Origin of the sequence: Pseudomonas sp. B26(2017), assembly GCF_002113045.1 — a bacterium.
GTDB lineage: Bacteria > Pseudomonadota > Gammaproteobacteria > Pseudomonadales > Pseudomonadaceae > Aquipseudomonas.
The window spans coordinates 403,170-518,512 of record NZ_NEJJ01000001.1 but is presented as its reverse complement, the minus strand read 5'-3'; the positions used below and the strand labels follow the sequence as shown (position 1 = coordinate 518,512).

The 115,343-nt window shown below is 58.9% G+C and carries 83 protein-coding genes, 1 tRNA gene and 1 pseudogene (2 of these 85 cut by a window edge); 63 read left to right on the top strand and 22 right to left on the bottom strand.

The features are described from left to right. The 3 genes in view from CAF79_RS02145 to CAF79_RS02135 are tightly spaced (at most 4 nt apart) and all read left to right on the top strand, a layout consistent with a single transcriptional unit that may run on beyond the window. Positions 1 to 808 carry the 3' portion of an FUSC family protein gene (locus CAF79_RS02145; protein ID WP_085696224.1) on the top strand. The gene continues 1,328 nt to the left of window position 1, outside the view, so only the last 808 of its 2,136 coding nucleotides appear in the window; its start codon lies beyond the left edge, outside the window; the stop codon is at positions 806 to 808. Further along, positions 798 to 998, top strand: a complete 201-nt coding sequence (locus tag CAF79_RS02140; protein WP_085696223.1) for a DUF1656 domain-containing protein — start codon at positions 798 to 800, stop codon at positions 996 to 998. Before CAF79_RS02145 ends, CAF79_RS02140 begins: the two co-directional genes overlap by 11 nt. Positions 999 to 1,002: 4 nt before the next feature. Next, the gene (locus CAF79_RS02135) at positions 1,003 to 1,983 is read left to right on the top strand and encodes an HlyD family secretion protein (RefSeq protein WP_085696222.1); all 981 of its coding nucleotides are present in this window, start codon (positions 1,003 to 1,005) and stop codon (positions 1,981 to 1,983) included. Between the two features lie 58 nt (positions 1,984 to 2,041). Here CAF79_RS02135 and CAF79_RS02130 read toward each other — a convergent pair whose 3' ends face one another. The 4 genes and pseudogenes from CAF79_RS02130 to CAF79_RS02115 form a co-directional block, all read right to left on the bottom strand. Continuing rightward, positions 2,042 to 3,463 (bottom strand): efflux transporter outer membrane subunit, encoded by a 1,422-nt coding sequence (locus CAF79_RS02130; RefSeq protein ID WP_085696221.1) that lies wholly within the window; start codon positions 3,461 to 3,463, stop codon positions 2,042 to 2,044. Continuing rightward, complete coding sequence (locus CAF79_RS02125; protein ID WP_085696220.1) at positions 3,460 to 6,651, bottom strand: efflux RND transporter permease subunit; 3,192 nt, start codon at positions 6,649 to 6,651, stop codon at positions 3,460 to 3,462. Before CAF79_RS02125 ends, CAF79_RS02130 begins: the two co-directional genes overlap by 4 nt. 15 nt (positions 6,652 to 6,666) lie before the next feature. Further along, positions 6,667 to 7,920, bottom strand: coding sequence for a multidrug efflux RND transporter periplasmic adaptor subunit MexE (gene mexE / locus CAF79_RS02120; RefSeq protein WP_085696219.1), 1,254 nt, complete (start codon positions 7,918 to 7,920; stop codon positions 6,667 to 6,669). Positions 7,921 to 8,192: 272 nt separating this feature from the next. Further along, positions 8,193 to 8,357 (bottom strand): annotated as a pseudogene (locus tag CAF79_RS02115) (helix-turn-helix domain-containing protein); the annotation flags it as partial. Between the two features lie 77 nt (positions 8,358 to 8,434). On the opposite strand from CAF79_RS02115, the gene CAF79_RS02110 reads away from it, so the two are divergent. The 4 genes from CAF79_RS02110 to CAF79_RS02095 all read left to right on the top strand — a co-directional run bounded on the left by CAF79_RS02110 (position 8,435) and on the right by CAF79_RS02095 (position 13,060). Beyond that, positions 8,435 to 10,417: an FUSC family protein gene (locus CAF79_RS02110; RefSeq protein WP_085696217.1), complete on the top strand. Its 1,983-nt coding sequence runs from the start codon at positions 8,435 to 8,437 to the stop codon at positions 10,415 to 10,417. Positions 10,418 to 10,459: 42 nt separating this feature from the next. Continuing rightward, positions 10,460 to 11,377 carry a transcriptional regulator GcvA gene (gene gcvA, locus CAF79_RS02105; RefSeq protein ID WP_085696216.1) on the top strand — a complete coding sequence of 306 codons (918 nt, stop codon included), beginning with the start codon at positions 10,460 to 10,462 and terminating at the stop codon, positions 11,375 to 11,377. A 64-nt stretch (positions 11,378 to 11,441) separates the two neighbouring features. Next, positions 11,442 to 12,269 (top strand): EamA family transporter, encoded by an 828-nt coding sequence (locus tag CAF79_RS02100; protein WP_085696215.1) that lies wholly within the window; start codon positions 11,442 to 11,444, stop codon positions 12,267 to 12,269. A 29-nt stretch (positions 12,270 to 12,298) separates the two neighbouring features. Beyond that, a complete protein-coding gene (locus CAF79_RS02095; protein WP_085696214.1) occupies positions 12,299 to 13,060 on the top strand; it encodes an SDR family oxidoreductase in 762 nt (253 codons plus the stop codon). A 64-nt stretch (positions 13,061 to 13,124) separates the two neighbouring features. On the opposite strand, the gene CAF79_RS02090 is transcribed toward CAF79_RS02095, so the two are convergent. Then, on the bottom strand, positions 13,125 to 14,039 hold the full coding sequence (locus CAF79_RS02090; protein ID WP_074690647.1) for a LysR family transcriptional regulator: 915 nt from the start codon (positions 14,037 to 14,039) through the stop codon (positions 13,125 to 13,127). 270 nt (positions 14,040 to 14,309) lie between these two features. Between CAF79_RS02090 and CAF79_RS02085 the strand changes: the two genes are divergently transcribed. The 4 genes from CAF79_RS02085 (at position 14,310) to pgm (ending at position 20,536) form a co-directional block, all read left to right on the top strand. After that, a complete protein-coding gene (locus CAF79_RS02085; RefSeq protein WP_011334080.1) occupies positions 14,310 to 15,332 on the top strand; it encodes a zinc-dependent alcohol dehydrogenase family protein in 1,023 nt (340 codons plus the stop codon). A 546-nt stretch (positions 15,333 to 15,878) separates the two neighbouring features. Further along, positions 15,879 to 17,333 carry a hypothetical protein gene (locus CAF79_RS02080; protein ID WP_085696213.1) on the top strand — a complete coding sequence of 485 codons (1,455 nt, stop codon included), beginning with the start codon at positions 15,879 to 15,881 and terminating at the stop codon, positions 17,331 to 17,333. 49 nt (positions 17,334 to 17,382) lie between these two features. Beyond that, positions 17,383 to 18,813: a PLP-dependent aminotransferase family protein gene (locus CAF79_RS02075; protein WP_085696212.1), complete on the top strand. Its 1,431-nt coding sequence runs from the start codon at positions 17,383 to 17,385 to the stop codon at positions 18,811 to 18,813. 76 nt (positions 18,814 to 18,889) lie between these two features. Then, on the top strand, positions 18,890 to 20,536 hold the full coding sequence (gene pgm, locus CAF79_RS02070; protein WP_085696211.1) for a phosphoglucomutase (alpha-D-glucose-1,6-bisphosphate-dependent): 1,647 nt from the start codon (positions 18,890 to 18,892) through the stop codon (positions 20,534 to 20,536). Positions 20,537 to 20,597: 61 nt separating this feature from the next. Here the strand turns inward: pgm and CAF79_RS02065 are convergent, their stop codons facing one another. After that, positions 20,598 to 21,293, bottom strand: a complete 696-nt coding sequence (locus tag CAF79_RS02065; protein WP_085696210.1) for a pirin family protein — start codon at positions 21,291 to 21,293, stop codon at positions 20,598 to 20,600. Between the two features lie 278 nt (positions 21,294 to 21,571). On the opposite strand from CAF79_RS02065, the gene CAF79_RS02060 reads away from it, so the two are divergent. Beyond that, on the top strand, positions 21,572 to 24,046 hold the full coding sequence (locus CAF79_RS02060) for a UvrD-helicase domain-containing protein (protein ID WP_085696209.1): 2,475 nt from the start codon (positions 21,572 to 21,574) through the stop codon (positions 24,044 to 24,046). A 57-nt stretch (positions 24,047 to 24,103) separates the two neighbouring features. Here CAF79_RS02060 and CAF79_RS02055 read toward each other — a convergent pair whose 3' ends face one another. Beyond that, on the bottom strand, positions 24,104 to 24,376 hold the full coding sequence (locus tag CAF79_RS02055; RefSeq protein ID WP_011334086.1) for a DUF1652 domain-containing protein: 273 nt from the start codon (positions 24,374 to 24,376) through the stop codon (positions 24,104 to 24,106). Positions 24,377 to 24,639: 263 nt separating this feature from the next. Here CAF79_RS02055 and CAF79_RS02050 point away from each other — a divergent pair, with 263 nt between their 5' ends. From CAF79_RS02050 to CAF79_RS01985, 14 genes are all read left to right on the top strand, one after another. Further along, positions 24,640 to 25,455: an AraC family transcriptional regulator gene (locus CAF79_RS02050; protein WP_085696208.1), complete on the top strand. Its 816-nt coding sequence runs from the start codon at positions 24,640 to 24,642 to the stop codon at positions 25,453 to 25,455. A 51-nt stretch (positions 25,456 to 25,506) separates the two neighbouring features. Continuing rightward, positions 25,507 to 26,913, top strand: coding sequence for an FAD-binding oxidoreductase (locus CAF79_RS02045; RefSeq protein ID WP_085696207.1), 1,407 nt, complete (start codon positions 25,507 to 25,509; stop codon positions 26,911 to 26,913). 29 nt (positions 26,914 to 26,942) lie between these two features. Beyond that, a complete protein-coding gene (locus tag CAF79_RS02040; protein WP_011334089.1) occupies positions 26,943 to 27,287 on the top strand; it encodes a cupin domain-containing protein in 345 nt (114 codons plus the stop codon). 56 nt (positions 27,288 to 27,343) lie between these two features. Continuing rightward, the gene (locus CAF79_RS02035; protein ID WP_085696206.1) at positions 27,344 to 28,429 is read left to right on the top strand and encodes a polyamine ABC transporter substrate-binding protein; all 1,086 of its coding nucleotides are present in this window, start codon (positions 27,344 to 27,346) and stop codon (positions 28,427 to 28,429) included. 380 nt (positions 28,430 to 28,809) lie between these two features. Continuing rightward, entirely contained in the window at positions 28,810 to 30,276 is a 1,467-nt protein-coding gene (locus tag CAF79_RS02030; RefSeq protein ID WP_085696205.1) for a serralysin family metalloprotease, read from the top strand. Positions 30,277 to 30,369: 93 nt separating this feature from the next. Then, on the top strand, positions 30,370 to 30,792 hold the full coding sequence (locus CAF79_RS02025; RefSeq protein ID WP_170929683.1) for an AprI/Inh family metalloprotease inhibitor: 423 nt from the start codon (positions 30,370 to 30,372) through the stop codon (positions 30,790 to 30,792). A gap of 173 nt (positions 30,793 to 30,965) precedes the next feature. Then, positions 30,966 to 32,753 carry a type I secretion system permease/ATPase gene (locus CAF79_RS02020; RefSeq protein ID WP_085696204.1) on the top strand — a complete coding sequence of 596 codons (1,788 nt, stop codon included), beginning with the start codon at positions 30,966 to 30,968 and terminating at the stop codon, positions 32,751 to 32,753. Further along, complete coding sequence (locus CAF79_RS02015) at positions 32,750 to 34,099, top strand: HlyD family type I secretion periplasmic adaptor subunit (protein ID WP_085696203.1); 1,350 nt, start codon at positions 32,750 to 32,752, stop codon at positions 34,097 to 34,099. The genes CAF79_RS02020 and CAF79_RS02015 overlap by 4 nt, the downstream gene beginning before the upstream one ends. 2 nt (positions 34,100 to 34,101) lie before the next feature. After that, on the top strand, positions 34,102 to 35,469 hold the full coding sequence (locus CAF79_RS02010; protein ID WP_085696202.1) for a TolC family outer membrane protein: 1,368 nt from the start codon (positions 34,102 to 34,104) through the stop codon (positions 35,467 to 35,469). A 55-nt stretch (positions 35,470 to 35,524) separates the two neighbouring features. Further along, a complete protein-coding gene (locus tag CAF79_RS02005; RefSeq protein ID WP_085696201.1) occupies positions 35,525 to 38,476 on the top strand; it encodes an autotransporter serine protease in 2,952 nt (983 codons plus the stop codon). A 168-nt stretch (positions 38,477 to 38,644) separates the two neighbouring features. Beyond that, a complete protein-coding gene (locus CAF79_RS02000) occupies positions 38,645 to 41,731 on the top strand; it encodes an autotransporter serine protease (protein WP_085696200.1) in 3,087 nt (1,028 codons plus the stop codon). Positions 41,732 to 41,788: 57 nt separating this feature from the next. Next, positions 41,789 to 43,477, top strand: coding sequence for a polyurethanase (locus CAF79_RS01995; RefSeq protein WP_085696199.1), 1,689 nt, complete (start codon positions 41,789 to 41,791; stop codon positions 43,475 to 43,477). Between the two features lie 189 nt (positions 43,478 to 43,666). After that, a complete protein-coding gene (locus CAF79_RS01990) occupies positions 43,667 to 45,520 on the top strand; it encodes a polyurethanase (protein WP_085696198.1) in 1,854 nt (617 codons plus the stop codon). A gap of 172 nt (positions 45,521 to 45,692) precedes the next feature. Beyond that, on the top strand, positions 45,693 to 46,067 hold the full coding sequence (locus tag CAF79_RS01985) for a hypothetical protein (RefSeq protein WP_085696197.1): 375 nt from the start codon (positions 45,693 to 45,695) through the stop codon (positions 46,065 to 46,067). Between the two features lie 58 nt (positions 46,068 to 46,125). On the opposite strand, the gene CAF79_RS01980 is transcribed toward CAF79_RS01985, so the two are convergent. After that, entirely contained in the window at positions 46,126 to 46,350 is a 225-nt protein-coding gene (locus CAF79_RS01980; protein WP_085696196.1) for a YgdI/YgdR family lipoprotein, read from the bottom strand. Positions 46,351 to 46,545: 195 nt separating this feature from the next. On the opposite strand from CAF79_RS01980, the gene CAF79_RS01975 reads away from it, so the two are divergent. The 4 genes from CAF79_RS01975 to CAF79_RS01960 all read left to right on the top strand — a co-directional run bounded on the left by CAF79_RS01975 (position 46,546) and on the right by CAF79_RS01960 (position 53,050). Continuing rightward, entirely contained in the window at positions 46,546 to 48,198 is a 1,653-nt protein-coding gene (locus CAF79_RS01975; RefSeq protein WP_085696195.1) for a VRR-NUC domain-containing protein, read from the top strand. Continuing rightward, the gene (locus CAF79_RS01970; protein WP_085696194.1) at positions 48,195 to 50,513 is read left to right on the top strand and encodes an ATP-dependent DNA helicase; all 2,319 of its coding nucleotides are present in this window, start codon (positions 48,195 to 48,197) and stop codon (positions 50,511 to 50,513) included. Before CAF79_RS01975 ends, CAF79_RS01970 begins: the two co-directional genes overlap by 4 nt. 10 nt (positions 50,514 to 50,523) lie before the next feature. Then, a complete protein-coding gene (locus CAF79_RS01965) occupies positions 50,524 to 52,443 on the top strand; it encodes a PAS domain-containing sensor histidine kinase (RefSeq protein ID WP_085696193.1) in 1,920 nt (639 codons plus the stop codon). Between the two features lie 70 nt (positions 52,444 to 52,513). Continuing rightward, positions 52,514 to 53,050, top strand: coding sequence for a hypothetical protein (locus CAF79_RS01960; protein WP_085696192.1), 537 nt, complete (start codon positions 52,514 to 52,516; stop codon positions 53,048 to 53,050). Between the two features lie 13 nt (positions 53,051 to 53,063). On the opposite strand, the gene CAF79_RS01955 is transcribed toward CAF79_RS01960, so the two are convergent. The 4 genes from CAF79_RS01955 to CAF79_RS01940 form a co-directional block, all read right to left on the bottom strand. Next, on the bottom strand, positions 53,064 to 54,422 hold the full coding sequence (locus CAF79_RS01955; protein WP_085696191.1) for a sodium:proton antiporter: 1,359 nt from the start codon (positions 54,420 to 54,422) through the stop codon (positions 53,064 to 53,066). A 48-nt stretch (positions 54,423 to 54,470) separates the two neighbouring features. Beyond that, the gene (locus CAF79_RS01950) at positions 54,471 to 55,082 is read right to left on the bottom strand and encodes a Yip1 family protein (RefSeq protein ID WP_085696190.1); all 612 of its coding nucleotides are present in this window, start codon (positions 55,080 to 55,082) and stop codon (positions 54,471 to 54,473) included. 91 nt (positions 55,083 to 55,173) lie between these two features. Beyond that, positions 55,174 to 56,031, bottom strand: coding sequence for a glucose 1-dehydrogenase (locus tag CAF79_RS01945; RefSeq protein WP_085696189.1), 858 nt, complete (start codon positions 56,029 to 56,031; stop codon positions 55,174 to 55,176). A gap of 95 nt (positions 56,032 to 56,126) precedes the next feature. Continuing rightward, on the bottom strand, positions 56,127 to 57,275 hold the full coding sequence (locus CAF79_RS01940; RefSeq protein ID WP_085696188.1) for a MalY/PatB family protein: 1,149 nt from the start codon (positions 57,273 to 57,275) through the stop codon (positions 56,127 to 56,129). A gap of 320 nt (positions 57,276 to 57,595) precedes the next feature. On the opposite strand from CAF79_RS01940, the gene fdnG reads away from it, so the two are divergent. The 7 genes from fdnG to CAF79_RS01900 all read left to right on the top strand — a co-directional run bounded on the left by fdnG (position 57,596) and on the right by CAF79_RS01900 (position 66,656). Then, positions 57,596 to 60,661 carry a formate dehydrogenase-N subunit alpha gene (gene fdnG / locus CAF79_RS01930; RefSeq protein ID WP_139832545.1) on the top strand — a complete coding sequence of 1,022 codons (3,066 nt, stop codon included), beginning with the start codon at positions 57,596 to 57,598 and terminating at the stop codon, positions 60,659 to 60,661. A 14-nt stretch (positions 60,662 to 60,675) separates the two neighbouring features. Next, positions 60,676 to 61,611 carry a formate dehydrogenase subunit beta gene (fdxH, locus tag CAF79_RS01925; protein ID WP_085696185.1) on the top strand — a complete coding sequence of 312 codons (936 nt, stop codon included), beginning with the start codon at positions 60,676 to 60,678 and terminating at the stop codon, positions 61,609 to 61,611. Next, on the top strand, positions 61,608 to 62,261 hold the full coding sequence (locus CAF79_RS01920; RefSeq protein WP_085696184.1) for a formate dehydrogenase subunit gamma: 654 nt from the start codon (positions 61,608 to 61,610) through the stop codon (positions 62,259 to 62,261). Before fdxH ends, CAF79_RS01920 begins: the two co-directional genes overlap by 4 nt. Positions 62,262 to 62,264: 3 nt before the next feature. After that, positions 62,265 to 63,191, top strand: coding sequence for a formate dehydrogenase accessory protein FdhE (gene fdhE, locus CAF79_RS01915; protein ID WP_085696183.1), 927 nt, complete (start codon positions 62,265 to 62,267; stop codon positions 63,189 to 63,191). A 46-nt stretch (positions 63,192 to 63,237) separates the two neighbouring features. Then, positions 63,238 to 64,647, top strand: a complete 1,410-nt coding sequence (gene selA / locus CAF79_RS01910) for an L-seryl-tRNA(Sec) selenium transferase (protein WP_085696182.1) — start codon at positions 63,238 to 63,240, stop codon at positions 64,645 to 64,647. Then, the gene (gene selB, locus CAF79_RS01905; RefSeq protein ID WP_085696181.1) at positions 64,644 to 66,554 is read left to right on the top strand and encodes a selenocysteine-specific translation elongation factor; all 1,911 of its coding nucleotides are present in this window, start codon (positions 64,644 to 64,646) and stop codon (positions 66,552 to 66,554) included. Before selA ends, selB begins: the two co-directional genes overlap by 4 nt. A 6-nt stretch (positions 66,555 to 66,560) precedes the next feature. After that, positions 66,561 to 66,656: transfer RNA gene (locus tag CAF79_RS01900), tRNA-Sec, on the top strand. Positions 66,657 to 66,664: 8 nt separating this feature from the next. Here CAF79_RS01900 and CAF79_RS01895 read toward each other — a convergent pair. Continuing rightward, positions 66,665 to 67,948: an OprD family porin gene (locus tag CAF79_RS01895; RefSeq protein WP_256579216.1), complete on the bottom strand. Its 1,284-nt coding sequence runs from the start codon at positions 67,946 to 67,948 to the stop codon at positions 66,665 to 66,667. Between the two features lie 99 nt (positions 67,949 to 68,047). After that, on the bottom strand, positions 68,048 to 70,669 hold the full coding sequence (locus CAF79_RS01890) for an EAL domain-containing protein (RefSeq protein WP_085696179.1): 2,622 nt from the start codon (positions 70,667 to 70,669) through the stop codon (positions 68,048 to 68,050). A gap of 179 nt (positions 70,670 to 70,848) precedes the next feature. Between CAF79_RS01890 and CAF79_RS01885 the strand changes: the two genes are divergently transcribed. Next, positions 70,849 to 73,035 (top strand): OsmC domain/YcaO domain-containing protein, encoded by a 2,187-nt coding sequence (locus CAF79_RS01885; protein WP_085696178.1) that lies wholly within the window; start codon positions 70,849 to 70,851, stop codon positions 73,033 to 73,035. A gap of 150 nt (positions 73,036 to 73,185) precedes the next feature. Here the strand turns inward: CAF79_RS01885 and CAF79_RS01880 are convergent, their stop codons facing one another. Both CAF79_RS01880 and CAF79_RS01875 read right to left on the bottom strand, forming a co-directional pair. Then, a complete protein-coding gene (locus CAF79_RS01880; RefSeq protein WP_139832544.1) occupies positions 73,186 to 74,484 on the bottom strand; it encodes a carbohydrate porin in 1,299 nt (432 codons plus the stop codon). An 84-nt stretch (positions 74,485 to 74,568) separates the two neighbouring features. Continuing rightward, entirely contained in the window at positions 74,569 to 76,974 is a 2,406-nt protein-coding gene (locus CAF79_RS01875; protein WP_085696177.1) for a glucose/quinate/shikimate family membrane-bound PQQ-dependent dehydrogenase, read from the bottom strand. Between the two features lie 381 nt (positions 76,975 to 77,355). On the opposite strand from CAF79_RS01875, the gene CAF79_RS01870 reads away from it, so the two are divergent. The 8 genes from CAF79_RS01870 (at position 77,356) to CAF79_RS01835 (ending at position 86,003) form a co-directional block, all read left to right on the top strand. Next, positions 77,356 to 79,143, top strand: coding sequence for a thiamine pyrophosphate-requiring protein (locus CAF79_RS01870; RefSeq protein ID WP_085696176.1), 1,788 nt, complete (start codon positions 77,356 to 77,358; stop codon positions 79,141 to 79,143). Positions 79,144 to 79,281: 138 nt separating this feature from the next. Further along, positions 79,282 to 79,941: a carbonic anhydrase gene (locus tag CAF79_RS01865; RefSeq protein WP_085696175.1), complete on the top strand. Its 660-nt coding sequence runs from the start codon at positions 79,282 to 79,284 to the stop codon at positions 79,939 to 79,941. A gap of 362 nt (positions 79,942 to 80,303) precedes the next feature. Further along, positions 80,304 to 81,035 (top strand): GntR family transcriptional regulator, encoded by a 732-nt coding sequence (locus CAF79_RS01860; protein WP_085696174.1) that lies wholly within the window; start codon positions 80,304 to 80,306, stop codon positions 81,033 to 81,035. A gap of 133 nt (positions 81,036 to 81,168) precedes the next feature. Further along, complete coding sequence (locus CAF79_RS01855; RefSeq protein ID WP_085696173.1) at positions 81,169 to 82,458, top strand: MFS transporter; 1,290 nt, start codon at positions 81,169 to 81,171, stop codon at positions 82,456 to 82,458. Between the two features lie 29 nt (positions 82,459 to 82,487). Beyond that, entirely contained in the window at positions 82,488 to 83,333 is an 846-nt protein-coding gene (locus tag CAF79_RS01850) for an amidohydrolase (RefSeq protein ID WP_085696172.1), read from the top strand. Between the two features lie 293 nt (positions 83,334 to 83,626). After that, positions 83,627 to 85,012 (top strand): GntP family permease, encoded by a 1,386-nt coding sequence (locus CAF79_RS01845; RefSeq protein ID WP_085696171.1) that lies wholly within the window; start codon positions 83,627 to 83,629, stop codon positions 85,010 to 85,012. 137 nt (positions 85,013 to 85,149) lie between these two features. Further along, on the top strand, positions 85,150 to 85,581 hold the full coding sequence (locus tag CAF79_RS01840) for a YeeE/YedE family protein (protein ID WP_085696170.1): 432 nt from the start codon (positions 85,150 to 85,152) through the stop codon (positions 85,579 to 85,581). A 2-nt stretch (positions 85,582 to 85,583) separates the two neighbouring features. After that, positions 85,584 to 86,003 carry a DUF6691 family protein gene (locus CAF79_RS01835; protein WP_085696169.1) on the top strand — a complete coding sequence of 140 codons (420 nt, stop codon included), beginning with the start codon at positions 85,584 to 85,586 and terminating at the stop codon, positions 86,001 to 86,003. An 88-nt stretch (positions 86,004 to 86,091) separates the two neighbouring features. On the opposite strand, the gene CAF79_RS01830 is transcribed toward CAF79_RS01835, so the two are convergent. Beyond that, on the bottom strand, positions 86,092 to 89,229 hold the full coding sequence (locus CAF79_RS01830; RefSeq protein WP_170929682.1) for an autotransporter domain-containing protein: 3,138 nt from the start codon (positions 89,227 to 89,229) through the stop codon (positions 86,092 to 86,094). A gap of 797 nt (positions 89,230 to 90,026) precedes the next feature. Here CAF79_RS01830 and CAF79_RS01825 point away from each other — a divergent pair. The 5 genes from CAF79_RS01825 to CAF79_RS01805 all read left to right on the top strand — a co-directional run bounded on the left by CAF79_RS01825 (position 90,027) and on the right by CAF79_RS01805 (position 96,027). After that, positions 90,027 to 91,841, top strand: a complete 1,815-nt coding sequence (locus CAF79_RS01825) for a DDE-type integrase/transposase/recombinase (protein ID WP_085696167.1) — start codon at positions 90,027 to 90,029, stop codon at positions 91,839 to 91,841. Continuing rightward, positions 91,842 to 92,924, top strand: coding sequence for a TniB family NTP-binding protein (locus CAF79_RS01820; RefSeq protein WP_085696166.1), 1,083 nt, complete (start codon positions 91,842 to 91,844; stop codon positions 92,922 to 92,924). It abuts the gene before it with no gap. A 266-nt stretch (positions 92,925 to 93,190) separates the two neighbouring features. Then, positions 93,191 to 94,897: a hypothetical protein gene (locus tag CAF79_RS01815; RefSeq protein ID WP_085696165.1), complete on the top strand. Its 1,707-nt coding sequence runs from the start codon at positions 93,191 to 93,193 to the stop codon at positions 94,895 to 94,897. 227 nt (positions 94,898 to 95,124) lie between these two features. After that, positions 95,125 to 95,511, top strand: coding sequence for a hypothetical protein (locus CAF79_RS01810; RefSeq protein ID WP_085696164.1), 387 nt, complete (start codon positions 95,125 to 95,127; stop codon positions 95,509 to 95,511). 99 nt (positions 95,512 to 95,610) lie between these two features. Beyond that, positions 95,611 to 96,027 carry a DNA binding protein gene (locus tag CAF79_RS01805; RefSeq protein WP_085696163.1) on the top strand — a complete coding sequence of 139 codons (417 nt, stop codon included), beginning with the start codon at positions 95,611 to 95,613 and terminating at the stop codon, positions 96,025 to 96,027. A gap of 164 nt (positions 96,028 to 96,191) precedes the next feature. On the opposite strand, the gene CAF79_RS01800 is transcribed toward CAF79_RS01805, so the two are convergent. Continuing rightward, positions 96,192 to 96,569 (bottom strand): helix-turn-helix domain-containing protein, encoded by a 378-nt coding sequence (locus CAF79_RS01800; RefSeq protein WP_230065314.1) that lies wholly within the window; start codon positions 96,567 to 96,569, stop codon positions 96,192 to 96,194. 317 nt (positions 96,570 to 96,886) lie between these two features. Here CAF79_RS01800 and CAF79_RS01795 point away from each other — a divergent pair, with 317 nt between their 5' ends. From CAF79_RS01795 to CAF79_RS01775, 5 genes are all read left to right on the top strand, one after another. Continuing rightward, positions 96,887 to 97,621 (top strand): metallophosphoesterase, encoded by a 735-nt coding sequence (locus CAF79_RS01795; protein WP_085696161.1) that lies wholly within the window; start codon positions 96,887 to 96,889, stop codon positions 97,619 to 97,621. Beyond that, complete coding sequence (locus CAF79_RS01790) at positions 97,621 to 97,944, top strand: hypothetical protein (protein WP_085696160.1); 324 nt, start codon at positions 97,621 to 97,623, stop codon at positions 97,942 to 97,944. Before CAF79_RS01795 ends, CAF79_RS01790 begins: the two co-directional genes overlap by 1 nt. A gap of 196 nt (positions 97,945 to 98,140) precedes the next feature. Next, positions 98,141 to 98,638, top strand: coding sequence for a hypothetical protein (locus CAF79_RS01785; RefSeq protein WP_085696159.1), 498 nt, complete (start codon positions 98,141 to 98,143; stop codon positions 98,636 to 98,638). Positions 98,639 to 98,691: 53 nt separating this feature from the next. Further along, on the top strand, positions 98,692 to 99,327 hold the full coding sequence (locus CAF79_RS01780) for an HAD family hydrolase (protein ID WP_085696158.1): 636 nt from the start codon (positions 98,692 to 98,694) through the stop codon (positions 99,325 to 99,327). A 442-nt stretch (positions 99,328 to 99,769) separates the two neighbouring features. After that, positions 99,770 to 100,261, top strand: a complete 492-nt coding sequence (locus CAF79_RS01775) for a hypothetical protein (RefSeq protein ID WP_085696157.1) — start codon at positions 99,770 to 99,772, stop codon at positions 100,259 to 100,261. Between the two features lie 352 nt (positions 100,262 to 100,613). Here CAF79_RS01775 and CAF79_RS01765 read toward each other — a convergent pair whose 3' ends face one another. Beyond that, entirely contained in the window at positions 100,614 to 102,335 is a 1,722-nt protein-coding gene (locus CAF79_RS01765; protein WP_085696155.1) for an ATP-binding protein, read from the bottom strand. Further along, positions 102,332 to 103,636, bottom strand: a complete 1,305-nt coding sequence (locus tag CAF79_RS01760) for an SIR2 family protein (RefSeq protein WP_170929681.1) — start codon at positions 103,634 to 103,636, stop codon at positions 102,332 to 102,334. The genes CAF79_RS01765 and CAF79_RS01760 overlap by 4 nt, the downstream gene beginning before the upstream one ends. A gap of 487 nt (positions 103,637 to 104,123) precedes the next feature. On the opposite strand from CAF79_RS01760, the gene CAF79_RS01755 reads away from it, so the two are divergent. The 5 genes from CAF79_RS01755 (at position 104,124) to CAF79_RS01730 (ending at position 112,329) form a co-directional block, all read left to right on the top strand. Continuing rightward, entirely contained in the window at positions 104,124 to 104,741 is a 618-nt protein-coding gene (locus CAF79_RS01755; protein WP_085696154.1) for a hypothetical protein, read from the top strand. Next, on the top strand, positions 104,734 to 105,834 hold the full coding sequence (locus CAF79_RS01750) for an XRE family transcriptional regulator (protein ID WP_085696153.1): 1,101 nt from the start codon (positions 104,734 to 104,736) through the stop codon (positions 105,832 to 105,834). The genes CAF79_RS01755 and CAF79_RS01750 overlap by 8 nt, the downstream gene beginning before the upstream one ends. A gap of 120 nt (positions 105,835 to 105,954) precedes the next feature. Then, a complete protein-coding gene (locus CAF79_RS01745) occupies positions 105,955 to 106,848 on the top strand; it encodes a TIR domain-containing protein (RefSeq protein ID WP_085696152.1) in 894 nt (297 codons plus the stop codon). 102 nt (positions 106,849 to 106,950) lie between these two features. Continuing rightward, positions 106,951 to 107,448: a hypothetical protein gene (locus CAF79_RS01740; RefSeq protein WP_085696151.1), complete on the top strand. Its 498-nt coding sequence runs from the start codon at positions 106,951 to 106,953 to the stop codon at positions 107,446 to 107,448. A 1,074-nt stretch (positions 107,449 to 108,522) separates the two neighbouring features. Then, a complete protein-coding gene (locus CAF79_RS01730) occupies positions 108,523 to 112,329 on the top strand; it encodes a hypothetical protein (protein WP_085696150.1) in 3,807 nt (1,268 codons plus the stop codon). Between the two features lie 141 nt (positions 112,330 to 112,470). Here the strand turns inward: CAF79_RS01730 and CAF79_RS01725 are convergent, their stop codons facing one another. Further along, complete coding sequence (locus CAF79_RS01725) at positions 112,471 to 112,866, bottom strand: helix-turn-helix domain-containing protein (protein WP_085696149.1); 396 nt, start codon at positions 112,864 to 112,866, stop codon at positions 112,471 to 112,473. A 201-nt stretch (positions 112,867 to 113,067) separates the two neighbouring features. Between CAF79_RS01725 and CAF79_RS01720 the strand changes: the two genes are divergently transcribed. Further along, positions 113,068 to 113,355: a hypothetical protein gene (locus CAF79_RS01720; RefSeq protein WP_256579215.1), complete on the top strand. Its 288-nt coding sequence runs from the start codon at positions 113,068 to 113,070 to the stop codon at positions 113,353 to 113,355. Here the strand turns inward: CAF79_RS01720 and CAF79_RS01715 are convergent. Beyond that, positions 113,324 to 114,271, bottom strand: coding sequence for a site-specific integrase (locus CAF79_RS01715; protein WP_085696148.1), 948 nt, complete (start codon positions 114,269 to 114,271; stop codon positions 113,324 to 113,326). The two genes, CAF79_RS01720 and CAF79_RS01715, sit on opposite strands and share 32 nt — an antisense overlap. 178 nt (positions 114,272 to 114,449) lie before the next feature. Here CAF79_RS01715 and CAF79_RS01710 point away from each other — a divergent pair, with 178 nt between their 5' ends. Continuing rightward, positions 114,450 to 115,343 carry the 5' portion of a DNA-binding protein gene (locus tag CAF79_RS01710; RefSeq protein ID WP_085696147.1) on the top strand. The gene runs 126 nt beyond the window's last position, so 894 of the gene's 1,020 nt are visible here — the first part of the coding sequence; its start codon is at positions 114,450 to 114,452; the stop codon falls past the right edge of the window.

The following is a 115,343-nucleotide window of genomic DNA, read 5'->3' as shown; positions in this document are numbered from 1 at the left end:
GGTGTCGGCGTTCTATCAGTTCATGCTGGTCCCGACGATCAGTGATTTTGAAATGTTGGCCTTGATGCTCGCGCCGTTGCTGTATGTGATCGCGGTCGGACTGTCCAGCCCGGCCACCGCCGGTATTGGCATGGGGCTGGGGCTGTCGAGTTTTTTGATGCTCGGTCCGCAGAACGTCGGTACCGGGCAGAACACCGCCATTCAATGGTTCGAATTTGCCGGGGCCTACGTCAGTGCGGCGATGTTGGCATTGATTGTCTATGCCTGGATTTTCCCGTTCCGTCCGGCCCTGCGGATCCGGCGCTTCTACAACGAGGCTAGGGAGCAGGTCTATGAACTGATCAAGAGTCCGGCCACCGACGAACAGCAATTCGCCTTCGAAAGCCGTATGGTCGATCGCCTGACTTCGATGCTGGGCGTGTTGCCGGCCGCCAATGATCGGGACATGCAGCGTCTGTATGAAATCAGTCTCGGCTGTGTGGCGCTGGGCGTGGCCATACACCAGCTCAGGCAACAGGCGCAAAGCAACACATTGCTCACCGACGCTTTTGGTCGACAGCTGGCGACGGCGTTGCGTCAGACCGGTCGTTTTGTCGCGGGCCGACCCGATGTGCCCCTGACGCCGTTGCTGACTACGCTGCATGCGCTTGGCGATGAGCTGGATGCCTTGCATGTCGCCACCCATGAACACTTGTGGTCGGTGTTTCGCATGCGTGTGGCCCTGTTGATCGTGGTGTCGTTTCTGGAGCGACACGGCGAGCATTTGCAGCCCCACCGTTCTGAAGGAGAGCCCGTCCTTGCCCATTGATTTCGAGATTGGCGGCGTTTACCTGCCTCCCATCGCCCAGGCCCTGTTGCTGGCCATACCGGTTTTTTTATTTCTCGACTGGGGTTTGCGCCGGCTCGGCGTCCTGCGTTTTGTCTGGCACGAGGCGCTGTTCGAAGGCGCTCTGTATGCCTGTGTGTGCGCCACACTGATTCTGCTGATGGGAGCCTGAAACCTTGAAGACCTTGCTCACTCGATTGACGACATTGGCGGTGGTACTGCTGGCGATCGTGCTCGGCTGGTTTGCCTGGGAGCATTACACCCGGGCCCCATGGACGCGGGATGCGCGGGTGAGGGCGGATGTGGTGACGCTATCGGCCGATGTTTCTGGCCGCATCGTCACGCTGGCGGTGCAGGACAACCAGCATGTCGACAAGGGGCAGTTGTTGCTGGAGATCGACCCGGCTCGCTACAGCCTCGCCGTCGAGCATGCGAAGCGCTCGGTGGAGGTTGCCAGGGCCACGCTCGGGCAGTCGCAAGCGGCCATTGTTGCCAGCGAAGCGTTGCTCAAACAGCGCCAGAGCGAAGAGCGCCGGCGACGTACGCTCAAGCAAGGGTTTGCGATTTCAGGGGAGGAGTGGGAGAAGTCGAGCACTGACGTAGCGGTGGCCCAAGCGGATCTGTTACGCAATCAGGCGAATCTCGGTCTGGCCGAAGCCAACGTGCAACTGGCGATTGCGGCATTGACCCAGGCTGAACTGGATTTGCAACGCACCCGTGTCGAAGCGCCGGTCAGCGGTTATGTCACCAACCTGCTGACCCGTCAGGGGGATTACGCGGTGGCCGGCGGCGCCTTGCTGGCGCTGGTGGACAGCGGCTCGTTTTATGTCAGCGGCTATTTCGAGGAAACCAAGCTGCCACGCATCGAGGAGGGCGACCGGGTGCGGATCGAATTGATGAGCGGGGAAAAATTCGGCGGCACCGTGCAAAGCATTGCCTTCGCCATTGCTGACCGGGAAAACGCGCCGGGCAGTCGATTGCTGGCCAACATCAACCCCAGCTACACCTGGGTGAAACTGGCGCAACGGGTGCCGGTGCGGATCGGCATCGATCCCGATTACGCAGGCAAGAACCGACTGAGAGCCGGCACCACCGCGACGGTCACCGTTCTGGAGAACACTGAAGGACAGGCGCAAAAAAGCCCCGCGACCGAATGATACGCGGGGCAAAAAATTGGTTGGTTGCGGCCAACCAAAGGAGCTCTTTAAAAAACGATTACTTGCTCGCGACCGTCTCTGGCTGCCAGCCGCCACCGAGGGCCTTGTAGATCGCAACGATGCCGCGATACAGGTCCACTTCGGCCTGGGCCTGGCTGTCTTCGGCATTCAGACGTTCACGCTGGGCGTCGAGCAATACCAGGAAATCGGTGGTGCCTTCGCGGTAGCGAATCTCGGCGAGGTCGGCAGCCTTGCGGCTCGATTCGCTCTGACGGATCAGCGAAATAAGACGTTGCTGACGTTTGCCGTAATCGCTGAAGGCGTTTTCCGACTCTTCCAGGGCCAGCAGCACTTGCTGCTCGTAGGTGGCCAGCGCGCCTTCGGCATCGGCATCGGCGCCACGCAGGCGGGCCCGCACGCTGCCAAGGTCAAACGCTGCCCAGGTGATGCTCGGACCCAGTGCCCAGGCATTGGCCGCCGAGGAACCGATCTGCGAACCACGCCCGGCCGTCCAGCCGAGGAAACCGCTGAGGCTGACCCGAGGGAACAGGTCGGCCTTGGCCACACCGATACGCGCAGTGGCCGAAGCCAGTTTGCGTTCGGCGCTGAGGATGTCCGGGCGACGTTGCAGCAGTTCGCCCGGATCACCGATCGGCAAGGCCTTGGCAATCGCCGGCAGGTCTTTCGGACTCAGGTCGACGGTCAGTTTGTCCGGACGCTCACCCAACAGGGTGGCGATGCGGTTTTTCTGCCGTACCTGTTCTGCCTGCAGTTGCGGCACGCTGGCCTCGACTGACGCCAGCCGTGCATCGGCCCGTTCCACATCGAGCTGATCGCCAACGCCGGCGTCACGCAGGCTGATGGTGATCTTGCGCGACTCCTGCTGGTTGTTCAGGTTGGCCAGGGCGATCTTTTCCCGCAACTGGGCACCGCGCAGTTGACCATAAGCATCCACCAGTTCGGCAATCATGGTGACTTGCAGTTGGTACAGATCGGCTTCGGCCGCCTGCTGGTCGGCGTCGCTGGCCTCCAGATTGCGCTGGATGCGTCCGAACAGGTCCAGCTCCCAAGCCATGTCCAGCCCCAGATCATAGCGTTCGCTGTTGACCCGTTTGGTGGTCTGGCCCGGGATCTGACCTTTGGCCAGATCGCTGCTGGCGCGGCTGGTGATGGTCGGCATCGCATCGTTGCTGACGTCGTCGCGGATCGCCCGGGCAGCTTTCCAGCGGGCGAACGCCACGCGCAGTTCACGGTTGCCTTGCAGCGATTGGGTCACCAACTGGTTGAGGGTCGGATCGTCGAACTGCTGCCACCAGATGCCTTCGAATTTCGAACGGTCGAAGTTCTTCTGGCCGGCAGCGCCGTCGGTGGCGGACGTGATGTTCGGCGCCTCCGTCGTCGGGGTCTTGTAGTCAGGGCCGACGGCGCAGGCACTCAGGGCCAGCACCAGCAGGCTCGGCAGGAAGACTTTCAGACTCATTGGTGCGCCTCCAGTGGCTTTTGAAGATTTTGCGCCTTGGCCGCTTTGCGAGCTTCACTGCGCTCCACGAAGTTACGGATCAGCACATAGAACACAGGGGTCAGCAGCAGACCGAAGAAGGTCACACCCAGCATCCCGGAGAACACCGCCACACCCATGGCATGACGCATCTCGGCACCGGCACCGCTGGAGAACACCAGTGGCACCACACCCATGATGAACGCGAACGAGGTCATCAGGATTGGCCGCAGACGCAGACGGCAGGCTTCCAGTACAGCGGCCAGCGGATCAAGACCTTCCTGCTGTTTGTCCTTGGCGAACTCGACGATCAGAATCGCGTTCTTACAGGCCAGACCCACCAGTACGATCAAACCGATCTGGGTGAAGATGTTGTTGTCGCCGCCAGAGATGATCACACCGGTGATGGCCGACAGCAGGGTCATCGGTACGATCAGGATCACCGCCAGTGGCAGGCTCCAGCTTTCGTATTGAGCCGCGAGCACCAGGAACGCCAGCAATACGCAGAGCGGGAACACGAACAGCGCGGTGTTGCCGGACAGAATCTGCTGGTAGGTCAGGTCGGTCCACTCGTAGGTCATGCCGTTCGGAAGTTCATCCTTGAGCAGTTTCTCGATGGCTTTTTCGGCCTGTCCGGAGCTGTAGCCCGGGGCTGCCGCACCGTTGATTTCAGCGGTGATGAAGCCGTTGTAGTGCATCACGCGATCCGGCCCCGAGGTGTCGCTGACCTTGATGAAGGTCGCCAGCGGGATCATTTCGCCTTTGTTGTTGCGTACTTTCAGCTGGCCGATCTGGTCGGACTCGAGGCGGAACTGCTGTTCAGCCTGAACGTTGACCTGATAGGTGCGACCGAAGCGGTTGAAGTCGTTGGCATACAGCGAGCCCAGGTAGATCTGCAGGGTGTCGAAGATGTCGCTGACGGCCACGCCATGGGTCTTGGCTTTTTCCCGGTCGATGGCGGCATCGACTTGCGGCACGTTCACGGTGTAGCTGGTGAACAGGTTGGCCAGTTCCGGAACGTTATGGCTCTTGGCAATAATGTTCATGGTCTCTTTGTACAGCTCTTCGTAGCCCAGGTTGCCCCGGTCTTCGATTTGCAGGCGGAAACCACCAATGGTGCCCAGACCTTGTACCGGCGGCGGTGGGAAAATCGCCATGTAGGCTTCCTGGATCCCGGCATACTGGCCGTTCAAGGCACCAGCAATCGCACCGGCGGACATGCTCGGGTCTTTCCGCTCTTCGAACGGTTTCAGGGTCACGAACACGATGCCGGCGTTCGGGCTGTTGGTGAAGCCGTTGATCGACAGGCCCGGGAACGCTACGGCGCTTTCCACGCCCGGCTGTTTCAATGCCAGGTCGGACATGCGCTTGATCACGTCTTCGGTACGATCCAGGCTTGCGGCGTCCGGCAGTTGCGCGAAGGCCACCAGATATTGCTTGTCCTGGCCAGGTACGAAACCGGTCGGTGTGCTGGAGAAACCGAAGAAGGTCAGCACCATCAGGCCTGCGTACAGGAAGAGGGCGATGCCGCTGCCACGGATTACCCGACGCACGGTGCCGACGTAGCCATGACTGGCACGGTCGAAGAACCGGTTGAACGGACGGAACAGCCAGCCACCGAAGATCTTGTCCAGCACTCGCGAGAAACGGTCTTTCGGTGCGTCATGACTTTTCAGCAAAACAGCGGCCAGCGCTGGCGACAGGGTCAGCGAGTTGAAAGCCGAGATCACGGTCGAGATCGCAATGGTCAGTGCGAACTGCTTGTAGAACTGACCGGTGAGACCCGAGATGAATGCCGCCGGTACGAACACCGCACACAGCACCAGCGCCGTGGCAATGATCGGGCCCGTAACTTCACCCATGGCCTTTTTGGTCGCATCGAAGGGGTTGAGCCCCAGTTCAATGTTCCGCTCGACGTTCTCCACCACCACGATGGCGTCGTCCACCACGATACCGATCGCCAGTACCAGGCCGAACAGCGACAGGGCGTTGAGCGAGAAGCCGAACAGGTGCATCACCGCAAACGTACCGATCAACGATACCGGCACCGCCACCAACGGAATGATCGACGCGCGCCAGGTCTGCAGGAACAGGATCACCACCAGAACCACGAGAATCAGTGCTTCGAAGAGGGTGTGAACCACCGCCTCGATGGAGCCGCGCACGAAGATCGTCGGGTCATAGACGATGCTGTAGTCCATGCCTTGCGGGAAGCTTTTCTTCAGTTCTTCCATCTTGCCGCGAACTTCGTTCGAGATTTCGATGGCGTTGGAACCAGGACGCTGGAAGATCGGGATTGCCACGGCCGGCTGGTTGTTCAGCAACGAACGCAGGGCGTATTGACTGGAACCCAGCTCGACGCGGGCAATGTCCTTCAGACGAGTGATTTCACCGTTGTCGCCTGCGCGAATGATGATGTTCTCGAATTCTTCCTCGGAGACCAGACGGCCCTGAGTGTTGACCGACAGCTGGAAGCTCTGGGCATTCGGGGCAGGAGGCGCGCCCAGTTGACCAGCGGCCACCTGACGGTTCTGCTCACGAATCGCGGTCACCACATCAGTGGCGGTCAGATTGCGCGAAGCGGTCTTGTTCGGGTCCAGCCATACACGCAGCGAGTAGTCGCCCATACCGAACAGCTGCACGTCACCCACGCCACCGAGGCGAGCGAGCTCGTCCTTGATGTTGAGGATTGCGTAGTTGGACAGGTACAGCATGTCGTAGCGTTTGTCTGGCGAGGTCAAGTGCACAACCATGGTCAGGTCGGGCGAAGCCTTGTCGACGGTGATACCGATGCGCGTCACTTCTTCTGGAAGCTTCGGCTCGGTCCGGGTCACGCGGTTCTGAACTTGCACCTGTGCGTTGTCCAGGTCGGTGCCCAGAGCGAAGGTGATGGTCAGGGTGATCTTGCCGTCAGCGGTGGATTGCGAGGACATGTACAGCATGTTCTCGACGCCGGTGATGGCCTGCTCCAGCGGAGCCGCCACGGTTTCACCGATGACTTTCGGGTTGGCGCCCGGGAAGTTGGCACGCACGACCACGGTCGGTGGCACGACTTCCGGGTATTCACTGATCGGCAACTGGAACAGCGAAATCGCACCGGCGATCAAAATCAACAGCGACAGTACCGCTGCGAAGATCGGCCGTGAAATGAAGAATTGGGAAAAATTCATCGAAGTTGTCGTCCCTTAACCGCGTGGGGTCGCAGCAGCCAGTTTCACAACCGAACCCGGCGCGCCTTTGGCAGGTGCGACTTTAGGCAGGTTGCTGGCTTCCAGCGCTTGTCGTTGTTGAGCGAGAGCGGCAATGGTTTGCTCGCTGGCCATGGGAATCACTTCAGGCGAAACCGGGGAGCCCGGGCGAACCCGTTGCAGACCCTTGACGACGATCGTGTCGTCCTTGTTCAGGCCGCTGCGCACGATACGCAGGCCTTCGATCTTCGGACCGAGTTCGACGGCGCGGTAGGCAGTCTTGTTGTCGCCATCCATCACCAGCACGAACTTCTTGCCGAGGTCGGTACCGACCGCTTCGTCGTTGATCAGCATGGCGTTGTAGGTGCCGCTGCCGACCAGTTTCAAGCGTGCATACAGACCCGGGGTGTAGCTGCCGTCGCTGTTGTCGAACACCGCGCGACCACGGATGGTGCCGGTCTTCGGGTTGACCTGGTTATCGATAAAGTTCATCTGGCCCAGATGCGGGTTGCCGTCTTCATTGGACAGGCCCATGTACACCGGAGTGGTGGCGCCGCGCTGACCTTGACGGGCGAGTTGGGTGTATTTGAGGAACACACGCTCGTCGGCGTCGAAGTAGGCGTAGACCTTGTCGGTGGACACCACACTGGTCAGCGGAGTGGTGTCGGCGGTCACCAGGTTGCCGGCAGTGATCTCGGCACGGCTGACGCGACCGCTGATCGGGGCGGTGACGCGGGTGAAACTCAGGTTCAGTTTGGCCAGATCCAGCTGCGCTTGCAGGGCACCGACTGCAGCGCGTGCTTCTTGTGCAGCGCTGGTGCGCGAGTCGGCCAGTTCGGCGGAGATCGCGTTGCTGGCACGCAGGCGTTCGCCACGACCAGCTTCGTTTTCACTACGGGTGGCGTTGGCGCGGGCCTGGGCAACCAGCGCTTCGAGGCGGCGGACCTCGGCCTGGAACGGACGCGGGTCGATCTGGAACAGCAGGTCGCCTTTCTTGACCAGCGCACCTTCGGTAAAGGCGACTTCGTCGATCTGGCCGGAGACCCGCGGACGGATTTCAACGGTTTCCGGCGCTTCGAGGCGCCCGGTGAATTCGTCCCACTCGTTGACCGGTTGTTCCAGCACCTTGGCCACGCTGACTTTGGCAGCAGGCATGGTGGCGGCGGTTTCCGGTGTCTTGCCGCAGGCGCTCATCACCAGCACGGCCAACATAGCCAACGGAAAGCGCAAATGTTTGAGTGATTTTTCCATGGATGCATCCGCCAATGTATTGAAGATGGGCGGATGATGCTCGGCGGGTAGGAAGCAAACGAATCGAATGACACGAAGGTAACTATCATTCGGAATGATATAAGCCCGAGCGAAGCCCTCTAGCATGCACCTTTCGTTAGGTGGCTATCAATTTGGCTGATGACAATTCTGTGTTGCGCGATCTGCAACTGTCGCGATTGAACCTGCGCGGTGAGGATTACGCGACGATTAAATGTCCGGCAGAAGTGACCAGGCCCTGGCGCCCCTCACGCTCAACGCTCAGCCAGCGCTGATGTATGCGTACTGCGCAGATAGCGCGCGGGTGGGCTGCCCAAGGTTTTGCGAAACATGCTGATGAAGGAACTGACGGATTCGTAGCCCAACGCTTCAGCCGTCCTTTGTACGGATTTCCCCTCGGCCAGGCTTTGCAGCGCGACACCGCCAGCGTCGAAGTCACGCAGCCCGACGCGGTGCCGCGCTGGCGCCTCATCCATTGGTTGCAGGCATTCATGTGATGACCCGTCTGTTAATACGGCTGTTTGCGGCAATCCCTCGGCCCTGGGCGGCTGGCACTTTCGCCTACGTATCGCGCAGCGTCCTGGCGGCAGGATTGGCGCTGTGGCTCGGCTTTCAGCTGCATCTGGACTCGCCGTTCTCGGGCGCCTCCACGGTGTTGTTGCTGGTGCAGCCGGTACAAGGCGCGGTTCGCGGCAAGGGTTTCTACCGGATGCTGGGGACTTTGGCAGGTTTGTTCGCAGCTTGCGTCCTGACCGGGCTGTTCGCCCAGCAGATGTTGCTGTTCTTGCTCGGCATCGGCCTGTGGCTGGGCTTGTGTGTGGCGGCGATGACCGTGTTGCGGCATTACCAGGCCACCGCTGCCGTCGTGGCCGGATATACCGTCTGCCTCGCATTGGGTCCCGCCATCGTCGCGCCACAAAAGGCTTTTGAGCACATCGTGACCCGTAGTACAGCGGTGGCAATCGGCGTGCTTTGCCTGAGTCTGGTGGTCACGCTGTTCAGCTCGAGGACCATGGAGAACAAAATCAGACGCACGCTCGCCGAGGTATGTGCCCGCAGCGCCAGGCTGCTTGCGATGCACCTCTCGGGCGAACAGCGCGCCGAGCGGTTTACACAGGCTCATCAGCTCGCCATCGATATCGGCAAAGTGGACGATTTGTTGGGGCTGGGACGCGGTGAGTCAGCGCTGCTTCGCGCGCGGCAATCGGCGATTCAGGCAGGGCTGGCGCATTTACACGCCGTGGTGCTCGATATGCACTACGACCGTTGCGGCATGGAAACCGAGCCGCCGTTGCTCGCCCAAACAAGTGCGGCGCTGCTCGCGCTGAGTAACCGGATAAGCGACGACTATCACGCCTGTGCCCAGACCGTGAGGCAACTGCGTGTTCAGGTGGAGGCTTGCGCGGGGGCAACCCCCGGCGTACGACCATTCTGCGAACAATTGACCGACCTGAGCGAAGCCTTGCAACACTTTTCCAGCCTCGATCACCCTCGCCGGCAACCGGTAAGGGTCGTGCGTTTCCACCGCAACTACGCCGATGCCGCACGCAACGGCTGCAGGGCACTGCTCGCCTTACTGGCCGCCGGCGCCATCTGGTATCTCAGCGGTTGGGGTCAGGGCCCCACGCTGCTAGCTGTCGTTGGGCCCTGCTGCACACTGCTGGCGACCGCTCCCGCGCCGGAACAAGGCATGGCCGGTTTTATCCGGGGTACATTTTATGCCGTGGTCGCCGCTGCGCTGTGCAAGTTTCTGCTGTTGCCGCAGATCAACGATTTCCCCCTGTTGCTGCTGATGCTGGCGGCATTCTGGTCGTTCGGGATTCATGCGACGAGTCAGCCTCGCCACGCGCTGCAAGGGGTTGCTTACCTGATCGGCTTCAACACCTTGGTGAGTACTGGCGGTACGGCGGTCTATGATTTCGCTGATTTTGCCAATCAGTCGCTCGCCTGGTTCGTGGCCATGGCCGTCTGCCTGTTGGCGTTCCAGATGATGCCGAGAGACAGAGCACGGGATGTTCAAGCACTGAAGCGCTCTATTCAAAGGGGCATCCGGTCACTGCTGCGTCGTGCAGACACTATCAATCACCCGCAATGGCAATCGAAACAGCAGCATCGAATCGTTACATTGAAGAATCTGCTTGGCACCGATATCAAGCTTGATGACCGAGCTGGATGGCTGTCGCTGCAATTGAGTAAGCAATTGAACCGAATTCAACAGTGCACGGACGAAATGGACCCTGATTCTGCCGTCGCCCAATGTGCGCGAGCCAGCATTCGGCGAATGGCTCGATGTTCGGGTGAGCCGGGGATCACTGCAGTACAGGCACGGCGCACAGCAAAAGCGATGAGCCGGCTCGGTGCGGAACATCTGGCGATTGTTTACAAAGAACTCGCCTGGCTGCTGGAGCAATACGCAATTATCGCGAGTCCCGTTACACGCAAGAAGCAACCAGCGAACCTTCGCTCTAACATGACTTGATATTCATACTTCGACGTTTGGCCAATCCCGGACCCTGTGTTTATGAGAGATCTGCCCCCGACCGCAACCTTGCGTGCTTTCGAAGTGTCTACCCGGCACCCGACTTTCACCGCCGCCGCGCAGGAATTGCATGTGACCCAAAGCGCGGTCAGCCATCAGCTCCGGCATTTGGAGGAACTTTGGGGCCTGCAGCTGTTTGAACGCGGCAAGTCGTTACGGCTTACGCCTGCGGGCGCTACCTTGGCGCCGATTGTGCGCGAGTTCTTCATGAGCCTTGAGGCGACGCTGGCTGATTTGCGGGAGCAAAAGGGCAGGGTCCGGCTCAGCGTCAGCACAACCTATTCCTTCGCGCTGAAATGGCTGCTGCCACGCTTGCCGAACCTGGCCCGCCAGCACCCGGAACTGTTGGTGTCGCTGGACACCACGGACGAGGTGATCCATTTCGCCAGCAGCGAAGCCGATGTCGCGATTCGCTTGGGCAAGGGCAATTATCCTGGTCTGTATTCGCAGTTTTTGTTCGGTGAGCAGGTTTTCCCGGTGGCCAGTCCCGAACTGCTGCAGCGTGTCGGAATGCCGGGCAGTCCTGCCGACTTGTTGCAGTTGCCGCTGCTGGCTCGTGACGGCGCTGAGCTCGCGCCGAAATGGGAAGTGTGGTTCCAGTCCGTCGGGCTGGCGTTTTCGCCACTGCGGGAAAGCGTCAGGTTTGGCGACACCAATATGACGGTGGAGGCGGCTTTGCTCGGCCAGGGTATTGCTCTGGTGCGCAGTGGGCATGTCGAGAACGAAATCGGCGATGGCCGTCTGGTGCGGCTGTTCGATGTGCCGTTTCAGTCGCCGCTCGCTTATTACTTCGTTTGTCCCAAGGGCGTTGAGACGCAGCCGCACATTGAGTGTTTTCGCGAATGGTTACTCGGTGAGGCGCTGATAGTGCAGGGCGGGCAAGTTTCAAGACATGAATAATCACTCATGGTGCAATGAGGAGTCTTCTCTGTAATCCTGCCGTTCGGGCTGCCTAAAATGGCCAATGCCTACTCATCTCGTCCTCCTTGTCCTGTTCGCCGCGCTGCTGCACGCCGGCTGGAATGCACTGTTGCGCGGCGGTGTCGATCGGCTCTGGTCGATGACGGTGATGTGCGTTGCAATTGCCACGGTTTGCGCAGTTGCCGCGATGTTCATGGCAGCGCCTGCACCTCAGAGCTGGGGATACGCGCTGCTGTCGGCCTTGCTGCATGTCGGCTACAACCTGTTTCTGGTGCGCAGTTACCGGGTCGGCGATCTGGGACAGATTTATCCGATTTCGCGCGGCTCATCACCTGCGTTGATTACGCTCGGCGCCGTGTTGTTTGCCGGCGAAACCATCACCCCCGGCCAGTTGCTCGGCATTGCGCTGGTGTCAGGCGGAATCATTTCGCTGGCCTTCCGGGGACGCAGCCTGTCGGTGCCAAGCCTGCCTTATGCACTGGGAACCGGTTGCTTTATCGCGGCTTATAGCGTGATCGACGGCATTGGCGCGCGGCTTTCCGGTGCGCCGCTTGCCTACACGGTGTGGATGAGTGCCTTGTGGGGCGTGCTGATGCCGGCGGTCTACATCGGTCTGCGCGATGCCCGCAGCCTGTTTTCGATCCGGCCCGGAATGTTCGCTGCGGCAATGGGTGGGCTGGTCTCTCTGCTTGCTTATGCAATCGTAATTTACGCGATGAACGAAGCCCCGCTGGGCGCGGTGTCAGCCTTGCGTGAAACCAGCGTGCTGTTCGCGGCGTTGCTTGGGTACCTGTTCCTCGGTGAAACACTTACCGTCCGCCGGATGCTGGCCTGTGTGGTGATCGCCAGCGGCGCGATCATCATCGGCTGACTCGGCTTCATCTGCCAAGGAGTAATTTCATGGTTAACGTCTCGCAGACTCCGCTGATTCTGATCACAGGTGGCAGTCGGGGAGTGGGCGCCGCCACCGCCCGACTCGCCGCTGAACAAGGCTACGACGTCGCGATAAGTTACGTTGCCAATGACGCCGCCGCGCTGAAGGTTGCGGCAGATGTCGAAGCGATGGGACGCAAGGCGTTGGCGATGCGCGCCGACAGTGCCGACCCCGAGCAGGTCGCGGGGCTTTTCGCAGCGATCGACCACACCTTCGGGCGCATCGATGTCCTGGTCAATAACGCTGGCGTGCTGGCGCAACAGTCACGCCTTGAGGACCTTGGCTTCGAGCGCATGCAGCGCATCTTTGCGGTCAATGCTCTCGGGCCGATACTGTGCGCCCAGCAGGCTGTGAAACGCATGTCCCGGCGGCATGGCGGTGCGGGCGGCGTGGTAATCAATGTCTCGTCGGCTTCGGCGCGCTTGGGCAGTCCGAATGAATATGTCGACTACGCGGCCTCGAAAGGCGCGCTGGAAACATTCACCATCGGGTTCGCCAAAGAGGTGGCCCGCGAGGGCATTCGCGTCAACTGTATCCGCCCGGGTCACATCTATACCGACATGCATGCCAGTGGCGGCGAGCCGGGACGGGTTGATCGGGTCAAGGACTCGATCCCGATGGGCCGGGGCGGCCAGCCGGAGGAAGTGGCGCGGGCCATCTTGTGGTTGGCCAGCGCGCAGGCCTCGTTTGTTACCGGTACATTCCTGGACGTAACGGGCGGTAAATGAGTCGGGCGGGCTGTAATAGCGAGGTGCGCCTGAAGTGATCAGATGAACAAACGCCCGGCGAAATCTAGAGACTGTCAGGGTCGCCGAAGAACATCTGAATCCGCGACCGCAACCACCTTTCCCCCGGATCGTTATCCTGCGACCCACGCCAAGCCATGTGCAGTTCAAACGTACGAGTAGGCAACGGTGGATCTTCCGCGCGCAGACCGCCAGCCGCTGTCAGTGCTTCCGCCGTGTAATCGGGAACGGTCGCTACGATGTCGGTGCCCGCCAGCAGCGTACCGAGTCCATTGAACTGCGGCACCGCCAGTACCACATGCCGTTTACGCTCGAGTTTTTCTAGCTCTTCATCGACGAAACCACTGAGGTCGCCGGCAAACGACACCAGCGCATGCGGACGGGCGCAGTAATCGTCCAGGCTCAGTGGTCCCGGCACAGTATCGGCGCGCAGTAGTTTGGGTGCGCTGCGGCGCAAGACCTTGCGTTTGGCGTTGGCCGGCAGGTCGGTGGTGTAGCTGACGCCGATGGAGATTTCACCGGAGGCAAGCAGGCCTGGCATCAGGATGTAGTTGACGCGGCGTACCACCAGCACGATGCCGGGCGCCTCGGCGCGCAGGCGCTTGAGCAGCATCGGCAGCAGCGCGAACTCGACGTCATCAGACAGGCCGATGCGAAATACAGAGGTGCTGGTGGCCGGGTCGAACTCTGCCGCTCGGCTGACTGCGGTTGAAATGGAGTCGAGGGCCGGAGAGAGCAGGGCGAAGATTTCTACCGCGCGGGCGGAAGGCTCCATGCTGCGTCCGGTGCGCACGAACAAAGGGTCGTCGAACAGGCCGCGCAGGCGAGAAAGTGCCGCGCTGATCGCCGGCTGGCCGAGAAACAGCTTTTCCGCCGCACGGGTCACGCTGCGCTCATGCATCAGCGTTTCGAACACGATCAACAGGTTGAGGTCGACACGACGCAGGTCATTACGATTCATCTGGAGTCCTGGCAGAGTCATCAAGCTTGACGAGAGCGACCATATGAGAACAATGGCCGGCATGAATCTTACGGGGAAAGGCTGGTAGTCTGCACCGGGTAATTCAGCTTTACTGAGAAGCCGGCAGCAGTTTTTTCATGGATTTTCTCAATGCTGACCATGCTGCGGAATCAATGACAGGCATGTCGACTATTAATAGCCACTGATAGTCTTGGCTGGAAAGCCCAGATAGAGTTCAGGGCATTAGAGGTTACTTTGACGAGGTTTGCGATGTCCCGCACGATCCGTTTTCACAAGTTTGGTCCAGCCGAGGTGCTCAAATGCGAAGAGCATGCGGCTGCTCAGCCAGGTCCTGGCGAAGTGCAGGTGCGTGTCGAGGCGATCGGCATCAGCTGGTATGACACGCTGTGGCGCCAGAATCTGGCGTCGTCCCAGGCGCGTCTGCCTTCGGGCCTCGGTCATGAAATGGCCGGCGTAGTCACAGCCATCGGCGATGGCGTCGAAGATCTGGCCGTGGGCGACAAGGTGGCCAGTTTCCCGGCCGAAAGCCCCAATGATTACCCGGTCTACGGCGAACTGATCGTTCTGCCGCGCACCGCGCTGACCCGTTATCCGGACGTGCTCAGCCCGATTGAGGCCAGCGTGCATTACACGCCGCTGTTGATCGCCTATTTCGGTTACGTTGATCTGGCACGGGTCAAACCCGGGCAGTTCGCCCTGGTGACTGACGCCAGCCACTGCGCCGGGCCGTCCTTCGTACAGTTGGGCAAGGCGCTGGGTGTGCGGGTGATTGCTGCCACCAAAACGGCGGAAGAGCGTGAGTACCTGCTGTCTCTCGGTGCCGAGAAAGTAATCGTCACCGAAGAAGAAGACCTGTTGATGCGAATCAACAAGATCACCGACAACCGTGGCGTCGACGTTGTGTTCGATGGTCTCGGCGGACCGCAGATGTCGCTGCTTGGCGATGTGCTGGCTCCCCGTGGCAGCCTGGTGCTTTACGGCCTGCAGGGCGGCAACCAGACGCCGTTTCCGGCCTGTGCCGCGTTTCAGAAGAACATTCAGTTCTTCGTGCATTGCATCGGCAACTTCACCGGCAAGCCGGAGCTCGGCATCATTCAGGACCATGTCGCCTTGCAGCGCGCCTTGCGTGATATCAACCAGCTCACTGCCGATCGTGTGCTGCTGCCGCTCAAGACTCGTGTGTTCCCGTTCAACGAGTTTGTCGAAGCACATCGCTACATGGACGAGTGCCCATGCCGCGAGCGGGTTGCCCTGCAAATCGAACCTGCCTGATCTTCCCTGTCAGAGTCCGTGGCCCCACGGACTCTTGTGCGTTTTATCCTTCAGACATCGAGAAACCCTGGGCCAGAAGCCTGGGGATGTTCAGCAACTGAACTGGTTTTTACTCTCGATCTGTATCTTCTAATTGCCCTCCAGACGCTGATAATTGAATGACTACTTTCATCTCAAGGAATGAGCTATGTCTGTGCATTCTGTTTGTGTCGTACAGCATCAATCGGCTGTTTATCATTGCGCCTCAAACTTCTGTTTAAAGTTTGTAGGGGTGCAATGTAATCCCTTCTTTTTTTCTTGTGCTAATTATGTGCAGGGAGTTGTAAGAAGTTTCCTAGGAAAACTTTATCCCGGAAGGCGCCCAGTAGTGGCGGGGCTTTCGGCGGTGTCGGCCGTGATTCCTAAATGTCGCTGGCTCAACTGTTTCAAATAACTACAAAAGCTTAAGTGTTAGCATTTCAGCGACTATTAATTAATGAAGAATGATTGTGCGTCCGCCATTCGTGGCCGTGCGATATAAAACCTTTGATACCGGGTGAAGTACTGATGAGCGCGATCCATGATCAGGCAATGAATTATGTCTACCAGCAAGTATTGCAGCGACTGCTGAGTTTCTTTTCCCGTGCCGAGCGCACGGCATTGCAGCTGTTGATCCAGCGCCTGGCAGTTGCTGCCGGGGGCATGGATCGCATCGGTGAATTCAAGATATTGGCCATCCAGTCCGGCACACGCGACTGCTGCTACAGCCTGGCCCTTTTGCGTGCAGCCCAGTTGAGCATCGCCGGGCGCGCGCCTGCCACGTTTCAGTTGCGTGTTGCCACCTTGCGTTGCAATGGCGTACCGGCTTCGGCATTGCACAACATGCACCGCAGCTTCAGTGCGCTGTTCCTGTATGACGATCCACGCGTAGAACTTTTGATGGTGGATCATCGCGAGATCCTGCCATTCAACCATCTGGCGCCTGTCTGCGACGAGGGGCGCGAAGCCGGCAGGCTCAACCTGCTGATGGTAGGACATCGCCGCGACCGGGATGAGCCGTTGACGCTTTGGGATGACCTGTACCTGACCACCGCCGAGTTCTACGGTCAGGTCGCCCGCTGGAGCAACGGTGTCGACGCCTTGATCAACAGCGACAACGCGCGTCGTCAAGAGCAGTTTCTCGATGGCCTCGACCGGGCCGTGCGCAAGGTCGGCATGGGCGCGTTGTCGCGCAAGGGCGGCGGGTTCGATGAACTGTTCAGTTTGCTCGACAGCCTCGGCAGCGATTGTTATCGCGAGCTCTATGCCCAGGAGGATCGGGTACTGTGGCGACCGCTCGGTGAGTTCGAAGCCTGCCGTCGTACCAGCTATATCGGCATCGACGACATGGTGGTCGGCAAAATGGAGGAACGCTGGCCCTTGCTCAGCGATTTCCTCGGCTTTCAGGCCGACGATCTGATGCTTGAGGCGCGAACCGGCGAGTGTGCCGATCCCCTGGTCGGCGCCTACCTGCAAGGTTTGCAGGCCAGTTACACCGAAGGACGCACCTACGGGGCCGGGGTCTCGGAGTATCAGCAACAATGTCTGGCAACGATGCGCCGCAGGAACACACCTGAGCAGGTTTGCGAACGCTTTAAATCGGCGTTCGGCAATCTGTCCGATCTCGCGGAGCACCAATCGCTGGCGGCGGCTTCCCTGCAAAAGAATTTCGGCCTCAATGAACAGCAACTGGTTTGCCTGCTGTTCGCACCTTTCATCAACGCTGGCGCCGGCCTGGAGCGATTCCTGCGCACCTGTCATCCGGGCATGCTGGTTGCCATGCCGGATCTGCACCGTGCCATGCAAGGCCTGCACGCTCCGGAGCAGGTCTTGCAATGGATGACCGATGTCAGCGGCCTGCCACTGCGACTGATCTGCCGGTTGTACGCAATGGAAGCGATCCAGATGGACGGACATGTTCCCAAAGCGCAGGAGTTACTCGAGCACGATGTCACTCTGGACGACCGTTCGGCGGAAGGTTGAGTGGGGTTTTGTTGTCCGGCCACGGGGACAAGTCTGCGGACGTACGCTCATGAGTGAGCCAAGAGAATCCGACTTTGCCTATCAGGCGGTCTATCGTTACCTGACACAGCTGATCAGCGAGCCGGGCAATCAGGAAGCCATTCGACTGCCGTCGCTACGGCAACTGGCGGAACGGCTGAATGTGTCGATTTCGACCATTCAATACGCCTACGCGTTGCTGGAAAAAGAAGGCCGGGTCTATTCCGTGGCCAAATCCGGATATTTCGCGCGGCCGACATCGACAGTCATGCCACCCGGGTGCGGCAGTGATTTGCTGGAAACGGTTTACGTGAATGCCAGACGCTTCGGCATGCAAGTATTGAGTGCTGATGAGCCCGCGTCGATCCAACCCCTGGATCGTCCGTTGCTGATGCTTGAACGCGAGTTGTTGCGCCAGTATCCCCGGCACTTGCAGACGCTGGCCCAGCCTTGCGGCGAACTGGAACTGCGCACGTTGCTGGCTGCCCGCTACACCACATCGGCCGCCCATTGCTGGCACGCCGAAGACGTCTACATCGGTGCCGATCTGCGAGGGGTGCTGGAAATCCTGATCGCCGCCCTTGAGCTGCGCCACGCAACCGTGGTGATCGAGTCGCCGTGTGACTGGATGATTCTGCGTCTGTTCCAGTCCGCCGAGGTTCGGGTGATCGAGCTGCCGCTACAGCCAGATGGCGCATTCGACCCGCAGAAACTGCAGAGGCTGCTCGCAAACGAGCGGGTGCGACTGATTCTGCTGTCCTCCAGATTGAATATGCCCCATGGCAGCCGCATTCCTCAGTCCAGCCGTCAGGCGATTGCGCGGTTGCTTGTGAAGCATGGCACCTGGCTGCTGGAAAATGATTGTCACGGCGAGTTGCTGGACGACGCCGAAGAAACGCCGCTGCGCGAGCTGGTGGATCCCGACCGCCTGTTGGTGTTTTCCATGTTCGAAAACGTCATCGGGGTCGAAGCGCCCTATGGTTTTGTACTGGCGCGACAATGGCGTACGGACCTTCAGCGTCACTTCCTGCTGCGTTCGTTCCGCCTGTCACCGATCCGCCAGAAGGCCATCGCCCGACTCTACGCGAGTGGGCGAGTGGACCAGCATTTGCCGATGCTCAAGTGCTTGCTCAGAGACCGTCGTACGCAATGGATCGATTTGATACGTGAACGTCTGGGCGACGTTCTGCAGGTTGTGGAACCCGCTGGCGGCGCAACGATCTGGCTGCGCTCTGCACGCCCGATCGCGATGGATGCAGTGTTTCATCGGTTACTCAAACAGCACGTGCTGATTGCACCGGGGGAGTTGTTCAGCCTACAGGGCCTGCACACGCAACACATGCGTTTGAGCGTGACAGGCAGCGCCGAGCACGAGTTGTTAAGACTTGTCGGACTGCTCGGGGATGCGTTGCGACTGGCTCCGCGGACAGATGCGCGTAAACACCCGGCCTGTGTGCAATAGACCCCATCGCGCTTCGGCCAAACTGCCAGTAAACTCCGGTGTAATTTCCTGAACCACTCTATTTCAGAGGTTTTGCATGACACTCAGTCCTTTTGCGGGCAAACCGGCACCGGCAGAACTGTTGGTCGACATCCCGCGACTGGTTACGGCGTATTACACCGGTCAACCCGACGCCTCGGTTTCCACCCAGCGCGTGGCGTTTGGCACCTCCGGGCACCGGGGTAGTTCCTTTGATTTGAGTTTCAACGAGTGGCACGTTTTGGCCATCAGCCAGGCGATCTGCCTGTATCGCGAAGCCCAGGGCATCACCGGGCCGCTGTTTGTCGGTATCGACACGCATGCGCTGTCGACTCCAGCCGGGGCCAGCGCGCTGGAAGTGCTGGCGGCCAATGGCGTGACCGTGATGATTGCCGAAGGTGATGACTACACGCCGACCCCGGCAGTCTCCCACGCCATTCTTTGCTACAACCGTGGTCGCACCACCGGCCTGGCCGACGGTATCGTCATCACCCCGTCGCACAACCCGCCACAAAGCGGTGGCTACAAGTACAACCCAACCAACGGCGGCCCGGCCGACACCCACATCACCAAGTGGATCGAAGCCAAGGCCAACGAACTGCTGGCCAACAAACTGGCCGGCGTCAAACGCATCAGCTACGAGCAAGCGCTCAAGGCCCAAACCACCCATCGTCACGACTACGTCAACACCTACGTGGCCGACCTGATCAACGTCATCGATTTCGATGCCATTCGCGGTGCCAAGCTGCGTCTGGGCGTCGATCCTCTGGGCGGAGCTGGGGTGCGTTACTGGTCGGCGATTGCCGAGCACTATCGCCTGGACCTGGACGTGGTGAACAAGGAAGTCGATTCGACGTTCCGCTTTATGACCGTCGACTGGGACGGGCAGATCCGCATGGACCCATCGTCCAGCCATGCCATGCAAGGCCTGATCGGTCTGAAGGAGCGTTTTGACGTGGCTTTCGCCTGCGACCCGGATCACGACCGTCACGGCATCGTCACGCCATCCGGCGGTCTGCTGGCACCGAACAACTACCTGGCGGTGTCGATCGACTACCTGTTCCAGAACCGTCCGCAATGGCGTGCCGACGCAGCCGTGGGCAAAACCGTGGTCAGCAGCGGTCTGATCGATCGCGTGGCCAAGCGTCTGGGCCGTCGTCTGTACGAAGTGCCGGTAGGTTTCAAATGGTTCGCCGATGGCCTGTTCGACGGCTCGCTGGGTTTTGGCGGCGAAGAAAGCGCCGGCGCCTCGTTCCTGCGCAAGGATGGCGGTGTCTGGAGCACCGACAAGGACGGTCTGATTCCAGCCCTGTTGGCCGCTGAAATGACAGCCCGTACCGGTCGCGACCCAAGTCAGGCCTACCGTGCACTGACTGATGAGCTGGGCGAACCGTTCTCGGTGCGTGTCGACGCCAAGGCCAATCCGGAACAGAAAGCGCTGCTGAGCAAGCTGTCGCCAGAGCAGGTCACCTCGACCGAACTGGCGGGCGAGAAGATCCAGAGCATTCTCAGCAAGGCTCCAGGCAACGATCAGGCCATTGGCGGCCTGAAAGTGATGACCGAAAACGGCTGGTTCGCTGCGCGTCCTTCGGGCACCGAAGACATCTACAAAATCTACGCCGAAAGTTTCATCGGCGACGCCCACCTCAAGCAACTGGTGGCTGAAGCGCAAACCCTGGTAGACGGTGCGATCAGCGCTAAATAACGCCAGACAACGGAAAAGGGCGACCCTGAGGTCGCCCTTTTTTGTGCCCGCGATTCGCCGGTCAGGCCAGGTCCACCAACACGATCTCGCTGTCTTCCAGCGCCGTGACGGTCAGCACCTGTTCATCAGCCACCGCCACACCGTCTCTAGCTTGTGCACGCAAGCCGTTGACTTCAATGACACCTGTCGCCGGAACCAGATACGCCCGACGTCCGGCATCGAGGCGGTATTCAGCCGTTTCTCCGGCCTTGACAGTGGCCGCCACCAAACGCGCGTCGGCGCGGATGCGCAGGCTTTGATCGTCACCGTCCTTGCCGCTGGCGAGGGTCACGAAACCTTCGCGATCGCCTTTCGGGAACGGTTTGGCGCCCCAGGACGGCGGTGCGCCCGTTTCAGTTGGCAGAATCCAGATCTGGAAGATCTTGGTGTCCGTGGCTTCCAGGTTGTATTCGCTGTGGGCGATCCCGGTGCCGGCGCTCATCACTTGTACGTCGCCAGCCTCGGTGCGGCCCTTGTTGCCCAGGTTGTCCTGATGGCTGATCGCACCTTCACGCACGTAGGTGATTATTTCCATGTCGCGGTGCGGGTGAGTCGGGAAGCCCGTGCCGGCGGCAATGATGTCGTCGTTCCACACGCGCAGGTTGCCCCAGTTCATGCGTTGCGGATCGTAGTACTCGGCGAACGAAAAATGGTGATGGGCATCCAACCAGCCGTGATGGGCGCCGCCCAGCGAGCTGAAAGGTCTGAGTTCAAGCATGATCGTCTCCTCAAAAGGTTCGTCATGGGGCGCGATGCCTGAGCCACGAAGCGAGACCGGTGATTGATGACAGGCATCATCTATCAGCCAAACATCGATAAAAAGCGTAAAAAGTGCGGCATTCCAATCGAATCGATAGATATTAATAAGGCTCGAAACCGTCTCATCCGACTTTCAATTCATCGCCTAAACCAATGACCTGTAAGCATTTCGCTAGAACAAAAAAGCAAATGCAGACACCATAGCTCCCAACAGCCTCACATCCGGAGTCCGTCAGCGTGGCGCAACACACCCCCGATCTTCCTCCCGAACTTCGTCCCCTGGCCGAGATGCCTTGGTTCAAGCGCCTGGCTGCGCGTTTCCTTGGGCACGGCCTGACGCAGCTGCGCGCCCAGCACCGGGCTTCGTGGTTGCACGGCCAGGCCGACGGCTTTCGCAGCGGGCATACTGCCGGCGTGGAATACGGGTACAAGGAAGGCAAGGCTGACGGGCTGGAAGAGGGCCGGCAGGTTTTGTTGATCCGCGACAGCCGCAACCCCGAGCATCGCCCGCCGGGTATCGACAATCACCTGTTCGACGACTGGCGCCTGCCGCTCAGCGCAGAACTGAAAAAGCGCATGAAAGCCGACGTCGCGCGCCTGCTGCCAGCCCACGCCCAGCCAAGCGTTGCGCAATGGAAGATGATTTTCAGCGATACCCCGTCAACTTCGGTGATTGCCGGCGCTGGAGCCGGCAAGTCGACTACGCTGGTCCTGCGGATCCTGCTGCTGACCCATTACCTCGGCTTTGAGCTCGATTCAATGACCGTGGTGACTTTCACTCGCGAGTCGCGCAAGGACTTCATCAACAAGCTGATCGAACTGTTCGCGTTATGGAGCCGCTCACTCAGTCAAAAAGCTGCGAAAGACCTGGTGCGCACGTTTCACTCGCGAATCCTGCCGATGGTCCGCAGCCTGCCGGGATTCGAGCGCTTGCAGGCATTCGAAAACCTCAGCCACCGCGCGCAGCCGGGTGACGAAGACGTCGACAGCAATCCATTCGATCTGCGCATCAACGACGCGCAACGCCAGCAGCTGAACGCTTGCTACCACCGTCTCTACAACGAAGACCCGCGCTTCGCGCAATTGATCCAACCGTTGTCCCGCCACGCCTTGCAACTCAAGGAACTGGAGCGCGATCACCCGGACGTGCAGAAGCGCGTCGCTGTAACGGAACTCGCGGCCCGACGGGATGAAGAGTTGTGCGACATGATCGAGGACATGTGGCTTCGCGCCGGCGCCTGGCCGATCAAGGGTATCGAGCCGAGCCGCCAGACATTCGACATCAACGGCGCGTCGTTCCATTGCCACGGCTATATTCCGAGTCTGGATGCTTGGGTTGTACTGGGTTTCGATCCTCGGGAAAACCCGCAGGTCTGCCGTCCCAACGCCAAGCTGACGGTTCGTGCAGAGTGGGCAGTCAAGCGCACCCTGTTTCAAGCTTTCTGTCGCAAGCCATTGATTTGGATGGATAGTTATGAATCCTCAAAGCGCTTGTTGGCCACGCTTGCAGGTGATGTCAGCGCCGGTCCGGGCTTCGACTACAAGGTCAAGGGCGAGCTGGCGTCCGCGCCGTTGCTCGACTGTTTTGTCGCCGCCGCAGGTTTCATCGAGAACCTGGGGCTCGACGTACCGGACGCCGTCGGCCGCATGAGTTTCGCCAAGGACGATCCGGACAGGTTTTTCTTCGAGGCCCTGAGTCTGTTCTGGCGCGCGCTGGAAGATCACCTTCTGGATCAGAAGCCGCCGATCATGACCTACAACCGGATGTTCGCGCTGTTCAGCGAGCACTCACCGGAAAACCTCAAACTGCTCAGCGATGAGCTGCTGCGCCCGATGTCGCACCTGATGATTGATGAGTTCCAGGACGTTTCGCCGCAGATCGTTTCGTGGATTCGTGCCAGCCTCTTGGAAATCCGCAGCCGCGGCCCGGCCATGCACGTCGGGCGAGGCGCGCAGCGATCGTCTCTGCTTTGCGTGGGCGACGACTGGCAATCGATCTACGGCTGGCGCGGCAGTTCGCCGAGTTACTTCATGGAGTTCAACAAGGAGTTCCCGTCGCCGAGCACGACCCGTGTAATGCTCAGCGACAACTATCGCAGTCATCAGCACATCATCGACGCGGCAGAACACATCGTTCGTGCCGCGCCCGCGATCCCGGGCAAGAAGGCAAAAGCCAGCGGCGAGGAGAGGCCGTTGCAGCCCGTCAACGTGCTGGAGCGTGACGATCAGGCACTCGGCCAGCGTCTGGCAGAACACTATCGAAACGGCGATTCAATCCTGATGCTCTATCGAAAAAGTAGCGATAAGTCATTGATAGAGCACCATATTCAATCTGTAGTTAATGTGGATTCGAGCTTGCCTTACGAAGCGCGACGCCTGAAACAATTGACCTATCACAGCGCCAAAGGCCTACAGGCCGACGCGGTCTTCCTGTTGGGTGATTGCCAGCATCTGACCAGTTCCCCCTACAAGAATCAGGTCTATCGCATGGCCGGACTCGGCAAGGCTGGTGACAGCGAGCCGTACGACAGCGCGCAAAAAGACGAAATCCTGCGCCTGGCCTATGTCGGCATCACCCGCGCAGTCAGCCATTGCTACTGGTATGTCGAGCCTCAGGACAGTCAGGCGGTGAATATGCCTCGGGCTTCGGACCGGGTACCGAAGGGCAAACCGTTTTTCATCGATCATCGGCCAGAGAAGAAAACCGCCTGAATTTGGCGCCCATAAAAAAGCCCGCATAAGCGGGCTTTTTTATTTTAAATCAGCAAGTTATGCGTAACTCTTGAGAGATTCCGGAGGAATGAAAGCCTCCAGCTCATCCTCCACAGCTTCGATTATTCGCTCCACATCCGCCGCATTCATCACCGTGGCACAGGGAATGCCGGCGATCGCGATCAGGGTTTCGCCGCTGGCCCGATCGAACAGGCGGGCGACCAGGCTGCCGGGCGCATCCATGGTCGCCTCGAAACCCATTGGATGAAAATGCCAGCGCATCAGCTGGCACGCATTGGGGAACGTGACCTTGCTTGACCCTTTATTCATGTGTTGCCCGCCTTCTTCATCGAGCGCTTCCGTTTGCTCATGGTAGGTGGGAAGAGCCTTCATTGGCCCAACCGGTGATTGCCTTAAAAGTAGCATCTGAATGTGAATTTCCTGTGAGAATTTTCAGTTCATTTAGCGATTGCGCGGACTTTTTTGATGTAAGTCACGGTTCACTCCAATCGTCGCCAAAATGCCATCACGGTCGGGTTATTGATGCAGCGCCAGAAGTTGGGCAAGCTCGGTTCTTTTTCCAAGAGTCCCTTATGCACGCCGATGATGACGGCCCGGAACAGACCCGGGCCACGGCCGAAACGGTCATGCGCTATCACCTGTGCTGGAAACACCGGGACCTGGATGGGGTGATGGCGCTGTATCACCCGGACATCCAGTACAACGATTTCTTCCAGAACCGCGTGCTTGGCCTCGACGAGTTGCGCGAGTACGTCCGGGTCAGCATGCCGCGTGAATCCGATGAAGCGCTGGAGCATTGCGACCGCATCCGCATCGACGGCAATACCGCGTTCATTCAATACGAAGTGACGTTGCGCGGCGGTAACGGGCTGGTGTCGTTTCGGTCCAGCGAAGCGATCACGGTCAAGGACGGGCAGATCTGGCGGGTCAACGAATATGCCTCGCTGGTGCGCGAACAGGCCGACAGCCCGACGGCAAGCAGCCAGCGCCCGGCCGTGAGTCGGCTGGGTTTGTCGCCGCGCCAGTTGAGCTTCATGGCCGATGACTTGCAGCAGTATTTTCAAAGTCAGCAGCCTTATCTCGACCCCGAACTCGACCTGCAACGGGTGGCGAAGGAGTGCGGGTACAGCCGCAACCAGATTTCCTATTTGCTGAATCAGGTGCTGGGGCAAAGCTTCTACCGCTACGTCAATCAGGCGCGGCTGCAACATCTATTGCGGTCGCTGGACAACGCTGCTGCGCCGCTGCGCATCGACGAACTGGCCTTCGCCGCCGGTTTCAATTCGCTGTCGGCGTTCTATAGCTGCTTTCGCCAGCACACCGGCCAGTCGCCCAAGGCCTACGCGAAGCAAATTTCTTTGCGGACACGCGCGCAAGACAATTCCTGAGTTCTGCCTCTAGGATCGACGCCATCGAAACCTGGATTGGCGGAGTCTTGCATGCCGGCGTGGCGCACTATCAGTTTGTGGATGGACCAACTCGACGAGCCGCTGACCGCGCGTGCGTCGCTTGCGCAGGACCTGGACGTCGACGTGGCGATCATCGGCGCCGGTTACACCGGGTTGTGGACTGCGTACTACCTGAAACAACAGGCGCCGAGCCTGAACATCGCCATCATCGAGGCGCAAACCGCAGGCTTCGGTGCGTCCGGCCGCAATGGCGGCTGGTTGATGGGCAATCTGCTGGGGGAAGATCGCCTGCTGGCAGGGCTGTCGCCGCAACAACGCCGCGCTTCTTACGACTTGCTGCACGGCATTCCGGATGAGGTGGCGACTGTCCTCGAACGCGAAGGCATCGACTGCGATTACCGCAAAGGCGGGGTGCTGTACTGCGCCGCGCGCTATCCCGAGCAGGAAGTCAGTCTTCGCGATTACCTGAAAAAACTCCACGCCCAGGGACTGACCGACGACGATTACCGCTGGCTCAGCCCCGAACAGCTGGCGCAGCAGCTGCGCCTCGCCAAACCTTACGGCGGCATCTTCGCGCCACATGTGGCGACCATTCACCCGGCAAAACTGGTGCGGGGCCTGGCGCGAGCCGTCGAAAGCATGGGGGTGAAGATTTACGAAAACAGCCCGGTGACCCATTGGCAGGCCGGCAGCCTGCGCACCGACAAGGCCAGCGTGCGCAGCCGCTGGATCGTTCCGGCGATCGAAGGGTATTCGGTCACGCTGCCACCGCTGGGCCGTTATCAATTACCGGTACAGAGCCTGATCGTCGCTACCGAGCCGTTGTCCACCGCGACCTGGGACGCGATCGGCCTCAGTCGGGGCCAGGCTTTCAGCGAGTTCAGCCGTCAGGTCACTTACGGCCAGCGCAGCGCTGATAACCGGCTGATCTTCGGCGCCCGTGGCGGCTATCAATTCGCCGGCAAGCTGCGCCACAACTTCGACCTGACCCGCGATGAAGTCGAGCTGCGCCGCTACCTGTTCGGCGAGCTGTTCCCTCAACTGAAAAACGTGCAGATCACCCACGCCTGGGGCGGCAATCTCGGTATGTCCCGGCATTTCAAACCGCACATGCTCTGTGATCGGGCCAACGGCATCGCACTGTCCGGCGGCTATGGCGGGGAGGGTGTCGGCGCTTCCAACCTGGGCGGGCGGACGCTTGCGGATCTGATTCTCGAGCGCGACACCGAGCTGACACATCAACCGTGGGTGCTGCCCGACGGCGGGATCCACGCACTGCGAGCCTGGGAGCCGGAGCCGTGCCGCTGGCTCGGCTACAACGCGATCATCAAAAGCTTTGTCCACGAAGATCAGACCCTGGCCAACCCGGCGACCGCGCCCTGGCGGCGCAAGCTTGCCAGCCGGGTGGCCGGGTTCATGGAAGGTTTCATGCACTGAACGTTGTTTATCAAGAGACAGGTAACGCCATGAGCATCACCCAATTCAAGAACACCGCCACGTTGCAACTGGATGAGTCCAACCCGGTGGCCGTGCCGCTCGGCACGCCGGTGGCGATTGCCTCGACCACCAGCGTCGAGCGCGATGACGGCGTCGAAACCGGCGTCTGGGAATGCACGCCCGGTCGCTGGCGGCGGCAGATCACCGCTCAGGAGTTCTGCCATTTCATTTCCGGTCGCTGCACGTTCACCCCGGACGACGGCGGCGAAACCCTGCACATACAAGGTGGCGACGCGCTGATGTTGCCGGCCAATACGCTCGGGATCTGGGACATCGAGGAAACCGTACGCAAGACCTATGTCCTGATTTTCTGACGCTTTGATCCTTTTGATTGCCTGCCAACAACAATAGTCAACACAGGAATCGATCCATGATCCGAAAGACCCTCGCACTCGCACCCTTGATGCTCGCCGTCTCCCTCGCTCAGGCGGCGGATACGGTCAAGGTTTACAACTGGTCCGACTACATCGCGCCGGACACCGCCAAGAACTTCGAAAAGACCAGCGGCATTGGCGTTACCTATGACGTCTACGACAGCAACGAAACCCTCGATGGCAAGCTGATGACCGGCAAATCCGGTTACGACGTGGTGTTTCCGTCCAACCACTTCATGGCGCGGCAGATCGAGGGCGGGGCGCTGAAGAAGCTCGACAAGAGCCAGTTGCCGAACTGGAAGAACCTCAACCCGGTGTTGCTCAAGGCGTTGCAGACCAACGATCCGGGCAACGAACACGGCTTTCCGTACCTGTGGGGCAGCACCGGCATCGGCTACAACATCGCCAAGGTCAAGGCCGTGCTGGGTGATAACGCGCCAGTGGACTCCTGGGACTTGATCTTCAAACCCGAATACATGGAAAAGCTGCAGAAGTGTGGTGTCGCGATCCTCGACAACGGCCCGGAGCTGCTGCCGGCAGCGCTCAACTACTTGGGTTTGCCGCATCACAGCAAGAACCCCGAGGACTACAAGAAAGCTGAAGCGCTGCTGATGAAAGTGCGGCCGTACGTCAGCTATTTCCATTCTTCGAAGTACACCAGCGACCTGGCCAATGGCGACATTTGCGTGGCCGTCGGTTTCTCCGGCGACATCCTGCAAGCGGAAAATCGTGCCAAAGAGGCGAAGAACGGCATCGAAATCGGCTACGAGATTCCCAAGGAAGGCGCCGCGATCTGGTTCGACATGGTCGCCATGCCCGCCGATGCGCCGGACGAGAAGGCCGGCTACGCGTTCATGAACTACCTGCTGCAGCCCGACGTGATGGCCGGCATCAGCAACTACGTGCATTACGCCAATGGCAACGAACAGGCTGACAGCCTGATCGATCCGGCGATCAAAAATGACACCAAGATTTATCCGAGCCCGGAAATGATGGGCAAACTGTTCGCACTGGAGGCGATGCCGCTGAACATCGACCGGATCCGCACGCGGGTGTGGAACAAGATTCGCACCGGCAGCTGAAGAAAACAGGCGAGGGCGGTACCGCCCTCGCCTGAATAGGTGGACAACTTGATATCAATACACTGGCGTTGCACTGATAAAGTGCAGCAAAGTGAGACGCTGCTAACAAAAAACAACTTACCGATATTTAATATTTAAATAATAAATCGTCAGACAATTAGGCAGGCTCACTGCACTTGCAAACTTCTTTCTGGTGCACGCGCTTTGTTTACGGGAGTTTCCCGGAACAGTTCAATTTGATCTCAAAAAAACGCTAGACGTTAGATTTCAAATTGTGTCAGGTTTCTTACGCCTTCATTGGGCGAGTGATAGGACAATCTCGCCAGAGGTTGTCGCTATCGGACAAAAACTGTTCCATTGCTATACAAGGAAGTGTGTTTATGTCGAAAGTAAAAGCTAACGCTATTGATACCGCCGAACAGGCTTTCCAGCTGGGCGCGGCGCCGCAACCTCTGGCAGCGACCAGCACGGCGTATAACCAGATCAATAGCTTCAGCCATCAGTACGATCGTGGCGGCAACCTCACGGTCAATGGCAAACCCTCCTTTTCCGTCGACCAGGCCGCAACCCAGTTGCTGCGCGACGGCGCTGCCTACCAGGACAAGGACGGCAGCGGCAAAATCGAACTCACCTACACGTTCCTGACTTCGGCATCGTCCAGCACGATGAACAAGCACGGGATCAGCGGGTTCAGTCAGTTCAGCGCTCAACAAAAAGCCCAGGCCGTGCTCGCCATGCAATCCTGGGCCGATGTGGCCAACGTGACCTTCACCGAGAAAGCCTCGGGCGGCGACGGCCACATGACCTTCGGTAACTACAGCAGCGGCCAGGATGGCGCTGCAGCGTTCGCTTATCTGCCAGGCACCGGCGCCGGTTACGACGGCACGTCGTGGTACCTGATCAACAGTGGCTATACGCAAAACAAAAACCCGGATCTGAACAACTACGGTCGTCAGACCCTGACTCACGAAATCGGCCATACCCTTGGCCTGGCGCACCCGGGCGACTACAACGCCGGCAACGGCAACCCGACCTACAACGACGCGACCTACGGCCAAGACACCCGCGGCTACAGCGTCATGAGTTACTGGAGCGAAAGCAATACCAGCCAGAACTTCAGCAAGGGCGGCGTGGAAGCCTATTCCTCCGGCCCGCTGATGGATGACATTGCCGCGATCCAGAAACTCTACGGCGCCAACATGACCACCCGTACCGGTGACACCACCTACGGCTTCAACTCCAACGCCGGTCGCGATTTCCTCAGCGCTTCGTCGTCGGCCGACAAGCTGGTGTTCTCGGTGTGGGATGCGGGCGGCAAGGACACCTTCGACTTCTCGGGTTTCACCCAGAACCAGAAGATCAACCTTAATGAAGCCTCGTTCTCCGACGTTGGCGGCCTGGTGGGCAACGTGTCCATCGCCAAAGGCGTCACCATCGAGAACGCGATCGGCGGCTCCGGCAACGATCTGCTGATCGGCAACAGTGTGGCCAACGAGCTCAAGGGCGGTGCCGGCAACGACATCCTCTACGGAGCCGGTGGTGCCGACAAGCTGTGGGGCGGCGCGGGTTCGGACACTTTTGTGTTCGCGGCCAGCTCTGACTCCAAGCCGGGTGCGATCGATCAGATCCTCGATTTCGTCAGCGGCCTGGACAAGATCGACCTGACCGGTATCACCAAAGGCGCCGGCCTGCACTTCGTCAGCGCCTTCACCGGTGCGGCGGGTGATGCAGTGCTGACGTCTTCGGGTGGCAACAGCCTGTTGTCGGTGGACTTCTCCGGTCACGGCGTGGCTGATTTCCAGGTCAGCACCGTTGGCCAGGCAGCTATCAGCGACGTCGTGGCGTAATGTGACAAGGGAAAGCGGCGCTTGATGCGCCGCTTTCTTCGCTTGCTTCGTCTCGCTACGTGCGCAAGGCTACACGCCGGAGTGAAATTTCCTATGATTCAAAACCTCTTTTCCCGCATGGCAGTCACCTGTTTCATGCCGATGCTGATGATGATTTCTGGAGAAACAACCATGGCAAGCAGCCTCAGACTCGAAGATCCATCGGTATTTGCCGGACACTGGCAAGCCACGCTGACCGCCGCCCATGACGCTCCAGAAGCGCAGGCGCTGCAAGACAAACCCTCCAATACCTGCGTAATCGATCTTGAGCCGAACCAGACGCTGGGCCATGGGGCTGATTGCCTGAGCGCATGGCTGCAAGAAAACGCCATCGGCTGGTTTCCCGATCCGGACGGTCTGTCCATCACCGGCAAGGAAGGCTCAAGAATCAAGTTCTTCGGCCGACAACATGACGGACTTTATTCCAGCACTTTGAAGTCAGGTCTGATCGTGACGCTCAAGCGTATCGAGCAATAACGCTGCCGTTAATGAACGAAGCGAATATAAAGAAGTACCCGAAAGTTATAAGTATTCGAAAAGTTGTTTTGAAAGTGTAAGCGGGTACTTGCAAGTCATTTCTCGCAGGTAAGCGATATAACAATTGAGCGCTCGCCATTATTGAGCGAGCTCAATCATTTCAGGAATGATCAATGAAGATGGTGAAGGCCCCAGCCACCGCTCCCTTATTCAAGGCATTGGGTGACTATAAAAGCATTCTGATCAGCGTCGGATGCTTTACCGCACTGATTAACGTGCTGATGCTGATGCCCTCCATATATATGCTGCAGGTCTATGACCGGGTGTTGTCTTCGCAAAACGAGACTACTCTGGCGATGCTGTCGCTGATGGTCGTGGGTTTCTTTGCCTTCATCGGGCTGCTGGAAGTGGTGCGCAGCTTTATCGTGATCCGCATCGGCAGCCAGTTGGAGCGCCGTTTCAATCTACGGGTCTATCAGGCGGCGTTCGAGCGCAACCTGTTCAAGGGCGAGGGCAACGCCGGGCAGTCGCTGGGCGACCTCACCCACATTCGCCAATTCGTCACCGGGCCCGCGCTGTTCGCGTTCTTCGATGCGCCGTGGTTTCCGGTCTATCTGTTCGTGATTTACCTGTTCAACGTCTGGCTCGGCGTGCTGGCCACGGCGGGGGCGCTGCTGCTGATCGCGCTGGCGTGCCTGAACGAATACATGACCAAAAAGCCGCTGGGCGAAGCTGCCGGTTACTCGCAGAAATCCAGCCAGTTGGCCACCAGCCATCTGCACAACGCTGAAACCATTCAAGCCATGGGCATGCTCGGCGCCTTGCGCAAGCGTTGGTTCCAGGTGCATTCGCGCTTCCTTGGCCTGCAAAACCAGGCCAGCGACACTGGCGCAGTCATCAGCTCGTTGAGCAAGACCTTGCGCCTGTGCCTGCAATCGCTGGTGCTTGGCCTCGGCGCATTGCTGGTGATCAAGGGCGACATGACCGCCGGCATGATGATCGCCGGCTCCATCCTGATGGGCCGGGTACTGAGCCCGATCGACCAGTTGATCGCCGTATGGAAACAGTGGAGCGGGGCGAAGCTGGCTTACCGCCGCCTCGATGCGCTGCTGCAAGCCTTCCCGCCGAGCGATGACGCCATGGCGCTGCCGGCACCGAAAGGCCAGATCACCTTCGAACAAGTCAGCGCCGGTCCTCCGGGACAGCGTGCCGCGACCCTGCACATGGTCAATTTCAACCTGGCGGCCGGTGAAGTGCTGGGCGTGCTCGGTGCCTCCGGCTCAGGCAAGTCGACCCTGGCACGGGTGCTGGTCGGCGTATGGCCGGCCCTTGGCGGCACAGTGCGCCTGGACGGCGCCGACATCCATCGCTGGAACCGCGATCAGCTCGGCCCGTACATCGGCTATCTGCCGCAAGACATCGAATTGTTCAGCGGCAGCATCGCCGAGAACATCGCCCGCTTCAGTGAAGCTGATCCGCAAAAGGTCGTGGCGGCCGCGCAACAGGCCGGCGTACACGAACTGATCCTGCGCATGCCGCAAGGCTACGACACGCAACTGGGCGAGGACGGCAGCGGTTTGTCCGGCGGCCAGAAACAGCGCGTGGCACTGGCCCGTGCGCTATACGGCAACCCGAGCCTGGTGGTGCTGGACGAGCCGAACTCCAACCTCGACACCGTCGGCGAAGCCGCATTGTCCAGCGCGATCGTGCAACTCAAGGCCCAAGGCACCACCGTGGTGCTGGTGACTCACCGTTCTTCGGTACTGGCCCAGGCCGACAAGCTGTTGGTGCTCAACGACGGTCGCCTGCAAGCCTTCGGCCCGAGCCACGATGTGCTCAAAGCGTTGTCCGGCAATCCGCCCGGCAACTCGCCACAACAAAGCGAAAAACCTGCACAGGCACCGGCCGGGCTCAGCATGAGCCGACAGTATCAGCCGACGACAAGGAATTCGGGTGTATGAGCAGCGCGAACATGAACACGCAAAACGAAGCGACGATGGAGCACGCGTACATCACCCAGCGGCCGGAGCGCGATGCGAAGTTCTTCGCCCGCATGGGCTGGATTCTGGCACTGGTCGGCGCCGGCAGTTTCTTTACCTGGGCGGCGTTGGCGCCACTGGATCAAGGCATTCCGGTGCAAGGCACCGTGGTGGTGTCGGGCAAGCGCAAAGCAGTGCAGTCGATGAGCAGCGGCGTGGTCAGCCGGATTCTGGTACGCGAAGGCGAGATCGTGAAGCAGGGCCAGCCGCTGTTTCGCCTCGACCAGACCCAGGTCGCCGCCGACGTGCAGTCGTTGCAGGCGCAATACCGCATGGCCTGGGCCAGCCTGGCGCGCTGGCAGGCCGAGCGTGACAACCTCAAGCAAGTGACCTTTCCGGCAGAACTGAGCGACAACGCCGATCCGCGCCTGGCACTGGTGCTCGAAGGTCAACGGCAACTGTTCAGCAGCCGTCGCGAAGCGTTCGCCCGTGAGCAGGCCGCTCTACGCGCCAGTATTGAAGGCGCCACTGCACAACTGGCGGGCATGCGCCGCGCCCGTACTGATCTCAACGCCCAGGCCGACTCGCTGCAACAACAGTTGAGCAACCTGCAACCGCTGGCCGACAACGGCTACATCCCGCGTAACCGCTTGATGGAATACCAGCGCCAACTGTCGCAGGTGCAGCAGCAACTGGCCGAGAACACTGGCGAAAGTGGCCGGGTGGAGCAGGGCATCCTTGAATCACGATTGAAACTGCAACAGCACGGCGAGGAATACCAGAAGGAAGTCCGCACCCAACTGGCCGACGCGCAACTGAAAAGCGTCACGCTGTCCGAGCAACTGACCTCCGCCGGTTTCGACCTGCAACACAGCGAAATCCTCGCCACCGCCGACGGCGTGGCGGTCAACCTCGGCGTGCACACCGAAGGCGCCGTGGTGCGTCAGGGCGAGACCCTGCTGGAAATCGTCCCGCAAGGTACACGCCTGGAAGTCGAGGGGCACCTGCCGATCAACCTGATCGACAAGGTCGGCACCCACCTGCCGGTCGACATCCTGTTCACCGCGTTCAACCAGAGCAAGACGCCACGAGTGCCCGGCGAAGTCAGCCTGATTTCCGCCGACCAGATGGTCGACGAGAAAACCGGTGTGCCGTACTACGTGTTGCGCAGCAGCGTCAGCGATCAGGCCATGGAGAAACTCAACGGTCTGGTGATCAAACCCGGCATGCCGGCGGAAATGTTCGTGCGCACTGGCGAACGTTCACTCCTCAACTACCTGTTCAAGCCGCTGCTCGACCGCGCCGGTTCCGCGTTGACCGAAGAATAAGGATGTTCGGCTGTATGAATAAGCTTTCCATGCTGGCGGCAGCGTTCGCGCTGCTCGCGGGCAACAGCGCAGTGGCGGCCATGGGGCCGTTCGAAATCTACGAACAGGCGTTGCGCAATGACCCGGTGTTCCTCGGGGCGATCAAGGAACGCGACGCAGGCCTCGAAAACCGTGCCATCGGCCGCGCCGGCCTGTTGCCGAAACTGGGTTACAACTACAACAAGGGTCGCAACTCGTCCAAGGCCACGTCCCTTGACGAACGCGCGCGCAACCGCACCGATGACCGCAACTACAGCAGTTACGGCTCGAGCCTGACCCTGCAGCAGCCGTTGCTCGACTACGAAGCCTACGCGGCGTATCGCAAGGGCGTGGCCCAGTCGCTGTTTGCCGATGAGAACTTTCGCGGCAAGAGCCAGGAACTGCTGGTTCGCGTACTGGATAACTACACCAAGGCCTTGTTTGCCCAGGATCAGATCGACATCGCGCAGGCCAAGAAGAAGGCGTACGAGCAGCAGTTCCAGCAAAACGAGCACATGTTCAAGCAGGGCGAGGGCACCCGCACCGACATCCTCGAAGCCGAGTCGCGTTACGAACTGGCGACCGCCGAGGAAATCGAGGCGCGCAACGAGCAGGACGCTGCGTTGCGGGAACTGGGCGCACTCGTCGGGGTGCCGGCGGTGGACATCAGTGATCTGGCGCCGCTGGATCAGAACTTCCAGACCTTCGCCCTGATGCCGGCCAACTACGACACCTGGCACGAACTGGCGATCAGCAACAACCCGAACCTTGCGTCCCAGCGTCAGGCCGTGGAAGTGGCGCGTTACGAAGTCGAGCGCAATCGCGCCGGGCATCTGCCGAAAGTCAGTGCCTACGCCACGATGCGCCAGAACGAGTCGGAAAGCGGCAACACCTATAACCAGCGTTACGAAACCAACACCATCGGTTTCGAAGTCAGCGTGCCGTTGTATGCCGGCGGCGGGGTATCAGCCTCGACCCGTCAGGCCAGCCGCACCATGGAGCAGGCCGAGTACGAACTGGACGGCAAGACCCGCGAGACGCTGATCGAATTGCGCCGCCAGTTCAGTGCCTGCCTTTCCGGAGTCAGCAAATTGCGCGCCTATCAAAAGGCCCTGACCTCGGCCGAAGCGCTGGTGGTGTCGACCAGGCAAAGCATTCTCGGCGGCGAGCGGACCAACCTCGACGCGCTGAACGCCGAGCAACAACTGTTTACCACCCGCCGCGACCTGGCCCAGGCACGCTATGACTACCTCATGGCCTGGACCAAATTGCATTACTACGCGGGCACCTTGAGCGAACAGGATCTGGCGCGGGTGGATGAGGCCTTCGGACAAGGCCCACGAACACAATGACGCTGTAGCGTTTACGCAAAAGCTTCAACCCAAAACAACAAAAAGAGTGGTGAACATGGACGTACGCATCAAGCCGATTTCGGTCGGCACCCTGCTGCTTGTGATTTCTGCAAACCCGGCCCAGGCTCAATACCTCGACGCCGGCAAGCCCGGCGATCCCGCCAGTTGGCGCAGCGCCGAATTTCTGCGTGACTGGGGCCTGGGCCGGATGCAGGCCGATCAGGCCTACGCCGTCGGCATTACCGGCAAGGGCGTGAAGATCGGCGCGCTGGACTCCGGTTTCGACGCCGCCCATCCCGAATTCGCCAGCGACCGTTATCACCCGGTGCTGGCCAGCGGCAGCTACCTTGACGGCTCGCTGTTCAACGTCAACGGCACCCTCAACCCGAACAACGACTCCCACGGTACCCACGTGGTCGGCACCATGGGCGCGTCCCGCGATGGCACCGGCATGCATGGCGTGGCGTACAACGCGCAAATCTACGTCGGCAACACCAACAAGAACGACAGTTTTCTGTTCGGCCCCAATCCTGATCCGCGCTACTTCAAAGCGGTGTACGACGCCCTGGCCGATGCCGGCGTGCGGGCGATCAACAACAGTTGGGGCAGCCAGCCGCCGGATGTCAGCTACCGAACCCTCGCGGACCTGCACGCCGCGTACGCCCAGCACTGGAACAAAGGCACCTGGCTCGATGCGGCGGCGGACGTTTCCCGTCGCGGCGTGATCAACGTGTTCAGCGCCGGCAACAGTGGCTATCCGAACGCCAGCGTCCGTTCGGCGCTGCCGTACTTTCAGCCGGATCTGGAAGGCCACTGGCTGGCAGTCTCGGGGCTCGATCAAAGCAATCAGCAGAAGTACAACCAGTGCGGGATCGCCAAGTATTGGTGTATCACCACGCCGGGGGCGAAAATCGACAGCACCATTCCCGACGGCGGTTATGCGATCAAGTCCGGCACCTCGATGGCCGCGCCGCATGCCACCGGGGCGCTGGCGCTGGTGATGGAACGTTATCCGTACATGAACAATCAGCAGGCGCTCGAAGTGCTGCTGACTACCGCCACCCAACTCGACGGTTCGGTGACCGATGCGCCCACCGAGCGAGTCGGCTGGGGCGTGGCCAACCTGTACCGGGCGATGCGCGGGCCAGGGCAGTTGCTCGGGGCGTTCGGCGCTAATCTGGCGGCCGGGCAGAGCGATGTCTGGAGCAACGACATCAGCGACAAAGCACTGATCCAGCGCCAGAGCGAAGACCTCGCCGAGCGCAGCGCCTGGCAGCAGACACTGCAAAGCAAAGGCTGGCAGAACGGCCTGCCGGCAGGCGCCACTCAGCAGGATCAGACCGATTACGCCGTGGGCATGGCCCGTGATGCAGCGGCTTCCACTCGGGTTTATCAAGGCAGTTTGATCAAGTCCGGCGACGGGCGACTGATTCTGACCGGTAACAACAGCTATCGCGGGCCGACCACGGTCAATGGCGGCCTGCTGACGGTGAACGGTTCGCTGACCTCGGCCGTGACCGTCAATGACGGCGGCGCCCTCGGTGGTTCCGGGCGAATCGGCGCGTTGACCGCCAACAGTGGCGGCCGCGTGGCGCCGGGCAATTCCATCGGCACGTTGAACGTGGCCGGTGACGTGAGCTTTGCGCCGGGTTCGACCTACGCCGTGGAGTTGTCTCCCACCGGCAGCGACCGCATCGTCGCCGGCGGCACCGCGTCCATCAACGGCGCCACCGTGAGCCTATCGCTGGAAAACAGCCCGACCTTGCTCAGCACCACCGAGGCCAGAAGCCTGCTCGGCCAGCAGTACGACATTCTGCAAGCAGCCGGCGGCATTCAGGGTCGGTTCGGTGCGGTGCTGCCGGATTACCTGTTTATCGGTGGCCGCCTGGCCTACAGCGACAACGGTATTGGCTTGAATATCGAGCGCAACGGGACATCCTTTGTCAGTGTCGGCCAGACCCCGAATCAGCGCGCCGTGGGCGCCGCCGTGGAAGGCATGGGGGCGGGCAATTCCGTGTACGAAAGCCTTCTTTTGTCGGCCACCGCCAGTGACGCCCAACAAGCCTTTCAACAGTTGAGCGGTGAAATCTACCCGGCCCTTGGCTCGGTGCTGATCAACGACAGTCGGCAATTGCGCGACGCCATCGGCGAACGCCTGCACGATGCCCAAGCCACGCAAAACAACGGCTGGATCAAGGCGTTGGGCGCGTGGGGCAGCACCGATTCGCGCCAGGACACCGCCAGTTACAGCACCTCCATTGGTGGCTTGCTGGCCGGTGTCGACGGCGCGCTGGACGAGCAAACACGCATCGGTCTGGTCACCGGTTACAGCGACAGTTCGCTGAGCATGGGCTCGGGCACGCATTCCTCGGCCAAGGTCGACAGCTACCACCTCGGCGCCTACGCCGGACACGACATCGGTGCCTGGCGTCTGAGCACCGGCGCCGCTTACAGCTGGCATCGCGCCGATGTGAAACGTGATTTGCAGTACGGCGACTTCAGCGCCAGGCAGAAAGCCAAGGTCGATGCCGCCACTACTCAAGTGTTCGGCGAGGCAGCTTATCGGCTGAACCTGCAACCGCTGGCCCTGGAGCCGTTCGCCAACCTGGCCTACGTACACCTCGACACCGACGGCTTCACCGAGAAGGGCGACGCCGCCGCGCTGCACAGCGGCGACGATCAGCGCGACGCAGTGTTGAGCACCCTCGGCGTGCGGGCGATCAAGACTTTTGACCTGCCGTCTGCGCAGAAACTGGAAGTGAGCGGCCATCTGGGCTGGCAGCACAGCCTGACCGACATCGACTCCGAACAGCATCTGCGCTTCGCCAGCGGCAGTACGCCGTACACGGTCGAAAGCTCGCCACTGGTGCGCGACGCTGCGCAGGTCGGCGTGCAGGCCAGCCTGGCGCTGACCCGCGACGTGCGGATCAACCTTGATTACACCGGACAACTGGCCAGCCGCGAGAAGCAGCACGGTGTGGGCCTGAGCCTGAACTGGCAGTTCTGACTCACCGAGAGATGATCGTTCCCACGCTCCCGCGTGGGAATGCAGACCGTGACGCTCCGCGTCACTGGACGCGGAGCGTCCCTAGAGGCATTCCCACGCAGAGCGTGGGAACGATCACGAGGCTGAATACACGGATTTTTGTGCAACATCACTAAGGAAGGTCGCTGGATGAAAAACAACAACACACCCGCGCAATCGGGTGGATGCTTTCGCCTGAAAACTCTCAATTTCGCTTTGCTCTGCGCGCTGGCCACCTGGGGCAGCGCACACGCCGCGCCCTACGTGGAAAGCGGTCGGGCAGGGGATCCGGACAGTTGGCGCAGCGCCGAATTCCAGGCCGACTGGGGCCTGGGCGCCATCGGTGCGGATTTCGCCTACGCCGCCGGCTACACCGGCAAAGGCGTGAAACTGGGAATTTTCGACCAGCCGGTCTACGCCGCGCACCCGGAGTTTTCCGGCAGCAACAAGGTCATCACCCTGGTCACCTCGGGGATCCGCGAATACACCGACCCGTACATCCCGGTCAAAGCCGGGGACGCGTTCCGCTATGACGGTTCGCCCTCGGTCGGTTCCGACGGCAAGCTCGGCGCCCACGGCACCCACGTCGGCGGTATTGCCGCCGGCAGCCGTGACGGCGGGCCGATGCATGGTGTGGCGTTCGGCGCGCAGATCATCAGCGCCGACAACGGCGACCCGGGCCCGGAAGACGGCATCGTGCGCGGCAATGACGGCGCGGTGTACAAGGCCGGCTGGGATGCGCTGATCGCCAGCGGCGCACGGATCATCAACAACAGCTGGGGCATCGGCATCACCGACCGCTTCGACCTCGGCGGCCGTGACCCGGCGTATCCGCATTTCACCGTCAACGACGCGCAAGTGCAGTTCAACGAAATCCGCACACTGCTGGGCACCAGACCCGGCGGCGCCTACGACGGCGCAATCGCTGCCGCACGCAGCGGAATCGTGACGATTTTCGCAGCGGGCAACGACTACAACCTGAACAACCCGGACGCCATTGCCGGCCTCGGCTACTTCGTGCCGGATATCGCGCCGAACTGGATCACCGTCGCCGCCCTGCAAAAGAACCCGGATCTGGCCAGTGCCAATCCGTACATCATGAGTACGTTCTCTTCGCGCTGCGGCTACACCGCGAGTTTCTGCGTCTCGGCACCGGGTACGAAAATCTTCAGCTCGATCATCGAAGGCACCAACGCCGACAACCTGACCACCGGCTACAAGAACTACAACGGCACCTCGATGGCCGCGCCGCACGTGGCCGGCTCCATCGCCGTGCTGATGGAGCGCTTCCCGTACATGTCCGGCGATCAGGTCGCCAGCGTATTGCGCACCACTGCGACCGACCTCGGCGCACCGGGCATCGACGCCCTGTATGGCTGGGGCATGATCAACTTGCGCAAGGGCATCGACGGCCCGGCGATGTTCGTCACCGAGCAGGACATCCCCGAAGAATTCCGCATCCAGGGTGCTTACGGTTCCGGCCAGTTCGTGGCCGATCTGCCGGGCATCGGCGCGATCATCGATGCGGGCAAGCCCACCGAGCGCGTGTGCAACGACATCACCTGCGGGCTCGACACCTGGCGCAACGACATCTCCGGCCATGGCGGTCTGACCAAGCAAGGCATCGGCACTCTGGTGCTGACCGGCAACAACACCTACAGCGGCCCGACTCTGGTCAATCAGGGTCGACTGGCAATCAATGGCTCGCTGCAATCGGCGGTGACGGTCAATGACGGCGGTATTCTCGGCGGTAACGGCCGGATCGCCGCGCTGACCGCCAACCGCGGCGGCACCGTGGCGCCGGGCAATTCCATCGGCACCCTGAACGTGGCCGGTGATGTGACCTTCGCGCCGGGTTCGACCTATGCGGTGGAAGTGTCGCCGACCAGCAGCGACCGCATCGTCGCCGGCGGCAAAGCGGTGATCGAAGGCGCAACCGTGACCATGTCGCTGGAAAACAGCCCGACGCTGTTGACCACGGGCGAAGTGAAAAGCCTGCTCGGCACCCGGTTCAACATCTTGCAGGCAGCGGGCGGGATTGAAGGGCAGTTCGGACAAGTGTTGCCCGACTACGCGTTCCTTGGCGGCACCCTGGCTTACTCGGCGAGCGGTGTGCAACTGGACGTCGGACGTAACGGCGCCTCGTTCGCCAGCGTTGGCCTGACCCCGAACCAGCGCGCGGTCGGTGCTGCCGCCGAGCGCCTCGGCGCCGGCAATGCGTTGTTTGAAACCCTGTTGCTGTCGCCGTCGGCGGCCGCTGCGCAGGATGCCTTCCAGCAACTGTCCGGCGAGATTCATCCGGCCATCGGCACGCTGCTGATCAACGACAGCCGCTACCTGCGCGATGCCGTGGGCGAACGTCTGCGTGAGCGGGATGTGTTTGATGCCAATGCACCGACCGATGACCGCAGCAATGCCTGGGTCAAAGTGCTGGGTTCATGGGGCAAGAGCGATGGCGGATCGAAATACGCCGATTCCACCAGCTCCATCGGCGGCCTGCTGGCCGGCGTCGACGGCTTGATCGCTGAAGATACCCGTCTGGGTTTCGTTACCGGTTATAGCGACAGCTCGTTGAGCATGGGCGAGGGTACGCATTCGTCTGCCTCGGTCGATAGCTATCACTTGGGTGCATACCTGGGACATCAGATCGATGCGCTGCGTCTGACCGTCGGTGCGGCCTACAGCTGGCATCGCATCGACGTCAAACGTGACCTGCAGTTCGGCGGCGTCAGCGGCAAACAGAAAACCAAGCGTGATGCGACCACCGCGCAACTGTTTACCGAAGCGGCCTACGACCTGGGCCTGCAGCCGATGAACCTGGAGCCGTTCGCCAATCTGGCCTACGTGCACCTCAACAGCGACAGCTTCACCGAGAAGGGTGATGCCGCCGCACTGAAAGGCGGTGAAGACAACCGCGACGTGGTGTTGTCGACCCTCGGTGTGCGGGCCAAACGTACCTTTGCCGTGTCGGAGAAACACCAGCTGGAACTGGGCGCGAGCCTGGGCTGGCAGCACAACTTGAGCAGCGTGGACTCCGACAGTCACTTGGCTTTCGTCAATGGCAACAGTGCGTTCACCGTGCAAAGTGTGTCGATGGATCGGGATGCAGCGGTGGTCGGCGTGCGCGCCGGGCTGGCGCTCAATCGCGATGTCCGGGTCAACCTGGACTACAACGGGCTGATCGGCTCCAACGAAAAGGATCACGGTGTGGGCCTGACGCTGGACTGGCAGTTCTAGGGTGTAACGGCAGTTCTTCAGAGAACTGCCGTTTTTGAAAGGAAGAGAGAGCACAACATGGGACTGTTCGATTACAAAAATGCCGACGGCAAAGCGCTTTACAGCGATGCCATCGCCCTGACGCTGTATGCCTACACGCCGACCGGGCAGGCTTTGCCCGGCACCGGCTGGAAGCCGATCGGCGCCACGGCGCTGGGCTATCAGGGCAAGGTCGGGGCGCAGGGCACGTTCTTCGGCGAGAAGGACGGCTTCACCAGTGCCGAAGCCGAAGTGCTCGGCAAGTACGACGCCGCGGGCAAGCTGATCGGCATCGGTGTGGCCTTCCGGGGCACCGGCGGGCTGGGTTACAGCGACACTTTTGGCGACATGAAAAACAATCTGCTGGCCGCCATCGGCCCGACGGATTACGCCACCCAGTACGCGAAAAACGCCTTCGACAATCTGCTCAAATCGGTGGCTGCTTTCGCCGTCGCCCATGGCATCGCGGCCAGGGACGTGTTGATCAGCGGCCACAGCCTCGGCGGTCTCGGGGTCAACAGCGTGGCGGAGTTGAGCGCGAGCAACTGGGGCGGGTTCTTCAAGGATGCCAATTACATTTCGTTCGCCTCGCCGACCCAGAGCAGCACCGGCACCAACGTGCTGAACATCGGTTATGAGAATGATCCGGTGTTCCGCGTGCTCGACGGCACCACGTTCAGTACCGCGTCGATGGGCAAGCACGACAAACCGCACGATTCGACCACCGACAACATCGTCAACTTCAATGACAACTACGCGTCCACCGCGCAGAACCTGGTGCCGTTCAGCATCGCCAATCCGCTGAACTGGTCGGCCCACAGCTCGCTGGGGTATGCCGACGGCCTGAATCGGGTGATCGCGTCGAAGTTCTACGGCCTGACGCACAAGGATTCGACGATCATCGTCTCCAACCTTGAGGAAGCGTCGCGGGGCAAGACCTGGGTCGAGGATCTGGGCCGCAGCGGCGAGCCGCACACCGGCAGTACCTTCATCATCGGCACCGACAGCGGCGACTGGCTAAAGGGCGGGGCGGGCAACGACTTTCTGGAAGGCCGGGGTGGCGATGACCGTTTCCGTGACGATGGCGGTTTCAACATCCTGCTCGGCGGCCAGGGCCACAACACCTTCGAGCTGCAAAAGCCGTTGCAGAACTTCAGCTTCGCCAACGACGGCGACGGCACGCTGTACGTGCGTGACGCCTACGGCGGCATCAGCATGACCCGCGACATCGGCGCGCTGGTGAGCAAGGAGTCGGGGTCGTGGTGGGGCAGCAAGGACATCACCTGGACCGTCACCGCCAAAGGCCTGGCCAACGGTTCCGAACTGACCCAGTACAACCACTCGCTCAGCGGGGGCGCGATGGGCGACACCCTCAAAGCCACCGCTGACGGCGACTGGCTGTTCGGCCTGGGCGGCAACGATCACCTGCAAAGCGACAAGGCCCACGTGACCTTCGTCGGCGGCGCCGGCAATGACGTGATGAGCGCGGTGGGTGGCAACAATACCTTCCTGTTCAGCGGCGCGTTTGGCTTCGACGCGATCAATGGCTACCAGGGCAGCGACAAACTGGTGTTCATGTGCGTCGAAGGCGCAGGGCAGGGCTACGACTACAAGCAACACGCGTCGCAGTCCGGAAGCGATACCGTGCTGAAGATTGGCGATTTTGCCGTGACGCTGGTCGGGGTCGGTGTGGCTAATCTGTCGGATTCGAGTTTCGTCTTCGCCTGACAAACCTTGTGGGAGCGAGATTGCTCGCGAAGAGGGCGTGTCAGTCACCCAACCGGTAACTGACAGACCGCTATCGCGAGCAAGCTCCCACATTGTCACTGTGTAGTAAATGCTCCGGGGCGCCTCGGGAGGGGCGTTCTGGTTGTGAGCTATCTCTGAACAATTCCAACAAAAAGAGAGGCAACAGCAATGGGTGTGTATGACTACAAGAATTTCGGTACGGCGGATTCCAAGGCGCTGTTCAGCGACGCCATGGCCATCACGCTGTATTCCTACCACAACCTCGATAACGGCTTTGCCGTCGGTTATCAGCACAACGGCTTCGGCCTCGGTTTGCCGGCCACGCTGGTCACCGCGCTGATCGGCGGTACGGATTCCCAGGGGGTGATCCCCGGCATTCCGTGGAACCCCGACTCGGAAAAAGCCGCGCTTGATGCGGTGAAAAAAGCCGGTTGGACCCCGATCACCGCCTCGCAACTGGGTTACGAGGGCAAGACCGATGCCCGCGGCACCTTCTTCGGCGAAAAGGCCGGCTACACCAGCGCCCAGGTGGAAATCCTCGGCAAATACGACGCTCAGGGCCATCTCACCGAGATCGGCATCGCCTTTCGCGGCACCAGCGGCCCACGGGAAATCCTGATCAGTGACTCGATCGGTGACGTGATCAACGACTTGCTCGCCGCATTCGGGCCCAAGGATTACGCCAGAAACTACGTCGGCGAAGCCTTCGGCAACCTGATGAACGATGTGGTGGCGTTCGCCAAGGCCCACGGCCTGACCGGCAAGGACGTGCTGGTCAGCGGTCACAGCCTGGGCGGGCTGGCGGTCAACAGCATGGCGGATTTGAGCACCAGCAGATGGGGTGGGTTCTTCCAGGATTCCAACTACATCGCCTACGCCTCGCCGACACAGAGCAGCACCGACAAGGTGCTCAACGTCGGCTACGAAAACGACCCGGTGTTCCGCGCCCTCGACGGCTCGACCTTCACCGGTGCATCCCTCGGCGTGCACGACGCGCCCAAGGAGTCGGCGACCGATAACATCGTCAGCTTCAACGACCACTACGCCTCGGCGGCGTGGAACGTGCTGCCGTTCTCGATCATCAACATTCCGACCTGGATCTCGCACCTGCCGACCGCTTATGGGGATGGCATGAACCGGGTGATCGAGTCGAAGTTCTACGACCTGACCAGCAAGGACTCGACGATCATCGTCGCCAACCTGTCGGACCCGGCGCGGGCCAACACTTGGGTACAGGACCTGAACCGCAACGCCGAAACCCACAAGGGCAGCACGTTCATCATCGGCAGCGACGGCAACGACCTGATCCAGGGCGGCAGCGGCAACGATTATCTGGAAGGCCGCGCCGGCAACGACACGTTCCGCGATGGCGGGGGCTACAACATTCTGCTCGGCGGCTCGGGCAACAACACTCTGGAGTTGCAGAAGTCGGTCAATACCTACGACTTCGCCAACGACGGCGCCGGCAACCTGTACATCCGCGATGCCAACGGCGGCATCAGCATCACCCGCGATATCGGCAGCATCGTCACCAAGGAGCCGGGTTTTCTCTGGGGCCTGTTCAAGGATGACGTGACCCACAGCGTCACCGCGACCGGTTTGAAGGTCGGCAACAATGTCACTCAGTACGAGTCGAGCGTGAAAGGCACCGGCGGCGCCGACACCCTCAAGGCCAAGGCCAGCGGTGACTGGCTGTTCGGCCTTGACGGCAACGATCACTTGATTGGCGGAGCGGGCAACGACGTGTTCGTCGGCGGCGCCGGCAATGACCTGATGGAGTCGGGCGGCGGGGCGGATACCTTCCTGTTCAGCGGCGCGTTCGGTCAGGATCGCGTGTTGGGTTACACCGCCAATGACAAACTGGTGTTCCTCGGCGTGCAGGGGGTGCTGCCGGGCGACGACTTCCGCGCTCATGCCACGGCGGTGGGACAGGATACGGTGCTGAAATTCGGCGCTGATTCGGTGACGCTGGTCGGGGTTGCATTGAACAGCTTGAGTGCCGACGGGATTGTGATCGCCTGACGGCAAGCGTGGGGAGGGAGCAAGCTCTCTCCCCATCAAACCTTCCCATATCCAAAGTGACTCACCCGCCATTCCCTGACTCCAATCCCTGCACCAACAGGAAATGCGGCCTAAAGTCATGACGGCAACGTTCGTCATCCAAAGGTCGCCAACGAGTACAGGAGATTCACACGTGAAAGGTTTCAAGAGGTTTATCGGTATGACGGGACTGGCGCTGCTGTCGGCCAGTGCCTGGGCCGATCTGCCTCACAGCTCGATTCTGAGCCGCTATGGCGTCACCACCGATCAACTGCCAAAACCGGCCGACAGTGATGACGTCAAACCCGTTGAAGAGAAAAGCCGCTTTTATATCCAGCCCGAACAACCGTTCGTGACGATTCGCATCGGCGAAGACCATGAACCGGAAATGACCGGTAACCTGAGCATCGACCGCATGGCGCAGCAGGAACGCCAACGTTGCCAGCGCTTGCAGGAAGAAATGGTCCGGCGCGGCGAGCGAGCGTTGAACTGCGATGGCTCCGTCCCGGGCATGGCGTTACCCCGCTGACAAATGTAAAAAAGGCTGCGCTCCAACAGGAACGCAGCCTTTTTTGATGGGGTCGCGGTCAGTCTTCCTTGCGCACCGTGGCTACTTCGTCTGCACGTACACGCACCTTGGCGCCGGAAATATCCTTGAACTCATAGAAGCCATCCTCGGTTTTGGTGTCGGGCATGTCTTCGGTCAGGTATTGGGTGCCGTTCTGCAAGGTGACTACCGTCTGGGTAGAGCAGCCGGCCAGTGCCAACAGCGCCGCAACAGCCAACGGGATCCCGAGAGTCTTGATTTTCATAAGCAGCATTCCTGTTCATTTCGACCAATGTCGGCCTCTAACGCGGTTGGTGCCATTGCGCCCGGAAAAGTTCGATGGCCACCTGAAAAAAACCACACCGGAGGTGCCACTGATCTTTTTCCGTTTGCACCTGCGGGGGCTGGCTGGTATCTGTACGCATAACCAGTACTCGCTTGCCATGGCCCTGAATTCACCGTGACTGCCAATCCCCTCGACGACCCGTTCTATTACCTCAACAACTTCCGCCAGGTGCTTGATTGGCTTGAGCTTCGCTACGCCGACGTCATGAACGAAGCCGAGCACGCCTTCATCCACGACTTCAAGGCACTGCCGCGCGGATCCCAGGGTTTGCTGGTGCGGATGGTCATGCGCAAGGGCGTGCATTTTCGCGCCGGCAAGCTGAATTATCCGGAAATAGGCGACATCGCCGAAGCGGCGCAACCGCTGCTGGAGCATGGCTGGCTCGATGAGCAGGCGCCGTTGGCGATGGCGGATCTGTTCGAGGTGTTGCTCAAGGCCGAGATCCTGCAAGCCTTCGGCCCGGCCATCGACCAGCCACGAGGCAAGAAAGTCGACTGGCTGCCGCTGCTGCACGAACAATTTCCCGAACCCCGCAGTTTCAGGCAGTGGTGCCCGACGCTGGCGGATCGGCTGTTCAGCCTGACGCTGATGCAGCTGTGCGACCGTTTTCGCCTGATGTTTTTCGGCAACCTGTATCAGGACTGGTCGGAGTTCGTGCTCGCCGACCTTGGCATCTTCACCTACGAAAAAGTCGAATTCAGCGCCGACTCCCGGGGCCTGCGTAGTCGTGCCGACGTCGATGCCTGTCTGTTTCTGCATGACTGCCAGTTGTATTTCGAGGCCGGCGAGCCGCTGGAGCCGATCGTCGAACAGGTCGCGGCGCTGCATTTCGACAACCCGTGGCTGCAACGCCGACGCGGCAAGCTGTTGTTCCAGATCGGCCAATACTGCGAGCGCATCGGCGAATTCGCCCTGGCCCTTAGGATCTATCGCGATTGCGCCTATCCCGGCGCCCGATTGCGGATGATCCGCGTGCTGGAGCGCAGCGCCGAATATGCGTTGGCGCTGGAACTGGCGGTGATTGCCGAGCAAGCGCCGCAAACCGCTACCGAACAGCAGGGCCTGCAACGGCTGTTGCCGCGCTTGCGGCGCAAGCTCGGCGGGCCACCGATCAAACGCACAGCGCCCGGTCTGGTGGAACGGCTGGATCTGCACCTGCCGCGTCTGGATCCGGCGTTGTCGGTGGAATATCACGTTCAGGCGCACCTGCACGAAGAAACGGGCCCGGTGCATTACGTGGAAAACAGCCTGATCAATTCATTGTTCGGCCTACTGTGCTGGCCGGCGATCTTCGCGCCATTGCCGGGCGCGTTCTTTCACCCGTTTCAGCGCGGGCCGGTGGATCTGCTCAACGAGGACTTCCAGCTGCGTCGTGCGCAGCTGTTTCAGGCCTGTCTGGCCGAACTCGACGATGGCCGCTATGCCGACACCATCCGCGCGCGGTTCGCCGCCAAATGGGGCGTGCAGTCGCCGTTCGTATTCTGGGGCGCGCTCAATGAAGAGCTGCTGGAGCAGGCGCTGGCCTGTCTGCCGGCCGAACACCTCAAGCACTGGTTCAGCCGTCTGCTGCTGGACATCAAGGCCAATCGCGCCGGCATGCCAGACCTGATCCAGTTCTGGCCGCAGCACAAGACCTACCGGATGATCGAAGTCAAAGGCCCGGGCGATCGCTTGCAGGACAACCAATTGCGCTGGCTGGAGTTCTGCCATACGCACCGGATGCCGGTCGCCGTGTGTTACGTGCAATGGGCGGAGCAGGGCGCTTGAGCTACAGCATCGCGGTGCGGGCGTTGTGCGAATTCACCGCCAAAACCGGTGACCTCGACTTGCGCTTCACCCCGTCACCGACCGCGCTGGAGGGGATTGCCGGGCATCGTACGGTGGCGTCCCGGCGCAACGACGCCTACCAGAGCGAAGTGGCGCTGGAGGGCGCATTCGGGCCATTGAAGGTCAAGGGCAGGGCGGACGGCTACGACCCGACGCAGAACTGCCTGGAAGAAGTCAAAACCTACCGCGGCGACTTGAGCAAACAACCGGCCAATCATCGTTCACTGCATTGGGCCCAGGCGAAAATCTATGGCTGGTTGATGTGCTGTCGATTGCAGCTTGAGCAGATCAATCTGGCGCTGGTGTATTTCGACATCGTCACGGAAAAGGAAACCTGTCTGGTCGAGGCGTTCAGCGCCGAAGCGCTGCGGCAGTTCTTCGAACGACAGTGCGGTTTGTTTCTGGCGTGGGCCGAACAGGAAATGGCCCACCGCGAAGCGCGCAACCGTGCGGCGCAGCAGTTGGGTTTTCCCCATGCCGCCTTTCGCCCCGGCCAGCGTCACCTCGCCGAATCGGTGTTCAAGGCTGTCAGCACCGGTCGCTGTCTGATGGCCCAGGCGCCGACCGGGATCGGCAAGACACTCGGTACCCTGTTTCCGATGCTCAAGGCGTTGGCGCCGCGGCAACTGGACAAGGTTTACTTCCTCACCGCCAAGACACCCGGACGCAAACTGGCGCTGGATGCGGCGCAAGTGCTGTTCGATCACAGCGCAACCCTGCCCCTGCGGGTGCTGGAAATGGTCGCCCGGGACAAGGCCTGCGAACACCCGGACAAGGCTTGCCACGGCGAATCCTGCCCGTTGGCCCAGGGTTTTTACGACCGTTTGCCCGCTGCCCGCGAAGCCGCCAGCCAATTGCGCCTGCTGGATCAGGCTGCACTGCGGGACGTCGCCGCGCAGCACGCGGTGTGTCCTTACTACCTGAGCCAGGAAATGGCCCGCTGGGCCGACGTGGTGGTGGCCGACTACAACTACTACTTTGACTTCAGCGCGCTGCTGTTCGGCCTGGCCCAGTTCAATCAATGGAACGTCGCCGTGCTGGTGGACGAGTCGCACAACCTGGTCGAACGCGGTCGGCAGATGTACAGCGCCACTCTCGATCAGGCGACACTGAGCAGCGTGCGCAAAACTGCGCCCGAGGCCTTGAAGAAGTCGCTGCAGCGGGTCAACCGTGAATGGAACGCCCTGCACAATGACCAGTTGGCGCCGTATCAGGCCTACGACAAGGCGCCGGAAAAACTGCTGCAGGCGCTTTCTTCCTGCACGGCGAGTATCGGCGACTACCTCAACGATCACCCGCAAGGGCTCGACAGCGCGTTGCAGAACTTCTATTTCGAGATGCTGCAGTTCGGCCGGGTAGCAGAGCTGTTCGACGCGCATTACCTGTTCGACATCAGCAAACGCGACCTCGAGCGCAAGCGACCGTTATCGCAGCTGTGCCTGCGCAACGTGGTGCCGGCGGCGTTCATCGGCCCGCGCCTGAGTGCGGCGCGCAGCAGCGTGCTGTTTTCCGCAACCCTCAGCCCGCGCCACTATTACGCCGACTTGCTCGGCACGCCGGCCGACACCGTCTGGATCGATGTCGAATCGCCGTTCAGCGCCGAACAATTGCAGGTGCGGATCGTCAGCCGGATTTCCACCCGTTTCACGCACCGTCAGGCATCGCTGGAGCCGATTGTCGAGCTGATCGCCCGCCAGTTCAGTGAGCGTCCGGGCAACTACCTGGCGTTCTTCAGCAGTTTCGATTACCTGCAACAGGTCGCGCAGTTGCTCGCCGAGCGGCACCCGCACATCACCCGCTGGCAGCAATCCCGGGGCATGACCGAAGGCGCGCGGCAGGACTTTCTCGATCAATTCACCGCCGACAGCCAGGGCGTCGGTTTTGCCGTGCTCGGCGGCGCGTTCGGTGAAGGCATCGATCTGCCCGGCGCACGGCTGATTGGCGCATTCATCGCCACCCTCGGGCTGGCCCAGCTCAATCCGGTCAATGAACAGATGAAGCGGCGCATGGCCGCGATCTTCGGTGCCGGTTACGACTACACCTACCTGTTCCCCGGCGTGCAGAAAGTGGTGCAGGCCGCCGGGCGGGTGATCCGTACCCAGCAGGATCGCGGCGTGGTGATGCTGATCGATGATCGCTTTGCCGAAAGTCGCATCCGCCAATTGCTGCCACGCTGGTGGCACCTCGATCTCGCAGAAGCACCTTTCCAATCCGCCGGTTTGCCGCATACTCCGGTGATTGAAAAACTGTTTTGAGCCAAGCCTGATGAGCGAGAACAAGAAGTCCGCTGCAATTGAAGACATGCGCTTTCGTTTGCTGATCGATGCGGTGGTCGATTATGCGATCTACATGATCGACCCCGATGGCATCATCACCAGCTGGAACTCCGGCGCCAAACGCTTCAAGGGATACGAAGAATCGGAAATCCTCGGCGAACACTTTTCCCGTTTCTACACCGATGAAGACCGCGCAAAAGGTTTGCCGCAGCGAGCGCTGGACACGGCGATCCGCGAAGGCCGGTTCGAGGGTGAGGGCTGGCGGGTCCGCAAGGACGGCACGCACTTCTGGTGCCACGTAGTGATCGATCCGATTTTCAGCCCGAGCGGGCAACTGCTCGGGTTTGCCAAGATCACCCGCGACCTGACCGACCGCAAGATGGCCGAAGAAACCCTCAAGCAGAGCGAACAACAGTTCCGCCTGTTGGTGCAGGGCGTCACCGACTATGCGATCTACATGCTCAGCCCCGAAGGCCGGGTGACCAACTGGAACCCCGGTGCCCAGCGAATCAAGGGATACAAGCCGGATGAAGTGATCGGCAAGCATTTCTCGATGTTCTACACCCCGCAAGACCGTGAGGCGGGTGAACCCCAGCGCGCCCTGGAAACCGCGGTAAGCGAAGGCCGTTTCGAGAACAGGAGCTGGCGCCTGCGCAAGGACGGCACGCGGTTTCTGGCGCATGTGGTGGTCGATGCGATTCGCGGCGACACCGGCACCTTGCTCGGCTTTGCCAAGATTACCCGCGACGTCACCGAAGCTACCGAAGCGCAGCAGGCCCTGGAGAAAACCCGTGAAGCGCTGTTCCAGGCGCAGAAAATGCAGGCCATCGGCCAACTCAGCGGCGGCATTGCCCATGACTTCAACAATTTGCTGACGGTGATTCTCGGCAACCTGGAAATCGTGCGCAAACGCCTGGGCGACGACCCTAAAGTCAGCCGTCTGCTGGAAAACGCCACGCAGGGCGCATTGCGCGGCGTTTCGCTGACCCAACGCATGCTGGCTTTCGCCCGGCGTCAGGAGCTCAAGACCGAACCGATCGAAATCCCGAAACTGGTGCAGGGCATCACCGGGCTGTTGCGCAGTTCGCTGGGGCCGGGGATCCGCATCGAAACGCAATTCCCCGATGATCTGCAAGCCGTGTTGGCTGACAGCAACCAGCTCGAACTGGCGGTGCTCAACCTGGCGACCAACGCCCGCGACGCCATGCCCGATGGCGGAAGCGTCATCATCCGTGCCGAGCCAGAAGTTGTGCTCGAACAAAACGACTCGACCATGACGGCCGGGCGTTACGTCTGCCTGAGGGTGATCGATACCGGTGAAGGCATGGACGCTGACACGCTGGCATCGGCGACCGATCCGTTTTTCACCACCAAAGGCCTGGGCAAAGGCACCGGGCTTGGGTTGTCGATGGTCCACGGCTTCATCGAACAACTGGGCGGGCGATTCATTCTGAAAAGTACCAAGGGGCAGGGTACGACCGCTGAGCTGTGGTTGCCGGTAGCCATCGACAGCGTCGCCGCCACACCGCATGGCCCGGTTTTGTCCACCGACACGGTGCCACGCCTCAGCGTGTTGGTAGTGGATGATGACAGTCTGGTGCTCACCAGCACTGTCCTGTTGCTGGAAGACCTTGGCCATCGGGTAATCGGTGCCACTTCCGGCGCCCAGGCGCTGGAACTGTTCGATCAGGGCCAGGTGATCGACCTGATGATCACCGACATGGCCATGCCACAGATGAGCGGCGCACAACTGGCTCACGCCGTGCGCATGCTCAAGCCGGATCTGCCGATCATCCTCGCCACCGGTTATGCCGAGCGCCTCGAAGGCTTTGCAGCCGGGTTGCCACGACTGTCGAAACCGTTCAATCAACTGAATCTGATGGAGATCATTGCCCGGTCGATGAAGTGAATCGGGGCAATCGAGCTGAACTTGTCCGGGACGTGGCGCCTCCAAACGCTTTGTCCTGGAGCGCTCTACCGTGCCACGCATATTGACCGAGCCGACCGCCGAAGAAACCCTGAACGAACATAACGCCAAAATGTTCGGCTCACCCAAGGAGCGGCTGGATTTCTACCGACGGGAGATCCAGTACGAAACCAGCATCCTGGCCAATCGAACCGACGCCTACCTGGCGGCGCAATCGTTTCTGGTGATTGCCTTCGCGTCCTGCATGGCCAACCTCAACCCCGAGTGGGGCAAGTTGTTCACGCTGGTGGTGCCACCGTTTCTGGCCTTGCTTGGCATGCTCAGTTCGCTCAATGCCTGGCCGGGGATTCGTGCCGCTTACGACATCATCGATCATTGGCATTTCAAACAGAGTGAATTGCTGCGCAGCGAACCCCTGATGGGGCTGGCTTATGACGAATCGCCTTTGTTCAGCGAGATGGAATCGAGCCACAAGGGCTATCGCAAGTCACTGCTGTTTTCCATTCGAACGCCGTGGATCTTTGCCACGTTCTGGATGTTGCTCGGCACGTATGCCATCTACATTCAGGTGACCAACCCGGGAAGCTGAAGCGGCACCGCGCTCAAGGGCGGTCTGTCGACTTGTCCGGTTGTTTACGCTGCTCGTAGCGGGCGAGGATCGGCTGGGTGCTGACGCCGTGCAGCAGAATGCTCAGCGCCACCACCGACAGGGTCAGGTCGGTACACAGCGTGCCCACGCTGTTGTCCAGTCCATGGTTCAGCGCATAGAAAAGGTAGAACAGACTGCCGATGCCTCGAATGCCGAACCAGCCGATCAACAACCGTTGGCGCCCCGCGAGTAGCGATCCCCATGGCATCAACGCCACGCAAACGGGGCGAATCAGACAGAACAGGACGCCGCCGACCAGCAACGCCCGCCAGTCCCAGTGACTGACCAGCACCACGCCCAGCAGGGTCACCAGAAACACTTCCATCGCCCGCTCGACCAGACCTCCGAAAGACAGCATGTCGCCCATCATGATGCCGGCGGCCACTTGGCTGTCTTCCAGTCGTTCGGTATCGCCATGGACCGCCTGCTGCGGTTCGACGTTCTGATGGCCGACCACCGGTTGCACCAGATGCTCGGCGGGTGGTTGGTGGGCACCGGTGAATTTGACTTCCTCCTGCCGCAACCCCAGGCCGGCGGCAAACACTGACAGAAAGCCGTAGCCACCAATGGATTCCGCCGCCACGTAAGCCAGTGCGATCAATGCCAGCGCCAGATAGTCGTTGGGGCTGAGGGTGCTGTCATCGTTGCGGATACGCAGTGACAAAGTCAGGCGGCCGATGCCACGGCCCATCCAGTAACCGCAAAGCAAGCCGGCGGGCACGGCCCAGAGCACGCTGCGTAGCACCCAGTCGGGCCACTCGGCGGCAAAACCTTCACCGTGCAGCAGCAACAGCCCGAGGATCACGAAAGGAAAGGCAATCCCGTCATTAAGCCCGGCCTCGCCGGAAAGGCCGAACCGCACGCTGTCGACGTCCCGTGCATCGTTGACCTGTACCAGCGCAGCGAGTACCGGATCGGTCGGCGCCAGAATCGCCCCGATCAGCAACGAAGGGCCCCAATTCAGGTTCAAGCCGAAATGCAGCAGCAGGCAGACTCCAATGATCGTCAGCACCATCACCGGACCTGCCAGGCCGAATGCGATCCGCCAACGTTTGTCGCGCAGCGGCAATCGCAGTTTCAAACCGCAGACAAACAAAGAAAACAGCACCGCGACTTCGGTCAGGTGCTCCATCCACAAAGAGGCTTCGTCCAGCGGCAATTTCAGCAAATCAAGCCCGACCGGCCCGATGCCGACGCCCAACAGCAGGCATACCGCGGATGTCGTCACCGGCATCCATCGCAGATAGGAGGACGTCAGTGCAAGCATGAGCAGCACGGCGCCGAGCACCGCGACCCAAACGATGAAGCTCACGACGGGAGGCCCGCCGCGCCGATTCGATGTCGCCGCAACATGCCCGACCTAACCCGCGGTCGTGCGCAGGTATTGCGGCGTCAGCACGTTGAACCACAGCAGAATCATCGATACCAGCAACGTCACCAGCACCAGCAGCGCAACGCCCCAGACGCTCGCCGAATACAGCAAGCCCTGTTCCTTGCGCTCGTGCATGAAGGTCGGCAGGCCAACGAACAGCAGAAACGTCGAATAAATCGACGCCGCGCCCAGCACCAGTACCGCCAGCCAACGGCTCGGGTACAGGCCGGCGATCCCGGCGAGGAAAAACGGGCTGACGGTATACGCCGCGAACCCTATGCACTGATTGAGCGTCGGCCGCGCATCGAAGGTGCGCGACATCCAGCGGATGAAACCGCCGATGATCGCCACACCGACGACGATAGTGAGGTAGAGCATGACACTCAGCTGCAGAGCGCTGGCACTGCTGAGCCTGACGGTTTCACCCGCCGCCAGGCTCCAGCCGACATAAGTCGTGCCGATGAACAGGCACACCGCCGGAACAAGTGCCAGTAACAGCAGATGGGCGAGGTAATGACGCGGATGCGCTTCTTCTTCGCGGCGGATATCGGTCCAGGCGAAGTTCGGCTGGGTGAAGAGTTTGACGATAGGTGCGGACATGACGACCTCCTGATCTCTTGCAACCCGAACGGGCCATGAAGGTATGGAGAGGTCGCCTTGTCCAGCGGTTCACTTTTTTTCGGCGGGCGGATCAGAGCATGGGTTTGCCACCGGTCACGCCATAGCGCTGACCGGTGATGTAGCTGGCTTCGTCCGACGCCAGCAGCACATAAATCGGCGCGACTTCCACTGGCTGGCCGGGCCGGCCGAGTGGTGTCTGCTCGCCGAAGTTTTGCACTTCTTCATCCGGCATGGTCGAGACGATCAGCGGCGTCCAGATCGGCCCCGGCGCGACGCAGTTCACGCGAATCTCCCTCGGCCCGAGTATCTGGGCCAGACCACCGGTGAAATTGGCGATGGCGCCTTTGGTGGTGGCGTAGGCGAGCAGGGTGGGTTTGGGCATGTCCGAGTTGACCGAACTGGTGTTGATGATCGAAGCGCCGGGGCCCATGTGTTTGATGGCGGCCTGGCACAGACGGAAAATCGCGGTGATGTTGACGTCGAAGGTCATCACCCATTCATCGTCGGGAATCTCCTCGAAGGTTTCATGAGTCATCTGGAAGGCTGCATTGTTGACCAGCACGTCGATGCGGCCGAAGCGCTCGACAGTTTGGTCCACCAACGCCTGGCACTGGGCCTTCTGGGCAATGTCGCCGGGCAGCAGCAGGCACTGGCGGCCAGCCTGTTCGACCCAGCGCGCGGTTTCCTTGGCATCTTCATGTTCGTTGAGATAGGCGACCGCTACATCTGCACCTTCGCGAGCGAAGGCAATTGCCACCGCCCGGCCGATGCCGCTGTCGGCGCCGGTAATCAGCGCAATCTTGCCGGCCAGCCGACCGGAGCCGGTGTAGCTTTGCTCGCCGCAATCGGGGTAGGGCTCCATCTTGCGCTGGGAGCCAGGAACCGGTTGTGCCTGTTTCGGGAATGGGGGTTTTGGATAGTGCGTCATCGTCAATCTCCGGGTCTCATGTCAGGTAGGCCGGTTGACCCGGCCTGTCTTGAGTGAGTTCGATCGGATTGACGCTTGGGTTTGTCCTGACGTGATTACCGGGACTTCAAGGCTCGCTCCATCCGCGAGATCCCTTCTTCCAGCATCGAGCGCGGGCAACCGAAGTTCAGGCGCACGAACTGTTGGCTGTGATCGCCAAAATCCAGGCCAGGGCTGAGGCCGACACGGGCGTGTTCCAGGAAGAATTTCTGTGGGTCGTCCAGATCCAGCGCCGAGCAGTCGAGCCACGCCAGATAAGTGCCTTGTGGAACGTTGATCGTTACGCCGGGCAGACGGCTGCGAACCGCTTCTACCAGCCAGTCACGATTGGCTTGCAGGTATTGCTTGAGTTCCTTCAGCCACGGACCGGCCTCGCTGTAGGCCACGCGGGTGGCTTCCATGCCCAACGGGTTGACGCTGTCGACCATGCCGCAACGGGCGTGGTTGACGCGTTCGCGCAGGGCGGCGTCCTGGATGATCATGAACGACGTCTTGAGACCGGCGATGTTGTAGGCCTTGCTCGCCGACATCAGGGTGATGGTGCGACGGGCGATCTCCGGGCTCAGGGAGGCGGTCGGGATGTGCACGCGGCCGTCGTAGCACAGCTCGGCGTGGATCTCGTCGGAGATGATCCAGGCGTCCTGCGCCATGCAGATGTCGGCCACCGCTTGCAGTTCTTCACGGCCGAAGACCTTGCCGATCGGGTTGTGCGGGTTGCTGAGCAGCAGGGCGCCGCCACCTTTCAGGGATTCACGCAAGGCATCCAGCGGCGTGGCGTAGGTGCCGTCGGCCAGAGCGTTGAATTCCAGTTCGACCTTGTTCAGGCCCCAATGGCCCGGCGCATGGCGCAGCGGCGGGTAGTTCGGGGTTTGCACCACGACGTTCTGCTGGGGCTGCACCAGCGCCTTGAGCGCCATGTTGAAACCCGATTCAACACCCGGCAGGAAGATCAGCTCCTGCGGTTTGACCCGCCAGGCGAACTTGTTCCAGAGGTCGGCAACGATGGCCTCGCGCAGGTTGTCCTGGGCCACGCTGTAACCCACCAACGGGTGCAGCAGGCGCTGTTGCAACGCCTCGATGACCACTGGCGGCGCAGCGAAATCCATGTCAGCGACCCACATCGGCAACACGTCGGCCGGATAGCGGCTCCACTTGGTGCTGCCGGTGTCGTGGCGGTCGAATACCTGATCAAAATCGAAAGTCATGCGCGGTCTCTGAAGGCGGAGATGGGTCGTGCCCGCCATGATAAGCCCGTGCTCCTGAAGGAGCACACAAAACCTGTGGGAGCGAGCTTGCTCGCGAATGCGTCTGGTCAGGCAGCATCAATGTTGAATGACACACCGCTTTTCGCGAGCAAGCTCGCACACAGGGAGGTGGTGATCCGACAAACGGCCGACGGTCGGTTTTCACACTGGCCAACCACACGTTGTCTACAGTGAAAAAGTCGGCACTCAAGTGCCGCAACCGTGATTGTCCAGAACAGACCCGGCACCAGTACCGGGTTCCACCTGATCAGGAGTGCACGATGGATCTCAGCCGTCGTCAGTTCTTCAAGGTCGCCGGTATCGGCCTTGCAGGCTCTAGCCTGGGCGCGTTGGGCATGGCCCCGACGCTGGCCTTCGCCGAGCAGGTGCGCCACTTCAAGCTTGCCCACACCCATGAAACCCGCAACACCTGCCCGTATTGCTCGGTCGGTTGCGGGTTGATCATGTACAGCCAGGGCGATGCCGCGAAGAACGTTGCGCAAAACATCATCCATATCGAGGGCGACGCCGACCACCCGGTCAATCGGGGCACCCTGTGCCCGAAAGGCGCGGGCCTTCTGGACTTCATTCACAGCCCCGGCCGCCTGCAGTACCCGCAGGTGCGCAAGCCCGGCAGCAGCGAATGGACCCGGATCACCTGGGACGAAGCCCTCGACCGCGTCGCCGACCTGATGAAGGCCGACCGTGACGCCAATTTCGTCGAGCAGAACGCCCAGGGGCAGACGGTGAATCGCTGGCTGACTACCGGTTTCCTCGCGGCGTCGGCGGCGTCCAACGAAGCGGGCTACATCACCCACAAGGTGATTCGCAGTCTCGGCATGCTGGGGTTCGATAACCAGGCGCGTGTCTGACACGGCCCGACGGTGGCAAGTCTTGCCCCGACGTACGGCCGTGGAGCCATGACCAACACCTGGACCGATATCGCCAACGCGAATCTGATCCTGGTGATGGGCGGCAACGCAGCAGAAGCCCATCCTTGCGGCTTCAAATGGGTGACCGAAGCCAAGGCGCACAACGCCGCGCGGCTGATTGTGGTCGATCCGAGGTTTACCCGGACCGCGTCCGTGGCCGATTACTACGCGCCGATTCGCACCGGCAGCGACATCGCGTTCATGGGCGGGCTGATCAATTACCTGCTGACCGAGGACAAGATCCAGCACGAATACGTGCGCAACTACACCGACGTGTCGTTCATCGTCAAAACCGGGTTCGGCTTCGAGGACGGACTGTTCACCGGTTACGACGCAGCCAAACGCAGCTACACCGACAAATCCACCTGGGGTTACGAACTGGGTGACGACGGCTTCGTCAAAGTCGACCCGACCCTGCAGGACCCGCGCTGCGTCTATCAATTGATGAAGCAGCATTACAGCCGCTACAACATCGACCTCGCGAGCCAGATCTGTGGCATGCCGGTCGACGCGATGAAAAAGATCTGGGAGGAAATCGCCACTTGCTCGCAACCGGGCAAGACCATGACCATCCTCTATGCGTTGGGCTGGACCCAGCACTCGATCGGCTCGCAGATCATCCGCAGCGCAGCAATGGTGCAACTGTTGCTGGGCAACGTCGGCATGCCCGGCGGCGGGGTCAACGCGTTGCGCGGGCACTCGAACATTCAGGGCCTGACCGACCTCGGCCTGCTGTCCAACGCGCTGCCGGGTTACCTGACCCTGCCCACCGACATGGAGCAGGACTACAACGCCTACGTCAAGAAACGCACGCAAGTACCGCTGCGGCCGGGGCAATTGTCCTACTGGCAGAACTACAGCAAGTTCCACGTCAGCCTGATGAAAGCCTGGTACGGCGCCAATGCCACCGCCGAGAATCAGTGGGCCTACCACTACCTGCCGAAACTCGACATCCCCAACTACGACATCCTCAAGGTGTTCGACCTGATGGGGCAGGGCAAGGTCAACGGCTACATGTGTCAGGGCTTCAACCCGATTGCCGCGTTGCCGGACAAGAACCGGGTGATGGCCGCATTGGCCAAGCTGAAATGGCTGGTGGTCATGGACCCGCTGGCCACCGAAACCTCGCAGTTCTGGGAACACGTCGGGCCGTTCAATGATGTGAAGAGCGCCGACATCCAGACCGAAGTGATCCGTCTGCCGACCACCTGTTTTGCTGAAGAGGACGGTTCGCTGGTCAACAGCAGCCGCTGGCTGCAATGGCACTGGAAAGGTGCCGACGGCCCCGGCGAGGCGCGCACTGACGTGCAGATCATGAGTGCGCTGTTCCTGCGCCTGCGTGAGCGTTATCAGGCCCAGGGCGGCAAATTCGCCGATCCGCTGTTGAAGCTGTCGTGGCCGTACAAGATCGCCGAAGAACCCTCGCCGGAAGAGATCGCCAAAGAGATCAACGGCTACGCCACCACGGATTTCACCGACGCCACCGGCGCGACGATCAAGGGCAATTCGCAACTGGCCGGGTTCGCCCAGCTCAAGGATGACGGCAGCACCGCGTCCGGCTGCTGGATCTTCTGCGGGAGCTGGACCGAAGCCGGCAATCAGATGGCCCGCCGTGACAATAACGACCCTTACGGCATGCATCAGCATCAGGGTTGGGCGTGGGCCTGGCCGGCCAACCGGCGGATTCTGTACAACCGCGCTTCTGCGGACGTCGCCGGCAAACCGTGGGATCCGAAAAAACGCCTGGTGTGGTGGAACGGCAAGGCCTGGGGCGGCACCGACGTGCCGGATTACAAGGCCGACGTGCCGCCGGAGGCCGGGATGAACCCGTTCATCATGAACCCCGAAGGCGTGGCGCGGTTCTTCGCCGTCGACAAGATGAACGAAGGGCCATTCCCCGAGCACTACGAGCCGTTCGAAACCCCGATCGGCATCAACCCGCTGCACCCGGAAAACAAGAAAGCCATCAGCAACCCTGCGGCACGGATTTTCGATTCGGTGTGGGACAGCCTTGGCGTCGCCAAGGATTACCCGTACGCCGCCACCAGCTACCGGCTGACCGAGCATTTCCACTTCTGGAGCAAGCACTGCAAGTTGAACGCGATTGCCCAACCCGAGCAGTTCGTGGAAATCGGCGAAGTGCTGGCCAAGGAGAAAGGCATCGCTGCCGGCGACCGGGTGCGGGTCACCTGCAAGCGCGGGTTCATTGAAGCGGTAGCGGTGGTGACCAAAAGGATCCGGCCGTTGCAGGTCAACAACCAGGTGGTGCACCAGATCGGCATTCCGCTGCACTGGGGCTTCACCGGCCTGACGCGTCACGGTTACCTGACCAACACCCTGGTGCCGTTCCTCGGCGATGGCAATACACAGACCCCGGAATCCAAGTCATTCCTGGTCAACGTGGAGAAGCTCTGATGGAGAATCTTTAGATGGCCAGCCAAGACATCATTGCCCGCTCGGCCACCACCACACCGGCGCCGTCGATACGCGACCAGGAACAGGTGGCCAAACTGATCGACACCACCAAATGCATCGGTTGCAAGGCTTGTCAGGTCGCGTGCTCGGAATGGAACGAGTTGCGCGACGAGGTCGGCCACAACCACGGCACCTACGACAACCCGCAGGACCTGAGCGCCGATTCATGGACGCTGATGCGCTTCACCGAGCACGAAACCGACGCCGGCAATCTCGAATGGCTGATCCGCAAGGACGGCTGCATGCACTGCGCCGAGCCCGGTTGCCTGGCGGCGTGCCCCAGCCCCGGCGCGATCATCAAGCACGCCAACGGCATCGTCGATTTCGACCAGGACCACTGCATCGGCTGCGGTTATTGCATCACCGGTTGCCCGTTCAACATCCCGCGCATTTCGCAGAAAGATCACAAGGCCTACAAATGCACGCTGTGTTCGGACCGGGTGGCGGTGGGGCTTGAGCCGGCCTGTGTGAAAACCTGCCCGACCGGTGCCATCGTGTTCGGCACCAAGGACGACATGAAGACCCACGCCGCCGAGCGCATCGTCGACCTGAAAAGCCGTGGCTTCGACAATGCCGGCCTGTATGACCCGGAAGGCGTCGGCGGCACCCACGTCATGTACGTGTTGCACCACGCCGACACGCCGAAAATCTACGCCGGCCTGCCGGACAACCCCGAGATCAGTCCGCTGGTGGGCTTGTGGAAAGGCATCAGCAAACCGCTGGGCCTTTTGGCCATGGGCGCCGCGGTGTTGGCCGGGTTCTTCCATTACGTGCGGATCGGCCCGAACCGGGTCGAAGAAGATGAACATCCCGATCCGCCCGACACCTCGGTGCACGTCGTCGATCCGGCAGTGCACACCTTCGACCCACGCGGGGAGGGCCGGCCATGAGCAACAAGACGATCCTGCGCTACACCGCCAATCAGCGCACCAATCACTGGCTGGTGGCGATTCTGTTCTTCATGGCCGGGCTGTCGGGGCTGGCGTTGTTTCATCCGTCGATGTTCTGGCTGACCCACCTGTTCGGAGGCGGGCCATGGACGCGGATCCTGCATCCGTTCATGGGCGTGCTGATGTTCGTGTTTTTCCTCGGCCTGGTGTTTCGCTTCTGGCGCTCGAACTTCTTCATCGACAACGACTGGAAGTGGCTGCGGCGAATTGACCGGGTAATGGTCAACGACGAAGAAACCGTGCCGCCGGTGGGCAAGTACAACGCCGGGCAAAAACTGCTGTTCTGGACTTTACTGCTGTGCATGCTCGCATTGCTGTTCACGGGACTGGTGATCTGGCGCGCTTATTTCAGTCATTACTTCGGCATCACCACAATTCGCTGGGCGATGTTGCTGCACGCACTGGCGGGGTTTGTGCTGATCCTGAGCATCATCGTGCACATCTACGCCGGGATCTGGATCAAGGGTTCGGTGGACGCGATGACGCACGGCTGGGTCAGTCGCGCCTGGGCCAGGAAACACCATGCACTCTGGTATCGCGAGGTGGAAAGCCAGGATCCGCCAGAGCGACCGGTCACGAAAAAGGGCTGACAGTTGCCAACCATCCTTGAACCCGGAGAAATCGAAGCGGCCGCCAGTTCGCCGCCGTTTCTGCACTTGCCACCGCACAACCTGTTCATGTTGCGGGCCCAGCGTCTTGAACGTTTGGCCGAAGGTCATCCGCTGGCCGACTACCTGCAGTTGATTGCCGGGCTGTGCCAAGTCCAGCAGCAGATCCTCGATGATCCGCCCTCGACCGCGTCGCTTGATGAACAGCGGCTGGAAGTCTGCCGGCAACACGGCATGCCGCCGTTCGCCGCCGACACATTGATTCGCGAGGACACCTGGCAGCTTTATCTCGAAGCTTTGCTGCAGCGTTATGTCGCCCCCGAGCAACCTGCTGTGGTCGAGGCCGTGACCACGCTGCGCCTTGCCAGCCCCGGCCAGTTGCGCGCCTGGGCCGTGGCGCTGGTCAGCGGCCAATATTCGCTGGTGCCCGCGGCGCTGGTGCCGTTTCTCGGCGCGGCGCTGCAAGCGGCGTGGAGTCATTGGCTGCTCAGCGCAGCGAATCTGCAACTGACACCCGGCGACAGCCTCAGCCAGTGCCCGGCCTGTGGTTCGCCGGCCATGGCCGGGGTGATCCGCCATCGCGGCAAGCACAACGGCCTGCGTTATCTGGTGTGTTCGCTGTGTGCCTGCGAATGGCATGTGGTGCGGGTCAAGTGCGTGTATTGCGAACAGAGCAAAGGGCTTGAATACCTGAGTCTTGAGGATGACCGCCACGCCGCCAATCAGGCGCCGTTGCGCGCCGAAGTCTGTCCGGGCTGCAACAGCTATCTGAAGCTGCTGTATCTGGAAAACGACGGGGAGGGCGAGGCGCTGTCGGCAGATCTGGGCAGTCTGCTGCTCGACATGCGCCTGGCTCAGGACGGTTATCAGCGGCTGGCGCCGAATCTGCTGCTGGCACCAGGAGACGAATGACGCAAGGGTCTACACTCAGGCGCATCGGTTTTTTCCGGAGTGCCTGATGTCCGTCAGTGTCTTTGCCTTGCGTTTACCTTCCATCGACAGCCTGTTGCGCCATCCCGCGTGTCAGCCATTGGCCGAGCGTTACGGGCGCGAGGCGCTGTTGACGGGGTTTCGCCAGTTGTTGGATGACTTGCGCGAAGCCGTGCTGGCGGGGCAATTGACCGCCGTTGAAATCAGCCCCGAAGCCCTGGCCGGAAGGGTGGCCGAGCGTCTGGCGTTGAAGCAGCGCAGCCAGGTGCGCCGGGTGTTCAACCTGACCGGCACCGTGCTTCACACCAACCTCGGGCGCGCCTTGTTGCCCGAAGAAGCCATTGACGCGGTGCAACTCGCGGCGCGCTATCCGTTGAATCTGGAGTTCGACCTGGCCAGCGGCAAGCGCGGCGACCGCGATGACCTGATCGAAGGTCTGATCCGCGAACTGACCGGCGCCGAAGCCGTGACCGTGGTCAACAACAATGCCGCCGCCGTACTGCTGATCCTCAACAGCCTCGGCGCGCGCAAGGAAGGCATCATTTCCAGGGGCGAGCTGATCGAAATCGGCGGCGCGTTCCGCATCCCCGACATCATGAGCCGCGCCGGCGTGCGTCTGCACGAAGTCGGCACCACCAACCGCACCCATGCCCGCGACTACGAAGCCGCCATCAGCCCACGCAGCGGCCTGATCATGCGCGTGCACGCGAGCAACTACAGCATCGAAGGCTTCACCGCCCGGGTCCCGACCGCCGAACTGGCTGCGTTGGCCCATCGGCATGATCTGCCGCTGCTGGAAGATCTTGGCAGCGGCAGTCTGCTGGATCTGACTCGCTGGGGCCTGCCGGCGGAACCGACGGTGCGCCAGGCGCTGCTCGATGGCGCCGACATCGTCACCTTCAGCGGTGACAAATTGCTCGGCGGCCCGCAGGCGGGGGTGATCGTCGGGCGCAAGGAGTTGATCGCGAAGATCAAGAAGAATCCGCTGAAACGCGCGTTGCGGGTCGACAAACTGACCCTGGCCGCACTGGAAGCGGTGCTCGGTCTCTATCGCGACCCGGATCGTCTGGCCGAACGTTTACCGAGCCTGCGCCTGCTGACCCGGCCGCAAGCCGAGATTCTGGCCCAGGCCGAACGCCTGCAACCGGCCATGTCCGAATTGTTGGGCGAGGGCTGGACCGTCACCGCAGAACTTGCGCTGGGCATGATCGGCAGCGGCAGCCAACCGGTGGCGCGCCTGCCGAGCGCGGCGCTGTGCCTGCGCCCGCAGGTATCGAAACGCCTGCGCGGACGTAGCCTGCTGAACCTGGAAGCCGGGTTGCGCGCGTTGCCGATCCCGGTGCTCGGGCGCATCGATGACGACGCGTTGTGGCTGGATCTGCGGCAACTCGACGATGAACCGGCGTGGCAGGCGCAACTCGGGCAATTGCAAACGTGATCATCGGCACGGCAGGGCACATCGACCACGGCAAGACGTCATTGCTGCAAGCGCTCACGGGGCAAACCGGCGACCGCCGCCCGCAGGAACGCGAACGCGGCATGACCATTGACCTCGGTTATCTGTACGCAGAACTGGCGCCGGGCGCCGGGCTGACAGGTTTCATCGACGTACCAGGTCACGAGAAATTCACCCACAACATGCTCGCTGGCGCGCAAGGCATCGATCTGGTGTTGCTGGTGGTGGCGGCGGATGACGGAGTGATGCCGCAGACCCGCGAGCATCTGGCGATTGTCGAGCTGCTGGGCATCCCCCGGGCGCTGGTGGCGATCACCAAGTGCGATCGGGTCGAGGCGGGCAGGGTGGAAGAAGTCCGCCGACAGGTTGGAAGCCTTCTGGCGTCTGGCCCCTATGCCAGGGCGCCGCTGTTGACGGTTTCCAGCGTGACGGGCGAGGGTGTCGACGCGTTGCGCCAGGCGTTGCTGCAGATAGAAAGCGAAGAACGCAGTCGCGACGGTGGATTTCGTCTGGCGATCGACCGGGCGTTCAGTGTCGCCGGCGCCGGCATCGTGGTGACGGGGACGGCGCTTTCAGGCGCGGTCACCGTGGGTGACAAACTGAGCCTCGGCCCGGCGGGCAAAACCGTGCGGGTCAGGGGACTGCACGCGCAGAATCAGGCTGCCGAGCAGGCATTCGCCGGCCAGCGCGTAGCCCTGAACATCAGCGCGGATCGTCTGGAACTTGGGCAGATTCATCGCGGCCAATGGTTGCTCGCCGAATGGCTGCACGCACCGACCCAGCGGCTGGACATCGAATTCCGGTTGTTGCCGGGCGAACGGGTTTTCCAGCATTTCCAGCCAGTGCACCTGCATCTGGGCACGCAGGACGTGATCGCCCGGGTCGCCTTGCTGGAAGGCTCGAGCCTGGCGCCCGGCGAGCGCATGTTTGCGCAACTGCTGACGAACGTCCCGGTGCACGGCGTCCACGGTGACCCGCTGATCCTGCGTGACGCCAGTGCCCAGCGAACGCTCGGCGGTGGACGCGTGCTCGATCCCTTCGCGCCAGCCCGTCAACGGCGCAGCCCGGAACGGCTGGCGCAACTGCGCGCACTGGCGATCAACTCCGAGCTGGAACAGGCCTTGCCGACGTTGCTGGAATACAGCGAAAGCGGCCTTGATCCGCAGCGCCTGGAGCGTCAGTTCAATCGTCCGCGTGAGCGTTGGTCATTGCCGGATAACGTCCGCCTGATCGAAACCCGGCAAGGGCCGATGCTGTTCAATGCGCAGCGCTGGGGCATGCTCAAGTTCACCTTGCTGGAGCAACTGGCACGCTTTCATGAGCTGGAGCCTGATCAAATGGGGCCGGATCGCGACCGTCTGCGACGCTTCAGCGGTTTGAGTGTCGAACGTGCAACGTTCATCAGCCTGCTGGAAGAACTGCTCGGCGCCGGTTCACTGGTCGCCAGCGGCCCGTGGCTGCATTTGCCCGACCACCAGGTACGCCTGAGTGCCGACGACGAAACCCTGTGGCAGGCGCTTCAGCCATTGTTCGAACAGAACGGTTTCGATCCGTCGTGGGTACGCGACATGGCAAAAGTCGTCGACCAGGAAGATGCGACTGTGCGTTTGCTGCTGCGCAAACTGGCGCGCCTTGGCGTGACGCATCAAGTGGTGCGCGACCTGTTTGTCACCGACATCACGTTGCGGCAAATGGCGGCGGTGTTGCTGCGCCTGGCTGAAGAAAATCCGCAAATCGAAGTCACGGCATTCCGTGATGCGCTAGGCTTGGGACGCAAACGCAGTATTCAGATCCTTGAATACTTCGATCGGCTGGGCCTGACCCGGCGCGTCGGCGAAGGCCGGCAGATCCGCTTCGACAGTGCGCTGGCCAACTCTGGCGCCAGCTGAGTTCAAGGAAGGCAATCGCGCCCGGTGGCGCGGCCGGGCTTCAAACCCGGTTGGGGACGGCATCCGTTCCCGGGCAGGTTCGACTCCGGCTGCCTTCCGCCATTTTCCCTTCAAAAACCCAGCGGGTACTGGATCACCACGTAGATCCGGTCAATGTCATCACCCGCCTGGGCGCTGTTGGCCCGGTGTGAAACGTGGGACAGCTGCACTGACAAATCCTTGGCCGCGCCGGACTGGACGATGTAGCGCAGATCGATATCGCGCTCCCAGTGTTTGCCGCCGTCCCCTTGCTGTGGCTGGTATTGCCCGCTGTCCGCGTCGAACGGGTTATAAGCGCCGCCCTTGGGTGCGTGGGTGCCGTCGATGTGGCTGCCGGAAACATAACGGGTCATGAAGTTCAGCCCCGGAATGCCGAAGGCGCCGAGATCGAGGTCGTAACGCGCTTGCCAGGAGCGTTCGTGGGCACCGTTGAAGTCGGCGTATTTGATCGAGTTGGCCAGGTAGATCGAGTCGCCACCGACGAAATCGAACGGCGTGTCGCCATTGATGCGTTGCCAGCCGAGCATCACCGCATGGGCGCCAAAGGTGTATTTGCCCGAGAAACTGAACGCGGTGTTGTCGATATCGCCGGCCAGCGCCTGACCGGTATCGCGGGTGTGGTAGACGTTGGCGTCGAGCAACAGACCGGACTGTTTGAAATGCAGGTTGGCGTAGTACTGGCGCCAGGTGTCGCTCAGATCGGACGCATACAGCGCGCCACCCACCGGGCTGTCGCTGAACAGGTCGGTGCCGACGAAACTGATGCTTTCGCCTCGGGTGCTGGCACCGTAGCCCTGAAAATCGCCTTTGCCGGAAGAGCTGTCCTGGTTCTTGAATGCCGTGAAGCGCCCGGCGACAAGGCGCGCGTTTTCGATCTCATGGCTGTCGAGCAGAAACCCCGTGGCGTATTCCGGTTGCAGCCGTTTGTCCGAGGTGTCGAACACCGGCGTTTCCACGGTCATTTCACCGAAGGCGAGGGTAGTCTTCGAGGCCTTGAGCTTCAGCGCACCGCCGGCACTGGAATAGTCGCTTGCGCTACGGCCGTCACTGTCCACCGGCAACAGCCCCGTGCCGGAGTGCCCTTTACCGCCATCGAGTTTCAGTCCGTAAAAAGCGTGGGCATCGAGGCCAAATCCGACGGTTCCGTCCGTGAAACCGGATGCAAAAGTGCCGATAAACCCCTGAGCCCATTCCTGTTTGTAGTTTTTTCCGGTGGGTGAGGGCGAGCGGTAGTCGTTGCTCAGGTAGAAGTTGCGGCTGAGCACTTCGGCCTTGGCGTCGTCGAGAAATCCGCTGGCAAATGCCGAGTCGGCCATTGCGCAATACAAGAGTGCCAGGGCAAAACGCGGTTGCATGAAAGCTTTCATGTGTCAGTGACCGGCCGTGAGGGAAGTCGCCGGATACTGAAGCAAACCGTCGTGCTGCGATTGAGCGGATGTGCTGAGTCAGCGTCCTCAGTTCACCCGGCCTTTTCGCTGTCTGGCAGGCTCGACAGGGGTGGCTCTTGATGCCTGCAGAAGACTGGCGAAGGCCGCCTTGTCGATCGGGCGACTCATGAAATAACCCTGCACTTCGTTGCATTGATCCTTGCCCAGGATGTCCAGTTGTTCCTCGGTTTCAACGCCTTCGGCAGTCACGGTCAGCCCCATCGCCTTGCCCAGGCCAATGATGGCCTGGACCACCGCCCGATCATTGGCGCCGGTGCTGATGGAAGCAATGAAACGTTTGTCGATCTTGATGCCGTCGAACGGGTAGGCGCGCAGATAGCCAAGGGATGAATAACCGGTGCCGAAGTCATCCATGTTCAGGCGCACGCCCAGTTCCTTGAGTGCGTTCATGGTGGTCAACGCGCCGTCGGTGTCGTTGAGCATGACGTTCTCGGTGATTTCCAGTTCCAGTCGGCTGGCCGGGAAGCGAGTGCCGACCAGCACTTCGCGTACATCTTCGACCACATCGCTGATCGCAAACTGCGCGGGTGACAGGTTGACCGACAGCAGAATGTCCGCCGGCCAGGTCAGTGCCGTTTCACACGCTTCACGCAGGACCCAGCGGCCCAAGGGGACAATCAGGTCGGTCTGTTCGGCCAGCGGAATGAAGACATCCGGCCCTAGCAACCCTTTGACAGGGTGCTGCCAGCGCACCAATGCCTCGACCGAGACGATTTTCTTGCCATCGACCGTGTATCGGGGCTGGTAGTGCAGCACAAACTGATTGTTCGTCAGGGCGCGGCGCAGTTCATCCTCCATCTGCCGGCGGGTCTGGATCTGATCGCTCATGTGCGCTTCGAAATAGCACCAAGTGTTCTTGCCTTCGGATTTGGCCTGGTACAGCGCAATGTCCGCGCAACGGATCAGCTCGCTGGCAACGTACCCGTGACGCCGGCTCAGGGCGATTCCGACACTGGCGCCGATGTGCAACGGTTGCTGTTCGAAGAGGATGGGCTGATGCAGGCTGCCGATCAGGCGTGTGCAGAATTTGTCGATCTCCTGATGCGTGTCCATGCCGCAGAGCACCACGACGAACTCGTCACCGCCCAGACGGGCGACGATATCGTGGTCGCGCGTGCATTCGCGCAAGCGGCTGGCGACTTCTTGCAACACAGCATCGCCTGCCGGATGCCCGAGCGAATCGTTGATCGGCTTGAAGTTATCCAGGTCAATCATCAGCAGCGACAAAGGCGGGGCGTGCTCCTTGAGTAACAGGGCGTCGTCCAGATAGCGCGATAGCTTGTTGCGGTTGGGCAGGCCCGTCAGCGCGTCATGCAGGGACAAGTGCTGGATCTGCGCATGGGCGGCGACTTCATCGGTGATGTCGCTGGCCGTGCCGCGATAACCGACGACTGCCGCACCCTCCACGATGGGCCTGGCCGAGAGGCGGCAGTGGCGCTGTTGTTCCTTGCGGTCACGGTAGGTGCAGCGCAGGTCGCTGGCGTTGCTCCCGTCATCGAGTTTTTTAAGCCACAGATCCAGTGGCGTGGTGTCGCAGACCAGCAAGTGCCCGATGTGTTTGCCGATCCACTGTGCCTGCTCATAGCCGGTGACTGCACTGAACCGGGCCGACAGATAGGTGATGGCCAACGCTTCATCCACTTCCCAGATCCAGTCGGAAGCCGCTTCGGCCACTGCCCGGAAGCGCTCCTCGCTGGCTTCAAGGGCGCGGTTGGACGCCAGCAGTGCCTGATTCGAGGCCTGCATCGCTTCAAAACTGTCGTCGACGTAGCGCGAGGAACGCAACGCATGGCGAAAGAACCACGCGGTCAGGGCCATCAAAACGATCAAAGCGGGGCCGAGGGTTGGCAACAACGACCACAGCAGATGCTGGCCCGGTCGCTCCAGATCAGCAACGAGGCTGTAGCCGGTACTGTCCAGCGGGACGCGGGGCTGGCCGGGGTCGATGGTGCCATCCGGTGCCAGCTTCAGATTGTTCAGCCCGTACCCGCTGCCGATCTTGCGCAACTTGGTGGGCGTCAGCTTGTCGACGAAGACCAGCACGGAGGTTTTTTGTGGATCGCCCACCGGACGCTCATCGTTGGGAAGGATCGCCGCAGCGGTGACCAGCGCCGGCCAGCCTTCGAACAATGAATAAGTACTGACAGGCCTGGTCAGGTCCGGCTGGTTCTGCACTTGTTCCACCAGGCTGAGCGCCGGAACCTCAAGAAACTGGCGCATTTGCGCATCGAGCAATTGCCCGCGAACGACGGTGTATTTGGTGCGGTCCCGATCCAGCACGAACAGACCGTCATAGCCGTCGTTGGTAAACAGGGTCTTGCCCATGTTCTGCTCGGTGTACGCCCAATTCGTGTCGACTGTGCCGCCCAAACGTTCATACGCTGTCGTCCAGTAGGCGTAACTGCTGATGTAGTTCTTCGATGCGGTGATCCGGTTTTCCAGCGCTCGCGCCGAATAGAACCGCACGTCGTCGACGTCCTCCTCATCCAGATGAGTGGCAATACCGAGCAACGCGGCAGTTGCCGCCATCACCCCGGCAATGAACAGAGCACCCACCGCCACAGCCAGACGCCGGGTGACAGGGCCCTGAAGGTTGGGGAGTGGCGTCGAATGGCTGGAGATATCCATCTGCTCGTCCTTGATCCGGTGTCTGTTCAATCTAGAACATCTTCAGCCTGGGGATGTTCAGAAGTTGTGCCAGTCGTGTCTGACCGCTCGGACGTCCTTGACCCGAAAGCACAAGACTTCACGCTCAAAAACCGGATAATGGCGGCCAATTTGTTTAGCTCGCTATTCTGGTAACCCGCATGGAAATCAAGGTCAATTTTCTCGACAACCTCCGACTCGAAGCCAAGTTCGATGACTTCACGGTGGTGGCCGATCAACCGATCCGTTACAAGGGCGATGGCTCTGCACCGGGTCCGTTCGACTATTTCCTGGCGTCGTCGGCCTTGTGCGCGGCTTACTTCGTAAAGTTGTACTGCAGCACCCGCAATATCCCGACCGAAAACATTCGTCTGTCGCAGAACAACATTGTCGATCCGGAAAACCGCTACAACCAGATCTTCAAGATCCAGGTCGAGCTGCCGGCGGACATCTCCGAGAAGGATCGCCAGGGCATCCTGCGCTCGATCGACCGTTGCACGGTTAAAAAGGTTGTGCAGGCCGGGCCAGAGTTTGTGATCGAGGAAGTCGAGAACCTCGACGCCGATGCCCAGGCCTTGTTGATGCCGGTTGCAACGTCCGGCGCGGGCACCCGCATTGCCGGCAAGGACCTGCCGCTGGAGCAAACCATCGCCAATATGTCGGGGATTCTGGCCGACCTGGGCATGAAGATCGAAATCGCTTCGTGGCGCAACATCGTGCCCAACGTCTGGTCGCTGCACATCCGCGATGCGCAGTCGCCGATGTGCTTCACCAACGGCAAGGGCGCGACCAAAGAGGGCGCGCTGGCCTCGGCGCTGGGCGAGTTCATCGAGCGGCTGAATTGCAACTTCTTCTACAACGATCAGTTCTGGGGCGAAGAGATCGCCAATGCCGAGTTCGTGCATTACCCGGACGAGCGCTGGTTCAAGCCTGGCGCGAAAGACGAGTTGCCTGCAGAAATTCTCGACCAGTACTGCCTGGGTATTTACAACCGCGACGGCGAACTGCGCGGCTCGCACCTGTACGACACCAATTCCGGCAATACCCAGCGTGGTATTTGCTCGCTGCCGTTCGTGCGCCAGTCGGACAACGAGGTCGTGTATTTCCCGTCCAACCTGATCGAAAACCTGTTTCTCAGCAACGGCATGAGCGCCGGCAACACCCTGGCCGAAGCGCAGGTGCAGTGCCTGTCGGAAATCTTCGAGCGAGCGGTCAAGCGCGAAATCCTCGAAGGGGAAATGGCCCTGCCGGATGTACCGCAAGAGGTACTGGCGAAATACCCGGGCATCCTCGCCGGGATCAAGGCGCTGGAAGAGCAGGGCTTCCCGGTGCTGGTCAAGGACGCGTCGCTGGGTGGTGAATTCCCGGTGATGTGCGTGACGCTGATGAACCCGCGCACCGGCGGCGTGTTCGCCTCGTTCGGCGCTCACCCGAGCTTCGAAGTGGCGCTGGAACGCAGCCTCACCGAATTGCTGCAGGGCCGCAGCTTTGAAGGCCTCAACGATCTGCCGCAGCCGACCTTCTCGGGCCAGGCCGTGACCGAACCGAACAACTTCGTCGAGCACTTCATCGATTCCAGCGGCGTGGTGTCGTGGCGTTTCTTCAGCGCCAAGGCCGATTTCGAATTCGTCGAGTGGGACTTCTCCGGCAATGGCGAAAACTCCAACGCCGAAGAGGCCGCGACGCTGTTCGGCATCCTTGAAGACATGGGCAAGGAAGTCTACATGGCGGTCTACGAGCACATCGGCGCCAAGGCTTGCCGCATTCTGGTGCCGGACTATTCGGAGATCTATCCGATAGAGGACCTGATCTGGGACAACACCAACAAAGCGCTGCAATTCCGCGCCGACATCCTCAACCTGCACAACCTGAGCAAGGTCGGCCTGCGCAACCTCGTCAAAGGCCTGGAACACAGCGAGCTGGACGATTACACCGACATCACCACGCTGATCGGCATCGAGTTCGACGACAACACGCCATGGGGCAAGTTGACCATTCTCGAACTGCGCCTGCTGATCTACCTCGCCTTGCAGAAGTACGAGCAGGCCAAGGATCTGGTCGAAGCCTTCCTGCAATACAACGACAACACCGTCGAGCGCGGCTTGTTCTATCAAGCGGTCAACGTCGTGCTGGAAATGGAGCTGGACGAGGATCTGGAGCTGGAAGACTACGAAGCCAACTTCCGCCGCATGTTCGGCGACGAGCGCATGGATGCGGCGATCGGCTCGGTCAATGGCAGCGTGCGCTTCTACGGCCTGACGCCGACCAGCATGAAGCTGGAAGGGCTGGATCGGCACCTGCGCCTGATCGAGAGCTACAAGAAATTGCACGCGGCGCGCGCCAACTGATGACTTTGATCGGTTGAACGGCCTTTTTTCGTCTGTTGCTCGCACGAAAACAAACGCCCCAACCAAGTCGGGGCGTTTGTTGCACTGGCCTTCAGTGCGTTTTCACACAGTCTGTCCGGGTGCTTTTTTTGTAGTCGGTAAACGTCGGTATCAGAGCGCGGCTTTCACCTGCAATCCAAACACCAGTGCATTGTCGATGTCCTGCCCGGAAAACGCGCCCGGCTCGATGATGTACTGCACATTCGGGCGCAGCGTCAGCCATGGAGTGGCTTGATAGCCGTAACCGAGTTCGATCAATTGCTCGGCACTGTCGAGATTGGGGAACGCAGCGCCATTGGCGATTGCGGCGTCCTGCTGCACATCGCGGCTGCGCGGATTAGGCACTGCGCGGCCATAGCCCAGGGCCACGGTGTCACGCGGGCGGCCTTCGAACGGTTTGTACAGAACCAGCCCGGTGCCGTACCACTTGCTGAATGGCGACGCGGCTTCGCTGGCCGCCGAGTATTGGCCGAAAGCGTGCAGGCTGCGGCCTTCGGAGGCGTCCGAGGCCCAGACGGCCTGGTCGATCAGGACGTAATGGCCGCCGCGTCCGGACACTTCCTTTTCACTGCCGATGCGTTTGACGTCGGAGCTGTCGTAGTAATAACCGACCTTGTACTCGCCCGGCAGTTTGCCCGCCTGCTTGTAGACCAGTTCGATCGGCACCACGGTGCCAGTGGTGTGTTTCGGGCCCAGGTGCCAGGCACGGCTGGAATTGCCATTGCTTTGCGGGTCGACATTGAACGCGGCCACGCGCAGTTGCCAGGCCGGGGAGAGGTCGTATTTCACCCGCACACCCAGGTGGGCGTTGGGGTAGTTGGTCCAGCCGCTGCCACCGGACATGTTTAGCGGATGGCCGCAGAAACCGGCGTTCATGAAGTTGCAGAGAATGCCACTGTCGAGACCGCCGAGGTCGTTGCCCATGGCCATGTAGCCGAGTTTGACGTTCAGCGCCGGGGTAAACAGGCTGCGTTCGTAACTGAGTTCGGTCAGGCGCGTGTAGAGGCCACCGTAGTTTTCCTGGATGGGCAGACGGTTGCCGACCAGATCTTCGGAGGCACTGTTGCCGCGTCGGTCGTTGATGCTCAGCTGGATCTTGCCGGCGTTTTCGACGCCGTACAGTTTGCTCAGGTCGAACTGCGCGCCGAGCTTGATGTTTTGCGAGTAGCGCGCCGAGCGATGCAGGCCACCGTCGGCGTTGTAGGCGGTTTCGCCGGTGTAGTCGCCGGTGAACTTGATGCCGTCTTCGTCGAACTGGTGGCGCAGTCCGCCCCAGTCGCCGGTCAGGGTGTTGCGGGTAAAAACGCTCGAATCGGTATCGGCGAAAGCGGGCAGGGCAGTGCCGCAGGTGAGACCGAACAGCATGCCGGTGAATACGCCGGCGTGAGAAAAGCGAACAGCCAATGACATTGCGCAAATCCAGAGCGAAGGACATAAAACGACGCGGCACCCGAAGGCGCCGCGCACAAGTGAAATAAAGGAGGGCGCTGCGGTTTACGGCAGGGCGTACGCCATGACGTAGTCGCCGCGATCGGTGGACTGACGAGCACCACCGGCAGTGATGACCACGTATTGCTTGCCGGTTTTCGGCGACACATACGTCATCGGACCGCCCTGGCTGCCGACCGGCAGACGGGCTTTCCAGATTTCTTCACCGTTGCCGCTGTTGTACGCGCGCAGGTAGAAGTCCTGGGTGCCGGCGATAAAGATCAGGCCGCCCTGGGTCGACAGGGTGCCGCCGAGGGTTGGCAGACCGATCTTGATCGGCAGGTGCATGCGGATGCCCAGCGGGCCGGTGTCTTCAACGGTACCGACCGGAACTTGCCAGGCGACTTTTTGGGTTTTCATGTCGATGGCGGTCAGGGTGCCGAACGGCGGGGCTTGGCAAGGAATGCCGGCGACCGACAGGAAGCGGTTCTTGTTGACCGCGTACGGCGTACCTTTCAGCGGCACAGCGCCCATGCCGGTGTTCAGCGCTTCGCCACCGGAAGTTGCCTGGCCCTTGTTCTGCGACGGGATCATCTGAATCCACAGCCCCAGGCGCATGTCGTTGACGAAGATGAAGCCATGCACCGGGTCAGTGGAGATGCTGCCCCAGTTCATGCCGCCCAGCGAGCCCGGGAAGCTCAGGGATTTGTCAGTGCCTGGCGCGGTGTACAGACCGTCGTAGCGCATCGACTTGAAATCGATCCGGCACAGCAACTGGTCGTACGGGGTTGCGCCCCACATGTCCGACTCGGTCAGGTGCTGGGCACCGATCTGCGGCATGCCTACCGATTTCGGCTGGGTTGGCGAGTAGGGTTCGTTTGGAATGTTCGACGCCTTGACCGGTACTTCTTTAACGTCGGTCAGCGGTTTGCCGGTGGCACGGTCGAGCACGTAAATCTGTCCGGCCTTGGTGCCGATCACCACCGCGGGCACGGTTTTGCCGTCCTTGGTGAAGTCGATCAGGCTTGGCTGCATCGGCAGGTCGAAGTCCCAGAGATCGTTGTGCACGGTCTGGTAGACCCACTTTTCTTCGCCGCTGTTGGCGTCCAGCGCCAGGATCGAGGCGCCGTAGGTGTGATCCAGTTTGCTGCGCTCGACCCCATAGATGTCGGTGGACGAACTGCCCATTGGCAGGAAGATTGTGTTGGTTGCCGGGTCATAGGACATCGGCGCCCAGCTGTTCGGCGTGCTGCGAACATAGGTTTTGCCATCGGCCGGTGCCTTTTTATCCTGCGGATTGCCCGGGTCGAACGCCCAGCGCATGGCACCGGTCATCACGTCGAAACCACGGATCACGCCGCCCGGCATGTCGGTCTGCACGTTGTCGGCCACACGACCGCCAACCACCACGGTGGTGCCGGCCATCAGCGGCGCGGATGACAATTGATAGTAGCTGTCGGGCACATCGCCCAGACCGGCCTTCAGATCAACCTGGCCGTTGTTGCCGAAACCCTGGCAGAACTCGCCGGTGTCGGCATCGACTGCGATCAGGCGGGCGTCGATGGTGTTGGTCAGCAAACGACGTGTGCAGTTGGCAGCAGGAGCGGCCGGGGTCTCGGTGACAGGCGAACCGGCCGGTTTGGCGACGGCTGCGCTGGCATCGAAGTAGGCCATGCCACGGCAACGCTGCCAGACTTTGGACTGAGCGTTGATCGCGTTTTTCCAGAGTTCTTTACCGGTGTCGGCATCCAGCGCGATCAAGTTGTTGTGCGGGGTGCAGATGAAGACTTTGTTGCCGATCTGCAGTGGGGTCAGCTGGTCTTCGGCCCCGTTGCCGTCGCTCTCGGCGATGTCGCCGGTGTGGTAGGTCCACGCGACTTTCAATTTGTCGACGTTGCTGCGATTGATCTGGTCCAGCGCAGCGAAGCGACTGCCGCCCTCGGTATTACCGTAGTGCGCCCAGTCTTTCTGCGCCTTTTCCGGCTCCACCGGCGTCAGGCCCGGGCCAGTACCGGTAGGGGCGACGGTCGGGTGCGCAACGAACATGTTGCCCGCGGCCACCGCCAGTCCAACCGCCAGAACCGCCGCAACACCGTAAGCACCGCGACCCGCGACGCCGCCATCCGCGCGTTTGAGCATCGGGTAGACCAGCGCGACCACCAGGCCCACGGCGCTGAACATGAACAGACGCGAGAACACCGGCCAGAACACCAGTCCTGCATCGATCACTGCCCAGATCGCCGTCCCCAGCAGGAACGCCGCAAACAGCCAGGCGCCGGCAGGCTTGCGGCGGGCGATCAGCAGACCGGAAACGGCCATCGCCAGACCGCCGACCAGGAAGTACCAAGAGCCTCCCAGGCTGACCAATTTCACACCGCCAGCGGCCAGTGCCAGGCCGAGCAGGGCGATGATCACGCCCAGCCCGACCAGAATGAATGTTGATATGCCCGAGAGGCGTTGACTCTGCTTCACGTTGAATGTCCCGTTGAAATGAGGGGGGCATTATATAGTTAGGTAACTACCTAGTTAAATCACTAATTCAGAATGAAGTGTAGTTTGCTGCTCAATGGCGTGCTCTAGCACCGAAAGCGCAGCCAGCGGACTCCACGTCAATATCCAAGGGGCGGTAAAAATTCGCCTTTGTGTCAGCAGAAATGGAATTTGTGACAGCTACAGATAACTGCTGATGCCCGGAGCAACCTCAAGCAGGATTGCACGCTGCCAGATTCCACCCTTATCAGCTTTGCAATCAGCCCATGCGTCACTTGATGGAGGGGCTCGACATCCACACGAACTTCGCCGTCCGCCGGACTGTCCAGTCCTTTACATGCACTGGGTGAAGGCGAAAACGACATGACAATGACTGTAGGCGATTTTCTGGTCGAGCGACTGAGCGAGTGGGGCGTGACGCGGATTTTTGGGTATCCGGGCGACGGCATCAACGGCGTTTTCGGCGCACTGAGCCGGGCGCGGGGAAAGATCGAATTCATTCAAGCGCGGCACGAAGAGATGGCCGCGTTCATGGCCTCGGCGCATGCCAAGTTCACCGGCGAGCTGGGGGTATGCATCGCCACGTCAGGCCCTGGTGCCTCACATCTGATCACGGGACTCTACGACGCGCGCATGGATCACGTACCCGTGCTGGCGATTGCGGGGCAACAGGCCCGCGCGGCACTCGGTGGTCACTATCAGCAGGAGCTCGACCTGCTGTCGATGTTCAAGGATGTGGCCGGTGCCTTCGTGCAACAGGCGTCAGCCCCGGCACAGGTTCGCCACTTGATCGACAGGGCGGTACGCACGGCTGTCGGTGAGCGGCGCGTGACGGCAATCATCCTGCCCAACGACTTGCAGGACATCGAATATGAAGCTCCGGGACGAACCCATGGCACCGTGCATTCCGGGGTGGGCTATACCAAACCGAAAGTCGTGCCTTATGACGCGGATCTGCAACGTGCCGCCGAGGTTCTGAATGCAGGCGAAAAAGTGGCGATTTTGGTGGGGGCCGGTGCGTTGCAGGCAACCGACCAGGTCATCGCCGTGGCGGAAAAGCTTGGCGCCGGTGTCGCCAAGGCGCTTCTCGGTAAAGCGGTACTGCCGGACGAACTGCCCTGGGTCACGGGCAGCATCGGTTTGCTGGGCACCGAACCCAGCTACAAGTTGATGACCGAATGCGACACCTTGCTGATGATCGGCTCCGGGTTTCCGTATTCTGAATTTCTGCCAAAGGAAGGTCAGGCACGCGGGGTGCAGATCGATTTGCAACCCGACATGCTTAGCTTGCGCTACCCCATGGAGGTCAATCTGGTAGGTGACGCCGGGGAAACCCTCGCTGCACTGTTGCCATTGCTTGAGCACAAAACGTCACGCAAATGGCGCAAAAAGGTCGAAGGCTGGCGTGCTTCCTGGGAGAAAACCCTGGAAAAACGCGCCATGGCCAAGGCCGATCCCGTCAATCCGCAGCGGGTGGTGTTCGAACTGTCGCCACGTCTGCCGGAACTTTCGATCATCGCCAGCGATTCCGGCTCTTGCGCCAACTGGTACGCCCGCGATCTGAAAGTGCGGCGCGGCATGAAGTGTTCCCTGTCTGGCGGCCTGGCCTCGATGGGCGCCGCTGTGCCTTATGCGATTGCGGCCAAATTCGCGTTCCCGGAGCGTCCCGTGATCGCGCTGGTGGGCGATGGCGCGATGCAGATGAGCAATATGGCGGAGTTGATCACCGTGGCCAAATATTGGCGGCAGTGGGCAAGCCCCAAATGGATCTGCGCCGTCTTCAACAATGAAGACCTCAATCAGGTGACTTGGGAGCAACGGGTCATGGAGGGGGATCCGAAGTTCGAAGCGTCGCAGAGCATTCCCGATGTTCCTTATCACCTGTTCGCCATCTCCATTGGGCTGAAAGGCATATTCGTCGACCGCGAAGACGACGTGGCCGCCGCGTGGGAGCAGGCGCTGGCTTCGGATGTCCCCGTGCTGATCGAATTCAAGACCGACCCCAACGTTCCACCGCTTCCTCCGCATATCAAGCTCGAACAAGCGAAGAAGTTCGCCACCACGTTGCTCAAGGGGGATCCGGACGAGGCGGGGATTGTCGTGCAAACCGCCAAACAGGTGTTGGGGGCTGTGCTTCCGCGCAAAAAATGAGTTCCGTCAGGAGCCGCCTCACCCGTCGTGGATTGAATACATCCAATGCGCGTGAGGTCTGCAATAATGAGCACCATTGCGGCACGAGGGCTGTCGAGTGCTCGTGTCGGTATCCGGCAGTTTGATTTGGAGGATTCCATGCGTGACATTATTGATGGCTTTCTGCGTTTTCAGCGCGAGGTGTATCCACAGCGCGTCGAGCTTTTCAAGCAGCTCGCGACAGAACAGAACCCCAAGGCGCTGTTCGTCACTTGCTCGGACAGTCGTGTAGTGCCTGAACTCCTCACACAGCGCGAACCGGGCGAGCTATTCGTGATCCGCAACGCCGGCAACATCGTGCCGTCGTACGGACCTGAACCGGGTGGGGTTTCGGCCACTGTCGAATATGCGGTTGCCGTGCTCGGCGTAAAGGACATCGTGATTTGCGGCCATTCGGATTGCGGGGCGATGGGCGCGATTTCACGCTGCACCTGTCTGGATCATCTTCCGGCCGTTGCCAACTGGCTTCGTCACTCGGATGCGGCGAAAGCGATCAACGCCGCACATGAATTCGATACGCCACGTGACAAGCTCGATGGCCTCGTTCGCGAAAACGTGATTGCACAATTGGCGAACCTGCGCACTCATCCATCGGTGGCGCTCGCGCTCGAGCAGGGGAGTCTGAATCTGCATGGCTGGGTCTATGACATCGAGGCAGGTTGCATCGATGCGCTGGATGGCGCCACTCGGCGTTTCGTCAAACTTTCCGATTCACCGACCACAGTTGCCGTTGCTGCGCGCAACGTGGGTCAGTTGTAACGGCGGCGGACAAGCCAGGACGGAGATGTCTTCGTCCTGGTCAAGCAGTACCAGGCCCGAGATAAAGAAACTGCCGGCGAACGGAGTCATCGGCAGCGTCGAGTAGCAAACTGGTTAGGCGGATTTTCTTCACGAGACGGATTTTTTTGCCCCGACGCGACAACCGCTTGACGCATTTTTAGCCATATCGGCATTGCCTCACCTAACCCGTGATTGAACCAGCGGGCTTGTCATCTTTATCTGAGGCTATTGACTCCACTCGTCAGCGCGATGCCGTTGCCCACCTTGACAGTTCAGTTGTCTGGCGAAATACTCGCCCCAATATTCATATAGATGACTAGATAACAAGGTGAATAAAGTCGATGAATTCTCTTTCCAGTGATGCTCGCCTGCCGCTTTACCAACGCCTGCGTGACCACTTGGCTGAACAGATCGCTAACAACCGCTGGCGTCCAGGCGAGGCTATTCCCACTGAGGCCGCACTGTCAGCGGAATACCAGTTGTCTACTGGCACCGTGCGCAAAGCGGTCGATTCGTTGGTCAGCGAGGGAATTCTTGAGCGGCAACAAGGCCGAGGCACTTTCGTTCGCCGACCCCAGTTTCAATCGTCGTTGTTTCGATTCTTTCGTTTTCAAACCGCTGCCGGCGAACGCCAGGTACCGGAGAGTCGCATTCTGTCCATCGAAGCAGTAGCCGCGCCTTCAGCTGTAGCCCAAGCGTTAGGGTTACCGGTCGAAGCGCCGGTTATCCGCATTGTCCGTGTTCGATTGCTCGAAGTTCAGCCCGTGCTTGCCGAAGAGATCTGGCTGCCGCGCAACCGCTTTCAAGCACTGCTGGAAGTTGACCTCAGCCGGAAAGGCCCACTGCTATATCCGATCTACGAAGAAATCTGCGGTCAGGTCGTCGCCTACGCCGAAGAGACACTCACGGCTGAATCGGTGAGTGAGGTGCATGCTCGACTGCTGCAGGTACCGGTCAGCAGCCCAGTGGTAGTGATCGAGCGATTGGCTCGTGATTACGCCGGCACACCACTGGAGTGGCGTCGTTCTCGTGGGCATGCGGAGCACTTCCGATACAGCGTGGATATCCGCTAACACCTACCTGTGTAGTGAATCGTTGAGCGGCGAGTATGTCGCCGCTGGTTTCCTGTTTTATTGCCAAAACTGGCCCTGTAGCGGAGCGGTTCGCTTTCGGCTGCCTTACGTTCCACTTATAAGGATAAGAATCATGTTCAGCTGGTATCGCCAAATCACTCCTCGGGAGCGCAAAACCTTTTGGGCCTGCTTCGGCGGATGGTCGCTCGACGCACTGGAAGTACAAATGTTTGGCTTGGCGATTCCGGCGCTGATCGCCGCATTCGCCCTGACAAAGGGTGACGCGGGACTAATCAGTGGCGTTACGCTGGTTACTTCGGCCATCGGCGGATGGGTAGGGGGGACGTTGTCCGACCGCTACGGCCGGGTACGTACGCTGCAGTGGATGATCTTGTGGTTCTCCTTCTTCACCTTTCTCTCCGCGTTTGTCACCGGCTTTAACCAGCTCTTGATCGTCAAGGCGCTCCAGGGTTTCGGCATTGGCGGTGAGTGGGCGGCCGGCGCGGTGCTGATGGCCGAGACCATCAACCCTGGACTTCGTGGCAAGGTAATGGGCACGGTGCAAAGCGCCTGGGCTGTGGGTTGGGGCCTGGCGGTCGGTGTGTTTGCGTTGATTTATTCGTTCGTGCCGCAGGACATGGCCTGGCGTGTGATGTTTATCGTTGGCTTGCTGCCGTCGTTCCTGATTATCTGGGTACGGCGAAATGTTGAGGAGCCTGATAGTTTCCAGCGCCTGCAAAAAGAAAAAGCCATCCCGCAAAGTTTCTTCAAATCCCTGGCAGGTATCTTCCGTCCTGAACTGATTCGCGTGACGCTATTCGGTGGTCTGTTGGGCTTGGGCGCGCACGGTGGTTACCACGCAGTGATGACCTGGCTGCCGACGTTCCTCAAGACCGAGCGTAACCTCTCGGTGCTGAACTCTGGTGGTTACCTCGCAGTGATCATCTTCGCCTTTTGGTGCGGATGCGTGGTCAGTGGATTTTTGATCGACCGCATTGGCCGTCGTAAAAACATCGTCCTGTTCGCGTTGTGCTGTGTTGTCACCGTGCAGTGTTACGTGTTCCTGCCACTGACCAATACCCAGATGCTGTTCCTGGGGTTCCCGCTCGGCTTCTTCGCGGCAGGTATTCCCGCGAGCCTTGGAGCACTGTTCAACGAGCTATACCCGGCGGATGTACGCGGTGCCGGTGTGGGCTTCTGCTACAACTTTGGCCGAGTGCTTTCTGCGGTGTTCCCGTTCCTCGTCGGTCACATGAGCGACTCCATGTCCCTTGGCTCTGCGATTGGTATCGATGCCGGGATTGCCTATGGCGTGGCGGTGATTGCGGCACTTTGTTTGCCGGAAACCCGTGGACGCAGCCTCGAAGCTTCGAATACATCGGTGGCAGTAGCGATCAACGGCAACGAGAGTGCGCGGGCCTGATGCCCATTACCTTCTATTAGATGAATGCTATGACTGATACCTGCTCTAAACCGATCACCGGCATCGACTCCCATGCTCATGTGTTTAGTCGTGATCTGAATTTGATCGGTGAACGGCGCTATACCCCTGATTACGACGCCACACTTGAGCAGTATCTGACGCACTTGCACGCTCATGGCCTAAGCCATGGCGTATTGGTGCAACCGAGCTTTCTCGGTACTGACAATAGCTACTTGCTGGCGGCGTTAAGGCAAGCGCCGGATCAGTTGCGAGGCGTGGTTGTGCTGGAGCCAGGCGTCAGTCGCGCCATGTTGAATGACATGGATCGCCTGGGCGTGGTCGGCGTTCGCTTGAACCTGATGGGCAAGGCGTTACCTGATTTTCGTAACAGTGCCTGGAGAGCGTTTTTCAGCCACATTGCTGATCTTGACTGGCATGTCGAATTGCATCGGGAGGTAAAGGATCTGCCTGGGCTGATTCATCAATTGGCCCCATTCGGTTTGAAGTTGGTGATCGATCACTTTGGCCGGCCGGATGCCAATTCGGGCGTCGATCAGCCCGGTTTTTGCGAGTTACTGGAGTTGGGGTCGAAAGGTTCGATCTGGATGAAGGTATCGGGAATCTATCGTTTGGGAGGTACGCCGCAACAGAACATCAATTTCGCTCGAATGGCATTACCGCTGCTGGAACAAAGTTTTGGCGTTCGCCAGTTGGTGTGGGGTAGCGACTGGCCGCATACGCAGCATGAGCAAAGCATCGGTTTTCGCACCGTAGTCGATCAGTTAAAAGCCCTGGAGTGTTCGCCGCAGGTTAGCTATTCGCTTCTGGTGCAAGCCCCTCGAAGGTTGTTCGGTTTTGCGAAAGGCAAAAGCTGAAACTTGCGCCTGCATTCGCAAATGCCCATTCATCTCTCCCATTCAAATCAATACCTACAGAACGTTCGACGTGCGACGTTGCATTAAAACCTGCCGTGCCTCATCGGGACGTTTTGTGTAGCAGCTGATTCCAATTACAAAAGAGCAGATTCCATGAACATGTCATCCGAAATCGAAATTGAACCCACCCAAACGAAGCTTCGCTTATTACATGCACCGACAGGCGTTACGGTTTCAAACTTTTCTTTCAAATCCGAGTGCAGTTTTTGCGTCGGCCCAACCGAGATCCTTTCATGACCCCCTTAGATATAGACCTGTTACTGACCGCATTGGTGAGCGTCCTGGTGCTGGTGGGGCTCATCGTGTCGCGTCTCAAAATGCACCCGCTCCTGGCCTTGCTGGTGGTTTCCGTGGGTGTTGGCTTTGCAACTGGAATGGAGCCGGAATCCATCGTCTCCCACGTGATCACCGGCGCCGGAAAGACACTGGGTGCAGTAGGGGTGGTCATCGCGCTTGGAGCGATGCTGGGCAAAATTCTTGCTGACGCAGGTGTCACAGAGCAGATCGCCGAGGTCATCCTCAAGCGGACATCGGATCGGATGATCCCTTGGGCCATGATGATGGTTGCATTTGTAATTGGTATTCCCATGTTTTTCGAGGTAGGCCTGGTGATCATGCTGCCGCTGATATTCAGCGTGGCGCGAAAGTTGGAAAGCCAGGCTCGCTTCAAAGGTTCACCGTATGTGTATGTCGGTGTTCCGGTGATTGCGGCACTTGCAGCCATGCACGGGATGGTACCGCCGCACCCTGGCCCCTTGACGGCCATCGCCGCGCTCAAAACCTCGGTTGGGCCGACAATGCTCTATGGCTTCCTTGCCGCAATTCCTGCAATGATTTTGGGCGGCCCGCTTTATGGCGCATTCATTTCGCCGCGTATGAGCACCCGGCCGGATCAGGTTTTGCTGGATCAGTTCACCCTGGCTGAAAAAGCCGACGATCAACCAAGCACCAGCGTATGGCTTGGCGTGCTGGCAGCCTTGCTACCGGCGATCCTGATGCTGATTCATGCCGTCGCCGAGATGCTATTACCCAAGGGCAATGCAATCCTGAAGATGGCCAGTTTCTTGGGCAATCCCCTGATAGCCATGCTTCTGGGCGTTCTGTTCGCAGGGGCGAGTCTGGTACTCGCGCGAGGTGGCGATGCAGGGCAACTGCGCGAATCCCTGGGCAAGAGCCTCAAGCCCATCGCTTCAATCATCATGATCATCGCCGGCGGTGGTGCCTTTCAGGAACTGCTGACCAGCGCCAAGGTAGGCGATGCCATTGTGCACCTGACCCAGCAGTCTGCGTTCCCTCCGCTGATCCTGGGTTGGTTGATCGCCATGCTGCTCTCGGTATCTACCGGTTCAGCCACTGTAGGTATCGTTGGTGCTGCGGGTTTGCTGGCGCCGCTTGCAGGTGCTGATCCCAGCCTCAACCTGCCGCTGCTAGCCTTGTCCATAGGCTGTGGCTCGCTGTTCTTCAACTATGCGAACCATGCGGGCTTCTGGATGGTGAAGGAATCCTTTGGCATGACTATGGGCGAAGCCACCAAAACCATTTCGGTGGTTCAATCCATCGTAGCCGTGGTCGGTTTGATTGTGGTGTTGATGTTGAATGCGGCTGTCACGGTGACTTGAGTCAGGATCTGTTCGCAGATAGCAACCGTGCCCGAGCGAGTCAGTCGAGGGGTCAGGCACAGGCTCCTCTACCACAGGAGCAGACACTTGCTCTTCGGGCTCAGGCTTAACCAGCACTTGTGTACAGGAGATACAAAATGCACATCGATTGGATCAACTTCACACCCTGGACGTCATTAGGCGGCGCCTTGATAGGGCTGGCGGCCAGCTTGTTCGTTCTCGCTGATGGTCGTATCGCGGGCATCAGCGGCTTGCTAGGTAGCGTGATGCAATTTGATAGTGAAGGCTGGAGCGAAAAGGCGTTGTTTCTTCTTGGTCTTTTACTTGCGCCCTTGTTGTGGGGAGCGTTGACCGTTTTGCCGGAAATAGAGATCAAGACAGAGTGGCCGGCCCTGATTATTGCGGGGCTGCTCGTCGGCGTGGGAACCCGTTACGGCTCGGGCTGTACGAGTGGTCACGGCGTGTGCGGGATCTCCCGGTTGTCTCCTCGCTCCATCGTGGCAACGGTGTGTTTTATGACCGCCGGCTTCGCAACGGTGTACGTCATTCGTCATGTTTTGGGAGCTTGAAGATGATCAAGTTGAGCGCATTTTTTGCAGGGTTGATCTTTGGCTTAGGTCTACTCCTGGCAGGCATGGCGAACCCTGCCAAGGTATTGGCTTTTCTTGATGTCGCCGGGGCTTGGGATCCGTCACTTGCTCTGGTGATGGGAGGGGCCATTGCAGTGGCGGTTATTCCCCTGAATTGGGCGCGCAAGAACAAGCAATCCTTGCTGGGTGCCCGCATGCAGTTACCCGTAAAGCGAGAGCTGGATCCCCGCTTGATTGGCGGCAGTCTAGTGTTCGGTGTTGGTTGGGGAATTGCGGGGATTTGCCCTGGGCCGGCTGTAGCTACTCTGCTGACGGGGCACTGGCAAATAATCATTTTCGTGTTGGCTATGTTGGCCGGTATGTATTTGTTCTCTGTATTAGAAAGCCGACGCATGTGTTGATCAGGTGATAACCATGGACGTAAATGACGGAAACGCTGTCAGATACCTGCACCAGCCGAGTGTTCTATTGAGACGCCGCTCCCTGATATCAGAATCGCGTTCCGAGTCTGAGCATCAGCGCATGAGATCTGGAGTCGTCCCCCAACCCGTAAGAGCCTTGATAGGTCACGCCTGTCGTCAAGCCACCGGGCAGTGAGAAGTCAGCTCCCAGTGCGACGGTCATCAGGTTTTCGCTTTGCCCCTGGGTGGACACGCCATAGGTGGAGTCACTGATGTCGGCGTACCCCATGTGCGCCGTGCTGTCACCGCTGAAGGTGTGGCTGTATTCGAGGCGACCACGCAGGGTCAGCTCGGTCGGTTTGAGTGAATAGCCGTATTGTCCGCGCAGACCACCAGTACCGGACAACACGTTCATGCGTTGTGCCGCGTATGCCAGATCGAATGCGCCGCTGCCTGACTCACGGAATCCGTCGAGTTTCGTCGATGACACGTCGACACGGCCATAGGGTGCGATACGCCAGGTGTCTTCCCTGAATTCATAACCCGAGCTGAGCGAGCCGAAGATCTGATCGCCATCACGCGAGCCCTTGGCGTATCCGCCGTTGTCGGTCACATAGCGGCGACTGTCGAACGACAGGTTGCTGTACCCAAGCAAGCCGTCGATGAATACCCGGCCAGGGTGGAAGCTGCCGTAGATCGCGCCGCTGAATGAATCGCCTTTGCTGTGGCTGCCTTCGGAACCGATATCGCTGGAGTCCCGGCCGTACCCGAAACCGATGCCGGCGGTGAAGACATCAAAGAAGCGATAGTCGACGCCGGCGCTCATGCCGACCATGGTGCTGTCGAGCTTCACATCGTCACGACGGGTATCACTGACGTTGACGTAGCCACCACTCCAGAACGACAGGCTCTCATCTCCCAGGAGTCCGCTGTTTGAGCCGGGCGCTGCCGACATATGTGGGGAGGCTGTGCGATCGCTGCCACTGAGTGACGACAGCGCCTGGTACATCTCCGAGGCGCTGGTATTGCCGGTGCGGGACTGGCGTGATTGCGGCAAGCCGAGTTGCAGGTTGAAGCTGCTGCCACGACGGTTCTCTTTGTCGTGCAGTTGTTCGAGGCGGTCGTTGAAGTTGTCGATCTGTGCGCGGGCAAAACGTGCGGCACTTTGCGCCTGGGCGCCAAGCATGCCGATCACTTCCTGGTCTTTGCTCGGGTCGGAACGTCCGGCCACTTGCAGCGTCAGGGTGATGGGTTGCGACGCGCCCCAGCGATTGCTGAGGGTGTAACGGATGATCGCAGCGCCTGAAGCTTGTGCGGCAGCCACAAATGTCAGACTCGTCCCGCTGAGCGTCGTCTGTCCCATGGCTTTGGAAGGCGTGTCCACCAATGCCGCGCCGGTGAATGGCCCGCCGCTGATGCCATCCGCCAGGTTCACGGTGACTGCCTGCCCGGCGTACAAGGATGCGCTGCGGTCGGCGCCGCTTGGCAACGTGCCGCCGATGCTCAGGCTGTAAGCGACATTGAGCGTCGCACCGGTGGCGTCCGTGATTTGCACGGCAATGGTCGCCGAGCCTGCTTCCGAAGGTGTGCCGGAAATTGTCCCGGAGGAGGCATCGATGTTCAGGCCCGACGGCAGACCAGTGGCGCTGAAACGATAGGGGCTGCTGCCACCGCTTACGCTCAATGCTTGTGAGTAACGGGCACCGATTGTTGCCGCTGGCAGCGATCCGGCGGCGGGGGAAACGATCAGGGTAGGGGCTGAAATCGTCAGATTGACCGTCGCTGCCGGCGAGGTGCCTGAGGCATTACTGGCGGTGTAGGTGAAGCTGTCCGTCCCGGAGAACCCGGCCACTGGCGTATAGGTAATCGTCAGGCCTCGGGCCATCGCACTGCCGTGCATTGGTGCAGTGACAACCGCGACCGACGTGGCTGTTCCCCCCGCCAGAGACAGCGCAATGCTGCCGCTGCTATTGGCAGCGATGGCGGCGGAAACCGGGTTGGCCACAGGCACTGGCCCACCGGCAATGCTCAGCGTGTAATTGGCATTGCCGACGGCGCCATGTTGATCCGTCACGCTGACAGAGAGGTTGTAGCTGCCAGGACTGGCGGGCGTACCACTCAGAACGCCACTGGCTGCATCGAGAGTCAGCCCTGCGGGAACTCCGGAGCTTGTATAGCTGTAAGGCGCCGAGCCCCCGGTCGAGCTGAATGATTGACTGTAGGCCGTTCCCGCCTGACCAGCAGGCAACGCACCGGCAGCCGGGGTCAACACCAGTGTCGGCGCCGTCACCGTTAGCGTGACCGTCGCGGGGGAGGAGGTGCCCGACAGGTTACTGGCGGTGTAGGTGAAGCTATCTGGACCTGAGTAACCTGCTGCCGGCGTATAGCTGATGGAGGTGCCGCTGGCGGTGGCAAGCCCGTGTAAAGGGGCGGATGCAACGGCAACCGACGTTGCAGTACCGCCTGAGAGGGCCAAAGTGATCGGATTGCCGGAACTGTTGGAAGCCACGGTCGCGGAGACATTGCTCGCATCCGGCGCAGCGACGGCCCGAGTGACCGTGATGGTGTACAGGTGCGTGGTACTCCCGTCCTGGGCAGTACCCAATACGCTGATCGTGTTCGACCCCGTGTTCAGGCTGATTGCTGGCGATGTAGCACCCGAGCCCACACTCATTCCGTTGATCGTGATCGTAGCGTTACTGTCGGAGGCCGTCGGCGTGAAGGTGATTGAAGATACGTTGCTCGCGACCGCGACATTGTAGGTACTGGTGCCCGATGAAAATGAAGGCGACAAGGTACCGGCTGAAGGGATCAGGTTCGACAGGGTGGCATCGCTGGAAACCGCCGCACCACAGTTGATGGTCACCGTGCTCAGGTAGGTGCCGACCTTGGTGCTGATGAACAGCCCGTTGGTCAGATTTGCAGCCGAAGCACTGCCCGCATGACTACCTGCACTGCCGGTGTTGCTGCGGTAGTCGAAGTAGGGCGAGAACGTGGTCGGGTTGCGCAGGATCACGTTATCGGCGGACGACGGATTGCTGTTGCCGACGTTGCCGCCGTTGTCACTGAACGTGACCGAGACGCTCTCGCCGGCAGAAAAGGAACCAGCAGGAAAGGAGCGAGAAAAGCTACCCGAACCGCTCAAACCGTTGAGCGTCGTGCAGCTGGCCGATAACGCGTACGCCGAAGATGAATCAAACAGCAGGCTGCAAATGGCGAGTGCCATGAACACAAAAAATCTGGAAACCCTGAATGAAACGTACCGACCGTTCAGTACCGTTGTTTTGCAGACAAGCTTTTGCGTTGAATACATGCAGAGAAACCTGATTCAGAGGCGGAGCGCGCGCGATGCTGCCCATTCTGGCGACTCGTACGATATCGACTGCGCAGAATGAGTCTTTAAGCCGTAGTTAGAGGTGACTTGCGTGAACGTCGCCAGGCGCTGAGCAGGACTTGAGCGAGATGATGGCAATATGGCATTGCTCGTGAAAAATCTCAATCTTCTCGGAGACGTACATGGCTGGCCAAAATCTGAATGGCAGCGGGGAAGAGGTGAAAGCGCAGAGCGCCGCTCTAAAGGATGCTCCGGACCTCACTATCGCCCAGCGCGACGCCTTGTTTGACCGAATAGGTTTCTTGTCAGCGTTTCCAAATTAACGGACGCCATTCAACTCACTGAAGCAAAAACGTTTCTGTCAAAAAAAATTTTCTTGTGCTGGAAATTCAGAGCAATTTTCCAGCATAAGAAAATTTCCAACATATAAAAATTGTCATTGTAAAACAATAGTTTACTATAAATTTATTTTGGAAATTTTGATTTTCTCGCCGGCGGGGCTATACCTTCAATTTTCAGGTGTCAATGGGGACGACCATGAACCCAGAAGCGCTCCTACCCTCCGAATCGCTGGCCGAAACCAGTCAGCCCACCCTGGCGAGCGTGAGCTTCCGAAAAGACCTTAGTCGCTCAGAGTTGCACCAGGTCAGGCACTGGAAAACCTATCCATTCCTCGGCGGTACTTTCAAATGTTCCAGATAGGCGACTGGGTTACCCTGAAAGACCAAGACTGCGGTGTATTCATAATCGAGGAAGTTCTTGACCGCGACGGGCACCGAGTCAAGATTCGGTCGCTCGAATCGGATGCCAAGCTGGATGTAGATATCAACAATCTAATAAAGATCAATAAAAATGACTTGCTCAAACTGCAAGAGATTGTCAAAGAGCGGGCTGCAGAAGCCGATGATGACCTCTCTAGTAACCCCGTTTCTGAAGAGCAATGGGCTCTTGCGCAAAGTCGGTTCAATGCGTTCAAAAAATTTGCACATGGGAGGTTGAAGACGAGAGAAGAGGTTTGTGCTGAGCTGAAAATCGGTCGAAGCACTTTTTACACATTGCTTGAGCAATTTGATGAAGAGCTCGGCGTCGAGAGCATGGTCGTCAATCTTAAGGGGCGTAAGAAAGGCAGTACTTTGCTGTCTGAAGAACAAGAAGACGCCATTATTTTTTGCTATAACAAATACGCACTAGTGGGTTGGACGTTGAGCCATCTATACTCGAAGCTACAACCTGAATGCCATAAGCGAAATATCCATTGCCCTTCGATATCCGCTATGCGCAAACGGATAATGCTCATAGATCCTAAGGACAGGACTGCTCGTCGCGACGGAAAAAACACCGCTGATGACAGATTCGTTCGGCGTAAAAATCGCCGAGTGACGCGCCCTCTACAAGAGGTGCAGCTTGACCATACCTTGGCGGATATTTTTTTACGCTCGGAAAAAGATGGCAAGCCTATTGGGCGGCCATACTTTTCACTTGCTGTCTCTACCTGCACAGGGGTGATTCTGGGTTTTCATCTTTCATTCGACCCCCCGAGCTCCAGGACTGTATCAAACCTCTTGCTGCATGCTTTAATGCCAAAGACCGAATTCATGCAGGAACTGGGGCTGGGAGGACTGGCGTATCCTTACTACGGAAAGCCAGAAGTCATTTTCACCGACAATGCCAAGGAGTTTCGCTCCAAGACGTTTCGTCGGACGTGCGACAAGTGGGATATTGATGTTAAGTATCGTCTATCGAAACAAGCGGGCGGTAAAGTCGAGCGGACGTTCGGCTCTCTTAACACTAAATTCATCCACCTGCAGCGTGGTACTACTTGCTCGCATCCCAAGCGGACGCGTGACTTCGATCCTGCTAAAGATTCGGTGATGACCTACAGGGAGTTCCTTATCGAATTAACGAAAGCGATTTGCCAATACAATGAGACCGCGAACTACAAAGGCAAGTCCCCTGCGCGGAACTGGAACGAGTACTACACCGACGCGAACGGTCGCATCCTGTTGCCCGAAATGATCTTGAATCCGAAGCGTTTTGCACTTGAAATTCTGCCTGAGCGTACAGCTACTTGCACCAACTGTTACGTGGAGCATCGGGGTATTCAATACGACATTGGCGAAGCTCAGGATCATACTCGCCGTAAAATTCTCGTGAAACCGGATGCCCTGAATATCCGAACGCTCCGAGCGTACCTTCCTGCCAGTGACAAGTGGATCGAACTGGTGGCCGTTGATGAAGACATACTGCCGCGCACCATGACGGAATATCTGCTTGAGCAGAAGCTGCTTGATCAGCCTGGATATCTCAGTCCCGAAGGTATCAAAGCCACGGAAATGCTCAACGAAGGCCATGAGCGGAACGAAGCGAAGCACCGGCGGGCGCAGGAGGCGGGGCTCATCGACCAGCAGTATCACTCCCGCAGTGAGCGGCCTCTGAAGACCCCTAGCACCTACCAGAAACGCGACTTCACCAAGCGTGCATCGGCTATGCAAGGGGAAAGCTAGATGAATCATCTCAGCGACGCGGCCCGCGTGTTTATGGACAAGTCTGACGAGGAGCGTATCCAGGCGTGCCGTCGAAAAATTTTCATGGTCAGGCCCGAAATCGTCAAGACCTACAACATGGTTTCAGACCTGATCGCCGCTGAGCGCTCAGACAGTAATATTGGACTCGCCATCGTGGGCCCTCCAGGTGCCGGCAAGACAACGTTGGGTAAGAGACTCAGAGATGTTTTCTCAGACTCTCCGTATGGAAAAATCTTGTATATCGACTTAGCAAACTACGCGGAAGATATGGATCTACGCGCCATCCTGCATAGGGCGTTAGGAGTAGTCAAAACGCCGCGTAACCCTTATGCGGCCTACGATAACGTTATGGAAGCGTGGCGTTTGATCCGTGAGAAAGGGATCATCGCGGTGATTTTCGATGACTCGCACGACATTGGGCGTGCAGTCAGCGCCCGGCGAGCCGTTGCGAATCTAACGGCGCTCAGGTCATTTTCAAATGGGGACTATGTGCTCACCGTAATTTTGATTGGCATCAAGGCGCTGTACAAGGTGCTCGGCCCGGATCCACAGCTGACTAGCCGCTTCACGATACGAAGAGTGACTTTTGAGGACTGGAAGCCAGACAGTGAAGTGTTGGCGAATTTCCTTACGGGGTTCGTCAGGCATTTACCACTTAAGAAAGAGTCCATCGTGGATAGTGTGCTTTTCATGGCTGCGGTAGTGAGGTTGGGGAAAAATACCAGGGCGATCACCGATTTGTTGAGAGTGTGCGCTGTCGAGGCCATCCGTAACGGTCAGGAGTGCATCACGCTTGAACTGCTTGAGTCGATGCACAAAGAGCTTCTCGGCCAATTGAGTGAGGAAGACACCTTTTTGGAGCCTGAGACGGGAGGTGGGCCAGCCGAGAGTACCCAGGCCGCCCCGAAGCAACCCCGGGGCAAACCAGCGAAGACCAAGCGTAATAGGGCCTCCAAATCATCAAAGAACAAGGGAAGCCCAGATGACAGCGTTCCGGCAGATGCTGGATATTCTGCTGAGGCCACCCAGCTGGATTCCAATGGCCACGAGGAGGCGGTCTGACAAGCTTTTTTAAAACCGGCATGCCGGTCTAGGTCAGCTCACGATTTGCCCCAGATTGAGGGCTTGGAGGCGAGGTGGGGCGATTTCCGAAGTGGATCAGTTCTTCTGGTAATGAATCGGTGCTTCAGCGGTGTCTCCAGATCGTCCGAGGTTCGCTTGTACAATCGGAGACAGGGCGTGCCGACGTCGCCATTACCCCAAAACGCCATCGCGCTGAACCGCGTTCGGAGGAACCTGATTCAAATCAGGGTAATGATGGTGCCTCAGTGATTGAAGGTTTTACTCAGGTGATCCTGCTTTCTGGTGATGCAGGTTGCGGTATGAGCGCGCTGAGTCACCAGTTATCCCGAAGGCTCAGCAGACAGGACATTAACACGCTGGAGCTGCCTGACGTACCTGCACAGTCATCTCCTACTTTAATTGATGGGATAGTGGAGGCACTGGGCCTGCCACCTCAGATCATGACGGGCCAAAAGAGTCAGATTGAGGCCATCTACAGAGCCACGTTCAAGCTAAGGCAGATTCAGGTGACCGTCGTGAACGACGTACAGTCCTATATGAGTCGCCCTTACCGCAACGCTTCACCTGCCGTGACTAGGATCGCTAGCTTCATCGCCTCAGGGATCTCGAAATTCGTTTTCTTATGTACCACCACACAGTGTGGAGACGTTCTAGCTGAAGGGCTGCAGAATGAGGGTGTCTTGTATGTGAGGATACAAGTCGAAAGGATGCCCTTTGGGCCGTCTTATACTGAGTTCGTCCATGACACTGTGAAGCACTTAACAGGGCATTCTGAGCTACCGGAATCCCTTCCATTGGAGCTGCATGAGCTTGCTGACGGATTGGTCGGCGTCACTATGCAGCACATACGGTGTTTGATAGGCCCACGTACAGCCCTGACAGATCCTTCTGTGGCCCTTAGGCAAACCGGGTTTGAAAATTTTTGCACCCCAATCTGTGATGAAACCTTCTCTTCGTGGCTTATGCGAAACACCTTCAACAAGAGGGTATGGTCGTTAACTGGTAAAGAACTCGATGCTTGCCGGCAAGCAGCCAAAATGATTGGGGGAGGTGACGTAGATCGCGCATCGGAGTTAGTGGCTGCTGGCAAGGTTTTACCGCAACTTCTCCCTATTGGAAATCTTGCCGCTACGTTCCGCCTTGGAGATACCAGAGTTTTTCCGCGTCATTACTTGTTAACGTATTGTCCTCAATGCCTGGCTGACGATGTGGCATGTGGGCGTCTTCCTTCGTGGCGCAAGCAGTGGCGCCAGTACGGATACTGTATATGTGATAAGCATGAAATCCCCGTGATTCTTTCCGTGCTTCAGCATCCCAGGCCGGATCCATTTTTCAGAGCCTGGGATGCCTTTTGCGAGTACGTCCAGTCGCCATTTTTCAGACTGAAACGTCGGTTGGTCAGTGGTACCGCTTCTGCTGAGCGGCTGATGATACAAGAGCGAAAATTAGGCCTATTAATACTACGTGTTCAGCGCTGGATGATAAAACAGGTGCTCAAAGGCCATTTTTCTGATTTATCTCCATCTGGAGCACGGTTTTTACTGAATGTTCTGCTCCATGAGCCCATACCTAAACGCTCGCAAGGTGGGTTTGCTAGAGCCTATTTCGACTCGCGCGATTTGATTCATGTGTTCTATGCCTGTGATCGAGGCTTAGGTGATATCCATGGCTTCTACTTAAGTGCCAGCCCTCGACAGACCCTGACAGCCTACCTCCTCATTGGTATAGCTTACGGCGTGGTTAGCCAGGCCGAAGCGACCTTTCTTCAAAGTGTTATGGGGGCTGGCAGGGCCGACTTCCCGACGTGCCGCTCTGAGATTTCATTCGCAGCAACTACAATGTTCCTTTCTGAGCACTGGGCTGGGATCAAATACGCAGCGCAGCGAGACCTGTGTTTCTATGATTTGCGACAGGTAGGTTGGATCTTTAGCTACGAACCAGACCATCGATAATTCTATGCAATTCTGACATGCTAATCGTGCGAGTACTTTTTGGGCTTTATTAATTGGGTTGGCGGCGTTGAGTAGGAGGTGTCAAGAACTTAACTTTATCAACCAGTGTGGGTTAAGGGAGTTTATAGCCCGGATTGCACTGTTTTAATGGTGTCTTTAGGCCTTTATTGAGAAAAAAAGGTCAGCTATACTGACCTCGTAGTGTAGGGTGACGAGGTTGGACAGCCATGACTAAGCTATTGAATCGTAAGGATTTGGAGCGAGAGTTGGCCGAGGCAAAGCATAAGCTTGCACAGCAAAGCCAGGAACTGGACTGCCTCCGGGAGCGCATTGAGTCTACGAGAGCAAGGGATTTTTTTGAGAAGTTCTATGCGATTGCTGATAGATACGGATTCAGTGCTGAAGAGGCGCGTGAAATAATATTCAGTGATGGAGCTCAAATTTCGGATGAGCACTGGGATGCTCGGCAAAAGCAGGTTTCAGAGTCCCTATCCAATTCGCTTGAAGATCTATTCAAGTTTGCGTGCACCAGTGAAATAGGGCAAGCCGCATTACGTAAAGCATTGGACTCTGGACTGGCCAAGCACGGCCTACCAATAGAGGAGAGTGCTTAGTATGTTATTAGCATCTGGATCCGAGTATTGCCCAGTGCTCGGGACATCTCCAGGGCAGATTTCGAGTCAATATTGCAATGGGTATTTAAGGAGAGTCGAGTGGCATCTGTGATTTTACGCCCTAAAACCAAAGAATACCTTGAAGGGCTTAAGGAAGTCATGGACGGATCTGCGCTTGCTCTCCAGGATGGATATAAATACTTATTCCTCAGCGAAGTTACCCATTTGCTCACGGCTTACGATTATTCTCTAGAGGATATTCGTAAAATTTTGAGTGGGCAGCAACCATCTACTCAGTATCCACCATTTAGCAGAGTCAGGGGTGCGAATGGCGCTGCGGCTGAGTCGGGATCAAAAGTTAACACCGCTGTGAAAACGGTAACTCGGAAAGAGAAGAGATATCGTAACCCACATACCGGAGAGACCATTTCCCTACGAAGTTCCAAAAATAAGGTGCTGAAGCGTTGGCAGGAGGAGTATGGAGTGGACGCCGTTGAGCAGTGGAGGGTGAGCTAAAAATACTTTCCCTTGAATAAAATTTTTTTGAGCCGCCCTAAGTTAACCTCCGTCAATCTGTTCTGGCTCGATCCTACGTTTATGCTCATGAGAAGGCTCCCCACCTATTGAGGTGTCTTACTTTCCCAATCAGGTTAACTTCAATGAGGTTACCACTGCGAAAATTAGATCTTCGGCTCCTTCCACAGCACGCTCACCGTCGACTTCGCAAGCCCCAGCAGCTCCGCAGTCTCCTTCTGCGTCTTCCCCTCAGCCTTGCACTGAAGCACCGCAGCTCGATTGGCGGCGCCTGACCGAACGCGACCATGCACTGATTGCAGTTTACCGTCGGTGAACTCCCCGTCGAGCTTATCCAGAACTCCGAGCTTTTCAAGCTTGGTGATCTCGCCGGCCAGGTCTTTCAAAAATTCCTTAGGGGTCTGGCTGCGGTCATGAGCGCTGGCCACGGCCACGAGCGCTACAAGATCGACGTCCAACGCGATGGCGATGTCTTCGAGCGAGGACAGAGTAGGGTTGCTCTTCGCGCGCTCGATGTTGTTCATCTGACGCGCCTCAACCCTGCCATGAAAGTCCTCCTGGGACAGATTCCGGGCGGTACGTGTCAGCCTCAAGACGGCGGCCAGCGGTTCTCTCAACGACATTTGGAATACCCAAAGCCGAGGATAAAGCCATATTGCGCGGTTCGACTCCATGCAATATAGTGCTGCGAAATGAACTGTAAGGCACGCTTGGTACGCTGTTCTGATCGAGGAAGTGAAGGCTGGGATGCTTCCGCTCCATTGCGCCGGCAGTCCCGGCACGCGTGCGCTCTGTAACCCAGTCTGCGTCAATTTATAGCTAAACCCTCAAGGTCAGCGTTTTGAGAATCAGAATCTACTCAGACCTCCACGCCGAGTTCCAGCGTTTCGACCCGCCGCCCCTCGATGCTGGGGTTGACCTGGTAATCCTCGCTGGCGACATCAACAAAAAGGCCAGGGGCGTGCAATGGGCCAATGAGACTTTCGGCTGCCAGGTCGTGTACGTCACAGGGAATCACGAATATTACGACGGGCACCTTGATCGCACCTTGCAGAAAATGAAGGACGCCGCGGCCGGCCACGTGCATGTTCTGGAAAACGAATCGCTGATTCTGGGGGATGTCAGAATCCTCGGCAGCACAGCATGGACTGACTTCACTTCAACAGGGAACTGGGTCGCGGCTAGCAGTGCCGCTAGGCAGTGCATGAACGACTTTAAGTACATTCGGTGTGACTCCCACTATAGGCGACTTCGAACGGACGACCTGATTACCCGCAACCACATCGCCAAGGACTGGCTCACCCAAGAGCTTGCTCGACCGTTTGGCGGCAAAACGGTAGTGGTGACACATCACTCACCATCCTCAGCTGTGTTTGGTGAGCAGCATGAAGGGCATCTTACTGCAGCGTACACCAACGACTGGCCGCACCTAATTGAGGAGGCCAATGTGTGGGTGTTCGGTCACACGCATGAGGCTACAGATGTTGAGTTTGCTGGCTGCCGGGTGATCTCAAACCCTCGTGGCTACCCTGGAGAGAACACCGGTTTTGACCCTTACTTCGAGATCCAAATCTAATGGCCAATCCGGCGATGACGCACTTTTTCGACCACGCCGTCGACCCGCTAGAGCTCAAGTGGGATCTTCCCTCAGAGGTCATTCAAGCGCAGGGAATAGATTGGGGGGTGATGGTCGACGCCTACCTCATCAACGCTGCGAGAGTAGGGCAGAGCTACGCCGCGCTCGTTTACAGCGATCAGTCAAACGTGAGCTCGAATGGAATGACCGTTGCTACTCCTCCGCTCGTGCTGGTTGAGACAAGGGCGGGGTTCAAGCTGATGCGCAGTCTTAGTGGGAAAGACCATTACGTGATCGCCAGCGAGCTCAGCGAACCGTGCTGAGCATTTGGCTTGGGTTGATTCACCAGTCAGTCTGAGGGTGCTTTCAAACTGTATTAGTCGGCCAGGCGCGGCGAACATTTCGGAATTACAGCTTTATCTCCAGCTTACACAAGCCGCTGGAGGGCTTCGTGTGCGCAGGTATTCACATGGCCTTAGCTACCAGCAGCCTCAAGATTAAATGCACTAAGGAAAATGCATGTCTGATCTGAAGAAAATTGAACTTACTATCAAGAACTACAATGTTAAAAATACGGCTGACATTGATACGCTCTACAGCCAAGTTCGGTGCGAAGACGGTGAGGGGAAAACCTTCTATTTCCAAGAAGTTTGCATGCTGGACTACCTGAAAAGGCATGGGGCAATTGTTACGGACAAGCCTAGAACGTGGTACTACAAGCATCTGAGCAAGAAAAGCATCGTTCTGGTAGCGTTCCAGAAGGCAGATGGCAAGGTCGAGTATGACCTTGATCACATGAAGCTTGTTGCCAGGTCTAGTGTGCTGAGAGGCATTGTATTCACTCTGGCAGCAGTTCCTGCAGGGCTAATTATCGCAACCGCGACATACGGACTGGGTCTTTTGTTTGTTCCGGTGGGTCTTTTTTACGGATATAGAAGCATCTTCACCATTCCCAAAATGCTTCGACGTAAAACACTAGTAAACGAGCTGGCAGGCCATGGTATCGTGGTTGGCTAGCGGCTAAATGCCAGTGATCGCCCAGGCTATCTTGATTCATTGAGGAGGGGCAGATGGTAGATGGGGTGATTTTCGATGCCTTCGGTACGCTTCTTGAGATTCGGAACCGGCAGAGCCCCTATAGACGGCTTCTGCGCCTAGGCTCACAGCAAGGGCGCGTGGCGTCACCCGATGACATCCGCTGGATCATGACCAACGCCTGTGGGTTGCAGGAGGCTGCTGATTTTTTTGGAATCAAGCTGTCCTCCGCTCAACTCGCTGAGCTCCAGAGTTCCCTCGACGTTGAAATTCAATCGATCACACCCTTTGAAGATGCGCTGCCAGCTATCGAGCTGCTGCGAAATCGAAAAGTAAGAATCGGTGTGTGCTCGAATTTGGGCGGCCCTTATTGCTCGGTAGTCAGAAATTTGCTGCCGGGGCTTGATGGCTATGCGCTCAGTGCCGAGGTAGGTCTGATGAAACCTGATGCGGCCATGTACCAACACATCTGCACCCAGCTTGATGTTGTCCCCAGTCGCGAGCCAGGGTTGAACGGGTCTCAAGTCATGATGATCGGAGATTCCAGACGCTGTGATGCTGAAGGGCCCAGGGCGGCTGGTCTCGAAGGTTATCATTTGGATCGAAGCGGAGCGGGGCGCTTCAGTAACCTGCTTGAATTCGTTGCAGGTATCAATCTCAGCAAAGCTTGATGTCTATAGGCAGCCCTTCGCATTCGATCTCCGAAGCGAGTGTGAGAGCACCAGGCGGCTGACATGGCCTGCAGAAGCTACTCGCCGTCTTCACGAACGAGGAGCGGCCATTCGCTTAATCCCTGCCATCAGAGATCGGCCTTGTGAGGGAAAGCACCCGTGGACAAAGCTTGAATCGTCGTCTGTGTGCCCGAACTCGACTGGAGTACATTTGTGCTCCTACCTGTGCCAGGTAACCAACAGATCGTCTCTGGCTTGTCCCGCAGCGGGCCGCTCAGCGCGAATAGGGCATCTAGAGTCAGCATCCGGATGACGTAGCGCTGTGGTTGATGCTGTCTATGAGGCCTCAATTCATGCGCGTAACCTTCACCGCCACACTACGGGGGTTGCTTGTGTTCAACCACGTGGCTATGTTGATTGAGTGGTAAATAAGAGAATCCTTATGGACGATCAATCATCTACGAAGCACGCAAACGTAACGATCAGGATGAAGGCGCAGATTGCTGAAATCCTGCTCGGCATGTTCACCGCTGAGCTGCAGAGTAAAGACCAGGACAATGTCTTCATAGGCGATGCTGAGTATGGGATTGCAAATCGCTTACCCGCAGATAGCGAACCCATCATCATCCACAGTGGCTTTGGGTCGGGGAAAACGATTTTAGGTTCTGTCTTGATCAATGCTTTAACCAAAGCATTGGATGAGGTCGAGCAAGCGCGCAAGGCATTGGACTTCATTGCCTCGTACTGCCTACTTATCGGATTCACGCCCGCTCTTCAAAAAGAGTTTAAGTACTGGCTCGAAGTTTTGGCATCTGCCCGGGCCACCGTGGCGAAGCTCCTTATCCTCTTTGCCTATTCTCGGTGCTCCTTCCTGGAGCTTCCGCTGTTCGCTGATGGCCCTGAGCTCAACGGCTACAAGCACCGCCTTCGCTAACTCTTCCTTCGAATTTTTCATTTTCCTTGTTCGATTGGGAGATTACTCGTGCCTGAGAAAAAGTGCTGTGCCGGCTTCAAGTGCCGGCATACGGGCAAGCAGAGCCGTGCGGTACTCGCTTCGCCTTCGAAACCAAACCCAAACCCTGAGAAGCCTGAGAAGCCTGAGAAGCCTGAGAAGCCTGAAACGCCTGAGAGGTGGTGGGTCACCCGGTGGCTCGATATTCTGAAAATCTTGATTGGCCTTGCCAACTTGATCCTCGGACTGTTCAAGCACTGATAGCATGGCCCCCACCTTTGCGGTGGGGGCATTCTACTCCGAAGCGAATGACTCCACCCTCATACGCGTCAAATCAGCGCCCCGGTGATCCCCAGCTGCTCTGGAAGCTCGGCCCATCCGATATGGGAGGCTGGGTTGGTCGACTGATTTGAATCGTAACCGGGATCGGGAAATCCACACCCACCATCGCTACCTCACCCTGCTTTAGGTTTGGCAGGAATGCTGCAGCGGAGCGATCGATCTCCCCGCAGGCTCGTTCAACGACTTCGCGGTCACGGTCGTTCGTAAGCCGGTGGACGAGCAGGGTACCCATCTGACTGAGCACGCCTTCGGTTATATCGCGTGGTCGCTGGGTCGCCAGGCAAATGTTCAGCCCGTATTTTCGACCCTCCTTCGCGATCAGTTCGAAAGCATCCAGATTCTGTAGGTCATCCTCGTTACCGACGGTTTTGCCTAGGAAATTATGGGCCTCGTCTAGGATGGTGATTAGCGGCCTCGTCCTGAAAACCTCAGCCCGGGCTCGCTGCAGTAGAAGTCTGCCGATAACGTTGGCCACTACCTCACGGGCGTTGAACTCGTATCCAATTGAGCTCAAGCAGACCCTAAACAGCTTCTTGTCGCCACGAATGAAACTGTCCAGTTGATCTACGAAACTGGAAATGCCGGCAGCGGGACTGAAGACGCAGCCCAGCGACGGCGATTCCATCACGCCGAGGATGCGGGTCATCAGGGATGAGCAATGTGAAATCTCGTTACTCGCACCCCCGAAACGCTCTGGATCGTTGAAAGCGGTCGGGTAGCAGCACTCCTGCACTAACTGAGATACCAGCTTGCGAGGGTTGAACGGCGTGGTTGGATTTCCTACCAGGCTTGCGTTGTTGTCTCTGTTCATTGCCTCGCGATAGACCTCTTTCGATTGGTCTACCTTCCAGACGATGTGCCTTGGGAACAGGTCAGGTGCGAGATGTACGAGTCGGAGGCTTTTGATCGCTTCCCTCAGCTTCGGCCCTTGCGTCTTCCCTGATGGCTGGAAGAGGGCAATGAAGTCGGACTCGGTGAAGCTAGTCGGGGGAATCGCGACTTCTACAGAGCCTTCAGCCCGGTGGAGAGGGCTGCCAAGGTGGCAATGAACCGTGTCATCGCCAACGAGCGAGCGGTACTCGCCCGTCGCATCGATCAGTACTACTTTGGCTGAGAAACGACGACACTCCTCGATTAGCTTGGATGTCGTCCAGCTCTTGCCGCCGCCTGTGGAGCCCAGGATTGCGCAGTGCCGTCCAAATATCTTTTCGGGAGTGACGGCAATAGGAAATCCGCCATCCCCGGCAACGTGACCAAGGTTCAACGCTACCTCAGGTGGCGCACCGTCCACCCCCGTTGAAGTCAACAAAGGGATCTGGGAAATAAACTCTCCAGGGGCGGAATAGACCCGATCGCCAAGCCGTGGGTATGAGCTCACTCCCGCTGTGACTCGCAATGATTGCGGGTTTACTGAGCCCAATAGGCGTATGAAGCCGATCGCATCAATTTGGCGGCTGCCTGCAAAGTCTTGGGAAATCTCCGAGCGATCCCTGTCAGGCAGTGTCACCTCGGTTATGCGCCCGAGAAGCACGGCTTGCTGGCCTTCAATGAGCACGAGCTCGCCCACTTCACCTTTGCCGTACCGGTTGTGTCCCAAGTACTGGCCGCTCACGTTGCCGGCATGTGCCAGGTTGGTCTTTACCAGGTGGGCGCTCACACTCGAAACCACGCCAATTTTGAGATTGCTAGCAAGAATTCCGTCGAGAGCACTCATGCGTTGTGGCCCCCCAGGCGTCTGACGGCATTCGCCAACTGCTCTGCGGGAGAGGCTGTTCTCAGGTGCGGAATGTGGCTGACCAGATCGCTGAACGAGCCACTGATGAAGTGGATGTCCAGGCCACGCTTGGCGAGGTCATGGAATCTGCCCCAATAGTCGCTTGAGCCATGATACCCCCGATTATGCAGGTGCGTGATGCATTGGAAATCGCAGAGTATGAGTTTCAGGCTCGGGTTGGATTGGATCGCTGAAAAGATTGGCTCGGAGAGGTGATCATCGTTGAAGCCGAAGCCCGCCACGATGAGGCAACTGTTAGGCTGACGCAGAAATTCCAGGTAGCGCGACAGAAGCTCCAGGTGAGGCTGCAGGAATGCCTGCTGGTATTTGCCTTTGGCAGGGTAGATGAGGCACGCGTTCGCAGGGGTAGGCGCTGTGTCCTCGTAGATGTCCTTTTCCTCTCTGCTCCAGCTGACTGATCCATGCAACTTCAATAGCTGGAACACACCTTCGGCGAACTCATGACCTTCCGCCTCTCGCCTGACGATGTCGTAGCTAAAATGCTTGCCATCGAACCGCCGCCTACGGGTGTAGGAGAAACCATCGATGGCCATCATGCCGAGGTCGGAGGCTGCTGTCTCAAAGCACATGTCATAGTTTGTGGTGAAGACCTTCAGGCGAGGATCTCGGACTCGTCGTCTCGCCAGCTTCTGCAGCAACTGCCTGTATGCCGAAATATCGGCGGTCGGGGCCCTCAGAAATGCAGAGCATGCGTCCAGGATGACTGCTTTGACCTCGCTGACGAACTCTTCGACAGTCGCGTCTTTGTTGAAGGCGAGATAGGCGTCGCACTGTGAAAGGAAATGCTCGATGTTTGGATTGGTGGTTTCTTTGTAGTGCACCACATCCATCACGCGTGCTGCCGCTTCGGTAGGATCCCCTGAGCCAGGTGTGCACATCGAGCGCTTCCACAGATCCCACATGCTTGGCCCACCTGGAGCCCCTAAAGACGTTCCACTTCCTGCCAAGAAGCCGAGATTGGGAACTTGCAATGCCGCAGCGAGCATGTCCGACAGAGCTGTGCGGTTGGAGACGATCCTCGCTGGATCAGATGGTGGAGCGCCCTTGAGGATGATGTGGGCGTGTTCATTCAATGGCGCCCAATCAGAAGCCCCTGGTGCCAGGTAGGCCTGAAGGCCCTTACGGTTGGCATCAAGCTCCACAGGTTTGTCAGCAGCGGGCGAGGGTACTACGGCATCTTCAGAAGGGGTGACGGCTGGCGGGGCGTTTTCGTTGGACATCAACACGATCCTTGAAGGTGTGGCGTATCCCGATGGCGTCCTATGGGCCAATCGAGTGCGCGTGATGAAACCTATAGGCAATGCGGTCTTGGCATAATGCCATCAGCGTTATGGCGCCGGTAGTGGAGTAGGAGGCTGAACCTAGTTAAATAGTTACAAGACTCATCGCCTAGCCGGAGACTGGAAGAGAGCTGCACTGCTATCGGAAAGTAAAACCAATATGTCGAGGTGCAGGGTGCGCTGTCGATGGTTCGAGCGAGTTTGTACGGCTTACCAGAGCTCCGACATGGTGAATACAGCGGAGATTTTTGAATGAGTACCACAGCTAATGCTGTCATGCGCAGCACCCTCAGATCGAGTAATGAACCACCAAATCCTCTCGTGACTGAAATTCTCCAGTCTCGTTCTCGGTTGACATATCCTTAAATCTGCATAAAATTCGAGTTGACACTTTTCCCGTTTTGCAGACTTTTGGAGAGGCGGCCTGATGCATGTGACACAACATCCGAGTCATTTCGAGCCCAGGCTGCTGCCTGAGTATGTGGGTCGTTTCTGCCAGGAGGTCGCTGATGTGGCATACAGCGCACTGGAGGATTCCAGCAGTCCTTATGACACCAATTACACGCGAGGCACGATGCTGTTCGGCAGGCAGCAAGGGCTTTGCCAGGTGCTAGCTGCCGACAAGTCGATGCCTTGGCTGCAGTTACGTAACGCGACGCTGGATTTCACTGTCTCATTGAACAATGTGTTGCTGCAGATCGTCACCGATAACCCGCTCGACATCAAAAAGGCTTACCGGATCAAGCCGAACCCCCTTGAGCAGCATCAGCTTTCGCTATTCGAAAAGTCGCCGGAGATTTGCACATGGCGCGTCTACGTCTCCAGTAACAACGACCCTGAATTTCCGAAGGTTGAAGTGGCTATCGTCGGCTTCGACGTGAATCACAATGTGATTTGCCTGTGGAAGCATGACGAGCGCTCGATGCTGTCGGTCAGAGCGACTGAGCAGCATGCTGCGGTGGATGTACCGGAGGCAGAAGTGCAGCGCAAGCGCAAAGACATTGATAGAAAGGCCACTGACGATGACGAACCCGTAGATGGATGACAGAACACAACAGCTTGCTTTTGAAGCTGAGTTTTCACCTGACAAGTTGAGGCTAGCTCGATGCGCTGCTGGCTTGTCGCTTGCAGAGCTGGGCGATCTGCTCGGGGTAAGCCGACAGTACGCTCACAAGCTAGAGATAAATTCCATTCCGAATCCCGCCCAGATCCAGGTGCTGACCAAGGCCTTAGGAGTGACGGAAGACTTTTTGTCGAGCCCGCGCCGAGGTTCTGTAGAACTGGAACAGTGCCATTTTCGCAGCTTGCGATCGTCGACGCAGACGATCAAAAAGAGCATTGCTTCCCAGGTGGAGCTCTTTGAGCTTTTGGTCAATGAGCTTGAGCAGGAAGTGGATTTCCCTCCCGTGGGTTTCAACCCCTTTGAGTTGCCGCTTACCAGTGATGACGTCATTGAGAAGGCTGCTGAGGGTTTTCGTAGAGAGCTTTCCATAGGCATAGGCCCGATTGGCAATGTTACCCGGTTGGCGGAGATGGCAGGTGTCTTGGTGGTGAGCCTTGCTGATGCGGATGATCGTGTAGATGCATTCTCCCTGTTCAACAAGCGCCCTCTGATCGTGCGCAATACTGCCAAAGAAAATCCTTGCCGGCATCGATTCGATATTGCCCATGAGCTTGGTCATCTGGTGATGCACCAGGGTATTGAAACAGGTTGCCGAACGACTGAGGCCCAGGCCAATCAGTTCGCTAGCGCGCTGCTCATGCCACGGGCGAGCTTCGGTGGTGAGTTCCCATCCATGCGTGGGCAGTACCTGAACTGGACGTCGCTTGGGGCGCTCAAGCTGCGATGGAAAGTCAGCTTTAAGGCGATTATCTATCGTGCGCAGACTCTCAATTTGATTACTCAAGATCAAGCCCGGTCGGGTTTCACCTATCTCAGCCGCAATGGCTTCACCAAGCGGGAAGAACTCGACGAGCAGATCGAGATGGAAGCGCCGACGTTGGTTCAGAGGGCGGTAGATCTGCTTGATCATGCGAGCTGGAGAACAATCCTGAAGAACTCTGGGCTAACAGATGCCCTGGTCATGGAGCGCTTCATGCTTAGGGTGCCCGCAGCACCATTGGCCTTGGTGAAATAGTCCAGCGCTGCAGCCCACGACAGCGCGCCGATTTCCGAAATGGCTGTGGGTGGGGGCGGAAGAACCCGCCGACTGCGTTCACCCGTTTTTGCTTACCTATTCACGCATAGGAATTGTTTGATGGCACGTAGCAAATCCCAATCTGGCGCCAACAGCGTCGCTCCGAAACTTCAGCTGTCTCCAGCACAGATGGAGAGGGGAATTGAACGCTTGCAGGAGCGCATCAGCGACCTCGAAGCTTTTGACGTTTCGCAGCTCAACGAGGACGGGGACTCGCCAAGGCTCGTAGCATTGTCGACGTCAATTGAAGATACTTTGGATAGGTGCTTCGGCCTAAATACGGCGATCTACTTTCGTTTTTCATCTGCCGCTCAGCTGCATTTCTCTCCAGGCTTTTACTCTGAGGATTATCCCCGCAGGCACCATTACGTCCAAGGGACAAAGGACAACATTGCTCAGTCCATCTCTTTGCTGGGTGAGGCACAGCGGACGCTGAGAGAAGACTTATCCGACCATGAGCAAGCTCCGGTCACCCACGCCGCAAATGGTGCGTTGAAGGGTTCAGGCGAGCTATCCCGCAAGGTGTTCATCGTGCATGGTCATGATGAAGGGGCTCGTGAGACGCTGGCGCGTTTTCTCGAGCGACTTGGCTTCCAATCCATCATTTTGCACGAGCAAGCGAATCAGGGAAGGACAGTTATCGAGAAGGTGGAGGCACACGGTGATGTTGGATTTGCTGTAGTGCTGCTCACCCCGGACGATGAAGGTTGCATGAAAGGGGGAGCACCAGAACCCCGCGCTCGCCAGAATGTGTTGCTGGAGTTGGGCTACTTTCTGGGCCGCCTAGGCCGCCAAAAGGTTTGCGCTCTCAAGCGCGGAACTGTGGAAATTCCGAGTGACTTTGCTGGTGTGGTGTGGGAGTCGATGGATAAGGATGGCTGGAAGCAGGCGCTGGGGCGGGAACTGGAAGCTGCTGGTCATGAAATTGATTGGAACAAGGTCATGCGTGCGTGAGTGGGCCTAGCCATCCCGCATGGAGATTGGCTAGCGTTTACTGAGTATGCCTCTAGTGAAGGGGACTCTCTATTCGTACAGCCGCTTTGTTGAGGGTCTTCTATGGAAATGACTTACCTGGGACGGTATGCGCTGACATTTGATGCCGTGACCTTTGCCATCCGGTGCCCAGAGAACACATCCAGGTTTTCTGGGTTAGCGACATCTCGAGCTCCGAAGCTCTACGTGATCAGTGTTGAGGGGCATTCCTATCCCGTCTACGTTGGAATCAGCAAGCAATCGATGAGCAATCGTCTAAGGATCGGATGGGCAGCCAATGGCAAGAACGGATATCACGGGTACGCCTGGCGTCGTCATTTTTCGGCTGCGACGATGGACATTTGGTGCCACGTTAATGCGATTGATGGGGATTGTCTCGACATCGAAACCGTGGAGGCCGAGCTGGTTTATCTGATTCGTCAGGCAGGTCAATGGCCCGCCTACCAAACAGAAATCCATTTCCATCGATCCACTGAGATGCATCGTCAAGTGGCTGCAACAATCGGAGCCCGCTTTGGTCTGGGTCTAGAGCTTGAGGAGTCTGAACTGCGTGCTACCTGAGCGCACAGTGTAGACCTTCACAGGTGACTTCACCTTGATGAGGGCCCTTACTCACGTTAATCAGACGTAACTTTCTCCAGACTCCAAATGTCGTGAGCCTAAGGAAGGAGGGCTGATTTGGGGCGCTATCACAGAATGTGATCGCTTCGTCATTGCCACTTTCAAGCATGAAGTGGGGAGGGTGAGCTTACGGTCGTTTCTCACAAAAAGGGGCTTGATGCCTTGGCGCCAGGCGCCTCAGGAAGGCGCCGGAATTGCGATGGTCACGAGTCAGGTATAAGTCGAAAGCAGTGTTCGCAAGAAGTCTTGCCGACGGTGCACGCTACTGAGGATATTGCAGTCGCGTTCTCCGTCATGGCAGAGATGGCCCGTTTCGACTAGGCCGATGATGTAACCCTCAGCCTTCCCTCGGGCCTCGCGCAGGTCTTGCTCCGTCGTGCTTTTGGGATGTCGTCAACCAGACGTTTCCAGCGCTCAGCTTGGCGTTTACCAGCAGGGTCGGAGGAGAAAGTAGGAGCGTGAAGCAGTGACTCGTAATAACTGGGGGCAGCTAGCGTGCTCAAGCGGATGTTCCAGGAATTGAACTTGAGGCAGGGTATCATGCGTACACTCAACCGCCTGTTATTGCCCAGCCAGGGGCAGGCTACCCGAATCTGGCCGGTCGACGCTGAGCATTAAGTTGCGGTGCCCGGCTAGGTTGAGGTCGGAAAGGTGCGACTCACGGTCGTAGAGGGTGGCGGAGGTGCTGAATGAAGGTCGTACAAGCAAGTAAGCCCGATGTGGTCGCCGACGTGATATGCGATGTCTGCGGCATGCCTACGCGAGAAGGCGAAGGCGAGCTTCAGTAAGGGAAGATGCAAGCGTCATTGGGTAGGGGGTCAAGGCAAGCCTACCGCGGCGCTAATGAACAGCTGTCACCACGGCCTTCAATCCTGGATAGCGCAATGACCCTATATGTGGCATATAGCCGCTATTGAGGTGTCGCGTATGCACATAAGGTGTGAACGTGGGCGATCGTATCGACGGTGAGTGCATTATTGCGCTGCACGACAGGCCAGGAAGCAGGGTAAGCAGATGTTTGGGAGAATCGTGCGCGGCGCCAGTCGCTGTTGGTGGGCGCTTGTCGCTGGTGGAAGGGCAACACGACGTTCGTTCATAGCATGGCGTAGTGAAGACGACCGCTTCTTCGAGCCGTTGACCCCAGTCCTGGTAGAGGACGATAGGGTAGAGAGGTACGAGCGGGAGCTCTTGCGGGCACTGCAGAACGACGAAGTGCTTAACATTGCCATTACTGGTGGCTATGGAGCAGGTAAGAGCAGTGTTCTGAAGACATTCTTCGAGCATCACCGCAGCTTCAAATTCACCTTCGTCTCGTTGGCAACGTTCACAAAGGCAAATGTTCCTACGACCGTCTCGCCAAACTCAATTGGTGAGTCATCGGAGTCCCCGACTCGCGGTACTGCCGCCCCTGTTGTGGCCAGCCCTGAGGGGGAGGCGGGGGACGACTTGATCAACCGGATCGAGGAGACCATCGTCCAGCAACTGCTGTATGCAGTACAGGCGAAGAAGCTCCCTAAAACCCGGCTCAAGCGTATTTCTCAAGCGTCTACATTACGGGTTTGTTGGCGCACCCTATGCGTGGCAGCAATTGGGGTTTGTGCACTGCGGCTGGGCGCACCTAAGTTGCAGACCCTTTCCGAGGTAGCAAAGGATTGGGCGCTTAAAGGGCTGATGTGGATTCCCGAACTGGTCGCTCTGGGTGTTGTTGCAGCAGGGTGTGTGTGGGCCCTGTACTCAGGCTTGAAGCTGCTCTCGCTTTTCAGCATCGATGGCCTGACGCTCAAAGGCGGCAAGCTGGAGGCGACGCATCATGGCTCGGTGTTGCACAAGAACATCGATGAGATCATCTACTGCTTCGAGCAAAGTGACATCGACGTCGTGGTGATTGAAGATCTGGACAGGTTTGACATCCAGGAGATCTTCTTCAGGCTTCGTGAGATCAACTTCATCATTCGGCAATCCCCGCAGATCAAGCGTCCTATCCATTTCATCTATGCGCTGCGGGATGAGATGTTTACCGTCACGGACAAGACGAAATTCTTCGACTTGATCATCCCCGTCATCCCGGTCGTGAACTCGGAAAACTCACGGGAAAAACTGATCGAGCTGCTCGATCAGCGTCACGTGAAGGGCCAGCCTCTCAGTGCCGGGTTGTCGCCAAAATTGATCGAGACGGTTGGGTACCACGTCGACGAAATGCGACTGATCAAGAACATCGTAAATGAGTTCGACATCTACGCGAACATTCTCGCCAATGACGGCCTGGCGCTTGAACCTGACAAGCTTTTCGCAATGGTGGCTCTGAGGAATCTTCACCCGGACGTGTACTCGGATCTGCTCAAGCGCAAAGGGCTGGTCTATGAAGCAATCGAAGGCTACCCCGCATGGGTAAAATCGGAGGCTCAGCAGTATCAGGACGTAATTGCAGAACTGAGGGAGCGCCGATCAGCGCGCGAGGCAGAGATCGCTACAGATGTTGAGAGTCTCCGTGCATGCGTCTGGTTTGAGCTAATTCGCAAGGGCAACCTCAAGCACGCCAATACGTTGTGGCTGGAAGACGGTAGCGAAATCTCATTGATGGAATTTGTCGAAGACCAGGTGTTTGACCAAGTGATTCGTCAGAGGCACGTCGCGCCCCAGTTCTATTCCAGAGGTTATGGAACTCAGAGAGCAGATGCGCTGAGCCCTGCCACAGTGCTGCAGGAGCTGTCGTACTCCGAGCGCGTTGAAGCTCTGGAAAGCACAGTCCATGACATTGACGAGCAGATAGCAGATGCCATGAGAGAGGTCACGAAGCTGAAGACTATGCCCTTCAGAGAGGCCTGTAAGAACGGCTATGGTGACTCATTCAGTGCTCGTCTCAATGGCTACGAGCTGATCATTTTCTTGTTGCGCAGAGGCAAGCTTGATACTGATTACACGGACTACCTAGGCTATTTCTACGAAGGCTCCCTGACCCAGTCAGACAAGATGCTTACGATGGCCCTAGCCCGGGGTGAAATGCTCGACGTTGCCACCCCAATCCGCAATCCAGAACGCGTCGCGAGTAAGCTGGACTTTGACTCGGTTGATAAGGGCAAGGGGCTGCTAGTCCACTTGATGGCAGAGCTCGTTCGCGCTCGCCAGGATGACGCTGAGTCGAGGAAAGAAAAGCTGGCGCTAATTCTCAGAAGCGGACTGGAGCATATGGGGCGCCTCGCTGAAGTGGTCGAGCTGCTGCCGGAGGAGGCGAAGAGCGCATTCACCAGAGCAATGTTCAAATATCATCCCGTTCTCATCAATGAGCTTTTGACATACGACCAGGCAAACCTTGTTCGTGAAGACTTGGTGGTAATGGTGCTTGATAGCTTGTCCGGTGAGCAGCTGACACAGCTACAAGGTCGCAGTGACTCGCTGATCACAACCATCAACGGCCTGCACGATGTCTCCAAGCTGATCCCCGGCCTTACATCTGGCCAGATGGGATGGACTTGGCTCAGAGAAAAGCCAGCGCAGTTCTGGAATGTCAGCCAATCAGCTACTGCGGAAGATATCAGGGCGCTGGTTCAGTGGGGTTGCCTCAGTCCTACGCTGCCAATGTTGAAACTGCTATGTAGCGTTTTGGAGCCTGGAACAGAGGCTGGTGTCGTTTCGCATCATCGCATCAGCCAGTTTGGCATCGAGGGGTTCGAGGATTTGATCCAGCAGTCACCCTCAGAGTACGTGAGCGGATTGCTGAGTCAGGAGGGTATCCTCGATGAGACAGAAAGCTCACTGCTGAGCTTGCTGGCGCTTCTGGAAGGTAGCGAAGACAGGCATGCGCTTCAGCTAGCGCTCATACGTCGCAGCACTTGCTTGTTGACCGACCTTGGCAAACTCCCTCGTGAGCTCTGGGTCGGTGCGATGGAGTCTGGACGTTTGTGCAACGTTGGCGACACCGTATGGACGTTCTTCGACACCGTGATTCTCGCAACCGACAGCGCGTCCCGTGAGCCTGTTGAGTCTGAACCTGGGGATCTGAGTGGAGCTGCACTCCCGGCATTTTTCGCCTTCGTTAAACGCACATCTGCGACGCTTGCTAAGGAACTCTGGGGGGGCGAAAGCGAGGAGGAGCTACAGGTCTACTTCATTCAACATGAGCAGATCGCCAATGAGACGCTGAACTCGCTGTTTTCCTCGATTGTCCTGAACCCCTCGGTTTTGACGAATAGCTCCGTCCCTGCAAGACGGTGGGTCTCCTTTGCTAACGCCTCTTTCGTCCCATTCAGCTCAGAAATCAGAGAGCTGATTGCCCAAAATGATCCATCTGTAGAGGCGCGCTACATCGCTCACCATTGGAACCAAGCCCGGGCGACCCTCAGTTTGTCTACGCTCCCGATCGGTCTTGTGACGTCTCTCAGTCGCGCGGGTGTCGCGTCGCTGGCGGATACCATGACGATGTGGCAGGGCGTCACCGTCGACATGTTCAGCACGTGGGAGGGCTCGATAGAGGAATTGAGCAATGCTTGTGTACGTGCAAACAGGGAGCAAGGCACATTCCCAACCAGCTACCTACCTGTGATGCTCCATTGCATGACGGACACCTCCATGAGCGCCTCAAAGCGGACAGACATGATCATTCAGGTGCTTCAGATGGGTTGCAGTTGGGCTGACATAGCCGTGGTACTCCCATTATTAGGGGAGGAATACGGCGCACTCGTTGAGAAGAAGCGTGCTCACCTATCAACGTCTACGGATGACCGAAGGCTAGTAGAAGCCTTAAGACGGCGAGGGTTTGTCGGGGTGGTGAGGTTCGAGGCCAAGCGTACAGTGGTCTTCAGCAAGCGGAACCAGATGGCCTAACCTCAATTGACCGGCGACAGCGGGCGTCGGAGTTATCCGGCGCTCAGCTCAAATATGTGTAGTTGTCTGTAGAAGTGGGTGCGCCAGGTTACAAGCATCCCTGAACGACCTGGGCGTTGAACGGTTTTGCAGAACACCAATTTAGAAGGGAAGCTCTGTTTGCCCTACAGCAGGCCTGGAGGAGGAATGCTGCTTCGCTGGTGGCGATGGAGTAGCCTCAGGAGAAGGTATCAACGGCTGAACGCCAGTTACACCTTCACCCCTGGTCAGTTCGCGCAGTTCAGCACCCAGCTTGGCAAGTATCGTAGCCGCCGGCTCTCCGGTCTCCTCGCTAACCGTCAAGGCAAGCAACGCTAGCGGGGAGAGCCCAAGCCGTTCGCTCAGCTGCTCCAACTTGTCCAGAGTGATGCTAGATCTCCCGCCTTCTAGCTTCGACAGGTACGTCCTGCTTGTTGTGTCCGCAAATTCGCGCTGCGTAATGTTCCGCTTGCTACGCAGTGCACGCAGTACGACAGCAAATGACGACTTCAGTGTCATAAGGCTTTCCTAATCTCGTGACGATTATCCCGGCTGACCTATGCCTCTTGCCGCCTGGCGCCGGTGCATTTCGCCGACCGCGCATCATGGTAATTACGGGTCAGCTTCCGGAGTCCTTTGAACCACGCCTTATCAATGAGCAGGCAAGCACGAGTACTGTTGAAATATACAGTCCTCGGACTTATTCTACCAGGAGCACATTTGTTCTCCTTCCATCTTCAGGGCATTCAGCGGATGCACAATCACACCGACGACAGAGCATTCGAACTGTTTTTTAGCCGCGAGGAGCTTCTCAAGCAGCGCTGCGACCTGCTGGAAAGCGAGCTCGCTGAGCTGGGAGATGAGCTGCAGGCGAGTCGCGAAAAGATATCGACCCTCGTGGTGATGTGGTCGGGCGTGACTGCCGAATTGCGAGCGGCAGAGGCGGAAATCATCAAGATGAAATCGCTGGCGCAGTCTAGTGATCACGATCGATCTCCCCTGGGCTAGATGCAGCTAGCCCGCCGAAGGAGGTGCTGGCGTCGACATACCTCAACGCAGATTTCATATCTTTCCAGCCGACGTAGCTCATGAGGCCCTTGATATCCCAGCCGTTCGCGGACGCCCAGGTCGCAAATCCTCGACGCATCGAGTGGCTGCTGTAGGCCTGAGCAGGTATGCCCGCGTCTTCCAGGATGCGCCTGAGCAGGGGTATGAAGCTGGTTGACTTAAGCCCTTTCTCTGAGAGGTTGCCCCACCGATCAAGCTTTCTAAAAACGGGGCCATTGGCAATCCCAGCCACGGTTATCCAGTTGATATATGCCTCCACCGGGCAGAGCTTTTTGAGGGCAGGGGTGTTGAACGTGCTGCCTTGATGATCACGATCAGCCTTGGTGTAAGGCAGGTAAAAGGTGATACCTGTGCCTGCCTCAGCTTGCGTGTCTTCAACCTGGAGGCGAGCAAGTTCATCGCTACGGAAGCCACGCCAAAAACCGATAAGCAGCAGCGCTGCGTCTCGCCTGTATCTCATGAGAGCAAGGTAGTCACCCGACTCAATAGCTGCTCTCGCTTTGCTATCCAACCAATTGACCGCTTTCTCTAGGTGGCGAAGCTGCAGGGGAGTGGCCTGCTTCTGTTTTACGGGGTGTACCACCCGGATGCCTTTGAGCATCTGGCGAACATGTGGTGTCTTCGTCGGATCGGGAAATCCTTGGCTGAGATGCCATTGCGCGAGCGCAGCCAGACGCTGGCGCAAGGTACTGAGCGCGAGTGAGTCTGCGTATTCCGCCAGATAGAGAACAATTCCCTCGCCCGTTGCCGGCAGGAATCCGCCCCAGGTGACCTCGAAATGCTCGATGGCTGCTCGATAGCTCTTGCGCGTGTTTTCTCGCGTGCCTGCCGTGAGGTACCGCTCCGCCTTGTCCATCTACCGATTCCTGCTGTTTCCACATGCCTGGAGACGATTTTGAGGCATTTCGCGTGATAAGAACACATAACACCCTATTATTTACTCTCTCGAAACCTATTTTTCTAAACCGTCAAATGACATAAGATGAGATGTAGATACATGACATGTAACGCGGTATGAAATCGTAGGAGGGAGCATGGCTCGCGGCGGTATTAACAAAGCTCTTGTCCAGAAAGCGCGTAGCGCGCTGCTGACGCGCGGCCTCAACCCGAGCATCGACGCCGTGCGCGTCGAACTCGGGAATACCGGCTCCAAAACCACGATTTCTCGGTATCTCCAGGAGCTGGAGGCTGCGGATCCACGCCCTCAGTCCGACCCAACGCGACTGAGCGACGAGCTCACCGGCTTTGTCGCTCAGCTCATGAAGCGGCTACTGGAGGAGAGCAATGTCGTATTGGCAGAGGAGCGCACCTCTCATGAACAACGCGTGGCTGTGCTGAATAAGCAGATCGAGGGGCTCGAAGATGAGCTCAAGAAGGCTCAGCAAGAGACCGCAAGCCGCGATGCTGCACTGGTAAGCCAGGCTGAGGAATTGAAGACGTCGCAGTCATCGTTACAGACGGAGCTGAACCGCAACGCGCGCATCAGCCAGAGCTGCTCAGACTTAGAAGTGCGGATACAGGAGAAAGATGAGCTGGTGCGATCGCTGGAGGAAAAGCATGCGCATGCTCGTGATGCCTTGGAGCACTACCGCACTGCGATCAAAGAGCAACGCGAACAAGACCAGCGTCGACACGAAACACAGCTCCAGCAATCGCAACACGAACTGCTGCAACTCCAACAAACCTTGATGGTGCGTCAGGATGAGCAGTCTCGACTCATTCGAGACAACGAACGATTGCTGGGAGAGGCAAGGCAAAACAACAAGCTTTTACACCAGACTCAGGACTCCCTGAGGCGCCTGGAAGGTGATCTGGGCATCGCGAATATGGCTGCCGCACGGGCTGAAGGCGCGAAAGAAATGCTCCAGGAACACCTGCTACTCGCGCGCAGGGAGGCAGAGGCTGCCAATGCCCATGTAATCCAGCTT

Bases quoted from the DNA above. Each gene is read 5' to 3' on its own strand.
- CAF79_RS02130 (WP_085696221.1), bottom strand. From the start codon at position 3,463: ATGAGTCTGAAAGTCTTCCTGCCGAGCCTGCTGGTGCTGGCCCTGAGT.
- CAF79_RS02125 (WP_085696220.1), bottom strand. From the start codon at position 6,651: ATGAATTTTTCCCAATTCTTCATTTCACGGCCGATCTTCGCAGCGGTA.
- mexE (WP_085696219.1), bottom strand. From the start codon at position 7,920: ATGGAAAAATCACTCAAACATTTGCGCTTTCCGTTGGCTATGTTGGCC.
- CAF79_RS02110 (WP_085696217.1), top strand. From the start codon at position 8,435: ATGACCCGTCTGTTAATACGGCTGTTTGCGGCAATCCCTCGGCCCTGG.
- gcvA (WP_085696216.1), top strand. From the start codon at position 10,460: ATGAGAGATCTGCCCCCGACCGCAACCTTGCGTGCTTTCGAAGTGTCT.
- CAF79_RS02100 (WP_085696215.1), top strand. From the start codon at position 11,442: ATGCCTACTCATCTCGTCCTCCTTGTCCTGTTCGCCGCGCTGCTGCAC.
- CAF79_RS02095 (WP_085696214.1), top strand. From the start codon at position 12,299: ATGGTTAACGTCTCGCAGACTCCGCTGATTCTGATCACAGGTGGCAGT.
- CAF79_RS02090 (WP_074690647.1), bottom strand. From the start codon at position 14,039: ATGAATCGTAATGACCTGCGTCGTGTCGACCTCAACCTGTTGATCGTG.
- CAF79_RS02085 (WP_011334080.1), top strand. From the start codon at position 14,310: ATGTCCCGCACGATCCGTTTTCACAAGTTTGGTCCAGCCGAGGTGCTC.
- CAF79_RS02080 (WP_085696213.1), top strand. From the start codon at position 15,879: ATGAGCGCGATCCATGATCAGGCAATGAATTATGTCTACCAGCAAGTA.
- CAF79_RS02075 (WP_085696212.1), top strand. From the start codon at position 17,383: ATGAGTGAGCCAAGAGAATCCGACTTTGCCTATCAGGCGGTCTATCGT.
- pgm (WP_085696211.1), top strand. From the start codon at position 18,890: ATGACACTCAGTCCTTTTGCGGGCAAACCGGCACCGGCAGAACTGTTG.
- CAF79_RS02065 (WP_085696210.1), bottom strand. From the start codon at position 21,293: ATGCTTGAACTCAGACCTTTCAGCTCGCTGGGCGGCGCCCATCACGGC.
- CAF79_RS02055 (WP_011334086.1), bottom strand. From the start codon at position 24,376: ATGAATAAAGGGTCAAGCAAGGTCACGTTCCCCAATGCGTGCCAGCTG.
- CAF79_RS02050 (WP_085696208.1), top strand. From the start codon at position 24,640: ATGCACGCCGATGATGACGGCCCGGAACAGACCCGGGCCACGGCCGAA.
- CAF79_RS02045 (WP_085696207.1), top strand. From the start codon at position 25,507: ATGCCGGCGTGGCGCACTATCAGTTTGTGGATGGACCAACTCGACGAG.
- CAF79_RS02040 (WP_011334089.1), top strand. From the start codon at position 26,943: ATGAGCATCACCCAATTCAAGAACACCGCCACGTTGCAACTGGATGAG.
- CAF79_RS02035 (WP_085696206.1), top strand. From the start codon at position 27,344: ATGATCCGAAAGACCCTCGCACTCGCACCCTTGATGCTCGCCGTCTCC.
- CAF79_RS02030 (WP_085696205.1), top strand. From the start codon at position 28,810: ATGTCGAAAGTAAAAGCTAACGCTATTGATACCGCCGAACAGGCTTTC.
- CAF79_RS02025 (WP_170929683.1), top strand. From the start codon at position 30,370: ATGATTCAAAACCTCTTTTCCCGCATGGCAGTCACCTGTTTCATGCCG.
- CAF79_RS02020 (WP_085696204.1), top strand. From the start codon at position 30,966: ATGAAGATGGTGAAGGCCCCAGCCACCGCTCCCTTATTCAAGGCATTG.
- CAF79_RS02015 (WP_085696203.1), top strand. From the start codon at position 32,750: ATGAGCAGCGCGAACATGAACACGCAAAACGAAGCGACGATGGAGCAC.
- CAF79_RS02010 (WP_085696202.1), top strand. From the start codon at position 34,102: ATGTTCGGCTGTATGAATAAGCTTTCCATGCTGGCGGCAGCGTTCGCG.
- CAF79_RS02005 (WP_085696201.1), top strand. From the start codon at position 35,525: ATGGACGTACGCATCAAGCCGATTTCGGTCGGCACCCTGCTGCTTGTG.
- CAF79_RS02000 (WP_085696200.1), top strand. From the start codon at position 38,645: ATGAAAAACAACAACACACCCGCGCAATCGGGTGGATGCTTTCGCCTG.
- CAF79_RS01995 (WP_085696199.1), top strand. From the start codon at position 41,789: ATGGGACTGTTCGATTACAAAAATGCCGACGGCAAAGCGCTTTACAGC.
- CAF79_RS01990 (WP_085696198.1), top strand. From the start codon at position 43,667: ATGGGTGTGTATGACTACAAGAATTTCGGTACGGCGGATTCCAAGGCG.
- CAF79_RS01980 (WP_085696196.1), bottom strand. From the start codon at position 46,350: ATGAAAATCAAGACTCTCGGGATCCCGTTGGCTGTTGCGGCGCTGTTG.
- CAF79_RS01965 (WP_085696193.1), top strand. From the start codon at position 50,524: ATGAGCGAGAACAAGAAGTCCGCTGCAATTGAAGACATGCGCTTTCGT.
- CAF79_RS01950 (WP_085696190.1), bottom strand. From the start codon at position 55,082: ATGTCCGCACCTATCGTCAAACTCTTCACCCAGCCGAACTTCGCCTGG.
- CAF79_RS01945 (WP_085696189.1), bottom strand. From the start codon at position 56,031: ATGACGCACTATCCAAAACCCCCATTCCCGAAACAGGCACAACCGGTT.
- CAF79_RS01940 (WP_085696188.1), bottom strand. From the start codon at position 57,275: ATGACTTTCGATTTTGATCAGGTATTCGACCGCCACGACACCGGCAGC.
- fdxH (WP_085696185.1), top strand. From the start codon at position 60,676: ATGGCCAGCCAAGACATCATTGCCCGCTCGGCCACCACCACACCGGCG.
- CAF79_RS01920 (WP_085696184.1), top strand. From the start codon at position 61,608: ATGAGCAACAAGACGATCCTGCGCTACACCGCCAATCAGCGCACCAAT.
- selA (WP_085696182.1), top strand. From the start codon at position 63,238: ATGTCCGTCAGTGTCTTTGCCTTGCGTTTACCTTCCATCGACAGCCTG.
- CAF79_RS01895 (WP_256579216.1), bottom strand. From the start codon at position 67,948: ATGCAACCGCGTTTTGCCCTGGCACTCTTGTATTGCGCAATGGCCGAC.
- CAF79_RS01890 (WP_085696179.1), bottom strand. From the start codon at position 70,669: ATGGATATCTCCAGCCATTCGACGCCACTCCCCAACCTTCAGGGCCCT.
- CAF79_RS01885 (WP_085696178.1), top strand. From the start codon at position 70,849: ATGGAAATCAAGGTCAATTTTCTCGACAACCTCCGACTCGAAGCCAAG.
- CAF79_RS01880 (WP_139832544.1), bottom strand. From the start codon at position 74,484: ATGTCATTGGCTGTTCGCTTTTCTCACGCCGGCGTATTCACCGGCATG.
- CAF79_RS01870 (WP_085696176.1), top strand. From the start codon at position 77,356: ATGACAATGACTGTAGGCGATTTTCTGGTCGAGCGACTGAGCGAGTGG.
- CAF79_RS01865 (WP_085696175.1), top strand. From the start codon at position 79,282: ATGCGTGACATTATTGATGGCTTTCTGCGTTTTCAGCGCGAGGTGTAT.
- CAF79_RS01860 (WP_085696174.1), top strand. From the start codon at position 80,304: ATGAATTCTCTTTCCAGTGATGCTCGCCTGCCGCTTTACCAACGCCTG.
- CAF79_RS01855 (WP_085696173.1), top strand. From the start codon at position 81,169: ATGTTCAGCTGGTATCGCCAAATCACTCCTCGGGAGCGCAAAACCTTT.
- CAF79_RS01850 (WP_085696172.1), top strand. From the start codon at position 82,488: ATGACTGATACCTGCTCTAAACCGATCACCGGCATCGACTCCCATGCT.
- CAF79_RS01845 (WP_085696171.1), top strand. From the start codon at position 83,627: ATGACCCCCTTAGATATAGACCTGTTACTGACCGCATTGGTGAGCGTC.
- CAF79_RS01840 (WP_085696170.1), top strand. From the start codon at position 85,150: ATGCACATCGATTGGATCAACTTCACACCCTGGACGTCATTAGGCGGC.
- CAF79_RS01835 (WP_085696169.1), top strand. From the start codon at position 85,584: ATGATCAAGTTGAGCGCATTTTTTGCAGGGTTGATCTTTGGCTTAGGT.
- CAF79_RS01830 (WP_170929682.1), bottom strand. From the start codon at position 89,229: ATGGCACTCGCCATTTGCAGCCTGCTGTTTGATTCATCTTCGGCGTAC.
- CAF79_RS01825 (WP_085696167.1), top strand. From the start codon at position 90,027: ATGTTCCAGATAGGCGACTGGGTTACCCTGAAAGACCAAGACTGCGGT.
- CAF79_RS01820 (WP_085696166.1), top strand. From the start codon at position 91,842: ATGAATCATCTCAGCGACGCGGCCCGCGTGTTTATGGACAAGTCTGAC.
- CAF79_RS01810 (WP_085696164.1), top strand. From the start codon at position 95,125: ATGACTAAGCTATTGAATCGTAAGGATTTGGAGCGAGAGTTGGCCGAG.
- CAF79_RS01800 (WP_230065314.1), bottom strand. From the start codon at position 96,569: ATGAACAACATCGAGCGCGCGAAGAGCAACCCTACTCTGTCCTCGCTC.
- CAF79_RS01790 (WP_085696160.1), top strand. From the start codon at position 97,621: ATGGCCAATCCGGCGATGACGCACTTTTTCGACCACGCCGTCGACCCG.
- CAF79_RS01785 (WP_085696159.1), top strand. From the start codon at position 98,141: ATGTCTGATCTGAAGAAAATTGAACTTACTATCAAGAACTACAATGTT.
- CAF79_RS01780 (WP_085696158.1), top strand. From the start codon at position 98,692: ATGGTAGATGGGGTGATTTTCGATGCCTTCGGTACGCTTCTTGAGATT.
- CAF79_RS01775 (WP_085696157.1), top strand. From the start codon at position 99,770: ATGGACGATCAATCATCTACGAAGCACGCAAACGTAACGATCAGGATG.
- CAF79_RS01765 (WP_085696155.1), bottom strand. From the start codon at position 102,335: ATGAGTGCTCTCGACGGAATTCTTGCTAGCAATCTCAAAATTGGCGTG.
- CAF79_RS01760 (WP_170929681.1), bottom strand. From the start codon at position 103,636: ATGTCCAACGAAAACGCCCCGCCAGCCGTCACCCCTTCTGAAGATGCC.
- CAF79_RS01755 (WP_085696154.1), top strand. From the start codon at position 104,124: ATGCATGTGACACAACATCCGAGTCATTTCGAGCCCAGGCTGCTGCCT.
- CAF79_RS01750 (WP_085696153.1), top strand. From the start codon at position 104,734: ATGGATGACAGAACACAACAGCTTGCTTTTGAAGCTGAGTTTTCACCT.
- CAF79_RS01745 (WP_085696152.1), top strand. From the start codon at position 105,955: ATGGCACGTAGCAAATCCCAATCTGGCGCCAACAGCGTCGCTCCGAAA.
- CAF79_RS01740 (WP_085696151.1), top strand. From the start codon at position 106,951: ATGGAAATGACTTACCTGGGACGGTATGCGCTGACATTTGATGCCGTG.
- CAF79_RS01730 (WP_085696150.1), top strand. From the start codon at position 108,523: ATGTTTGGGAGAATCGTGCGCGGCGCCAGTCGCTGTTGGTGGGCGCTT.
- CAF79_RS01725 (WP_085696149.1), bottom strand. From the start codon at position 112,866: ATGACACTGAAGTCGTCATTTGCTGTCGTACTGCGTGCACTGCGTAGC.
- CAF79_RS01715 (WP_085696148.1), bottom strand. From the start codon at position 114,271: ATGGACAAGGCGGAGCGGTACCTCACGGCAGGCACGCGAGAAAACACG.